Below are 101436 nucleotides of genomic sequence, written 5' to 3'. Positions count from 1 at the left end.
GGGCCGCAAGGCCCCGCCGGAGGCGCGCGATTCGCAGCGGGCGGATGCCCCGCTGCGGGAAGAGCGGCCGGCCCAGGCGAAGCCGGCCGCAAGCCAGGGCGCGCGCCAAGGAAGCGCGCCCCCGCCGCCTCCCCCGCCGCCGCAGGCGCAGGGGGATGGCAGCGGCCGGCCCGGGGAGAACGGGCCGGCTCCGGAAGGAGGCTCCTCCATGGATCGCCTCCTCAAAGCCAAAAAACGCGGCACGCGCTGATGTGCCGCCTCACGCTTCGGCCTAAGCTGTCTAATGTGCAGCTTAGGCCGAAGATTTTTCATTTGTCGAGTGAAGTAACTTTTTCCATACCGCCGAAGTCCATAAAATCGTTTAACGGATGTCGAATCGGGTTATAACCGGACTATTAAGGGAAATAATGCAAGGGGGATGTCGCTCTCCCTGACGGCCTTTACACAACTTTGACAATTACGTTATGGAAATGAAAGACGTGTGGTGATACAATAAGAGTCAAAATGATATTCTCAACATTCCTAACTGCTCTGATACCATATGGATTGGGGCTGGAGGGACGTAAGAAGCCTTCATTTTCGAAGCTTACTATGGAAAAGATTTGAGGAGGACGAATCATGACAACTGAACATAACCAAACGATCGACAACCTGTCCATCGCAACGATCCGGACATTGGCGATCGACGCGATCGAAAAAGCCAACTCCGGTCATCCGGGCATGCCGATGGGGTCTGCACCTATGGGCTACCAACTGTTCGCGAAGACGATGAACCATAACCCGGACCAGCCGGCGTGGATTAACCGCGACCGTTTTGTCTTGTCTGCAGGCCATGGCTCCATGCTGCTCTACAGTCTGCTTCACCTGAGCGGTTATGACTTGTCCATTGAGGATCTGAAGCAGTTCCGTCAATGGGGAAGCAAAACCCCGGGTCACCCGGAATTCGGCCACACGGCCGGCGTTGATGCAACGACAGGTCCGCTTGGACAAGGCGTGGCTATGGCTGTAGGTATGGCAATGGCTGAAGCTCATTTGGGCGCGACTTACAATAAAGACAGCTTCAATGTGGTTGATCACTATACGTATGCGATTTGCGGCGACGGTGACATGATGGAGGGCGTGGCTTCCGAGGCAGCTTCCCTGGCAGGTCATTTGAAGCTTGGCAAATTGATCATGTTGTACGATTCCAACGATATCTCCCTCGACGGCGAGCTCAGCCTGGCATTCTCCGAGAACGTAGCGAAGCGTTTTGATGCTTATGGCTGGCAAGTGCTGCGCGTAGAAGACGGTAACGATTTGCCTGCGATCGAGAAAGCGATCGAGGAAGCGAAAGCCGATACGAACCGTCCGACGCTGATCGAAGTGAAGACCGTCATTGGTTACGGCAGCCCGAACAAACAAGGTAAAGGCGGTCATGGCGGTACGCACGGTTCTCCGCTTGGAGCTGATGAAGCGAAGCTGACCAAGGATTTCTATAATTGGGTATATGAAGAGGACTTCTATGTGCCTGAGGAAGTGCGCGAGCATTTTGGCAAAGTGAAAGAGCGCGGTATTGCGGCTTATCAAGCTTGGGTTGATCAATTTGCGAAATACAAAGAGGCTTACCCTGAGCTGGCAGCGCAATTCGAGCGCGGCGAATCCGGCGAACTGGCTTCAGGATGGGACAAAGACCTTCCGAAATACAGCGCGGATGACAAAGCGGTTTCCACTCGCGTGGCTTCCGGTAAAGCGCTGAACGGGTTGACTGCAGGCGTACCGCAGCTGCTCGGCGGATCGGCTGACCTGGAAAGCTCCACGATGACTCACTTGAACGACCTGGCCTCTTTCACAGCGAACAGCTACGAAGGCCGTAACGTGTACTATGGTGTTCGTGAATTCGCAATGGCTGGTGCCATGAACGGTATCGCTCTCCATGGCGGACTGAAGATTTTCGGCGGTACGTTCTTCGTATTTACGGATTATCTGCGTCCGGCTGTACGTTTGGCTGCGATCATGAAGCTGCCGGTTACGTATGTGCTGACTCATGACAGCATCGCTGTCGGTGAAGACGGCCCTACGCATGAACCGATTGAACAATTGGCCTCCCTGCGCATTATTCCAGGCCTGACGGTGATCCGTCCTGCTGATGCCAACGAAACTTCCGCGGCATGGGCTTATGCGGTTGAGAACACCGACCGTCCGGTAGCTTTGGTGTTGACACGTCAGAATCTGCCGATTCTTCCAGGCACGGTGGATCATGCACGTGAAGGCATCAAACGCGGCGCTTATGTTGTTGCCGATGCGAAGGATGGCAACGTGCAAGCTCAAATCATTGCAACGGGTTCTGAGGTTCAGCTTGCCGTTAAAGCGCAGGCAGCATTGGCTGAAGAAGGCATCGCTGTACGCGTCATCAGCATGCCGAGCTGGGATTTGTTCGACAGTCAGGATCAGGCATACAAAGATTCCGTGCTGCTTCCTGACGTAAAAGCCCGTCTGGCTATTGAAATGGCTCATCCGTTCGGATGGGAGCGTTATGTCGGAGATAAAGGCGACATCCTGGGCATCAACACATTTGGTGCTTCGGCTCCTGGCGACCGTGTCATTGCCGAGTACGGATTTACCGTTGAGAACGTGGTTAGCCGCGTAAAAGGCTTGCTCTAATCCAACGGATCTAACTCCATATTGATTTTCCGGCACCCGCATCATGCGGGTGCCGTCCATATATCAAGCCATAGATGTTGGAGGAGGAGAGTTTGTCGATGTCACAATTTAAGAATGCTACCGTTACAAAGGCAGCCAACGTTTACTATGAGGGGAAGGTAACCAGCCGCGCGGTGTTGCTGGACAGTGGCGAGAAGGTAACGCTCGGCATCATGCTTCCGGGAAGCTATGAATTCGGAACGGATGGCCCTGAGATTATGGAAATTTTGTCGGGCGATTTGCGTGTCCTGCTGCCCGGTGAGCAGGAGTGGTTAGAGATTCAAGGGTCCGCGACCTTTAACGTTCCGGGTAATTCAAGCTTTAAGCTGGAAATCCGCACCGTTACGGATTATTGCTGCTCTTATCCGACCATGTAGTAGGTTAAGCGCTGCACGTGATGTTGTGTCCGTAAATACACAACAAAAAGGCTCAAAGCCGTTGGCTTTGAACCCTTATTGTCAATGCCGGATATCAACGCATGCGGTTCACGGTGGTTGTTATAATGGACTCATTCCTCCGGAATCGTCACGATCTCGCCTTTGTAGCCTGGTGAGTGGTTATCAAGCTCTACGTACCCTTTGCCCCATTCCTTGCCGCGGTCGAGCAGTCGGTAGCTGGTGACGCCGGAAGGATAACGGAATGCGAATTCGGCTACAGTCCAGTTCCTGGCATCCGGCTGCTTACCGATCTCTGCTTGAATCGGGGGCAGGAAGAACAGGTTCTGATTCGCAGCCGCTTTGGCGGAGTAGTCCAACTTGCCTTGCCATTTCAAATATTTGACGCCACCCTGGATCTCGTAATATTCGGCGATGTCGTTATCGACCAGGAAGAAGCGATCGGATTTGCCTTTTGGAAAATAATAATCCACGCCCTGCATTTCTACAGGGAGCATTTCCAGCTCAGGTTTCTGCAGTTGGGATGAATAAGGCAGCTTGGCTGCAGCATTCCGGGCGGTAGCCAGATCGGAGCTCTTTAAGTCAGCGAGCATAGCGGCATCTGCTTTATTGATATAAGCCGTCTTTAGAGAACCATTCCAGTGGATGTCGGCATCAAAAGCTTGGGCTACGGCCCTCAGGGGAATCATGGTCTTGCCTTTATGGAGCAGCGGGGCTGCAGGCAGCTTCTTCTGAACTCCGTTCACTTCCATGCTCGTGCTTCCCGCCGTGAGAATCACCGTTCGGTGGTCACCCTGAATCGTCACCTGTTTCTTGCTGTTGTCGTACTTCATGACGTAGTTACCCAGAGGTTTAAGATCGGTTAGGGTAACAAAGGTGGAGCCCTGCTTAATCAGCACTTCACCGCCCGCGGTCACATTGTTAATCGAAGCGGTTGGTTTGGCTGCGGCAGAAGCCGGTGATACAGCTGTTACAGAAGATAGTACAGTGGTTAATAGGGCAGCGGCTGTCACTGCTTTTAAACCTTTGGTCCAATTCATGTTGTATTTCCTCCCTTCGCATAGTAGACGAAATGAAATGCAAAAAGTTTCTTCTTGGAAGGAAAAATCATGAAAAGACCAAAAAAATGGCTCCTTCCTCCTGGTCCGGATGATCCGGAACCAGTATAAAGGAGCCAGTGTAAGGCAAAGCATGGTTTAGCTGGTATTATGGCTGCTGTTCGCCGATTTTCTGGCCGATCCAGGCTTCATAACATTTCACGACAGCAGAAAGATCTTCTTCGCCATAGCCTTCGCTGGCACCGGTTTGAAACAGGCTCTTCGCCAGATTCAGCATAGGGGAAGGCATTCCGATGCCATCGGTGAGTGAAGAGGCCAGCTTAAGGTCCTTGAGCATGAGCGCAAGCGAGAACTGGTTGCTGAAATCGCCCTCGATGATTTTGCGTCCCTTCAGCTCTGCCGCTTTGCTGCCAGCTGATCCCAGCTGCACGAGCTCCAGGAAGTTGTCAGCGGGAATGCCTGACTTCGCGGCAATGGCGAAGCCTTCGGCAAGCGCCAGATTGTTAATGCCCACAATGGTATTATGCGCAAGCTTCGCGACAGCGCCGCTTCCGTTAGGTCCCATGTGGATGACTTTTTTGCCCAGGGTGTCAAATACGTCCGCATGAGCTTCGATGACCGCGGCATCGCCGCCAACCATGAAGACCAAGGTTCCATCAATCGCTGCAGGCTTGCTGCCGGTTACCGGGGCATCCAGGAAGGAAGCGCCGAGACCGGATACGGCGGAAGCCATTTCCTTGACAAGGCTCTCGGAGATCGTACTGCAGTCAATGACGGTCATCCCGCTCTTCAGGGAGCCAAGCAGACCGTTCTCTCCATAGAATACATCGCGGATGGATTGGTCGTTGCTTACCATCGTAATAACAAGATCTTGTCCTTCAGCCGCTTCACGAGGCGTCTCCGCAATGGAGGCTCCCTGTTCGGCGAGCGGACGGCATTTTTCGTGGGTGCGGTTATACACGGTCACATCGTAATCCTGCTTTAGCAGATTGGAGGCCATGGGAGCGCCCATGGTGCCCAGTCCGATAAACCCGATTTTTTTCATAGCTATATCACCTTCGATTATGGATTCCTGATCCACTCTATCTTAGCATGGGTTCCCGAAACGAAGCCAGCGTTTGTGAGGAATGGAAGCGGTAAGGAGATCCGCGCATGAAGAATAGATGACAGTTGGCCCGTGAAACTTGCGGTCGTTATTAAATTAAAGTATCCTATTTCTAAATTCACAGGAGGTTTTAAGGCATGTCTAAAAAAATCAAGTTTGATTACAGTAAAGCACTGACTTTTGTCAATCAGCACGAAGTTGATTACTTCGCTGAGCCGATCCGCACAGCTCATGAACAGTTACATAACGGTACGGGAGCCGGCTCCGATTATCTGGGCTGGATCGACCTGCCGACGCAGTATGATAAAGAAGAATTCTCGCGCATCCAGAAAGCGGCTGCCAAAATCCAAAGCGATTCGGACGTTCTGATCGTTATCGGAATCGGTGGCTCCTACCTCGGGGCACGCGCGGCCATCGAAATGCTCTCGCATTCGTTCTATAATGAGCTGTCGAAGGACCAGCGCAAGACACCGGAAATCTATTTTGCGGGTAACAACATCAGCTCCACTTATGTGACCCACCTGCTTCAATTGATTGAAGGCAAAGACTTCTCCGTCAACGTCATCTCCAAATCCGGCACAACGACGGAGCCGGCTATCGCATTCCGTATTTTCCGTGCGGAACTGGAGAAGAAATACGGCAAGGAAGAAGCTCGCAAACGTATTTACGCTACGACAGATCAAGCGAAGGGCGCCCTCAAGAAGCTGGCTTCCGAGGAAGGCTACGAGTCCTTTATCATCCCTGACGATGTGGGCGGACGTTATTCCGTGCTGACAGCGGTGGGTCTGCTTCCGATTGCTACGGCAGGCATCAACATTGAAGAAATGATGCAAGGCGCGGCTGACGCATCCAAGGAATACAGCAGCCCGAACGTAGCCGAGAACGAGGCATACCAATATGCGGCGGTTCGTAACGCGCTTTACCGTAAAGGCAAAGGCATCGAGATCCTCGTGAACTACGAGCCTTCCCTGCATTTTGTATCCGAATGGTGGAAGCAGCTTTACGGCGAGAGCGAAGGTAAGGATTACAAGGGGATCTACCCGGCATCCGTCGATTTCTCTACCGATCTGCACTCCATGGGTCAATTCATCCAGGAAGGCAGCCGCAACATTTTCGAGACGGTCATTCAGGTTGAGAACGTATCCGAGCATATTACGATTGAATCGGATCCGGATGATCTGGACGGATTGAACTTCCTGACCGGGAAAACATTGGATTTTGTCAACAAAAAGGCCTTCCAAGGCACCATGCTGGCCCATACAGACGGACAAGTTCCGAATTTGATTGTGACAATTCCAGATTTCACTCCCTATTCGTTCGGATATCTGGTATACTTTTTCGAAAAGGCCTGCGGTATCAGCGGCTATCTGTTGGGTGTCAACCCGTTTGACCAACCGGGCGTAGAGGCGTACAAGAAAAATATGTTCGCATTGCTCGGCAAACCTGGGTATGAGAAAGAGAAGGCCGAATTGGAAGCTAGACTTTCCGAATAACCTGACACTTTCATTAGATTAGACGTAAGACGCTGAAGGAAGCAGTCCGCTGGCATATCATTGCCGTGGACTGCTTTCTTGGCAATATAGAGGTGGTTGTAGTTTCATGCTGGATCGTTACAAAACGGTACGTCAGACGGGCTCCAAAGAGATTGTCATCAAGAAATCGCGTTTCATCGGGCATGTAATGCCGGTTGAAACCGAAGAGGAAGCCGTCGCTTTTATTGAAGAGATCAAGAAAAAACATTGGAATGCTACCCATAATTGTTCTGCTTATATGATCGGAGAGCGGGATGAGATTCAGAAGCAATCGGATGACGGGGAACCGAGCGGAACGGCGGGTAAGCCGATTCTCGAGGTGATCCGCAATCAGGGGCGGAAGAATGTAGCCATTGTGGTCACGCGTTATTTTGGCGGCATTATGCTGGGTGCGGGCGGATTGGTCCGGGCGTACACCGACGGAGCCGTGGCTGCGATTGAGTCAGGCGAACCGATTACAAGGGTTCTGCACCGGGAGATTTTCGTGGAGCTGGATTATACCTGGCTGGGTAAGGTGGAGAACGAGCTTCGTAACCGGGGCGTTCGTATGGGAGAGACAAACTTTGCCGACACGGTGACCTTGACCTGCTTGCCGCTCGATGGTGATGCGGAGAGCTTTATGACTTGGATGGTGGATTTGACACAGGGGCAGTCCTTGATCACAGAGGGAGAGCGGCTTTATTTTATTGAAGGGGAATAAAATAATATGGCAAGAAGAGCAGTAGAACGCGAGTTGTCGAGAGAGCGGATACTGGAAGCAGCCAGGCATTTGTTCATAACCAAAGGATACAGGGCCATATCGATGCGAAGCATCGGGCAGCATCTGGGTTATAGCCATGGCTCCTTGTATTATCATTTTAAGGAAAAGGCGGAGCTTTTCTACGCCATTGTCATGAAGGACTTTAATGATCTAAATGATTTGCTGTTGGAAATCTCGGGAAAGCCTCCCTGTGACGGGGTATCGAAGCTGGAGCAGCTGATGCTGGAGTTCGTTCGTTTCGGTCTGGATAATCCTTACCAATACGAAATCATGTTCATGATTCGGGACGAAGAGCTGCTGTCCTACTGTCGCTCTGAGCAGGGACGCTGTTTTGAAATGTTTGCTATGCTGGTCCGTCAGTATTTGCTTGAGGAGAATTACAGTGAGGAAGAACGGCGAACCGTTCCGCTGACTTTGTTTTTGTCGCTGCATGGATTTATATCGTATTATATTCAGGACAGAATTGGTTTTGATGAGATTAAACCAGCCGCTCTTACCCATATCAAAGTGTTATGCCGGAGTCTGTACAGCAGGGTCTGATTTTGAAATGTTGCCAAGACGTGTAGTTTGATACTTCAATCCGTTACAACGATCTAGCGTTGAAACGTCAATCACCTAATGAATAAAACACAGACAGGTCCACGCCCCCTAGCATGTGCCTGTCTGCTTTTTGTGTTGTTATACATGTGCTGGCGTCAACATAAAATCTTATTTAAGGGATCATCCTTCCATGATCTTCACATGATATTGGCGCTGCCTCGGACCATCAAATTCACAGAAATAAATGCCCTGCCAACGTCCGAGAAGCAGGTGCCCGTTCTGAATGATCACGGTCTGTGAAGGACCGCAGGTGATCGATTTCAGGTGGGAAGCGGTGTTGCCCTCCGCATGGCGATACTTGGGATGATTCCATGGATAGACTTCATCCAGCGACATCAGGACGTCCCGTTTCACATCAGGATCCGCATTCTCATTGATGGCAATCCCCGCCGTCGTATGCGGACAATAGATCAGCACCGTTCCCTGCTGGACCCCGCTTTGTTTCACGTAGGAGTGGATCTCCCTTGTAATATCCCTCATCTCATCGCGGCCTTGCGTATCTAATTCGCCGGTATACAGCATGTACAATACCTCCTCATTTTTTAAGAGATAAGAAAGTATAAACATCCGAGGCTTAGCATCCTTATCTCGCAAGAAAAACTTCCGCTAAATGCGGTCTGTCTACTGAGAAAGTACGTCGATAGACGTTTTTCTTACCATTTCTATTATTTTACCCGATAAAGTGCAAAAGATGGATTGACGATGGGATCCGGCTTTTGGTAAAGTATGTGTAAAGAAAACCAAGTATACAAATAGGAAATATAAAGATGGTTTGTGAAAGTGTCGACCGGGATGCCATCCGGAGGCGGGAGGGATACGATATGACAACATGGATTCGTCATAAAGGTTGGACTTGGGGTTTTCGAAGTACCGTGCTGCTTTATTTTCTTGCCTTGATCGTACTGCCGATCTTTGGGGTATATGTGCAATCATTCTCTGCAGGATGGAGTCATTTTACGGAGAGCATTATGGATCCGATAGCGTGGAAGGCTGTGCTGCTTACCATCAAGCTGGGCGTCATCTCTACTTTCATCAACGTGCTTATCGGAACGATGATTGCATGGGTGCTCATACGTTATAAGTTTCCGGGAAGGACGCTGCTGAACAGTCTGGTCGACCTGCCTTTTGCGCTGCCGACAGCCGTAGGCGGTCTGATGATATTGCTGCTGCTGGGCCCCGGGAGCTTCCTTGGTGGCATGGCAGAGAAATTGGGTTTTGAAATTGTGTTCCACCAGCCCGCGATTGTGATAGCGATGATGTTTGTCACGTTTCCGTTTGTCATCCGGGCGGTTCAGCCGCTGCTGGAGGAGCTCGACCCGCTGGAGGAAGAAGCGGCATATACGATGGGAGCTTCCAGGACGAGAACCTTTTTTAAAGTCATCCTGCCGTCGATGCTCCCAGGGATTATAAGCGGAGGCATGCTGGCATTCTCAAGAGCATTGGCCGAATTCGGGGCCGTTGTCTTGGTGGCCGGCAACATTCCGGGAAGAACGCTGATTGCATCGGTTTTTATTTTTGGTGAGGTCGAGAGCGATAATCCTGCGGGGGCAGCTGCCGTATCTATTCTGCTCCTTACCCTCTCTTTCATCATCCTCTGGGTGATCAATGTCGTACAGCAGAGGGGGAGACGAGCTTGAGACGTCTGTGGATCGGACTTACGTACGCCGTATTTATCATTCTGCTAATCATCCCCCTGTCCCGAATTGCGATCGGTGCGTTTGATAAAGGTCTGAATGGGTTTGCCGAAGGTCTGTTCAGGCCGGAAGCCTTGCATGCCCTGATGATGACGGGTCTTATTGTGGTATTCGTTACGTTCTTTAATACGTTATTTGGCATCATGATGGCGTTGTACCTAGTACGGGCGAATTGGCTGAGCCGCAAGATCAAAGGCATTCTGAACAGCATTGTCGATCTGCCTTATGCGGTATCGCCGGTCATTGGCGGTTTAATGATTGTACTGCTGCTCGGACCCGACAGCATCATGGGCGGTTTTTTTGAAGGGATCGGGTTTAAGGTGGTGTATGCTTTCCCGGGCATGGTGATCGCGACACTCTTCGTCACGTTTCCGCTCATGGTTCGCGAGGTCATGCCTGTCCTGCAGGAAATTGGGAATGATCAGGAACAAGCGGCAGCGACGCTAGGGGCTTACGGATGGACAACGTTCCGGAAAGTAACATGGCCTTCCATCCGATGGGCTGTCGTATATGGCCTGGTGCTCACGGTAGCCCGTTCATTGGGCGAGTTCGGTGCAGTGCTGGTGGTGTCCGGTAATATCATGAACAAAACTCAGACGGCGACGACGCTTGTATACCAGGATGTGGAGAATTTTAACGTGGCTGCGGCGAATGGCGTCGCATTGGTATTGGCTGCCTTCTCGGTAGGACTCTTGCTGCTGATGGAATGGGCCAAAAAAAGAAAGGATGTGCATTGATATGCATGTGGAAGTTCGCGATCTGAACAAGCATTTCGGTACGTTTCATGCCGTTAAGGATGTCAGCTTCGAGATTGAGAAGGGACATCTGATTGGACTTCTGGGGCCCAGCGGAGGCGGTAAAACCTCCATCCTGCGCATGCTGGCGGGGCTCGAGAATCCGGACTCCGGGCAAATCTCCTTTCATGGTCAAGTGGTCAATGATCTGCCGCCGCAGGAGCGCGGAATCGGCTTTGTGTTCCAGAACTATGCCTTGTTTAAGCATATGACCGTATTTGATAACATCGCTTTCGGCTTGAAAGTGAAGAAGACTCCCAAGGCCATAATCAAGGACCGGGTGATGGAATTGGTGGAGCTGACCGGTTTAACAGGTTTTGAGAGCCGCTATCCGCACCAGTTATCCGGTGGACAGCGTCAGCGTGTAGCCTTTGCCAGAGCGCTGGCGCCCGAACCGCAGCTGCTCTTATTGGATGAGCCGTTCGCTGCCATCGATGCCAAGATCCGTCAGGAGCTGCGCTCCTGGCTTCGCGAGCTGATCGAGCGGGTCGGCATTACGTCGATTTTTGTTACGCATGACCAGGATGAGGCAATTGAAGTCGCGGACGAAATTATGATTATTAATCAGGGGCGCGTTGAGCAGAAGGGAACGCCTTGGGATATTTACAAGGAGCCGAAGACGCCGTTCGTTGCTTCGTTCATAGGCGAATCCACCGTGATTTCGAGCGCAGCCGAGCTGAAGGGATTTGAGGCAGCGTCTAACAAGAATGCGACGCGTGCGCTGATTCGCCCGGAATATATCGAGATTGGAAGCAAGCATGATTTCAGCGTGCTGTCCGCAACGGAGGCGGGGATCGTCCGTCATCTGCATTTCCGCGGCAGCGAATGGCTGGTGGAGGTAGAGGTTAAGGGACATAAGCTGATCACCTACCGTTCGCTGGAGAAGGAAACGCTGTATCCGGGTCAAGAGGTCCGCGTCCTTGTTCACCGGGCTTATCTCTTTAATGAAGAGCACAGCTGGATCGAGGAGAATCGATTGAAGGTCGACCCAATGCCAATTATGATCTGATGATTCTAAATATCCGAAGGGAAGTGGATTCATTCATGCGGATCTTGAATATGAAACGTACCTCATTCCTGCTGGTTGGCATGGCCCTTCTCTTCAGTTTTGTTATGGCAGGATGCGCGAGTGACCCGCCCGATAGCGAACAAGTGATAACCCCAACCGGAGAGAGAACGATCGTTCTGGGCGCTTATAGCGTGGCCAGAGATGCCCTGTCCGAGATCATCCCTGCTTTTCAAGCGCAGTGGAAGGAACAGACGGGAGAAACGATTCGGTTTCAGGAATCCTACGAGGCTTCCGGAACACAAGCTCGTGCCATCACGGGCGGATTTGAGGCCGACGTAACGCTGCTTGCCATGGAAGGGGATGTCGACAAGCTGGTCAGGGAAGGGCTTGTGGACCCGGAATGGAAATCCCAGCCGTATAACGGCATGGTGACGCGATCGATTGTCGTTCTTGGCACGCGCGAGGGAAATCCGAAAGGGATACGGGATTTCGACGATCTGACCCGATCGGACGTCAAGGTGCTGTATCCGAATCCGAAGACCTCGGGCGGCGCCCAGTGGGATATTAACGCGATCTACGGCGCGGGGCTGAAACAATCGGAAGAGAACGGAAAGCGCGATCCTGCCGAAGCGAAAGCTTTCCTTGAAGCGGTTCACCGCAATGTGGAGTCGCTCGATAAAAGCGGGCGGGCTTCCATGGCGGCTTTTGAATACGGGGTCGGAGATGTGATCGTAACTTATGAGAACGAGCTGCTTGCCCGGATTGCCCAAGGCGTCCAGTATGATATCGTTGTGCCACAGCATACGATGCTGATCGAGAATCCGGCTGCAGTCGTCGAACGTTTCGCTGAAAAGCACGGCACTCAGGATGTATCGGCCGCTTTTGTGGAGTACTTGCGCACGCCGGAGGCGCAGAGCATCTTCGTGAAATATGGGTTCCGTCCGGTTGAAGAATCGGTGTTTGAACAGACGAAGGATCGGTTTTTCAACCCGCCGGGGCTATTTGATATCGAGTATCTGGGTGGATGGGATGAGGTGCGCGAGACGCTGTATTCCAAGCGTGGAGTCTGGTATCAGGTACTGGCAGGGCTATGATGCTTGATGGCAAACGGAGCGATTGGATGGGTTCATGAGGGATAGTTGTGTGTGGGTTGCGTTTCGTAATGACCTGCCAATCAAAAAAAAGATAAAGCGAGCTGTCCAGGATCTCCTGACCGGCTCGCTTTATTGGTATTTATAGAACATTAGCAATCGTCTGAATAACGCCTCATGCGCTGCAAATATTCCACGTATACGAATTGCGCAGTACAATCTGGCCCTACACGCGGGCATTCTGCGCTTCCCATTCTTCTCGCAGAATGCCCATACGAATGGAATCGTAGTAGACGCCCTCGTAATATCGGCACTTCCGCATGCGGCCTTCAAGCTGCATGCCAACCTTCTCCGCGCAGCGCATCATTCTCGGATTGCCGGACCAGGTGATGATACCGACACGGGCAATGGTGAGATTTTGGAAGAGGCATTCAATCCACAGCGACAGTGCTTCCGTACCGTATCCACCGCTCCAATGGCTCGAATCGTAAATCAGGATTCCGGCTTCCAGCCAGCGTGAGGCTTCATGCTCCCAATAAAACGTGACGATGCCAATCGTCTTTCCCTCGGCTTCGATGAGCAGGTCATTCGGAAATTGATCGGTTTCGAAGTCGGCGTTCCACTGCGTTTCAAAAATTTCAAAGGAAATCTGCTTAAGCGGGAAATAAGGAGCGTCGTATTTTTTCCATTCCGGATTCTCGGTGCCATAGATCAAATTATATAAAACAGGGGTATCCTCGGGTTTTCTGGATCTTAGCGTAACTTTGCTGCCTTCAAGACGAATTTTTTGCATATGTAGAAGCTCCTTTCGCTCTGTATTCTGTATATGCCTTAAGTACGGTGCGAGTTCTCTACATTGTAACGGTGATGAAGTTGATTGCCAACTAAATTTGGATAAATGATCCTTTATATGAAACATTAGGTGGTGCCATTCCGTCAATAGCCAGATAGACAAAGAATCTGACATTGAAGGGGGACAAGGTTATGCGAAAAAGAAAGGTACTCACAGGCCTATGCTTGCTTATGGGGCTTACCGCTTGCGCTCAGGGCAGCGAGATCCAGTCAGGGGAACCGCAAGCAATTGTGCATAAGCAGCCCAAAGTGAAGGAGTTGTCGGCTCAGGAACGCAAAGAGGTGTTGACCAAGATTGATACCGGCATGGTGGAAGCGCAGAATGATTTTGGCTTACGCTTGCATCAAGCGTTATCGAATAGCCCTGAGTACAAGAGCGGTAATCTGATTATTTCTCCTTACAGCATTACGCAAGCTTTGGCACTTGCTTATAACGGGACAGCCGGCGATACGGCGGCCGAGATGTCCGATATGCTTGGCTGGAAGGGCATGAATGATGCGGATATCAACGAAGGCAACCGCCAGCTGCGTTCCTTGCTGGAGAACGGGGGAGGCGTCGTGTTGAATGTGGCGAATTCCGTGTGGCACCAGCAGGGCCTTGAGATGAAGAAGGCCTATGTGGAGGCCGTAAAGGACGGTTATGGCGTGGAGGTCAGGGAGACGGATCTTAAGCAGGATGAAGCAATGAATGCGATTAACCAGTGGGTGAACGACAAGACCAGCGGCAAGATCCCAACGATTTATGATGAGCCGCCAGGCGGCGTTGCGGTCCTGATCAATGCCATTTATTTCAAGGGGGGATGGATGGATGAATTTGATCCGGCGAATACCATTGATGAAGAATTCACGCTTTCTGACGGCACCACGCAAAAAGTTCCGATGATGAAGCGGGAAGGACAATACAGTTACAAAGAAGGGGAATCCTGGCAGGCCATTCGCATTCCGTATGGGGACGGCCGAATGTACATGCTGGTTATCCTGCCGAAGGAATCCTCATCCATAGATGAGCTGCAGCAGCAGCTGTGGAAGGAAGCCTCCGTCTGGAAAGACGATTACTCGTATGAGACGGTTCGGCTCGGTCTGCCCAAGTTCAAGGCGGAGCAGAGCTTCGAGCTTCCGGATGCACTCAAAGATCTGGGCATGGTCAAAGCGTTCGACGCCGCCGAGGCTGATTTTAGCGAAATGGCAGTGGGTGGTGAGAAATTTTGGATTGACAAGGTAAAACACAAAACGGTGGTGGATGTCAGCGAAAAGGGCACGGTGGCCGCAGCGATTACAGCGGTCGGGATCGTGTCAGGTGCTTCGCCGCCTGCCGATCCGATCGTCATGAATGTCGACCGCCCTTTTTTCTTTGCGATTGAAGATCGGGACACGGGTGCATGGTTATTTATGGGGTCTGTTTTGAGACCTTAGCATATACTGTACCAACATGCGCCTGCCATAATTTTCACCCAAAAATAGGCAACTTTGTTATAATGGTCGAATAAGACTAAAATGTATAACAAAGGGAGAATAGGATGTGCCTATGACCATACCGAAGCCGAATTTATTCATAGGTTCTTCCAGAGAGGCCATCAAGTATGCACGGGCGATCCACGAACAGATCAAACGATCCGCTCAAGTGACACCTTGGTACGGCGGGACGTTCGGGGCTAACATGTATACGATGGAAGCTTTGGAGAAGCAGCTGGCGTCCAGTGATTTTGGTGTGTTCGTCTTTTCTCCGGATGATGTGGCCCTCATTCGAGGCAAACATGTATTTGTTACCCGCGATAACACGTTGTTCGAAATGGGGCTGTATTGGGGAAGGCTCGGGCGACGAAGGGTGTACTGCATCATCCCGGATCAAGTGGAGGCAGACAGCAGTTCCGTTCAAGACGTTATCGTTAAGGATTACCATCTACTCTCCGACCTGCAGGGCATAACGCTGCTCGAATACGAACTGCGAAGCGATGACGATTACAAATCGGCCGTCGATGTCGCTTGCGGGCATATTCTGAGTGCGATCGAAACCGAAGGGTTCTATAACAACCCGAGCATCGTGATTGAGCAGAAGGATGCGGAGCTGAAGCGCAAGCAAAGCGTGCTGCATTTTTTCTGGGAATATAACCGAAATGTGCATGTGATTGATGAAGCGGAAAAATATCATGCACTGAGTGAAGCCGTCCGAAACTCCTTGCTCCCGCCGACTGCAGGGGATTTCAGGGTGACCGGCGCCGCCTTTTGGGGACGAAGAGATGAAGGCATTGCCCAAATTGGGGGTAATGTAGGTAGAGGACGGTATTTCCCGTTCGATGGGAAAAAGGAACAATCGCCAAGCAACCAGTCGATTTACGTGATGGATGTCTATAATAGTGGAAAATGGGCATTTTATCACGAAGAGGAAGTTGCGCAGGTGTATGTGTTCTGCTATCCTTTAGGTGTAAATCATGTATTGTCCGTGCATTTTACGGGACATGAGGTTCTTACGGATGAAGATCTCGCGGAGGTTGTAGAACAGAATCGTGAGCTGCTTCGTACCATCAGGCATTTAGTTGGAGGGGATTCGTCGTGAGCAGGAATGAGAAGAAGAGAACGTCAGGTCATCCGCAGGGGTCCGCCAATGGCAGCAGCTGGGTGGTTCGGGGACCCGTACCGATGATGAGTACGCTGAAAACCCGGAAGCGCTCGGTCAGACGCTCAAGCAAGAGCAGTGTATATGTTGGTCCTTCCGTGGAAGGTGTAGATAAGAAATACGTCAAGGTCATCAGCGGAGCTGTTGACGATAATAAGCCCTCATTTGCTTAATGAATTGCTATGATACCGTATCGTTAGGCAGGAATGACGAAAGACCGTTCGGGATGATCCGGGCGGTCTTTGTTTTTTCTTCTTGCGCTTATACAATATAGGGACAAGGTTTGCGTAACCAAGAACGAATCTGATAAACACAAATGGGGGATGTCATGTGAGCGGGGATACATTAACTTTTTTGGGAACGGGAGATGCCATGGGCGTTCCGCGGGTATATTGCGATTGCGAGGTATGCACGGAAGCCCGGAATACGGCAATCAATCGGCGTTTTCGCTCTTCCGTGATGGTGGAATGCGATGAAACGTCCTTCATGATCGACTGCGGCCCGGATTGGCGCTCTATGATGGAGGGGCTGGGAAAGCGGAAGATGAACGATATGCTGATTACGCACGCCCACTTTGATCATATCGGCGGACTTCCGGAATGGAGCGATGCTTGCAGAAGGCTGAGGGAGAGAGGAAGGTTATACGCCCCTGCCGATGTGCTGGAGAAGATTGTGCGCCAGTATCCATGGCTTCCGCGCCAGATGGAGATGACGCCAGTCGATGATGGATTTTCACTGGGCGGCTGGGATATTTCCTGCTGGAAGGTAAACCATGGACAGAACGGATACTCTTATGCATATCGGTTTCAGAAGGACGGGTACGTCTGGGTATACAATTCCGACTCGATTAATCTGAGCCCTGCGGAAAAGGAACCGCTGAATGGCGTGGATTTGCTGGTGCTGGGAACGAGCTTTGTTCATGAAACCGCCAAATTCGAGACGCGCTCCGTCTATGACATGAAGGAAGCGGCAGAGCTGCTCATCGAGGTGAAGCCTCGCCAAACGGTATATACCCATATGTCTCACGACGTCGACGTTCGGAATGAGCTGCCTCTTCCGGAGGGAGTCCGTGTGGCGATGGCGGGGATGACAGTAAAGCTGAGCAAATGAAGAAAATTATGAGTTCTTGTGACTAGGAGTGCAAAAATGTAGCGGAAGCGATTTCGCAGCCCAGTGGGATGCTTTACACAGGTTTGAGGCACCGCTCTCTTACACAGACCTGGCCATGCCGTATCGATCAGGGTACAGCAGCTTGAAACCGGCCTGTTGGTACAGCTTGATTCCGGGCGCGTCCGTGATGACAGTGACCTCGGCTCCGCTTGGCGCTATTTTTTCCAGACGGGAGAGCAGCTCGGACACGATCATCTCTTCAACCCCCTGATCAAGGTGAGAGGCCGCAACCATAATATCCACCAGTTGAAAATAGAAAGCGCCGTCGCCTACGACCCTTCCCATCCCGATCAGCCGGTCATTGCCGTCTCTGGCCAGAAGGGACAGCAAGCTGCGGTTTAGCGCCGTTTCTATGGCCGCAATCTCAACCTCAGGCAGTCCTGCATCTACTCTTAGATCCATGTATTCTTGATTCTGTGGAACATCCTCGGTTATGTGCACGTTCATCATAATCACTCTCCCGCTGTTAAGATAAGTTCAACTTGCCTCTACACCACTCAATATACAACATTGATGCAAGTGAGAAGCTACCTTGTAGCGAATCCAACCAAGTATAGTATGTCATCCAACAGACCTTCCCATAGCACTTTAATGTTTTAATTTAAGGTTTGCCAATGGCTTGCGATTCTGGTAAAGTAGGTTCTCAATCGTCATTGGGGAGGGAAGCGCATGCATTACTACAAGCCGAAAGATATCGCCAAAGAGCTGCAAATCAGCACGAGTGCTTTAAGGCATTATGAATCTTGGGGAGTGGTCCCCCCTCCTGCCCGGAACGAGAACGGCTACCGTTTATACACGCAAATGCATATGGCCTACTTCCGTTGTCTGCGCGCCATGTTTCCCGGGTTCGGTTACGCAGTTACTTACGATGTGATTCGCCACATTCAAAAGAGGGAGATGGATGAAGCACTCTGGCTCGTGAATGGGGAGCAGGTCAAACTGTTGCAGGAGAAAAACATTGCGGACGAAACGCTTGCCTTGCTCGAGAATCCTGATCTTAATATCATCAAGGATAAAAAGCTCAAAGCCCATATGACGATCGGCGAGGTCGCCGAGCTGACTAACGTGGAATCGTCCGCCATCCGTCACTGGGAGAAGGAAGGCTTGATCACCCCGGATCGAAACCCCGAGAATGGATATCGGCTGTACACCCCGTCGCAAGTCAGGCAGATTTTGCTGATTCGCTCGCTAAGGCGGACCGTATATTACTTGGAGAGTATCAAGGAGATTATTCAGGCCGTGGAGCATCAGAGCATTGAGCAGGCTCAAAAAATGGTTCGCGAAGCGTTATCCGTCATTCATCAACGGAATCTGCAGCAATTCAACGGCATTCATAAATTGATGGAGCTGTGCATGGAGGTAGGCCTGCTGGAGTTCAACGATGCGGCACTTCTGAAGCCGATTCTAACATTTAACCCGGACCGGGAATGATGAATAAGGAGCGGAACTTTTGCCCCCAGGTGATCGGTTAGGGAACGCACTGGCTGCGTTTTTTATGGACATGAACAAGCCCCCATGGATATCATGGAGGCTTGTTTGTGCAGATCTATTTTTCACATATATTAATCTTGGTTGAGCACGAATTTATCAATAACATGTTTCACGCCGTCCTCGTTATTCCCGAGCGTAACGTAATCGGCAATCGCTTTAAGCGGCTCGATTGCATTGCCCATGGCGACGCCAAGACCGGCGGCTTCCAGCATCTCGTGATCGTTCCAGGAATCACCGACAGCGATGGTTTCCTTGAGATCGCAGCCGAAATGATCGGCAAGGAAGGTGAGGGCATGTCCCTTCGTGCCTTCCTTATGCATGAACTCCAGAAAATGCGGTTTGGATTTGGTAATATGCATATCATCGCCCAGCAGCTCACGGAATACAGGGATCAGTTCATCCAGATAGTCCGGATCGTCAATGATGAGCATTTTCGGAGTTGGTTTCTTAACCATCTTCATAAAATCAGGCTCGATATAATACGGCGTCCGGTTCAGGGCGCAATAATCAATCAGCTTCTGATTCTCTTCACGGGCATACAGTTTGTCATCGATGTAGGTTTGCAGATGGAGATTGTGTTCTACGCAGTATTCAAACAGCTTCACGGCTGCATCAACGGGTACGAAGCGTTCGTAGAGAACCTTCTCGTCGAGCAGATTTTTAATCAAAGCACCCTGGTAGGTGATAATGGGAACATTGAGTCCGGTTTGACGCGCAATAGCCTGAGCCGACGCATAGGCACGTCCGGTTGCCAGGGTCACAACGACACCGTGGGCTACGGCTTGCTCAAGCGCCTGCTGGACGCCGGGGGTTACTTCTTTATCGTCATTGATCAGGGTGTCGTCAATGTCGATCGCCATCAATTTGTAAGTTGTCATGGGTATCTCTCCTTTTGTTTCTGTCTCTGTCTTTAACTCTATTGTACCTTCTGTGGCGCAGACTTCAATTCCGCGATCACCATTCCGGCCAAAATACATAGACAACCGATGCTTCCGATGAGCGTAAGCCGCTCTCCCGCAAACAGGATTCCGGTCAGCGCGGCGAATACCGGCTCCGTTGCATAGATGATGGCCACCCTGGATGGCGTCGTATATTTTTGACAGACGGTTTGGATCCAGAAGGCGAATGCGCTGGTAGGTCCGATGGATATAGCCAGCGCCCACAGCACGTTCGGCTGGGTCAGCTTCTCCATCAGGTCGGACACATTGCCGACATGCTCGGTCAGTGCAGATGCCGCTAAGCTAAATACCCCCACGACAGCCATCTGGAGCGCCGCCAGCAGCAAAGCAGGGTATCGACCGGCATAAACGCCCGTATAACCTATATGGAGCGCAAAACCGATGGCGCAGACGAGTACAAGCAAATCCCCTTGATTCAGGCTCATACCGGATCCGGTGAAGGTAAGCAGATACAGCCCTGCCACCGCAAGCAAGGCACTGATCCAGGTGAATCTGGAGATGGAGTGCTTTAACAGGGCATAGGATATAAAAGGGACCAGCACGACGGACAAGCCGGTAATGAAGCCTGTATTGGACGTGGTCGTGTGCAAAAGACCCGCGGTTTGAAAGGCATACCCTATAAATAAAAAAAGACCTAGCAGGCAAGCATGCAGCAGCATTTTTCCGGATATTAGCTTCCACTGGCTCCGGTAAAAGAGGGTAATGATCAATGCAAGGAGCAGGGCCGCTCCCAAAAAACGGACCGAATTGAAGGCCATCGGCGGGAGCACGCGGACCGCATGCTGAACGATGAGGAACGTAGATCCCCACATCATGGCCACCAGAAGCAGGCTGAGATCGGCAATTCGTGAGCGATTCACTCGGTAGTCATCCTTTCTTGAAGATGTGAAACTCCTGATGAGATTCCCGTGCATTCGTCCCCGGTCGTAACCTTGGGCAAGTGATCAAATTGTATCCCATATCAGAGAATCGGACAACCATTTTTAAGCCTAACCCAAGTGGAAGGGGTAGACAAAAAGAGGATGATTTTGCTATACTTATGAACCGAACGTATATTCTCATGACCCTGGGCTATTGGACGTGAAGACCGGCAACTCCATCGATCCCATAGTCAGCATTGAGCTTAGAAAGGAAGATTGTCATCATGATGGGCAGAGCTCATTTGATTATTAGCACAGGGGTTACGTTATCCGTTATGGGCATGAGCGAAGTGCCTGTCACGTTGCCGGCTGCCGCAGTGGCTTTGGTTAGCGCACTGCTTCCCGACATCGACGAGCCCAACTCCCTGCTGGTCCGCAAAGCCATTCCTTCCGGGCTGCTGCGAATCCTCCAGCTAGCGATGATCGGCGCAGCCATCTTCGTTGTTTTCTACGGCAAGGAGTATGCCCCATGGAACATCGCCCTGGCCGGGCTGATCGGGGTTGTTTCGTACCTGCCAAGCCGGACCCTGCGCCATATCGTCATGTTCCTGATCGGTCTCGGACTGATCTCCTTCGGGCAGGGCTTCAGCCCATGGAACACAATCGCAGGCAGCGTGCTCATTGCAGGCTCCTTGGTGACCCACCGGGGGTTAACCCATACCGTCTATGCCGCTGCCGGATGGACGGGCCTGCTGTATTTTGCATCGCAGGGTAAGATCGGCGGGGAAAGCTTATGGTTTGCTGGCGGTTTATCCTACTCCATCCATTTGCTTGCAGATGCATTAACCAATCGCGGGATCCGTCCGCTTCCTCCGTTCAAATGGAGAATTAAACTGAAAATCATGAGCACCGGAAGCAAATGGGGACGCACGGTAGAGAATGCATGTATCGTGTTAACACTGGTCCTAGTTTGGTATGTGTTTATGGCCTCTTCTTGATCCGAGGTATATCTGTTTGAAATGAAAAAGCCTCCCACCCTTATGCATGCAGCATACGGGCGGGAGGCTTATTTAATACGAGCCGGCTCTATTCCTCAAGGAAAATCAAGCCGATCAGATCGTCGAGCTCAAGGTTGCCGAAGTAATGCTTGACGTTGATTCCGGATAGCGCCGTGCGCACCGCAGTTTCTTCATACCGTTTGCCCCGAAGCAGGTTCTCGATATCAGCGACATCGCCGACGCCGAAGAAGTCGCCGTAAATCTTGATCTCTCCGATATGTCCTTCACGGATGTCCATGCGGATATCAATAATGCCCACCGGGAACTTCTTGGCATGTTTCACATTGCTTTCAGGGGAGAGTCCATAGTTCCAATCCCAATTCTGGTAGCGTTCTTTTGAAATCTGGTTGATGATCTCCCAGTCCTTCTCTTGAAGGACATATTGCGGTACTTGATCCGGCTCCATACCGAAAATCGAGCGAAGCAGCTCGGCGCGGAACTGTTCAATGGTCATCTCCGTACCAAGCAGCTCCTTAATGTTCGCCACGCGGCTGCGGACGGATTTGGTGCTCTTGGATTTGAATTTTTCCGGATTGGCATTCAGCGAGGCTTGTACATCATCCAGGTTTAGGTCAAACATGAGCGTGCCGTGGCTGAACATGCGTCCCCGCGTCGAGAACTGTGCGTTCCCCGAAATTTTCTTCTCGCCGACCTGCAGGTCATTCCGGCCGCTCAGCTCGGCTGGTACACCCATCTTTTGCAGGAAGTCGATGACCGGCTGCGTGAACTTCAGGAAGTTGTGGAAGGACTGGCCGTCATCCTTCGTAATGAAGCTGAAATTCAGGTTGCCGAGATCATGGTATACGGCCCCGCCCCCGGACAACCGGCGTACAACCTGAATGTTGTTGTCACGAACGTATTCCTGGTTGATCTCTTCGATCGTATTCTGATGCTTTCCGATAATAATGGAAGGCTTGTTGATATAAAAGAGAAGGTAGCTCTCGTCCATGGACAAGTGCTTCAAGGCATATTCTTCAATCGCTAGATTAATGGATGGATCGTGGATCCCCTGATTATCGATAAATAGCATAGTATCCTCCGTCGTCACAATTCAAAATGTGGTGCTTCCAGACTATTGTAAACCAATTTTAAGACAGAGACAAAGCATTCCATGTTGACGAGTCAGGGACGGTAGCGACATAATGATGGCATTACATAACGGCAGGACTTGCAAAGAGTCCAGGGCATGGAACAGGAGGAGCCCTTATGAACGACAAAAAACAACCCTTGATCGAGGTGTACGGTCATGGAGGGGACGTGGAGACGGCCGCTGCCGCATACGGAAGGAAAGCCTCGGCTTTCCTGGATTACAGCGCCAATATTAACCCGCTCGGGCCTCCGCAAGGGGTTATTACGGCCTTACAAGAGGGAATGAGTGCGGTCATTCGTTATCCGGATCCGGGGCACCGCAAGTTCAAGGAGCTGCTCGCAGCGGAGTTAGGCACCGAACCGCGGGGAATCCTTGTCGGCAATGGGGCGGCAGAGTGCATGGCGCTGTTGTTGATGGGGCTATCGCCAAGGACTGTGGGCGTGGTTGACCCGTGTTTTTCCGAATACCGGGAATTGTCCTTAAAATTTGGTTCGGACATTCGCTCCGTGTGCGGACATCCGGAGAGGGACTGGCGCGCAGATAAGGCGGATGTGATGGAGCTGATAGCTTGCACGGATCTCGTGTTTTTGGGACAGCCCAACAATCCGAACGGAGTTCAGTACAGCCTTGAGGATATCCGCGAAATAGCGGCATGCGCAGAGCAAGAAGGGACCTGGCTGGTGCTGGATGAAGCCTTTATCGACTTTATTCCGCTGGAAGACAGACAGACCCTGATGCCAGAGCTTCATGACTATCCTCGAACCGTGATTGTCAGATCGATGACCAAGTTTTATGCGATTCCGGGTCTGCGGCTCGGGTATACGGTCGCGCATCCCGATGTGATACGCAAGATGGCAGGCAAGCAGGTCACGTGGAGTGTCAATGGACTGGCGCTGCTTGCGGGCGAGGCTTGTCTTGGCAGCGGCAGGGACTACGAGCAGAATACGCTGCAATTAATTCGCGCAGAGCGCGGGAAGCTCATACATGGTTTACGAGCGCTGGGGCTGGACGTTACGCCGGGCGAGGCTAATTTTCTACTCATGGAGCTTCCGCGGCCATGGCGTGCCGAGATGTTTCAGTCGGAGATGGGCAGACGCGGCGTGCTTGTCCGCAGCTGCGCCATGTACCCGGGCCTTGGTGAGCGTCATATCCGGCTAGCCGTTAAACATGGCGCAGATAACGACAGGCTGCTTGCCATTATGGCGGAGGTGCTTGGCATTTCTTCTGAAGACGCAACTTAAGGGTATTAAACGGCACATACCAATGAGGTTCGGAATCAGGCGGATTGAGATCAAAGAGTAGGGAGAGAGAAACATGGCAGTACCTTTTCTGGAAGGCAAGAATCATCTGTATCATTCGAATGCGTGGCCGGGAGCGACGGTGTCCCTGGAATCGGAGCTGCAGCATCCGCATATCCGGATATCGCTTCCGGAGCCAGTTGCGTCCATTAGCAGCGCCATATATGGCGGCGGATTCGTAAGCTTGGATCATATCGTGAATCGTTATGTGGACAAGCATTATGATTGCAGCGACCCCGTGAACGATATGTCTAATTTTATAGCTGCTCACGGTTATCCGGCTGAAACCACAGCTGGATTGATGACCGCGGTAAGATTGAAGTATACCTCCATCCGGGAAGAACCGGGGGAGCAAGCTTCCATTCTATGCTGTACTACTGCCGGCGTGGGCAATGCAGCCCGCGCCGGGTCGAGCCGCACGACCTTTGCGGCTTACCAGCCGGGCACGATTAATATCATGTTACTGATCGACGGGATGATGACGCCGGCATGCATGCTGAATGCCGTGTTGACGGCGACGGAAGCGAAGGCCGCGGTGCTGCATGACCTGGGCGTGAAGGATCATGAAACCGGAGCCGTCGCGACCGGTACGACGACGGACGCGATGGTCCTTGGGATCAGCGGCAATACAGCCTATGGTGTGAACCACCATTATGCCGGAACCGCAACCGATCTGGGCGGCATGATCGGCCGCCTTGTCTACGAGAGTGTTACGGAAAGCATCGTCTCCGAAAGAGAGGACCGGATATGACCGTCGTGTGGGTCATTTGGGCAGCGGTCGTACTGGACCTGCTGATTGGAGATCCGAGATGGCTTCCGCATCCCGTTATTGGCATGGGGAAAGCCATCCGCCGGGTTGAAGGCTGGATACGCCATTGGGCGACTTCCGCTCAGAGCCTGAAGCGGGCGGGCATTCTGCTGCCGGTGATCGTGGCCGGCGGCTCCTTCGTGCTGGCATGGCTGCTGCTGGAGCTGTGCGGGGCGATTCATCCTTGGCTTGCTTGGGGAGTGGAGATCGTGCTTATTGCGACTACGATTGCCATCAAGGGGCTGCGTGAAGCAGGATTGGAGGTCTACGGCCATCTTCGTTCCGGCCATATCGCGGAGGCCAGGCGCGCGCTCAGCATGGTTGTCGGGCGAGACACCGGCCATCTGGATGAGCCGGAGATCGTACGGGGAACGGTGGAGACGGTTGCGGAGAATATCGTGGATGCGGTCATCGCTCCGTTGTTTTTTGCCCTGATTGGGGGAGCGCCGCTGGCGATGGCCTACCGGGCCGTGAACACGCTCGACTCCATGGTCGGTTATAAAAACGAGAAATACCAGCATATCGGCTGGGCATCCGCAAGGCTGGACGATATCGCCAATTGGATACCGGCACGCCTGACGGCAGGTTTGTTGACCGTGGTGGCTGCCATGTTTTCGCTGCAATGGAAAAAAGCGATCAAGATGGTCAGAAGAGATGCGCGTAAGCACCCCAGTCCGAACAGCGGCTTCCCGGAATCGGCCGTTGCCGGTGCGCTGGGCATTCGTCTGGGCGGAGAGAATTCCTATCAAGGCGTGATCTCGTTCCGGGCTTACATGGGGGATCCCGAACGACCGCTTGAAGCGGAGGATATTCAGGTGACAAATCGTCTGCTGCTGGGCGTATCGGTATTGTTTACGTTACTGGGTACCGTGGTGCTCGGACTTGTGGCCGCAGCAGGAGGAAGCTTATGGATATGAGGATTACCCTGCATTTGGTCCGCCATGGCCGCACGTTGTGGAACGAGGAGCGCCGTTATCTCGGTCACGAGGATCAGGGGATTCTGGTGGAAGGAAGACAGCAGCTCCTCGCGCTGCGGGAAAGGTTTTGTACCGGGCAGTTTGTCCGGATCTATTGCAGTGATCTCCTTCGATGCAGGCAGACGCTGAATGTTATCCTACCGGATTCAACAATGTCCGTTATTCCTGATGATGAAGATCCGGGCAGGTTTATTCCAGGGGTCGAGTATGATCCGAGGCTGCGTGAGCTCGATTTCGGGGATTGGGAAGGGAACACCTACGAGGACTTGAAGTCGGATATCTCCTATCGGCGCTGGATTGATAACCCCGCAGAAGTTACGCCGCCAAATGGGGAGAGCTGGGAAGCGTTCTGTTCCCGGATTCAGGGATTCTTGACCGGATTGTATTTGGATTTGAAGGAACTGTTGCATGTAGAGGAAGCTCTGGATACCCTTGTGCAAGCAGAAGCAGAAGCAGAAGCAGAAGCAGAAGCAGAAGCAGAAGCAGAAGCAGAAGCAGAAGCAGAGGCAAAGCGAGCCGGTTATGGTTGTGGGACACAGAGGGTCGAATTGGATGTGCTTGTAGTCACCCATGGGGGCGTCATCCGGCAGATCGCGGCAGCAACCCTTCCGGATACGGAATTCTGGGAGACGCAGGTGTCACCAGGCGAGGAGCTCAAGCTGCAATTGACATGGGATGGAGAACGCTGGCAAGGCGTGCGGTTAAGCGAATAAATGAAATCGTATGATATCGGTGCGGAATGGGCGATAACGGGATAAATCCGTATCATAAGGCATTTGAAATGACCGAATCTTTCGGTTGTAAGAGTAAGGTTTATCGCCTATAATCTTGGGCAGAGAAACCATGCTTGGCCTAACATACATAAATTCATATTATTTGCGAGGGTCCCGGACAGAAGGCGTTGTTGCCTTCTGCCGGGTTAATAGGGAAGCCGGTGCAAGTCCGGCACGGTCCCGCCACTGTGAAGCAGGGACTTCTTCATATGCCACTGAGCCATAGCGCTTGGGAAGGCGGAGAAGTCGTTACAGCCTGCAAGTCAGGAGACCTGCCCTCGGCGAATGAATGACGGTCCTTCGAGGAGAGGATTACGTTTGCCGGACCCATGCAGCATGTGTGGGCGGAAGTTTAAGGCGCTATCTGTGAACGGTTATCAGATGTCCTTATGTTAAAACGTAATCCCTGAGTCCTTGTTAACGAGGAGTCAGGGATTTTTGCTTCTTTAGGAGTATGACGATTTTGTTTTTCTCTCGGTAAGGATCGGTCGAAGGAATGTAAACTCGAAAGTGCCAGGTTCTCAATTATGTATAGGGGGATTTCAAGAGATGAAAGCATTAAACAAAACATGGTCCGTACTTCTAGTAGCCATACTGATGGCTCTGGCCTTGATTGGCTGTGGAGGGGAAGAAGCGGCGCCGAAGGATACAACGCCGCCGGCACAGCAGGAAGAGCAGAATAATGAAGTACCAGCGGATTCCGGTGAAGAGCTTAAAACGACGTATCCGCTGACCGTTAAGGATTCAACCGGGGTTGAAATGACGTTTGAGAAAGCTCCGGCCAAAATTGCATCCCTGACACCGTCCGAGACGGAAAAACTGTTCGCTTTAGGCCTGGATGAAGAAATCGTTGGCGTGTCCGATAATGACGATTATCCGGAGGCGGCCAAATCCAAGCCTAAATTGGGCGGGTTCCAAGTGAATGAAGAGGCTATTATTGCAGCCGATGCCGATGTGGTATTTGCCGCTTCGATGAATGCCCAGAATGCCGAGAAATTGCGTGAGCTTGGCGTTACCCTGTTCGTCAATGATCCGAAAACCATTGATGCCGTGATGGAGAACATCGAACTGATCGGACAAATTACGGACCGTCAAGCGGAGGCCAAAGCGGTCGTGGATCAGATGAAGCAGGAATTGGCTACCGTTTCGGAAGCCGTGAAAGCCGTGAAGGATGAAGACAAGAAGAAAGTGTATGTGGAATTCTCTCCGGGATGGACCGTCGGCAAAGGCGAGTTTATGGATGAGATCATCACCTTAGCTGGCGGCGTCAACGCAGCTGGCGATACGGAAGGCTGGTTCGAAATCAGCGAGGAAAATATTATCGCTGCGAACCCCGACGTCATTCTGTACACGGATGATGTGATTGATGAAGCAACCAAGAAAACATTGGATCAGCTGATTAAGGAGCGCGGCGGCTGGGATCAGATCGAAGCCATCAAGAACGATCAGGTCATATCCGTGGATGCGAATCTGTTGAGCCGTCCCGGTCCTCGTGTGACGCAAGGGTTGATTGAAGTGGCGAAGGCCGTTTATCCGGAACTGATGAATCCATGAGTAAAAAGCTTGCAGGATTCGGTGCGGCCGGCATCATCCTATTACTGTTAACCTTGGTTGTCAGTCTCGGAATCGGCTCCGTTCACCTGCCTGTGAGAGAGATAGGGGCGATGCTGCTGCACCGGCTGCCGGGAATCGGCGATTCCATCGTTTCGGGCTGGGAACCTTCATCCGAGCAAATCCTAATGAAGGTGAGATTGCCGCGCATATTGCTAGGGATGCTCGTAGGAGCCTCCCTGGCCGTCGCCGGAGCCGCCTTTCAAGGCGTGTTGCGCAATCCGCTGGCGGATCCGTTTACGCTCGGTGTATCCTCGGGTGCTGCGCTTGGCGCAGCATCCCTGATTTTTTTCGGGATGGAATATTCCTTTGCCGGAGGTTACACGCTGCCGCTTGTAGCGTTTCTAACCGGGGCAGGCACTCTATGGGCCGTTCTGCTGCTGGCAAGGGATCAAGGAAAACTGCCGATCCACGGGCTCATTCTGTCCGGCGTGGTGATGCAGTCGTTTCTGGGCGCCGTCGTTTCCTTTCTGACGGTTATGTCCAAAGATACGGTAAACCAGATCCTGTACTGGACGATGGGGAGCCTGAGCATGCGTGGATGGTCGTATACGGCCATCCTTTTCCCGTATTTTCTCGCAGGTTTTATATACTTATGGAGCAGGTCGCGGGCGCTTAATATTTTGTCGCTGGGGGAACGGCAGGCCGCCCATATGGGCTTGAATGTGGATCGGCTGAAGACCAGCGTGCTCATCGTTGCTACTCTGCTCGCTGCCGCAGCCGTGTCGGTCTCCGGCGTGATTGGATTCGTGGGACTTGTGGTACCGCATATGATCCGGCTGATCACCGGCTCCGATTACCGCGTCATTGTTCCACTGTCGGCTCTGGGTGGCGCGATATTCATGGTCTGGTGCGATACGGCGGCCCGGTCCGTGCTGGCACCAACGGAAATACCGCTCGGTGTGGTTACGGCATTCATAGGCGCTCCATTTTTTGCGTATTTGCTATACCGGAACAAAAAACGGCGCAGGGAGGGTCTATCATGATTACAGCTCAAGGACTTGGCAAAGCATATGGCAAGGTGCCGATTCTTGAAGGCGTGGACCTTCACATTGCCGAAGGGGAATGGTGGGGAATCATCGGTCCGAACGGAAGCGGTAAATCCACCCTGATGCAGCTGTTATCCGGTGTGGAGAGTCCTACGCAAGGAAGCGTAACGCTTCGGGGCAAAGTGCTTGGACACTATACTCGTAAGGCGCTGGCCCGGATCGTGGCGGTGCTTCAGCAGGAAGGGCTTGATCCTACCGATTTTACCGTCCGGGAAGTGTTGGAGATGGGAAGATTCCCCTTCCTCAACTGGCTTGGTCGCGAAGATAAGGATGCAGCCCCGCTCATTGAGGCCATTATCCGAAAGCTGGATCTGAATGGTCTGGAAGAACGGCGGCTTACCGAGTTAAGCGGCGGTCAACGCCAGCGTGTTGCACTTGGAAAGGTAATGGTCCAGGAGCCTTCGCTGCTGATGCTGGATGAACCGACGACCTATCTGGATATCCACTATCAGCTTCAGTTCATGGATATGGTGGCGGAGTGGCGGAACTCGTCCGGGATTACGGTGATCAGCGTCCTGCATGATCTGAATCTGGCGGCCCAATTTTGCGATAAACTGCTGGTGCTTGATCAGGGAAAGATTGCCGGGGTTGGCAAACCGGAGGAAGTTTTGACAGCGGCGTATATACGTCAAATTTTCCGGGTGGAGCCTTCGATTGTGTCCCATCCCGAGAATGGTGCTCCGCAGGTGCTGTTAACGGCGAACAACATGTGGTCCTGACCGATGTTGCCGCATGTTCTGCTGAGTATGTAAGATTTAGGAACCAGATACAAGGAGGTCGTTTCATTGAAGGATACCATCGTGAATCGTTTAAATTACATCATGGCTAACATTAAACCGCTGAATGTCGAGGTGCAGAACGAAACAGCCGCTTATTTGGACACGCTGACGAAGCCTCCGGGCAGTCTGGGTAAGCTGGAGGCGCTAGCGGTCCAATTAGCGGGCATCACAGGGAATATGAAGCCGTCGTTTACCAAAAAATCCGTCGTTGTCATGGCTGGTGATCATGGAGTCTGTGAAGAAGGAGTCAGCGCATTTCCGGCTGAGGTAACGCCCCAGATGGTCATGAACTTCCTGAATGGAAGGGCGGCTGTGAATGTGCTGGCCCGTCAGGCGGGAGCAGATGTGCATTGTGTGGACATCGGGGTTGCCATCGAGCTGAAGCATGAGAAACTGATGTCGCGGAACGTTGGCAGAGGAACTGCCAATATGGCCAAAGGGCCCGCGATGACAAGAGAAGCGGCACTGCTGTCCATTGTAACCGGTGCAGAGGTAGCCGCCGAGCTGGTATCGCAAGGAACGCAAATGTTCGTGACCGGCGAGATGGGCATTGGGAATACGACACCGAGTGCGGCGATCTTCTCCGTTCTGTCCGGCAATCAGCCTTCTGAAGTCGTGGGAAGGGGAACCGGCGTAACCGATGAACGGCTGCTACATAAGATTCGAGTTGTGGAACAGGCTATACAAGTTAATAGGCCTCATGCCGATGATCCCATTGACGTGCTGGCCAAGGTGGGAGGATATGAAATCGGCGGGTTGGCTGGGCTGATTCTCGGTGCGGCTGCCCACGGTTGTCCCGTTATCATTGACGGCTTCATATCCAGTGCGGCGGCGCTTGTTGCCAAATGCATCTGCCCGGACGCTCTCTCTTATATGATTGCCTCCCATGTTTCGCATGAACAGGCTCATGTTCTTCTGTTGAAAGAGCTTGGGCTGCATCCGATGCTGCAAATGGACATGCGTCTTGGCGAGGGGACAGGCGGAGTACTGTGCCTGCATCTGGTCGAGGCGGCGTGCCGGATCATGCATGAGATGGCGACGTTTGAGAGCGCCGGAATCAGCGGAGGGGCCGTATGAGCCATCGTGGAAGCGTGTTGGTCACAGGTGGAGCCAGAAGCGGAAAGAGCTCATTCGCGGAGAAGCTGTGCACGAAGCGCTCGGAGATCGGAACGTATGTGGCGACTGCGCAAGCCTATGACGATGAGATGAGGGAACGGATCCGAATTCATCAAGACCGTCGGCATGATTCGGCCTACGGCTGGGAGACGGTCGAGGAGCCTGTCGCCCTGCCGGAACTGCTGGATACGCTGGGCCAATCGCAACCTAATGCCCCTGCGGTGGTAGTGGACTGCCTGACGCTGTGGCTGACGAATGTGCTGCTGCAAGCTGAGCCTGAAGGAAGTGCCGCAATGGAAGAACGGCTGGGACTTCAAATCGGCAGACTCGCAAGAGCGGTACAGGGTTATCCGGGCATGGTCATTCTGGTCACAAATGAAGTGGGGTCGGGGATTGTTCCGGAATATCCGCTAGGCCGAATATATCGCGACTGGGCAGGGATCATGAATCAGAGACTGGCTCAGATATGTGATGAAGTATTTTTGGTGACTGCGGGAATTCCGATGGAAATCAAGAGCAAGGAGTATCTCATATGAGCAAGATGATCGAAGCGGCTGCGGCCGCTTTTCAATTTCTATCGAGGCTCCCGGTGCGGAGGGAAATTCCTTTTACGCCGGAAGTGCAACAACGGAGCGTCGTTTTTTATCCATTGGTAGGGGCGGTTATTGGTATGATCGTTGCCGGATTGGGACTGGGCGTAAGCTTTGTGCTGCCTTCCTTTCCTGCTGCCGTCATCCTGCTGGTTGTATGGGTAGCGCTGACGGGAGGGCTGCACCTCGATGGCTGGATGGATAGTGCTGATGCGCTGCTCAGCCATCGTTCGCGTGAGAAGATGCTGGAAATCATGAAGGATAGCCGTGTAGGTGCGATGGGGGTCATGGCGTGTATGCTGCTGCTCCTTCTGAAAGCTTCCTTGATCATGTCGATATGGGATTTGTCAGCCGGGGTATGGAAACAAGAGGCATGGCTGCTGGTGCTCGCTCCGGTTTGGAGCCGCTGGTTTATGGTCCATGCGATGTATCGTTGGCCGATGGCACGGGGAAGTGAGGGGCTTGCCGCTCTATTTCATGGATTAACCGCCGGCAGGAGATCGCTGGCAGGCGTAATGGCTGCCCTGTTAACGCTAGGTATTGTAGGTTTGCTATGGATCACGGCAGGCGAGACTAATCTTGGGATGATTGGAGTCGGAGGAATCCTTGTCATACCATTCATAGCCTGGGCGGCTGGCAGTTTAACGGCGGAACGAATGAGCCGAAGACTTGGAGGACTGACGGGGGATACTTACGGAGCGCTCAATGAACTGATTGAAACGATGGTGTTAATATTTGTGGTTCTCCTTTTGAAGTTTACATGATATGATAGTAGAGCGATATCAGTGGTAATCCGATCAACATAGTCGACATAATCCGCATCGATGAGAATAGAGCGATTTTTGGCAGGAATTTTCTCAATCAGGTAATGATATGTTTAGAGTGGGCTGTAATGGATATGAATACATACTAGCGCACTTATGACATGAGGATGGAGCACCTATATCCTTATCTAAAGAATGGGAGGAATCATTAGGATGGAAACGCTTTGGGTTATCATCAATGTCCTTGTTCTGATTCTGCTGGTCGGTATTTTATATTGGATGCAGAAAAAGCATATCTCGTTTACCAAGCGCGTGTTTGCTGGACTCGGACTGGGTGTGTTGTTCGGAGTGGCACTGCAGCTCATCTATACTTCGACCTCCGATGTGGTGGTGAAATCCACCGATTGGTTTAATCTGATAGGCTACGGCTACGTTAGGCTGCTGCAAATGATGGTCATTCCGCTGATCATGGTGTCGATCATATCGGCTATCATGAAGCTGAAGGGTGGAAAGAATCTGGGCAAAATGAGCGGGCTTATCATTACGGTGCTGCTTCTGACGACAGCCGTAGCCGCTGCCGTCGGGATTACGACCGCGCTGGCGTTCGATTTGTCCGCCGTCAATATCCAAGGCGGTGCTGCGGAGGAGCAGCAGGGTGCACTGCTGCAAGAACGGCTCGGGGATGTTGAGGGCCGTACGCTGCCGCAGCAGATCCTGGATTTCATTCCGAGCAATCCGTTTGCCGACATGACGGGGGCACGAAGAACTTCGACGATTGCCGTTGTCATTTTCTCGGCATTCATCGGGATCGCGGTTCTCGGGTTGGACCGAAAGAACAAGGAGCAGGCGGAAACGTTCCGCAACATGATCTCTGCGGTCTATGGCGTGGTGATGCGGATCGTGACGCTGGTGCTTCGTCTGACCCCTTACGGGATTCTGGCGCTCATGGCCAAAACAATCGCCACGACCGACCTTGCAGTGATCATGAATCTGATCGATTTCGTCCTGGCTTCGTACGTGGCTCTGATCGCTATGTTCATTATCCATCTGGTGCTGCTGGCGATATTCGGGTTTAACCCACTCAAATATGTGAAAAAGGTATTCCCGACGCTGACCTTTGCCTTCACCTCGCGTTCCAGCGCGGCCACGATCCCGCTTAACGTGCAGACCCAGAACAAAAAGCTTGGCGTCTCGGAAGGCATCGCGAACCTCTCGGCATCATTTGGTGCCACGATTGGTCAGAACGGCTGCGCGGGCATTTATCCTGCCATGCTGGCCGTCATGATTGCGCCGACTGCCGGCGTGGACCCGACCTCATGGTCGTTCATCCTTACGCTGATCGTGGTCGTTATGATCAGTTCCTTCGGCGTGGCGGGTGTCGGAGGCGGAGCTACCTTCGCATCGCTCATCGTGCTCTCCACGATGAACCTGCCGGTTGCCTTGGCGGGCCTGTTAATTTCCGTCGAGCCGCTGATCGATATGGGACGAACGGCACTGAACGTGAATGACTCCATGACAGCCGGCGTGATTACCGGGAAAGTCATGAATGAAGTGGACAAAGACGTGTACAACGACGACAATATTGAACTGGATATGGTCCAGGCATAACATATCTGTGGGAGCCATCCTCAAGGCATCGTTTCTGCCGGAGGGTGGCTCTTGTGGTACATAGAGAAAGCCCGAATACCGTGAGTGAAACGGTAATCCGGGCTTTTTTCCTCATGCTGAAAATTGCTTATCCGATGATGGTCAGTTCTTTCGGGAAGGAGGTTAGCACCTCGACGCCATCCTCGGTGACGATCACATCGTCCTCGATTCGTACGCCGCCTACGCCTTGCAGATAAATGCCGGGCTCGATCGTGAATACCGCCCCAGGCTGCAAAATATCCTGGTTCAAGCCGTGGATGGATGGATATTCGTGGACATCCATGCCAAGCCCGTGCCCCAAGCGATGTACAAAAGCATGGCCGTACCCTGCGTCGTCAATCACTTTGCGAGCCGCTTGGTCAATCGAGCCATAGGTTACGCCGGGTTTTACGGCCTGAATACCGGCCAGGTTCGCTGCGAGAACCGTATCATAGATGTTGACGGCTTCAGGCTTCAGCTCGCCTACGGCAAAGGTGCGGGTAATATCCGACGCATAACCACCCGCATACACTCCCAAATCGAACATGAGCAGATCTCCTGCTTCAATCCGGCGCGTACCGGGAACACCGTGAGGCAAGGCGGTATTGGGGCCGGATAATACCATGGTGGCAAAAGATGGAGTATCCGCACCCAATTTTTTCATTAAGTACTCCAGCTCTGCGACAACCTCAATCTCGGTGACGCCGATTTTTACATGGGCCAGGCCTTGCGTCAGCACATCTTCAACTAGTCTTACTGCATGTTTGATGATCATTACTTCATCGGCCGACTTTCGAATTCGGAGCTCCCGGAGCACAGCGCCAACATCCTCGATCCGGTTCGCGTTCACATGCTGCTGCAGTTGTTCATAACGGGATACGGTGAGCTGATCCTTCTCAACGGCCAGCGTACCGGCTGCGCCTTGAAACTGCTGCTTCAGCAAGAGATACGGATTATCGGTATCCTGATGCGTGACAATATGCTTAACCGTTGAAGCGGCCGCGGCTGCGTCTGCATCCAATGCGGGCACAATCAGCACCGGATCATTCGCTGAGGAGAGGAGCAGGCCCAGAAAACGCTCATGGGGATCACTCGCAAATCCGGTCAAATAGTAAACATGCTTGGGGTCTGTCACAAGGACATGATCCCAACCTTGTGTATTCATGGATTGTTGCAAACTTTGCAATCGTTCGTTCATCCTGTTCATTCCTTTCTTCATCCGAAGACGGTTGTCATACCAGTAATGTTAGGTTATCGCGTTCAATCGCGTAAGTAAAGTTTTCCTTTATTACGGGCTTGATCTTCCTATATAATGTTTTGGAGTAAAAAATTACATACTATACGGGAGGAATTACACTCGAATGGATCCGAATCAAGTTCAAGAGAACAACAAGGCTTCAGCACAAGGCCAGGGACCTCAATAGTTCTTAAAGCCGAGTGTTGAAGGGCTCGGAGGCTGGCTGGTTTTGGTCCAGATCTGTATAAAAAGAAGAGTGCCTTCCCGAGATTGATGATCGGTTATATTTTGTTTAGCCTGTTGGCAAGTGTGCTGGACTATGTTTTGGTCAATCAGGTAGAGATCTTGGTGGAAGAAGATAATGGCCAGTTTATACGCGAAATTGTCCGTGCATGTTTGTACGCCTGTATCTGGATCCCGTATTTCATCCGCTCCAAGCGTGTGCGTAACACCTTCGTGAATTAATGCCGCTTGAAAAAAAAGAAGCGTTTTTCCGCTGCCTCTTGTACAATAGATCTCGTACAAAAAGATTACGCATCTATTCGGAGGTAGGACATCGTGACGCAACAATACCGTATCGATTATGCCGTCAAAGAGGATTTGTCGGCCATTGTGGACATTTACAATTCGACGATCTCAGGCAGAAAAGTAACCGCCGATCTGGAGCCGGTCACGGTGGAGAGCCGTGTACGCTGGTTTGAAGAGCACAGCAACGATTTTCGTCCGTTGTGGGTCATGCGGTCCGATGACGGGATGGTTGCATGGATGAGCTTTCAATCCTTTTATGGTCGTCCGGCTTATAACGGCACAGCGGAGATCAGCATATACGTAAACGAGAAATATCGCGGCATTGGTGCAGGCAGCATATTGATTCAGAAGGCAATCGAGGAGTGTCCGCGCCTTCGCGTCAGTAATCTGGTCGGATTTGTATTCGGCCATAATGAACCAAGCCTTAAGCTGTTGAAGAAGTTCGGCTTTGATCAATGGGGGCTTCTCCCCGGGGTTGCGGAGCTTGACGGCATCAAGCGGGATTTGGTCATTGTCGGTCGTGCAGTTTAAGTGTCGATACGTTAAGGATGATTTATAGTTTGCCTTAAAGAGCATTCAGACTAACATATCAAAAAGCTGTCCCTTTTGGTAAATGAGAGGACAGCTTTTTTCATGTTGTTATGATATTTAGAGGGGGAGCGCTCCCAGCCAACAGTCAGCAAGCCGTTCTATGCCTGCTTCAATCTCGTCTTCCTTCAATCCGCCGAAGCCAAGAATGAATGATCTACGATCCGATTCGTCAGGCTCACTGGCAGGAAGCATTCGCGTATAAGCAGCGGAGCTTACGCGGATCCCCCTTGCTTCGGCTAGCGCTTCCAGTTCCTCTTCGGATAATGGATGGTTCAGACGAAGCATGAGGTGAAACCCGGAGCCTGTACCCGATATTTGAGCATGTTCACCAAAGTGACGTTGAATAGAACCGATCAGGCGATCATGCTTCTTACGGAGGATCATCCTCATTTTCCGCAAGTGTCGTTCAACATAGCCGTCCCGCAAAAAGCGCTCCAATGTCATCTGATTCAGCTTAGAGGCTGTGCAGTCGAGAAAGAGTTGGAACTTTAATCGATGATAATCCGGCAGCAGAACCTTCGGCAATATCATATATTGGACTCCAAGGGCAGGGGACAGTACCTGCGAGAATCCGCCCAGGTATATTACACGGCTGTCGGGCAGCAGTCCTTGGAGGCTCGGAATCGGTCTTCCATAATATCGGAACTCACCGTCAGCGTCATCTTCAATAATAAAACCCCCAGTTTCTTGCGCCCATTGCAGAAGCGCCAACCTGCGGGAGATGGGCATAATGACGCCGGTGGGGAACTGGTGGGAGGGGGAGACGGTTACGAATGCTGCCCCGCTGCTCTGCAATTCATGCTGACTGATCCCATCCTCCAGCACGGGGATTGGAATGACATCATACCCCTTCTGCCGGAAAACCTCCGGCTGCTGTGGATAACAAGGGTTCTCAACAGCAATGGACTTTCCGTAAGGAAGAAGCAGTCTGCTGATCAAATCAAGCAGAGGGAAAGGATCAGAGCCAATAATCACCTGTTCAGGCGTACAGGCTACCCCGCGAAAATGTTTGGCATAGTTGGCAATCTGGCAACGCAGCCCTTCTTCACCCTGCGGATCCCCATAGAACAGCATGTCGGCCGTGCTGTTTTCCTGCAAGCAACGGTTATAGGCTTTTCTCCACTCGGTCATCGGGAAGTATTCGTATTCATTTTTGGACATGTGAAAGTCATACTTAAAGTAATGGTGTCGTTTGAGTATAGGTCCCTTGGGAAAGGCCGGTTCCACGGGAAGCGCAAAAGGAACATCAGCTAGCCATTGCACAAAATATCCGCTCCGTGGCTTGCTCGCAATAAAGCCTTCAGCAAGCAGCTGCTGATAAGCCATTTCAATGGGGGTGGTGCTAATGCCAAGCAGCTCGGCAAGCCTTCGAACCGATGGGAGACGGCTTGGATGAAGCCAATGCCCGGCGGATATCTGTTGTTTCATATATCGATACAATTGTACATACAGGGGAACGCTGGAATCATCCAGCAATAATGCGATTTCTGTTTGATTTACCGGAACCTGTTTCATATCATCTGTCCTTTATAAATATTCGGATCTGTATATTTGGATATGGTCAATTTCTTGATATAGTATAAGGGATTTTTAGTTCCAGAGGAAACGGGAGGTTACAATCGACATGAACTCATCTATTACAAATACGAAGCCGGTACGGTTTCTTGAAGGCGAGCGGATCTACTTGCGTCCCTTTGGAGAAGAGGATACCGCAGAGTATTTTCAAATGCTGTTTAATCCGGAAATGCGGAGGCTGACCGGGACGAAGCGGGCTTTTACGCTGGAAGAGGTACGTCGGTATATCGAGGAGAAATCCAGTAATCACGACACCATCATGCTGCTAATCGCTTTATCGGATAGCGATCAGATTATTGGCGATATCGGGCTGAAGGATATCGATTACGTTAACCGAAATGCGAATATTCGCATCGCCCTTGATAAGGGCGAGCATCTAGGCAAGGGGTACGGACCGGAAGCCATCAAGCTTTTGCTTGAATACGCCTTCGGAATCCTTCATCTTCACCGGATCGAGCTGCAGGTGTTTGATTATAACGAGCGTGCCATCAAGGCTTATGAGAAGGTGGGCTTCAAGCGCGAAGGGGTTCAGCGAGACGCATTGTACTACCAGCATCGTTACCATGATTCCATAATAATGAGCATGCTGGAGGAGGAATACAGGGCGCTGTATCACCAAGGGCAATAGCATCCTGGCTGCCTGAGAATGAAGTTGCGTGCAAACCATTCGTGGTTTTCTGCATTCCAAACCCTGACCGGCATCCAGTAAACTTGGAATAACGTGGATGTAAAGGATGTGCGTGATTTGAAAGCAGAGATTCATATATATCAAGCGGAGCTGAAGGATCTGGGCAAGGCAGCCGCTCTGTTTAATCAGTATCGTCAATTCTATAAGCGTGAAGATGATTTAAACGGGGCTGAGGAATATATCAGGGAGAGGCTGACCCGAGGCGATTCCGTTATGTATTTAGCGGATTACAATAGTGGGGAAACTCTGATCACGGCTGGCTTTCTACAGTTATATCCATCCTTCTCATCGCTATCGATGTCCAGGTTGTGGATCTTGAATGATCTATACGTGGATTCCGAATATCGCGGGCTTGGTATCGGAAGGAAACTGCTCCATCAAGCCCAAGCGCACGCCCTTCAGAGCGGAGCCAAGGGGCTGACTCTGTCCACGCAGCTTCATAACGTGACTGCTCAGCATTTGTATGAATCTTCAGGGTATGTACAGGATGAAGAATTTGCGTATTATTATTTGGATTTATCATAACGAAAGGTCATCAATAACAAACAAAGACGATACTCCAGAAGGAGTTATCGTCTTTGTTTGTTATTAATATATCGAGCGTATTTTGCGGAAAACCTCAACTCGGGCAATTTTAAGTTCCCACATCTGGTCGAGCAGCTTCCGCTGTTTATCTTTATCATCCGTTGCTTTCAGTTCATTGTACAGGGCAAACATGCGGTCATTGATTTGGTTCATGCATTGCCACAGCTCATGTTCCGTGCATTCCTCCGACTTCGCTTGTTTCTCGCCCTGAGGTTCCTGCATGTGGCGAAGTGTACGAACAATGTCCGCTTGCCACTTCCGATCTTCCAAGCGTATAGCCAAACTGAGAAGATCCAGATAATCATCGAGGGTCAGAGATGTCGGTTCTTTATCGCATGGATCCAAGTTGAAAGCCCCCTTAGCAAACTCCTAATTATCTTTATACCAAGTATTATACTTGGAATTATGAGTTTTTCAAGAGAAAAAATAACGAGTATATTGTTACTCAACTTTCGCACCCGGAATATTGACTCAAACCCTTGAGGGCAAGAAGAATTCAATATATTTACTCGCCGGTGAGGGGGATATTTTGAGAGAACATATATCAGATCATGCATGGTCAATTTGTTGAGAAATTGGTAAGATGAGGATATTACATATATAGGTTGTTTGATATTAATCGCAAAAAAACAAAACGACCAGGTTCTTCTTTAAAACGTTCGTGGAGGTTGACAGTGAGTAAAGCAATGATGGAAAACGAGGGGAATGGACTGCGCCGCAATTATAGATTGTACAGCAGGGAGTCAGGATCGTCACTGACTTACCGGGTTCGCAGTAAGATTTCTGCAAGCGAACTGGCCATCGTATACGCGGTCAGATGCGAAGAGAAGGATATGAAGTTCGTGATCAAGGAGTTCTTCCCTAAATCGTTAGTGCGTAGAGGGAAAGATGGCAGCTCTGTACGCCGGTTATCGGGAGTGCCGGATGATAAGTATGAAGCTTTAAGGAATGCATTTATTAATGAAGGAAAGATTTTGAAGGACTGTGAGCATCCCGGTATTGTCCGCTTTATGGGTCAATTTGAACAAAATGAGACCGTCTATATTGTTATGGAGTTTATAGAAGGGGTTACATTGGCAGAAATGATTGAGGGACGTCCAGATAGAGTTGAGCCCGGCTTCCTGTACAAGACGATGCTTCCCTTGATTGAGACGCTGGAATATCTGCATAAGCAAGGAATCATTCATCGTGATTTAAAGCCGGGCAATATTATCATTGATCATCAGAGGCGCGCGAAGCTGCTCGATTTCGGTTCAGCCATACGTTTTGACGGCAGCGGCGGCCACCCGATTCTGACAACAGCCGGGTATTCGCCACTCGAGCTTTATTCCGAGCAATCTCGTCAAGGGCCGGTAAGCGATATATACAGCTTGGCTGCATTGTTGTATTATTGCTGCCGCGGCACGGCACCTATAGATGTTCGCAAGCGATTGTTCGATGATCAGTTGGAGCCGGCGGGCACGGGTTTGAAGCGCCGTTGGCCATTTCTGTCCCGAGCCATCCGGCGCGGCTTGATCGTTGCGCCGGACAAGCGCTGTTCTTCTCTTAAATGGTTCAAGGCTGCGATTACGATGGAATATGTGACTAGCCCGTCTGCTGCCCGGAGGAGTCGTTCCGGATAAAAATATTTGTAGCCGGCTTAATGGCCTTGTAACGTAGCTCGATTTCAGTTATACCGTCCTCGAATGTAATGTACAGTTTGTCATTATATTCGAGGATTTCTTTTTTATTCTTCGGCAGCGGCGTACGGTTTCGAACAAGTGAACAACGTGATGTGTTCTTTACGATCAGCTTGCCGTCTTTGCCCGGGGTGAAGACAATTTGTTGCGCTTCAGGAAGCGGCTCATGTACATCAAGGCTTACAAACAGCTCCAGCAGACTTACCTTACGTCCCCCAAAAGAGGTGAGCGGCCATGATTTGACCGGCACTTCACTGCCGCTGGCCGTTGCCAGAAAATATCCTTCCAGCTTGCCAGCAAAGCCCGGCTTCGGACGCAGCCACATGAATAAGCCGACGGCAATGGCAAGAAGAACAATCCCTCCGGCGATGGACCATTTAAGCACCGTGTATTTCGATTTGACGTTAACGGTTAATATCGCCGTAGCTGAGCCGCCTTCCGAATCGGCAGCAGTTACCGTAATTTGGGACTGCCCCGTTTGAAGTGGAGACAAAAGAAGTTCCCCGTTCTTAAGCTCAGGGGTCAGTATTTTATTCGGGTTGTGGCCGCTGTGCATGGTGTAAGTTAAATCATCCCCGTTCTCATCAAGGAATAAATCGTTCATGTCCAGAACGACTTGACCCTCTTCTTTGATGACCTCTAGTTGTTCTCTACCATGGACGGAGGGCGCTATATTCACAATATTCTGATCTTGGACGATACTGTGCCGATAGAAGCTCGGACCGTCCATTTTCACCTGCCATTTGTATTTACCTGAGGTGGAAAAGATGTATTCGGCATAAAAGCGTGTGCCCTCGTTCTTCATATCTGCAATAACTTCCTTATTCGTCTCCAGATTCGTCACGACAAGCTGGCCTTGCAGAGATTGGTACACTTCCTGCTCCATTAATGGCTCATTTGTAGTCGGATGGATGAGATAAGCCTCGATACCCGTAGGCTGTCCCTTGATGGCGGCTTTGCTCGTGATTGCCGCTTTGGCTTCCAGCTCATAGCTTCCGAGCAGATTTATTTTTACAAGATCCCCTGATGTGCCCCTAAATTTAAGTTTGGCCGTGCCTTTCTTGGGCTGAGATACCTTGATCAGCGTGTAGCTCCCTGATTTGAACATACGTATATTCTCTGAGCTGTAGAAAAGCTGCGTCTCCTTAAGTGGATGCTCGGAAAGCAAAATAATGTTGGCTTCTCCCATGCTTGAATTGGGAATGTCGACTTGTACCTCTTGCAGCTGCCCCGTCGCCGTAACGCCAGCTACCGGAAGCAGCACGGATCTCATTTGCGCCGCGAATATCCGGTTGAAAATTTCAGGCAAATCGTCAGCACTGCTTGTCATATAAGAGGCGCCGCCAGTTTCATTCGCGATGCGCTCCAATTCCTCAGGATTGACGGTGCCATCGTGGTTCAGTCCGATCGTGTAGATCGGGTATCCATCCTTCTGCGCTTTTGAAATAGCTTTATCTACGTCCTTAGCCGAATCGGCAGCAGTTCGTTGAGACCGGGAAGCTGGGCCAAAATCTGTTTCTCCGTCAGAAAGAAGAATGACGAACGGCTTACGTCCGCTGCCCTCTCCTTCAGACGACTTGGATGAAATCAAGTTCCCGCCTGTGTTTAGTCCTAATCCCAAATCGGTATATCCGCTTCTGCGGAGTCCGGCTATTTTTTGTTTGAGCTCTGTCTTGTTCGCCGCTACCGAAATGGAGGTTAGCGGTTTGGAATCCACAATTTGATGATTGTAGGCTACAAAGCCGATTCTCGTCCGGCTCGCTTCGCTCATGTCCGTGAACATATGAATCACTTCGTTCGCCATTTTGTTGGGGTCAGCATGATTCATAGAATAGCTTGTATCCAGAACAAAGACCGCATCAAAAGCATCGGTGTGATTTTTTTGTAAGGAATTTGCAGAAACAGGGAATGAATTGTGAAAATTTGTCGTAAAAAACATGAAAACAAAAATCAGGATAAAAGTCCTAGTGAATAAAAAAGTGCCTGGAGTCTGTTTTTGCCTTTTTTTCTTCATTTACCGATACCCGCCTTATGTACTATATAGTATTGGAATAGAGCGGAAATAGTCGCTCAAATAAGTATATTCAAACTTATATCGGAATTGGGCCTTGTTTATTGTATATTATTCCAAAAAATAGGTCTTTGATTGGATATATTTTCCTCAAGATGATGGATGAAAGGTTCTTAAGTCCCTATATTCATCATCAATTCAAGATATTGACAATTGATATGAGCGATGTTTAATATTACCCTCGAGACCCGGGTACAGTGAAACTCGTCCCGGTCATACGACCCAGGTATCCCGTACAATAGTCGGATACTGTCGAAGAAATAAGTAGTGCAAGCGTCCGGCATGGGAAAGAATCCGGGGTCTTCATCAGGCCGGCTGCGCTTTTTAGAAACGGGAGGAGGAATAACGACAATGGATATTATCAATCAGACCAATCGAACGATGCTGTTCGAAGAGATCAATCCCGAGAAGCTGGACCTGATCACCATTGTGGGCGATGTTAAAGGCATTGATAGTCTGAGCGACGACAAAATCAAGGAGATCAATAGCCAGCTTTTAGTGCGAAGCTTCGATGAATTTTTGGACAAGTTCTCGCCGACGGTGTACTCATTTTTCAATGCGGCTAACCAAAAAGTCGTCTACATGCTGAAGAAGCCCGAAGGAATCGCCGAGGAGGCGATTTCCGAAATCCGGATTGATCAACACAATGATTTCTTAAAAATGTTGTTCACACTGATCGACACGAAACGCAGTCAAGGAATGACGAACGTCGATTTCAAGTTTGAGCATTTGCTCGACATGATTTCGCCGAAGAAGGTCATGGATGACATTCGTCAGGTTCGTAAGGAAATCCATTACATGTACGGACAATACGAGAAGCTGGATGACGAGGATCCGAAAAAGCTGGATATGGGCGACAAGCTGAACGCGATGTTCGAAGAGGCGAGTGCCAATTACAACAACGTGATGGCTATGCTTCCACTGGCGATCGAGGATATTAAGACGCGTCTGCTGCTCGGCAGCTCCAACGAGGAAAGCGATTCCGAAGCGGTGCAAATCGGTATGCTGACGATCGGGGAGAGCGGGGAGTTGAAAATCATCGAGGCTCCGAAGGGGGACAGCACGGAACTCGTGCTGCTGGACGAGAACAGCTCCAATGGTTTGGCGGTTGTCTTCGAAGACGATTACAACTCCATCACGGAAACTCCATCCGGTTATGTTAAGGATTTGGTTGTACGAACCTTTAGTCCGCTGCCGGCGGTAAGCACGGAAGTGAATCTTGAGACAGAGGTACAGAACTACAATACGTATCTGGAATTCTACAAAACGGCCAAGGATGATTTCGTCAAAACCGTGAAGCCGCTGGTGGAGAAAATTCTCGGCGTCAAAATGTTTTTTGATCAATATGCCGTCAAGAACAAAGGGATGGCACCTTCGCTGCTCGTGACGAATACGAAGCTGGATATGATCGTGAAAAGTGCCAATATCCCTCGCCTGGAGACTTATTTGAACACGGTCAACTCCAAGAATGATTTCTCGGATACGATCTGGTTCGGCATCGTCCCTTCCGTAGAGTTGGAGAGTGCCGGCAAGGTGAAGGTAACCCGCGAGCGCTTCAAGGGCAACGAGAAAATTGCCAAGCAGGACGGCAACACCATGGAATCCTTGTCGATGCTCATGCAGGTTGTCAAAGACTTCAAGGTACAAATTTTCTTCAGCTTCGAATCGGGAGAAGAGACGACGTTCAACAATATGGCTACTGCAGGCATCGACAAATACATCGACAAATGCACGCCGCTCCTCCGTAAAGAGTACAGCGAATATGCAATTCCATGTATTCCGAACTTTACGGTCATTCCGAAGGAAAAGTCGGGCGTAATCATCGATAGCCGCATGGTTCAGACCGAGAACGGAGCCCAGCTCTCCAAGGAAAAAGAAGACATTCTCAAGCTCTGGATCGAGGGTGTTTATGTTGGGGCCTCGTATGTGGCTGCGGGTATCGTCTCAGCCTATCAATGTCCGGAGTACTTGAAGGAATCCTTTAAGAACACGAGCAAAGAGTTCCCTGGCGTTCGTTTTGACATTGAAGCTGGCGAGAACAGCCTGCGGGCGGTCACGACGATGGCGAAGGAAATTACCGGATTTACGAATACGATCAAGGATTCGATTAACCGGAAGAACTTCGGCTTTATTTTCTCCTCGGAGAACGCTCAGCTGCAAGGCAAGGATATCCGCCGGATTACGGTGTACAAGGCGAGAAGCCTGGCTGCGTCGGAGGACGGGTTCGACTCCATTTACAAAACACTGGTCAGCACATACATAGAGCGGATTCTTCGCTTTCAGACGGCCGACTTCAAGCATGAGAACATCATTAAATTTTTCAGTAACAATCCGAGCAGCCAGAAGAGCATGTGGCTGGCCAAGCGCGGTTTCATAAATTCGATTATTCATGACGGCGATGACATGAATTATGTGATCGACGAGAAGAACAACCTGTGCCACATTGATCTGATCTATAACGGCAATGTAAAGAATTTGGAAGTTATGATCACCAAAGGCACCAGTCCAGTCAAAGCCTAAGTCAACTTTTGATCACGAAGCGGGAACTGAGGGAATACTCGGCGTCGAATCTTGAATTCACCCGGGCCTTCCGGTACTCATGTAGGTTTTTCCTACACTCTGTTCCTCAGTCCCTAGCTTCATTCAACCTTCTCGGTGCTGAAAAGTTGCCTAGAGGAAATTCAAAGGGGAGTTTTGATCACGAAGCGGGAACTGAGGGAATACTCGGCATCGAATCTTGAATTCACCCGGGCCTTCCGGTGCTCACGTAGGTTTTGCCTACGCTCCGCTCCTCAGTCCCTAGCTTCATTCAACCTTCTCGGTGCTGAAGCATCAACTTAATCTGTATGTGGGAGACGATCCTTCAACGGTTCGTCTCGTTACATAAATTTTGGGCAAGAACATCTGCCCGAACAAATAATTTCACTTATGCTAAGGAGGATTTACGTATGGGATTCAGATTGAAGGTAGAAGGAGCCGAAACGATCGAGCTCGGATTGGACAACATTCAGAAAGTGATTTATGACACGGATACACCGGATGATTCAAATGCTAGATCAACTGATGTTGGTTCCACATTGAAAATCAGCGGTAAAATCATTACTGCTACGGACGGTGACAAAGCGGATGACACGCTGAAGCTGGCGCTGTGGTCTTTGGTTCCTGCAGAAAAGGCGGATTGCTACCGCAAGCTGACGCTTGAAGTGATCGCAGCGGATCAAGTGGTTCGGGAAATTACATTCCCTAACGCTTTTGTGGTGGATTACAAAGAAACGTTCGGCGACACCGAAGGTGTAGGTTCTTTCGAGCTGTACGTGAAGCAGAAGAAAGACAAAACCGAGTTGGCTAAGCTTAACGGCGGTTACGACGCAAGTAATTAATTCATTGCACTCATAGTACCAGGGTAGCAAGCAATCTCAAGGGGCCAGGCCCCTTGAGATTTACTATACCTTGTGCGAACGCCCGCTTGAGATAAGAAAGGCTGCAGGAGTGACAACCTGCCCATAGTGGGAAAAAGCACGAAAGCAAGTCAGGCACTCTTTGATCAAGCGAAAAAAAGGCATAAGCGAAAGCGGGGAAACGCGTTGAATGGTACCGATTACTACACAGAGCTCGGAGTTTCTAGGCAGTCCACGACCGCCGAGGTTCGGCAAGCCTATCGCAGGCTGGCCAAGCGTTATCATCCGGACGTCAATCCCGGGAATGCAGAAGCGGAAGCCAAGTTCAAGCTGATTGTCGAGGCTTACGAGACCTTAAGCGATGAGCAGCTTCGAGCAGCTTACGACGAGAGGCAGGCTAGTGCCAATCCATCCTCAGGGCAGCAAAATGGCAGGTCGCAGGCAGGACAGGGCGGACGGAAATCGTCTGGCACATCGTCGGCGAAGGTGGAGTCGGAAGGCTTTGATCCGGCTGAGATACACAAGCAATTTGAGCAGTTTTTTGGCATGTCGTCGCCCAAGGGGCGGTCAGATTCGCAGGATAAGGAAGCAAACAATAAGAATCCGCTGGATACTTCAGCGATGTTTAATCAATTTTTTGGCTATAAAAAATAACTGATATTGCCTACATACATTGACGGGGGGGAGCCACTTGAAGCCGGAGAACCACAAATGGATTACACTAATTGATCTGTTGATATACGGAATATTAGCCGGTATGGTGCTGTATGCCCTGCTCCGTCCTTTGCATTATACATTGCAAATGTCCATCGTCGCGGTATCGGCCGTGATTGCCAGCGTGTTGATTTGGACCGGTGGTCGTTCCAATGATAAGCCACAGGTAGAGAGGGAAGCGGTCGCGAAGATCGTGCTGCTCGATGATGACGGAGAGCGCGTGAAGGAATGGTACGTCAAGGGAGAGACCTCAGTCCTGATCGGAAAAAACACGCAGCGCGGCGAGGTTGACATAGATTTATCGGACTGCGAGTATGCGTCGCTTGTCAGCTCCGAGCATGCTGTCCTGAATCGCGTTGGCGATCAGTGGTTCATTGAAGATGCGGATTCCCACAGCGGGACAGGTATTCGTAAAGCAGGACGCAGCGAGGCGAATCGGCTTGTTGTCGAAGAGCCTGTAGAGATTGGTACAGGGGATATGATCTTTATTGCTAATACGCGATTGTTAGTGAAATAACGGAGAACACACTTACCTACAAATGGGGGATTGAATCGAAGATGAGCTTGACGAGATGCCTGAATGGACACATGTTCAGTACGAGAAAGCATGGCAACACTTGTCCATATTGCAATACGACGCTAGAGCAGCCTTCGCGGAACGAATCACGCAGACCCCAGGTCGCGGAGGATATGGAAGAGAAGACGATGCCTTATCTGGGGGAGACGACGGGAATTCAGCCGGTAACCGGCTGGTTGGTATGTGTCGAGGGCCCGCAGATGGGACAGGATTACCGTATTATGGCTGAGAAAAATTTCATCGGCCGCGCGGAGGAAATGCAGATTCGGCTTATCGGGGATAACGCGGTGTCCAGACGGAATCATGCCGTGATCGTCTACGATCCGAAGAAGCGAAATTTTTATTTGCTGCCGGGCGATGCCTCAGGGCTTGCTTATCACAACAACGAAGCGGTATACACGCCGGCTGAGCTTAACGCCTATGATTTAATCCAGCTCGGGCGCAGTAAATTTGTATTTGTGCCTTTATGCGGACCACATTTTGAGTGGGATAACAGTTAAGAACGGATGGTAACGATGGAGGATTGGACTTTTTTCGAATCGTACGGAATCGTTGCGGCTGCACTGATCGCCGTCGCCGTATTGCTTGTTATGCGGCAAAAGCTGCGTACGAGCCCCGCTGTAGAAACTACGCTCGAGAATAGCGAACTTCTGTATATTCCAGACATTATTGAAACGAACAAAATTGGGAATGCCCAGACGATCGGCAAGCGGGAAGAGCAGGATGATTACTTCTCAAGCTCGACAACGAAAATCGGTACGATGGCTGTGATAGCCGACGGCATTAGCGGGTTGTCGCATGGACGAATGGCCAGTACGCTGGCCGTTACGATGTTCTCGAGAGAGTATCTGAAGGTGGATGATCCAGCGGATATTCCCGAGTATTTTCACAAAGCGGCACTGACCAGCAACCGGGCAATTCTGGAGCAGCTTGGCGGAGCAACCGGAGGAACGACGCTCGTCGTGGGCATTGTGTCCGGAGGGTTACTACATTGGGGTGCGGTTGGAGACAGCATGATTATTCTGTTTAGGGATGGAGAATTTATTCCGATCAATTCCAAGCATACCCTGGAGACGGTGCTGGAGGAAAAGTATCTATCCGGCGAAATCAGCAAGGAGGAAGCCAAGGAGAATCCGAATCGCAACCAGCTGGTTAACTATTTGGGATATGGCGGTTTTAAAAGCATGGAGGTTGGCGACCCGGTCTCCTTGCAAGCAAATGACACGATCATTCTGTGCAGTGACGGGGTTTATGATGCGCTGACCGAGGTAGAGATGGAGCAGATATTGATGCAGGGATTGCCGCCGCAGGATGCCGCGGAAGAGATGATCAGCTTGATTGAGCGCAAGAGCTACAAGCATCAGGACAATGCAACGGTCATTATTTTGCAAATGGATTAACACATCATTATTCTCGCAGCAGGACGGGGGAAACGGAGGGACACATGAGAAAGGAGAACAGCGATTTCAAGACCGCATTTGTCTCCGAAGCGGGTTCGTATATCGACAACAGAGATTATTTTGCCTTCGTGGAGCTCGAGGACATGGCTTGCTACGTCATTGCGGATGGTCTCGATACGGATCGAGAGGCACATAGCGCGAAAATGGCGGTCAGTGTCATCCTGGAGAATTTTATGGAGAAGCCATCCTTGTCACGGAGAAAAATCCGGCAGGATTTGGAGACAGCTCATGAGTGGTTGAAGTTTGAAAGCCGCAGAGTCCGGCTTAAAGCCAGCGTGCTCGTTGTCGTGACGAATTATACGCGGATGGTGTGGGCGACCTGTGGTCATGCGCGATTATACCATTTTCGCGGCGGTCGGCTGAATTTGCGTTCCAAAGATCAGAGCCTGGCGCAGTTGCTTCTGGAGGACGGAAGGGTGTCCGAGGAAGGATTTTCCGGCCATGAGGAGCGAGGGAATTTGTTGAGTTATATGGGGCGGCCAGATCGTTTTGAACCCTATATTTCAAATAAAACTCCGCTTTCGGATGGAGATGTGCTTCTTCTGTGCACACCGGGAATTTGGGAAGAGGTCGAGCTGCCGGAAATGCTCGATGCACTGGCGGAATCGAGTGATCCCGACAGCTTGACGGATACGCTGGAGGACATTGTCCTCAGCAAGCAGCAGCAGACGGTGAACAATTATACTGCAGCCGCTGTTTACGCTAACAAGACGTTTACCGAGAAGCCCAAAAACCGGAAGAAATGGATCATACGCATCGCAATACTGCTGCTCACCATGGTGATCGCCGGGGGAGGCATCTGGTATGCGAAGGCTAGGCAGGCGGCTAAACTGGCCGAGACGGTTGTGCAGATGACCGAGTTTGAGCAGGAGGGTGACGAATACGCATCCGCCAGCGATTACCCGAAGGCGCTTAAGGCTTACAGTGAAGCGAAGAACGCGGCCAGCAAGCTGAAAGACAAACTGCATTTTCAACTGCTTCGCAACAAGCAGCGCGTGGCCCAAGCATTGACGGACGGCGACGAATACGTGAAGGACGGCAGCTTCGATATGGCACTGGACAGCTATACGAAAGCGCTGGGTGAGGCTGAGAAGTACAAGCCGTTCAAGGTAGAGGATATTCAGGCGCGAATCGAGCGAAGTGAGGCGGTCGCCAAGCTGACGGAAGTCATAAAGGAAGGCGATATCCACTTCCAGAATCAGGATTACACCAGTGCGCTGGAGACATACAAGAAGGCGTACAGGGCAGCGATTGAAGCGAATTATCCGAGCGGTCAGAAGCAGTTGGAGACGAAGATGGAAGAGGCCGAGGGGAAAATCAATACCATTTATCGGGAGACCAAAACGCTTAAGGCCGACAATTTGGAGAAAAAAGGTGACCGCGCCCTAGCCGCATTGGATTATAACGCCGCCATCGAGGCTTATACGCTGGCCCAGGAAATCTACCAGGAGATCGACAAGCTGGAGCGGGTGCTGGCGATGGAGCGGAAAATTGCCAAAGCCGACGAGAAGCGCAATCCCATCGTGCCTGCGGCGGGACAATCGGATTCGGCTTCGCTCTCGGCGGGAGGGGGGCCCGTTTCGGACATGTCCGGGATGAACGGTTCGAATGGAATGAACGGACAGAATGGCTCAAGTGGAAATAACGGATCGAACGGGAGCAATGGATCCGGCGGGGCTTTCGAGTGGAGCGGTGCTTCAGGATCGAGCATGGACGGAGCCACGAGACATGAAGGAAGCGAGGATCAAGCTTCAGGAGGCACTTCTTCGCCTGATGGATCAACTTCATCAGGGCCAAGTTCGGTGAATCAGGGTACAACCGCTGGATCTGAGGAGGCAGGAGCAAGCCCAGAAAGTTCTACGAGCGACAGGCAGGATCGGTCAGCTACGCCGGAAGGAGGCGGGGGATCATGAAGGATATCGTGATGGATCGGCTTAGTAAAATGGAGGATTTGCAGCAGCGCCGGCTGCTTCGCAATCTGATGAGCGGCGTGTTCCTCGGCCTGGTCGAATACCAGGAGGAGCTGAACCGCCAGATTGAGCGGCGAGTATTCGAGGAGGTCGGCAATCAGGACAGCAAATACGATGTGTATGTGGGGATGTGCCGCCGTGAGGAATGGGACCCCCTGCACGAGTATTTGTTCCCGATGATTACAGAGGATACGGAGCCGCGCAGGATTGATCTGCATCATTTGGTTGCCCGTCTAAACGAAGGAGAGGAGCAGCCGTTATTTTCCTTGTTTCTGGAATGCAAATACCCAATGATTCAGGATCTGCTCTACAGTGACCGGACATTTCGCGGAGAGCTGGTTACGAATATAGGCCGTCATGTCATTCAAGTCAAGCTGGAGCGAAATACCGCATACATACGAGAAATCGAGAAGCTGTATCATGTTTTTCTAAGCAATGGCCTGCCTTGGAAAACGATCAATCATCCTTACGCTTACAAATTCGTGAACGTCGTATTGATCGGGGGGGACGTACAGCTGGCGGTAGAAGAGGAAGTTCAGGAGATCACCGTTCATCTGGAGGAATACGAAGCATATAAAAGAACGGATCTAGTTCCACTCTGGAACATTCAGCGCCTGGAACTGAAGACGGGAGGCTTCCCGGTTCCGGCGGCTGATCGCGTGAATTTCGAGCATGTGCTGCCACTGCGCAAAAGCGGGCTGCAGCATGGCTATCTGGTCGACACCAATGACGACAGCATTCGTTACATCAAGCGTTCGCCGGAGGAACTGACCGTTGTATCGACGCGTGATAAATCCGATTCCTGGCAGGTATTGATGGTGGTGGAGCCGGTTAGTACAGGCATGGGCAAGCTGAGTTACGCACTGATGTCGAACCGGCAGCGGGACGATTTCATCAGCAATTATGGCCGCAGTCAAGGACAGGTCGTTCGCTCCAAGGGCGAGATTGTGCGGATTATCCATTCTTTTGCCGTATCGGAATGGCTGGAGCTCGTGGATGTGGAGATTCGGCCCCCTTCCGCCAATAACGCGCTGACCTATGAGTTGAACCGGTTCATTACGGATGAAGTTCGGGTGGATAACGGAAAATGGCGGATGTGCCTGAAATTCATCTACCGGGAATCCGGCAAGGAGTTGGGTTATTTAGCCGAGGATATGATGAGCTTTTTGGTGTCCCAAGTCCAGATGTCGTTCCCCGAATATCGCTGTGAAGGAGAATGGGCTTGAATTACATTTGGGATTTGCTCGTTCAGGCACAGGAATCCGGAATTCATAAGCGGGATGTTACTTTCCTCCCGGCCAAGGTGTACTCGCCTTACATGGAGCTTAGTTTAGAGGATTTAAACGCCGCAGCGGGCGAGCAGGTCGAGGTGGAGGTCAACCCGTTCTATCGATTCTCCGATGTGTTCCGCGATTTGCTGAACATCAACTTGACGGAAGATGAGGAGATCCGCCATACGCTGTTTGATATTCTGATACATTTCCTGGCGGAGCTGGACTTCATGCAGGGCATGAATAAGCGGGAATATCACATACGATTCGTCCTGCGGGATTTGGAAGCCGGGGCGTTCGGCGAGCGGGTAAAGGAGCGGATCGGTCTGTTCGAGCGGGATGAACGGGAGTGGATCGCCTGCGCAATCCTCCGCATGTATGACACGGGAGAGACGCTGAATCTGCTTCGAAGCACGGTAAGCAGAATGTTTCGCCGCTCGACGATTTATGTCAACAGCGAGGAGAAGGATGAGATGCTGTTCTACATCGGTCAGAAGAAGACGGAGCTCGCCGGCCGGAAGCTGGAGCTGCTGATGGAGCTGTTCCTCCCGGTTCGCTACCGCACCGAGGTGTATTGGGATTGCCATGTAGGGATTATCGATGCCGCGGATACGATGATCCAAGATCGCATCGCCATGTATTAGAGAGAGGTAGTTCCTCAGTCCTGACTTCACTCAACCTTCTCGGTGCTGAAAATTTGACTTTTTGAACAGGTATGTTTTAAGGATGCCCCTAACCATTTTGGAGGAGGAATTGATCAAGCATGAAGGGCTATAAACTGTACACGGATTCCACCAGCCAACAGCGGGTGCGCGGGAAGGTTCGATATACGCAGGATGAGCTTACGGAGATGACCACCTTCCAACTGCGGAATATCTGCTACCGGGAACGGCTCGTAGAGGGGCTTAGCCATCGGCTGGACCGGGAAGAAATGATCCGCGTCATCCTGAAGTATTTGGGCGCGGACGAAGAGATGTTCATCGGCCCTTTCGGCGAAGGCGGCTTCGAACGCGTAAAGACGGTGATGCGCAAATACATGCAGGCATCGCTTCAAGGGGACGGGGGCATTCGTGTTCCGGCCCGCATCGTCATTTATCCAAACATCGCCATCGATAAAAGCGACGGCTATAAGGTGAAGGCCCCTGCGGTATTTGCGGAGTCCAATGTACTGCTCGTCAACGACCGGATGGAGCTCTGCGGCATTCTTAATTTGCGCAAAGAGGAGGGCGAGGCGGGCAGCTTTTATTTGGCGGCGGACAGCAGCATGGAATGGCAGCGCACGTCCAATCGCCAGTACAGCCTGTTGTTCCTCCGCAAGCGTGATTCGGAATACGTGTATAAGGCGTATTACCAGGCGCAGGTGCTGCCGCCCATTCAAATCCAATATTATAAAATTCCGCTGGCTGAGCTGGACATACGGGAGCTGCAAAAGACGGATGCCGTGCTGGCGATCGATTTCGGTACTTCCAATACGACGGCCGGCGCTTTTTTATACCACGGGTACGCGCAGTCTCCGAGCAGTCTTGATGTGTTAAACGGTCATATTCGCTCCAATGAAGTGAATTTCGTGAAGTTCCCCGATCCGACGTACCGAAGAACGGAATGGCTCGAGGCGCTGCCTACAGCGGTCAGCGTAGCCGATTGCTCTGACCCGGCAGCGGTAAAATACCAGTTCGGCCATGAGGCGTTGTTGAATATCCGCCGCAGCAGCTACAGCAGCCGGGCCTCGGTATTTCAGGGGCTTAAACGCTGGGTGAACAGCTATAACCAGCCTGTCGAGATTATGGACAGCGAAGGAAATACGGCTTCCATACTGCGGCGGGATATCATCCAGGCGTATTTGAAATACGTAATCCAGATGGCGGAACATCAATTCAAATGCAAGTTCAAGAACCTGCATTTCTCGAGTCCCGTCAAGATGAAGGCCCCGTTCCTTAAAATGTTCGCCGAGATTTTGCCGGATTACCGAATTGAGCAGCAGGAGGCGCTGGATGAGGGGATGGCCGTACTGTACAACACAATTGCGGACGGCCTGGAACGGAATATATTCATGGAGGGGACGGAGTATAAAGCACTCGTGATCGACTGCGGGGGCGGAACGACAGATTTATCTTCCTGCCGCTTCCGCGTCGAGGACGGGCATATGTCCTACCGCATCGTGATGGATGCGACGTATGAGAACGGGGATACGCATTTTGGCGGCAACAACATTACATATCGCATTATGCAGTTTATGAAAATCGTATTCGCCGATTATTACACAAGCGGGCGGCGCAGAGTGACGGATATCGATGATTTGATCGATATTCCGGCAAACGACTTGTTCCGCGAAGTGGATGAGAACGGTGTGTCCGCGGTGTATACCGAACTGGAGCGACGTTATCGTGAGGCGGAGGCGATGATTCCGACAGCCTTTGCAAAGTATGAGAATCGCTCGCGGGACGAGTATTACCGGGTTCGCGGCAATTTTTATTTCTTGTGGGAGATTGCCGAGGGCATGAAGGAACAGTTTTTCCGCAAGACCGGAATCCTGAGGAACCGCTTCGACGCAGAGGAGGACGACAGCCGGGATAATGATTTGCAGATAACCACGATGGAGCGATGGTTCCTGTCGGTACTGCGGGGCGGTGAATTGAAGGATGAATATGAAATTCCGAATGTTGTGTTCAATATCAAGGAAATTACCCAGCTGATCAAAGGGGATATCTACGAGGTGCTGCGCAAATTTCTGGATGGATTCTACCAGGACGGCGTGCTGGGCGAGTATTCGATTATTAAGCTGACAGGGCAATCCTGCCGGATCGAGGTGTTTCGCGAGGCGCTGAAGGAGTTTGTACCGGGACGGAGCATCGAATTCCGGCAAAAACCCGTCGAAGGCCGTGTTCCCGAGTTGAAGCTGGCCTGCCTGCGCGGAGCGATCCGCTATCTGAACGCCCGGAAGGCCGGCGTCATCGAGACGAGCATTACGAATCATGCCGCTGTCATCCCGTATTCGGTCAGCGCATACACCCATGACCGCCGCGAGCTGGAGCTAATCTCCAGCCTGGAACGGACGAACCGGGTGCTGGGCTTCATCTCCCGGCCTTACCACACACAGGAGGTGGAGTTCCTCCTGCGGGGATCGGACGGCATGCTGCGGCACAGCTATGTGTACCATAACCGGATCAAGGACTATGAGTCCGTGAAATACGAGGATATCCAAGCGGTCTATCAGGATAAAATTCCGCAGGACGATACCGACTCTATCGTGAACGGAGAGACGAAGTATTTCGTCTTTGCGGATGACAATCACTGGGGCTTTCACGTGCTGCCGATCGCCCGCCAGGACGAAGGGCTGCTGCTCGGCCGCAAGGAGCTGTTCCCGTTCGAGAACGAGCGGTCGGAGCTGGACTTTTTTGACGGGATGAAGTAGGGAAGTGCGCTTCTGATCTTTACTTCCAATCCTGTCTTGTACCTGCACGGAGTTCATATGGAGGGGCACCAAGCTTGATACATCATCTGATCACACAGAGCTTAACCGGGAGAGTCGCGTAAACGTTACAGCCGGAAGGAGGGGAAGGCAATGTTTAACCATATCGCACCGAAGTTCGAGAAGGGCCGGATCCTAAAGACGGCGATGCTGGAAAATCTGCGGGATTTCCCTCGCGAATTTGTGGATGTCTACTATCAGGAATATACGGACGGCATCATTACAGGTGCCCATGTTGAGGTCGGAGCAGATTCCTTGACCGTTCATCCCGGTATCGTCAAGCACCAAGGGCGTTTATATTTGCTGAAAGATGCTGTGAGCACCAAGTACCGCGCTACAGGGCGGGAGGCCGCGCTGAAGGTTCGTTTCCATGCAGGCGAAGAAGACAGCGACTGGCGGACGTATCGCAGTGAGATCGTGATCGACGAACAGATGGAGGTGGGTGCCTCCGAGCTCGAGCTGTGCCGCTTCAAGTTGAAGGAAGGCGCCCGGCTGCGACAGGACTACCAGGGCTTCCGGGACCTGGCGACTGAATTTAATACCGTGAATGTTCTGCATGTCCGCTATGCGGCTTACGGCAAAAGCACCTTGTCCCCGGTTATCCTGCGCTGCTTCGCCGAGGAAATGATACGCAAGGGAAGCGGCGATCCGCAGGACTTCATGTTTACGATGATGTGCATGAACGAGGGAACCCTCGCTCGGGACGTCATTTTGCACTATATGGCGAACCGTCTTGGCATGAGCAGCAGGGAGTACACCAACGTGGAGATCCACAAGTATCTGAGCCGTATCCTGGACGGTGTCCGGGGTGGTGGCGGTAAGATGGGCATGATCCCGGGCGGCGGCCAGCGGGTGATTGTGGATTAGGGATGGGTTTACCCCATAAAAGGAGGAGGAAAAGTTATGTCGTTTATGGATGAGAAGATTACGCAGATCATTAATGAAGCAGAGCAATCGATGATATCTCGTTCTATTACGGATGGGCCGGTGAAAATTGGGAAGCGGTATTATGAATTTACTTTGCAGTCTTTCTATGAGGACAAAATCTCTCTCTACCTTCCTGCTGACTTTGAAGAAATGCCTAAGGAGATTCGATCCATTAAGTATCCCTATGAACAACGGCCTGAAATTATTAGAAGCGATGAGTCGGGAGCAATTAATTTCACTCTAAACCGAATAGATCATGAGTTAAGGGATGAGATGGTACAGGAACTGGCTACCAGCATGAAATCGATGATTCAAAAGTCGAATCCTTCTCATGTTTTCTACGAAAGCGGGGTAGAGACTGTAAACGAGAAAACGCTCGGATACTTTGAGTTTAAAAATATGGTGATCGACGGCTCCTTATTTAACATCATGTATTTCCTCGAACTTGAAGGCAAGGTCTTAATGGGAACCTTCTGCTGTCGATATGAGGACTATCCAGATTGGAGAGATGTGGCGTATCAGGCAATACGCAGCATCACTGTCCATATTGAAGAAGAGGGAGGGGAACAAGCATGAGCGAGGTCATCTATACGTCTGCAAATATTACGGTATCAAATTATAAGTTCGAGAGAATTACGGAACTGGTCATCGATAAACAAGTAAATGAACATGCCAAGCTGATGATTAGCGGCATTATTTCCGAAGACATGCAGGATAAGTATATTGAACAAGCAAATGCGAGCGATACCATTCGGGTTGCTGTCCAGGATAAGGACAAGGCAATCCCCCTGTTTCACGGTGTAATTACGAATATCTCCGTACAAGCTGCGCGTGGTGTTAGGAGTATTGCGATTGAAGCTCACAGCTCATCCATCCTTATGGATATCCGTAAGGAGACAGGGTCTATCCAAAATAAAGAGCTACCTTATAAAGGTTTGTTTCATCGGATTATAGCTAACTACCCTGATTCCGATGTCATTGACGAAGCATCGCAAGGCAAAAAAACGGGTGGATTACTGGTTCAATATCAAGAAACCGATTGGGCGTTTATGAGGAGATTAGCCTCGCATTTTCACGCCCCACTAATTCCTGTCAGTTCTCAATCCGGTATTAAACTGTATGTCGGATTGCCTGATGCTGATCATCCCCAGAAGTTAGATGAATACAACTACGCTATCAATAAAGATTTAAGAGACTATAAGCTGAAATCCGAGAACGGTGTGAAGGATATTTCAGAGCAAAATAGCATCAGTTACACGGTAACAAGTCATAAGGTGTTTGAGTTGGGCCAAGCGGTCTCCTTCCAAAGACGGACATTGTATGTCAGCCGCGTGGAGACCAAGCTGGAGAACGGAATATTGATCAGTATTTACGATCTAAAAGATGCCAAAGGGCTGCGCTGCCGAACGGAATATCCTTATGCGCTAGCGGGAACGTCGTTATTTGGAACGATCCTTGATGTGGCAAAGGATAAGGTCAGGGTAAAGCTGAACATTGATCAGGATCAACCTGTGAATGAAGCCATGTGGTTTGCTTATTCCACGGTTTATTCATCCCCGGATGGGAGCGGCTGGTACTGCATGCCGGAAAAAGGGGATAAAGTACGGCTTTATTTTCCCGACGAACAAGAGAAAAATGCTTTTGCCGCGAGCTCGGTGGACACCGACTCCCCTAATCCTGAGAAACGAAGCGATCCGTCAGTAAAGAGCATCAGTACCAAATATGGCAAAGAAATCGTGTTTAAACCCGGCGCAGTTGAAATTATTGGTGGAGGCCAATTGCTGATGAAACTCACCGATGATGGTGGGATCGAAATTAACAGCGACAAGAAGATTTCCCTGTCGGCCATGGAGGATATCGAAATTAACGGCGGTGCCAAGATTCTCATACAAGGGGAGTCAGGCATTGAATTCGTTCAAGGGAATGCTTCGCTTAAAGTGGAGGATGAGGTCACGCTTAGCGGGGGCAGGGTGAATATCGAATGAGTACTGTCATGAGTCGTGAAGAGGCATTGGGTCATTTATTGGAAAATCATGTGTTTGATCGCTGGCAGGGTGACTTGGATATCATTTCTGAAAGCTATATCCAAAATCAAGATGCTACTATAGCGGAATTTGTGAGTTCAGTGGATTCAGCGTGTAAAAAGGCGGCCGAGCTTCAAGACGCAGGGATGAAGGGAGATATTCAATATATCTATCTATCTTTGCTGCGGACAAGCTTGATGGAGTATAAGGTCAGTTATCGCATCGATATTCATGACGAGCGTTGGTTTCTTGATCCTGTAGAGTGTTCTTCACACTGGAAGGCAGAGTTTATATTTAATCCTTTATTTCAGAGAATGCGGGAGTTGGAAGCTGTTAAATCAAGTTATGCCCGGAAAATCTCGACGATGGATATTGAACGGATCTTACAAATTGAAGCCATAAGATACCATTTGTTAGCGATCGAATTTATGAGAAATATGGTTCCTTCTATTTTGGAATGTGAGGGTTACAACTTGCTGGTGAAAAAACCGAATATTTGTATTCTGGCAGGGGAATACCGGGATCGCAGCGAGCTTCTCTATGGTCAGCCGGAAACAGGACAAGAATGAATCATGGCAGAGCAGTGAATGGAGGAGGGATGTCATGGATTACTTTATGATGCAGCAGGATGAACGCTATACCGACACTCCAGTTTTACAAAATCTTCGGCAAAAAATCGATATACGCCATATGAATCGCCTACGTGCTCATCAAATTGCAGATACAACAATATTTCAGGTTAAGGCCTCTACCAATACTGAGTATTTGGATCTATTAAGCCATCAGCTCTACTTGCTGTCAGATAAATTGAAGAAATTGATCGCCATGTACGAGCCGGAATGTATTTTTAAGCATATTCCTCTGATGGATCAATTCAATAGTAAGCAAAGTCTTTACTTCCTGCCTTTTTTCGAGGAAGTGGAAGCTCTAAGTCCGAGCAGTGAATTTAATGCGGATCGAAGCGTCATCAAGAAGCTGGTACTCCAAGAGGAGAAGGTGGCGAAGAAGCGAATTTTCCGCGTGCAAGAAAGTGAGCAACCTCTGATCATTGTCCGCCTAGATGTAGCCGAGAGCATACTCCGCCGAGATATGATCGGAGTTAGCTTGAAGAAAGTTCTCGTTGAGTGATTGAGCGAAAGTTGGGGAAGGGCGTGAACTGATGGATAAGTATGAGTATGTTGTACGTGGCGCTAATATTTTTTGCGATTGTGGATCACATATACGGAAACTGAATTTGCCGAATAGCCACGGAGCCTATGTCAATGGCAAGCCTATGATGAACGAATCGGACTCTATTCCCGAAGTAAATATTTCGAATTTTGGGATCTGCAGCAGTCCGGAAAATCAGAGCGGTGAGACGGTTTATTTAATCTCGATGGATGGCCAAGAAATACAGGGGAAGCCTTGCGTGCTAGCTCTGTTGGCCGGCAGCAAATGGGAGAAGACCAAAGAGCAGGCAAAGGTAGAAGGGAAGTCGGCTCTGACTACCGAGTCTGAATTGAGCTGTTCACTAGGTGGGGTGATCCATTTTAACAGCAGTGGTCAGCATGATGAGGACTAGGATGACATGTCAAATATGAAGAGCATAAGCGGAGGCGACCGGACAGCATGAAAAGTTATGCGATCGGAGGCTAGTTGATATGATAGGGTTTGAAAACATAAGAGTAACATCGCCATACCGACTCAAGATAGTTAAAGACATTCAAATAGAATGGAAGCCGAATGAGCATGGGCGACTATTCATTCGCGGCCTTGTCGATGATCAGGATCAGGTTAACGCCGTACTCAAAGCGTCGACGGATGACCAAGTTCAGGCGTTTGACGGGGAAACCAAGATTTTTAGCGGGCTCATTGCCAACGTACAAACCAAGCATCACAACGGGATTTATAGCATAGAGATAGAAGCCGTTTCCGGCTCGAGCCGGTTGGATGCTCAGAAGAGGCGCCGATCCTTCCAAAATAAAAACATGACGTACGGCGAACTCGTTAAAAGCGTGTTGAAAGCTTATGCCGGGTACGATGTGATTCAACTCGTTGGCGAAAATGATTCTATTGGCGAACCGATCATCCAGTATGACGAGACCGACTGGGAGTTCCTCAAACGGATGGCCAGTCATTTTCAGAGTGTGGTGTTCAGTGATATTTACGAAGCCAAGCCACGGATGTACATCGGAGTGCCAACCAGGAACAGCATCCAGCTTCCAGATGATTTGCCGTATACGGCAAGTAAAGATCTACTTGCTTATCAAAATGCTAGGTCAGGATCTGCCTCGGTGCATCATACCGATTTTTTTACATACGAAATTCAAAGTGGTACACGTTATGCCATTGGTGATGAGGTTCTGTTTCGAGATAAACCGATGGTGATTAGTGAAATGAAAGCCGCCATGGATAAGGGTCAACTGATCTATAACTACCGCTTATCGAGAAGGGATGGCATACGTCAAAATCGGATACATAACCAAAAATTAATTGGCATCTCGATGAACGGTAAGGTGTTAGATGTTAAAGGTCAGCAGATCAAGCTGCATTTGGAGATCGATCAGGAGCAGTCGCCCGCATCGGCCTATTGGTTCCCTTTTGCCCCGCCTACGGGAAGTGCCATGTACTCGATGCCTCAGAAGGGAACGAATGCGAGCCTGTACTTCCCGGATGATGCAGGAAGCAAAGCCAAGGTCATCGGCTGTGTCCGGACGAACGGAGAGGATTGCAGCAAAACCGGGGATCCCAACAACCGCTACTTCGGTACGGAGCATGGCAGCGAGCTAGAAATTACGCCGACAGCGATTAATGTGGTCAGTGGTTCCAAAGAGCCGTTAATGATTAGCTTTGATGATGCGGCAGGCGTCATCCTGACAAGCCACCGGAAGCTCACGATGAACGCTGGTGAAGATATTTCGCTGTACACTCCAAAACGTGTGGTATTCCGAACACCGAACATGATCCTGGCCAAGAAGTTAAGCAAGCTGAGCGGATTTACGGTTGAAAGTGAGTACCACATACTCGGAAGCAAGGTCAAGCTGGATGGTGCCGACCGGACAAGCTATCCGAAATATAACGATGAGATTGAGACTTATACGCCGCCGCCGCCGCCGAAGGAAGAAGAGTCGGGCGGATGGGGCTTCTGGGATAAGGTTTGCGCCGCCGTTGCAGTTGTAGTGGTAGTTGCCTTGGTAGTCACCGCTACAGTAGTTACTGGCGGAGTTGCTGGAGCAGTACTCATGGGGGCTGCATTTGGAGCAGTTGGTGCAGTTGGCGCAACCTTTGCCAATGACTTGGCTCGGGGAGAATGGAGTAGCGGGGAAACCTACTTAAGAAGTGCATTAACAGGTGGAATTGTAGGAGCCGTGACGGGGGGGATATTTGGACCCGTTGGGGGTGCGGCATCTACAACATTACTTCCTGCTACGACGAGTCAGGTAGCGAGTGGTTTTACAGCAATGCTTGCTAGTGGATTTGCTAGTGGATATACTGACTATACATTGACAGAACTGATTAACGGACGTAGACCTACATTTACAGGGGCAGTAACTGTGGGTACTCAAAGCGCTATGTTCTCTGGTTTTTTAATAGGCCTTAGGCCAGTTAAGAACGCGTTGCAGGATCTTTTCACAAAGGGAATTAAGCCTAAGACGTCTACTAATAGCCCACAACCTCATATTGATGAGTTGAAGGTAAATAACAAACAAGAACCGGATGTGGAAGGTGCGCCGAAGAAGGGGCGTGAGGGGACGGATGAAGACTTTGTTACATATAGAAGGGTACAAGGTGATGGTAGTAAAGATATATTACTGATTGACGAAAAAGGAAATATACACATTAACGCTAAATGGAAAAAAAGCCAATTAAATGTTAGTACAGGGAAGGATCATGCACAGTATTTTCATAATAAAAGAGGTGAAGATTCATATATTGTTGAATTTGATGTTCCTAAATGGTTAGATGATTTTATTGCAGAGAACGCCATTCCCCAAGGAAATTACACTAAAAACCCATTAAACCAAGGAGGAGCTGCACCTAAAATTGTAGATAGAACTGTTTTCCAAAAGCATGGGTTTGAAGGGGTAGCATATGAAATACCTGCACCAATAAAAGATTGGCTTATAGAGTATGCAGTAAATGCAAAGACAGTACCATAATAGATTGAGGAGGTATATCAGTTGTTAAGTCCGTATTATGGAGAGATTATAATTGTCGGTACAGTATACAAAAAAGAATTTAATTGGTATATTACAAAAAAAGATTTATGGATTTTAGATACTACAGATGAAGGGACTTGTGAAGAAGAGAGAATAGATATTCCTATATTAAATGAAAAGACAGCAAAAATATTTTTTAATAATATATTGAAGTATAAAGTCGACACACAATTTATAAGGATGGAATTTATTAAGAATTTTGAAAAAGATGCAGAAGATTCTTTATATAATTTTAAACCAGCTTTGTATGTAAATTTTGATCAAAAACAACTGTTTTCTATGTTTCCGGAATATACATCATTTGAGGAATATGTTCCAGATGGTTGGATTGGAAAATATCATATTTTTTACGATATGATTGAAACTAAACATAAATATTGGATTATAAATAAAAATAATTATTTTGAAGGAGAAGAAAATGGAAAATAATAAAATTGTTATTTTAAACGATAAGTTTAAAAATGAAGAAAGTGGTGAATTAACAGATGGAGTTACAATTATTATAGATGGGCAAGTAAAACAAATTTTAGATATAATTATTTCTAAAGAGGAATTTGAAAACTATACAGAAGCTGTTAAAGAAATATTTTTTAAAGGAATACATAGCTTTGTTAATGGGTATAAACAAGAAAAATAAGTATAATAAACAAAAGAAGATTCATATAAGTTTTTTATTATACCCATATCTTCTTTGGGGAAGGTTTTCTCTAAACTCTTATTTGTAGGAGACAAGGAATGAAGAGTACCAAAATGCTCTGGTAAAAGTTTTATTTTAAACCGTTACTTTTTATTGCATCAAAAAAACTGGTAGTTGCTAATAAAAGCCAATTTTCGCATGTGATTTCATGTCAAAATTGGCTTTTGCATTTGACGGATTGTCAAGCTAAGTGCGACACCTCATCCATGAAAGCTTCGTGAGCCGACTTCCTGCTGAGACATTTGCGGGGGCGATTGTTAATTAGCCCTATTGCATCAGCTAGTTGTTCATCCGTAACCTCTGCAAAGTCATGGCCCTTGGGAAAGAATTCTCGGAGGAGGCCATTTCCGTTTTCATTTGAGCCCCGTTACCATGAAGTGTACGGGTCTGCAAAATAGATTTTAGCGTCGTGAATGGCTTCCAAGTCCGAATAGCAAGCAAATTCTTTTCCTCGGTCAGTTGTTGGTGTTTGGAAGACACCTTGAGGGTATTGACTGGCTACCACACCAAAAGCAACTTCCATCGAATGGGCGGTTCTGTCCGGCATCTTCACGGCCATATACAACCGTGTCTTCCGTTCAATGAAAGTAGCAGCACAAGCCGTTTGCTTTAGCGTATATGATGAACCGTATGAATATCAAATAGTTAGTTTTGAATGGGATGATACGAATAATGAATATTTTAAAGCGGTAGTATCTGACACGATTTTTATGATAATGAAGATCTATTATTACAATTTTCCCATTCTATTCTTAAGATCTATCCCATAGCAAAATATGAGTTGAGGAAGAATTGTTTTATACTCTTGAGGACATAGATAATATTTCTAATGTGCCGTACAATAATGATTGGTGCTATAAAAAATCCAAGGAAATAGCTCGAAATTAGTTGTGTTGGCTGATGATTAACCAAAATGAGATCGTTACTATTAAGAGGCTTGAGGTTTAAGATTTAAAGATTGAGTTTAAAACTCATGATCCCTAGATGGCTTAGATTTGAGGTGTAAATATGAAAGCAAATGAAGTATTTGATAACGTATGCAGTTTAATATCTGGACAGTATACAGATAGTGGATGGAAATATTCTAAGTCAGGTCATTGGATGACAAAAAAAGATAAGAATTTCATGTACAAGGTGTTTTTTTATACAAGTTGGAATAATATATCTGATAAAAATGTAGCATTTTATGGTGAATGTGCAATTACTCCATTAAAATCGAAAGATAAAATATTTCATATTAATACCCGTCAATGCAATGTTCCAAGTGGTCAATTATATTGGAACATCGCAAATGAGGAAAATTGGGATCGTGTTGTTAAAGAATTCACTAATTGGTTAGATAGTGTATTCATACCGATTGTAGAATGCTGTATGAATGATTTGGATAACTTCGTTAAACAAGTTACGGTTAGAGGATTTTATCCTCCAAATGGTTATGTGGTTGATATTAGTTTTATCTTAACATATGGTTCACGTGAATTAGCAGAAGAAGCCACTAAAAGATACTATGATAGTTTAGACGAGTCGACAAAAAAAGAATTCAAAGAAAATTATGAGAGTATGATAAATGGCAATAAGGCTGTAAGTGCATACGGTAATAATATGATGAGAAATTATACCAATTTTAGAAACATCGTAGAAAATAAAATAGTGATAATATAGTACACAAATTGTTGGACATCGCTATGCGGTAATTGGTAACCCAATTATCGCTTTTTTGTTCTCCAGTACAGCTTTATAACTTAGGGACGGGACAAGCTGCTGACATTCCACCAGCCTTCAGGCAAACAGAATTTTCCAGTTCGTACGAAGCGAGCCTTTATCAGTGTGCGAGGCGAATCCATGTGTACTCTTAAGCCTCCGCCAGACCCACAAATTCAAAAAATATTCAATGAAACTGGAATTAAAGGTATACACTATATAATGCAGTTCCTGACTTTTCACCTGTAGCAAAAGCGCAAGTGGAAATTGAATATATGTTAGTTGGTAAGAAATATAGAGATAAAAACAAATTAACATGGCATGAATTAAATGATTTTAAAACAATGCAACTTGTCCCGACAAAGATAAACAGTACATTTGGGCATCTTGGCGGCGTTGGTGAAGTAAACTCTGATGCGTTTGAACCTGGAGGATTTGCGGAGAGATAGAGAGGAGAGTTTATTATGAAAATTAATGATGCAGTGTTTGGGGAACTTGATTATGATTATATTTGGTCTAAGGATATTACTATTAATTATTTTGGAGTTGAAACGCCGATATCACTTATGGTCAAAGGGGATGATGAAGGGATATTTGATAAAGAACAGTATTTGGCATATCAAATGTTAATGGAAAATTGGGAGCAAGTGCAGATAAGTTTACTGCAACCAATTCTAAACTATTATCAGCAAAAGCGTCATGAACTAGGTTATGACATCGCTTTTAATGAAAATTATCCTTTTATTGATACAACGGAACAACTAATGCAGATGATTACTTTAGATGGTATTGTTGTCCCTTATGGAGATATTAACGAAGAACGTGATATTGGAATCCTCTTTAATTGTACATGGGATTTAGAAAATGGTTTAGGACTTCGTTTATTAGATGAAAAAGTAGTTGATGTAGGATACCAAGATGTTGCAATTTGATAATCAGGGTCAGAGTTAAATAGTAGTGTAATGGATTTAGCGAAAAAAAAGAATCAGAGAGAGATAGTATCACTGTTAATTCCAAAACAAGTCTGATAGTTTTATAAATTTAATATGAATAATTTATTCTAGCTCATTCTATTAAATTAGGATGAGTCTATTTTATATTCGCCCTACATTAAGATACAAAAAATTGTTGTAAAGAACTAACTGGGGCGCTACTTTGTTTACGTTTTTATGTCTCCATTGCAGCTAGTAGTGGCAGTGAGTTTAATGGTCGCCATGCTCGAGCCATACTAATAGGGGCGGCTTGTGGAGTGGTTGGTACAGTTGGCGTATATAGCTAAGGGGGCTCAGCGCGCTATAGGCCTGTGAAAGGGAAGTCGACAACCCCACCAGGTTAAATAAAACACATAAAAATTTACAGGATATACTTGATTTAAAGGGTTATCAGAAGCTAACTATCCGTTGGATAAATGTGGCGAGTTTAATGCCAAAAAAAGTATTCGATTCTTATAGTCACCTCAAGTAAGGGAGCGGGTTCTCATGCTGAAGTTTTGGCTGTAAACGAAGCCCTAAAGAAGAATCCCAATGCTCGAATAGAAGATATAGTAGTAAATGTAATAAGAACAGGAGTTAACAAGAAGAAGTCTGGTGGAACCATGTTTAAGTGTTGTCCACACTGCGCATATATACTTGAGGGATTTGAAATAATTTCGGAGGTGCCTAAAGTTGGAAGATAAAATATTGAATAAAGAATATGTTCTAAAAAATGGTAGTCAGTTCGAAGATACATTTGGGTATGGAGGGGACGAATATGATTCCTTTATAGTGCAATATGATCAAGAGAATAATGAACATTTATTTACTGGTATAATCTATGATTGTTATGAGAATGGTGATTTAGCAGGTTATTACGTAGTTAAAGACGGCATTAAGCATGGGGAAATGGTTCAATATTATCCGAATGGACAAGTCAAAGAAATTAAGCATCTCGACAAAAATGTACTAGAAGGTCCGCAAAAGGAGTATTATGAAAATGGTTGTACAAAGTTAGTTGAATATAGGGTTTTAGGCAGAAGATTAAGTTTTAAAAAATATGACGAGCATGGAAATCTGGTAGAAGAAAAGTCAGAAGTACTCTGATCTAATTATTTTATCATGCTTAAGCTCATATGATATACTATCAGCAAAATTCCTGAATATAGAAGCCGTTATAAGCTAGAGCAATAATTGTAAGCGTTAAATGGAGTCTTTAGGGAGATACCAGTCCGGTGAAAATACCTTTCTCCATTACGATACGCGAGACGATTGAATAAGGCCTTTTAGATGCGAAAGACTTGATGTGTTGTTATGGTTTGTTATGTAGTCTAAGATGGGCGGTTTTCGCCCGTCTTTTATTTTGTATTAGAACCCCCGGTTCAACCGGGGTTCAGGAAGGTTTATAGCTATGAGTAAAACCCCCTTGAACTTTATGATAAGATGAAGTCATCGGCTAAGCCGGTGGCTGTGACTAACTCAGGGAATGGTTGTGAAGCGACAATGTCTCTTTCACAAGCTGATCAGCTTGCCGAGTCGTTTCGGGTAGCCGATATTTCGGTGAAAGTTTGAGTATCCATTGGCAGGCAGTCGTTAAGGATACCCGATGGCCGATGGAAACAAAGATGGGATTAATATTCTTCTGCGTTCTTAATACATTCCCAATGATTTCACGATTATCGATTAATGGTGACTGAGCTCCTCTATGTTGATCGGGTTCTGTAAAATTGCCGGATAGCTTCGTTTTTCCACACCCAATGGTGGGGATATCATACAGGACCCCCAAATGGCAGGCTAATCCAAACCGTCTAGGGTGGGCGAGCCCTTGTCCGTCACATACGACTAATTGAGGATTGGTCTTTATCTTTTCAAATGCTTTTATAATCGGAGGAAGTTCTCGGAACGAAAATAAACCTGGGATATATGGGAATTGAACCGTATCTTCAATGACAACGGATTCTACAATTTTCAATGAATCTAATTCTAAAACGACAATCGCTGCAATTAGTGTATTATTGTTTTTGCTGTAAGCAACGTCTACTCCGCAACATAATGGATTGGGTCAAACCAATCCTCGGTAATAACTTTTTTAGCTAATTCCCGCTGTAATTCAATGGCTTCCATCTCACTTAAATTCCACTGATGTTGTATGACGGCTTCCAATATGAACTCCTCCAATAATTAAATGAATGATCAGCTCTATGTTACCCTATTTTAGGAAGCTTGGTCAAAAAATATTGCTGGAAGTGAGTTGGGGAAAAGATCGTACGCTCGTTTATGAGGGCAGTCCGTTTTGAAAGAGATTGCTGGAATACATTTAGTGAGAATATTACAATAAAAGTAACTTTAGCTGAGATATTGATTAACAACGGAATTAATGCACAAGAAGAAATTAGCAACATAATATATGAACTAAAGCAGTTCAACATAGAAGATGTTGGGCAACAGTTAACGGAAGAGGAAAAAGTAGATTTATCATGGAGAATGGCATTTCCCTTGCATGAAGAGTTTAAACAGGTTGCTTATGGTCAAATACCACCATGATTGATCTGTTTTTTGTTATCTTTGCTTTCCCCCACTTCAATTTTCTACCTACTATGAACCTTGGTAAGAATACTACATTGGGGACAATAATTATAATGAGTTTTTGAGTTATGTAGTACTATATAGTGAGAAATACGTAAAAGAGCATCCTGAAAGAAAAGAGTAGGGAATTATTTAATAGGAAAAAAATTGATTAGGTTTGAATACGATCACTTAAGGAATAAGGATTATAGGGCAACCCATAGCGATGCGTTAAACAGAATAAAGGTACAATTAGTATCGTACATACAGCCTGTGGTCTGCCGGTGAAGCTTGTTAAGCTGCGAAAGTTGAGAATTTTGTAAAACATGCTTTCGCTTGTTGCAACAATGCGAAGGAATCAATATAGTTAAATGTGACCGTATTTTTCCAATCCAAGGAGTAATATGAATGAAGGTAATTCTCGTAGATGATGAACCGTTGGCCTTGAAGTATTTAGAACGTCAGCTGTTAAAACTGGATACCATGTCTATAGATGTAATCGGTACATATACGAATCCCTTTGAAGGACGAGACGAAATTCTTACTAGGGACGTTGATATCGTGTTTTTGGATATCAGCTTGCCGGAATTGAACGGCATTGAGCTGGCAGAGCAGCTGCTTGAGCAGAAGCCTCATCTCTGTATTGTATTTGTGACAGGGTATCACGAATATGCAGTTACTGCCTTTGAATTGAATGCCGTAGATTATATTGTTAAACCTGTCCAGCTTGATCGAGTCGCCAAAACGATGGAGCGTTTGCGAAGCCGCATTGCGTCCAGACCGGAAGAGGTCATGGAGTCCAATCGAAACATTCGGATGACGATGTTCCGCCAGGTTATGATCGAGCAGCCGAATGAACAGGGGCAATTCGCGCTGCTTCATTGGCGGACAACCCGGGCTCAGGAGATATTCATTTATCTGCTTCAGCATAGAGGACAGCTTGTACGAAAGTCGGCATTGATCGATATGTTATGGCCGGATTTTGACATGGATAAAGCCTATCCTCAGCTGTACACGGCTATTTATCATATCCGAAAAACATTGGAGCCTTATGATACCCGCTTCCAAATCACCAACACGACAGAAGGCTATGTGCTGAATATGGAAGGCGTGCAGTTGGACATTGAGGAGTGGGAGAACTGGTTCATGTCAAATCCCTCCGTGTCGGCTGAATTGATTGAGCGACATATTGAAATGATGAAATTGTACACGGGAGACTACCTGCAGGAATATGACTATTGGTGGGCAGAAGGAGAACGTCAAAGGCTGAAGGAGTTGTGGCTTAGCGTTTCTTTATCCATGGCGGAATGGTATGTGGATCAGGAACGCATCGATGAAGCCATATTATGCTACTTCTCGATCCAACGGCAGCATCACCTGGAGGAAAAGGCTTATTTTTCATTGATGAAAATATATGCTTTGCAGGATAATCCGGCCCAGGTGCACCGTCAATTCAGTCTTCTGTGTCAGGTGTTAGAAGATGAGATGGGCGAGGCGCCAAGTCCTTACATTGTGAAATGGTACGACGAATGGAGCAATGGAATCCAACTCACCAATATGAAATAGGATGAAGTAGCCAAACATGCATTCGATATGAAATCACCGGTTGTTCGACCGGTGATTTTTTGTATCTTGATGCCCGATTTTATGGTTCTCCCGGTGTTGTTCAGAAATTGTAGAGGACGGCCTCCTATACTGTGGAGTGAACCATAACAATCGGGAGGTACATGATTCGGTTATGAAATTCATTCGGAAATTTAAGGAATCTTCGCTGCATAAGGCCATGGGATTGGAGCTTGGAACGTTTCGGGAGTTCGAGCTTGATGCTGAGAAGGACCTCCAGCATTGCAGAGGTTTCTATGTTCACTTCAACGGCAAGCGGATTGGTATCGTTGCCACTGATGAGGGTCCGGTATTTCTGTGTGGTCAGGACAAGTACTTGCTGGATGAGCGTACCGTCCATTTTTTGTTGCAAAAAAATGCCGAGGTTAACACATTTATCTTCATGTGGGATGGGGGAGTGAAACTCCAAATCCCTTATTTGCGGTCGTTGATCGAGTACAACGGAAAATGGGTGGATGATTCGATTTTCGACTTTTTTTCGTGGATTTATGAAGCATCCGGGAGAAAAAGATTCTACTCTTACTATACGGTGAAGTATGTATCCGCTACGGAATTATGTCCGTACCAGCCGCTGCAGCGCCCAGGCAAGACATTATCGTTTGTATAGCGGCCTGACCAGACCTGTATTTATTGGACATTATGGAAAAGGAACAGACAACAGCTCCGTAACGATGTAAAATAATGGACAGTTGTGCAGTGTTGTTGGTTTTTTACAATATGTTATAAGGGACTGTTATGATTGTCGACCTATTCCAACTTGAAATCGAAACCGATCTCCGGCAGAAGGCTGCTGGGGATTACTTTTCTGTTTATTGTTATCTTACTTTCCGTGCGGCTGGCGTATTTTAAAATCATCATGATCCCTGAGGAGGTTCCGTTTCAGCAAGGAGTGTTGGATCTTCGGGACTGGCAGGCGGATGACCGCAATACGGTTGCGCTGAACGGGGAATGGGCCTTTTATCCGAATCAATGGATGGGCCCGGATAGATGGTCTCAAGGGCAGCGGCAGCCTGCCGCCGATCCGCGCTGGATACAGGTTCCTGATCCATGGGAAGGTGTAAACAAGAACGGGAACCAAATGGGTTTCGGAACTTATCGTCTCAAGCTGCTCGTACCGGAGCATAACGTAACTTACGGCCTCTGGATCACCGATATCCGTACAGCCTATCGTTTGTACGTCAATGGTGAGTTATTGTACGAATCCGGACATCCCTCCGATACGCCGGAGACCCATATGGCAAGAAATGTACCCCATGTCGAACTCATCCCTCCGGCTGCCGGGGATGAGCTGGATATTATCTTGGAAGTGAGCAATTATCAATACCCTGATTCAGGTGGGATTAAGCTGCCGATCAAATTCGGGACAGCTGAAGCCGTGATGAAGGGCAAAGCGTTCTCGGAGAACATGCAGCTGCTGGTGTGCATTGTGCTAATTCTTCATGTCATGTATGTCTTCATTCTGTATCTAATCGGCTATCGGAACAAAGGCCTGTTTTATTTTGCGGCTCTTATCCTGTTTACGCTGCTGGCCACGCTGGTTGACGACGATAAGCTCCTGCTCGTTTGGCAGCCTGCTATCCGTTTCGAATGGTCAGTGAAGCTTAAGGTTGTTGCTTATGTGGCTATATCATTATGTTTGATTCTGTGTACCAAGCATTTGCTCCGGCCGAGAATCAAAGAAGGATTTTACCGGGCCTATACGATCTTTGTGGTTTCGTATGCCGTGGCCTATTTGCTGCTTCCGTTTCATCTGATGGTGCATCTCTCTACTTATTTATCACTTGTATTAATAAGTTCCGTGCTGTTCCTGCCTTCGATTGCCAGGAAGGCGGTCAGTGAGCGGACGGAAGCGGCCATATTTATCTTGCTGTCGGCGGTTGCCGTTTCCTGCAACATTATCATGAGCGGAATTTTAAGGTTCCGGTATTTTAAGGAACTGCCGTATTACCCGATTGACCTGATCATTGCGTTTCTCGGATTTGCTTCCTTCTGGTTTATCCGGTTTACCCGAAACACTGTCGTGCTGAGGGAACAGGCCGAGCAGCTCCAGCGGGCAGACAAGATGAAGGATGAATTTCTGGCAAATACGTCTCATGAGCTGCGAAATCCGCTGCACGGCATGATTAACATGGCGCAAACGCTGCTGGAACGCAAGGGGAGTTTACTTCAGCAAGAGGATCGTGGCCACCTGGAGCTGATTACCGGCATTGGCAGGCGGATGTCGCTGCTGTTGGATGACTTGCTGGATGTTTCGTTATTGAAGGAGAAGCGGATCCGGCTGAATATGCAGAGCGTCCATCTCGGTTCGGCTGCTCAAGGCGTGCTGGACATGCTCCGTCCGATGGCGGAGGGCAAGCGAATCGAGCTCGTATGCGAGATCGAGGATGACTTTCCCAAGGTATGGGCAGATGAAAGCCGCTTGGTTCAGATTGTATTCAATCTGATACACAACGCAATCAAATATACGGAGTCAGGCCGGATCGCGGTGACTGCCGACGTTGTTGAGGGAAGGGCCTGCGTCCACGTTCTTGATACGGGGATAGGGATGGACGAAGAGACATTAAGACGGATATTCCTCCCCTACGAGCAGGGAGACTCCAGCTTTGCCGCAGCGGGAGGCGGGTTGGGACTTGGACTCAGCATCTGCAAGCAGCTGGTTGAGCTGCATGGAGGGGAGCTCTCCGTGTCATCCGCTCCGGGACAGGGAAGTTCCTTTACGTTCACGCTGAAAGTGGACGATATGATGAGGCAGGAGAAGACAGATAAACAGGAGTTTATGGCCGACTCCCCGGCTTCAAATTCAGAGAAAGAGAAGGAGAGGCTATCTAACATGTCAGATAAACACGAACAGGATGAGGCCGAATCCGAGACTAAGAAGCTTTCTCGTCAAACCGATGGCAGGCTGCTCATCGTAGATGACGATCCGGTTAACCTAAAAGTTATCCATCATTTGCTTGAAAACGAAGGGTATCAGATCGTGACCGTTACCCGGGCTGAGGAAGCCCTTCAATTATTGGAGCAGGGAGAATGGGATCTCATCATATCTGATGTGATGATGCCCCAGATGTCAGGATATGAATTGTCAAGGACGATTCGGCAGAGGTATATGATATCGGAGCTTCCGATTCTTCTGCTGACCGCAAGAAACCGGCCTGAGGATATTCATATGGGCTTCATTTCCGGAGCTAACGATTATTTAATCAAACCGGTGGACCATCTGGAATTAAAAACAAGGGTACGCGCACTGCTGGAGCTGAAGCGCTCCATTAAAGAACGGCTGCATATGGAGGCAGCTTGGCTCCAGGCTCAAATTCAGCCGCATTTTCTGCACAATACCTTAAATTCGATTGCATCTCTTAGTGAGATTGACCCTTCACGGATGATTGCGCTGATTGGCGAATTCAGCCACTATCTGAGAGCCAGCTATGATATCAGCAACTTGGAGCGTTTTATCCCGCTGGAGCAGGAGCTGGGCTTGGTTCGCTCATACCTGTATATCGAAGGGGAGCGGTTTGGGGAACGGCTGCGTGTCCGTTGGCATATTTCCGAGGAAGTCGCTGTTCAGCAGTGGAAGCTTCCCCCTTTGACCATGCAGACGATTGTGGAGAATGCGGTCGTTCACGGGGTCTTGGCGCGAACCCAGGGAGGGACTGTAACCATCCGCATCGTAAGTGAAGCTGAATCCGCCAAGGTCATTATCGCGGATGATGGTGCCGGCATGGATCCCGAGAAGCTCCGCTTGATGCTAGGGAGTGGACAGCGTGCCGCCGGCAAGGGAGTCGGCCTTATGAACACGGATCGGCGCTTGAAGCAAGTCTATGGGCAGGGGCTCATGATTGACAGCACAAGGGGCAGAGGAACCACCGTGTCGTTTGTCATCAGGAAGATGGCATAATGAAAGCCTAGGCCTATTAAACCTATAGTCTTTAAATCTTGGACGAATGCTTGAGGTATGGGTTAGGATGTAGAGATAATGATATTTTACTTTGCATAAAGGTGGACCTCATGATCTCTTCTTTCTTAGCTACGATTTATAGTGTATTCCTTCCCATATCGCTGCCCGTCATCGGCGGAGCCCTGCTTAAGCGATTCAAGGGCATTGAAACCAAGGGGCTTTCGGCCTTGTCTTTATATGTGCTGAGCCCGGCTCTGATCTTCGAGACGCTGGAGAAGGCTTCAATTACCTCGAATGAGGTCACGGTAACGGTTGCGTTTTGCTTGTTGAATGTGCTCGCCCTTTGGGCGCTCAGTGCCTTCGCCGGTAAAATGCTGGGCTTGTCCCAGACAGAGAAATCGGGCCTCGCCTTGACCACGATTTTTACCAACAGCGTGAATTACGGGCTTCCTCTCGTCCTGCTTGCATTCGGGCAAGCAGGGCTGGATAAAGCATCGGTGTATGTCATCGTGCAAATTATCATTATGAATACATTAGGGGTGTACCTGGCAGCGAGATCTCATTTTTCGGCTGTGAAGGCGATCAAATCGGTGTTTACTCTCCCCTCGGTCTATGCGGCGGCACTCGCCGTCCTTTTCCGGTTGACGGATTTTCAGCTTCCGGACGGGTTGAATACCGGCGTTTCCATGCTGTCCGCGGCTTATGCGCCGCTCGCTCTTGTCATACTGGGCGCCCAGATGGTTGGGGTTCGGGAGGGCGGAGCTTCTGCCGTCTCCAAGCGTGGATTCTGGTCGGGCATGACGATGCGAATGCTGGTGGGCCCATTGGTGGCTTGGGGCTTGCTCGCGATTTTATCCATTGAGGGAACCTTGTTTGCGGTTATCCTGATTTTGTCGGCGATGCCTGCAGCCGTGAACGCGGTAATTCTTGCTGAGCAATACGATGCCGCGCCCAAGCTGGTATCCAGGTGCATTCTGTGGACTACGCTGGCTTCCTTTATCGTTCTGCCTGCCATGATCGGCTTTTTCTAAGCTTGCCATCTCCTTCCTGAAGATTGGTTCAATCCCAAGACGTGTGTGTAAAGAGTAGTAAGCGTCAAGAGATAACCGTCATCTGCAATTAAAGAATCGGATGGAGGTGGAGACTATGAGCAGGCAGCGAGACCGAGATGTGGAGATTGAGACCCGCAATATCGAGGAGCGTAACGACTCCAGCAGGGTAGCATCTACGTTAATTAAGTATGTGGCTTATCTGATTATCTTCTTTGGATTCTTGTATTTTCTTATCAAATACGTATTTCCGATGTTCTAATTGGAGCAGATGGTATTCGTTAAAAAACCTCTCTTTCGTGGTACGCGAAAGAGAGGCTTTTTATCATGGATTGGCTTTTTTTCATATCAAGCTTCACCTTCTAGTCAGGCGATTCACCTAACCTCGAGCGATCAGCTTTACTTCGTACCTGGGATCATCAAATCTTCCAGTTTGGTCTCTTCATCGGACCAGTTGGCGAGCAGTTCCTGAATATACTGGACGTCCGAATCGTCCGGATCATAAAAGTAACCGCCGCGGATCACTAAGTCTTTTCCCTTCAGCATGTAATTCTCAAACGTAGGCGGGGAGTCGTTAAAAAATAGGTTTTCGGCCAGTTTGAGAATGAATTCGGAGTTTAAGTCCAACGTAAGATTGCTGCCTCCGATACGAATCAACTCCGGGATCTTGGTTATATTTTTCAATTCAAATACCCGATCCATTAAGGAATTGAGGAATATGCGCTGGCGCATGGTGCGGTTGAAATCCGAATCTTCCCGGTACCTGACATAATTTAATGCCTCTGTTCCATCGTAAATCGGCTTGTTGGGCTCGATCCGCAATTTGATATGATTGGCGCTTTTGTTCTCGATAACTTTATCGATGGGGAGTTTAATCCCATCCAATGCATTGACGATATCCGTTAATCCGTGGAAATTGATGGCTGCATAATAATCGACAGGGTGCTGAAACAGATGCTCAACCGTATCAATGGCCATTTTCGCGCCGCCGTGGGCGTAAGCTGAGTTGATTTTGGAGGTGACTCCCCTGCCGATCACTTCCGTGTAGGTATCCCTGGGAATGGAGACAAGCAATATTTTATTAAGGTCAGGTCGGATGACAGAGTAGATGATCGTGTCGGAGCGGGCAGGCTCGTCCTCGCGTTGATCAACGCCCAGAAGCAAAACCGAGAATGGCTTTGTTGCCTCCGCAGCAGGCTTGGGCGAATCAGGATTACCAACAGGTTTGTAGGAATGGTCTAGCGTATGTTTGATATCTTTCGCGAAAAATGCCTGAAAAGCCATCCAGGACAGTTCTTTTCTGAAAATATAGCCTAGTCCGCCTAAGAGAATTAGTATAGATAAGGATATTCCTATCCATTTTTTGAGTTTGATATGGCGTTTAGGCTTTCGAGGACGTCTGATAGAATACGTTTCGTTTCGGTTTTGGCTGGGATCCATGGATTTCCTCCTTGAATGTTTTGGGATCATGCAGGGATGCTGGATTATGTTTAAATAGGGTGATTTTACCAATACATGTTGTGATCATTATAGTGAAAAGCTCAGGAAAATCAACATAAAATTACATTAAATCCCATATATATTTTTGAATTTGTATAATTAATACCTGATTTTGGCTCACATAACGGCGGCTTAACCGTTGACTTTAGGGTCTAATGTAACTATGATGGTTACATGCTAGTCATCTGAAGATTTGGTCCGTCAGGAGGGGTCACATGAACATAAGCAGCCGATTTGCAGTGGCCATTCATATTCTCTCCGTGTTGGAGATGAATAAGGCTGGCGTCAGCACATCAGATTATATCGCGGAGAGTGTGAACACGAATCCGGTGGTTATCCGGCGTATTGTCGGCATGCTGAACAAAGCGGGCCTGGTTGAGGTTAAACCTGGCGTAGCGGGATCGAAGCTGGCAAAGCATCCGTCCGAGATTACGCTGCTGGATATTTATCATGCCGTTCATGTCGTGCAGGAGGATTCCCTGTTTGGCATTCATGAGAATTCGGACACAAAATGTCCTGTTGGCAAACATATTCAAACGGCGATCGTTCCGGTTTTTTCAGCTGCTCAGAAGGCCATGGAGAACACGCTGCATGAGGTCAATCTGGAAGAAATCGTCCGGAAAATTTGTGCCTCTGCGAATGGAACATCAAGTGAATAAGTGAAAATCACACGCTCGATCCTATGCAGGATGGGCGTTTTCTTTTGGTTAAACGTTGGCGGCTTTTCGATTTACTTGTAAATTACTGGATTTGACAACAAGGATGTCCTGTAACTATAATGATTACAAGTAAGATGTAACTGATTTGATTACAAGTTTAGCCTATCGTTAGTTTGAATATATGTTATGAACAAAACCAACAACAACATTCAAGGAGTGAGAATATGACAGCTATTATACATCCATCCACAAAGCTCGGACCGGTCTCTCTGCGGATCAGTAATCTGGCACAATCCGTACGCTTTTATACGGAAGTCGTCGGTTTGAAAATGCTTCGCCAGCATGGCCGTGTTGCCGAATTGACGGCAGACGGCAAGCAGCCGCTGCTGATTATAGAGGAGGTTCAAGATCTGGTGAGACCGCAGACTCGGACGGCAGGTCTATACCATTTTGCGATCCTGGTTCCGAATCGGGAATCGCTCGGGCTTGCGCTTGCCAACCTGATCAAGCATAACATTCCTGTCGGCCAAGGCGATCATCTGGTCAGCGAAGCATTGTACATTAATGATCCGGACGGGAACGGCATCGAGATTTATGCCGACCGACCAAGGGATACCTGGAAGCGTGATGCCAAAGGGGAATATGTGATGACCACAGATCCCGTTGATGTAGAGGGACTGCTGGCTCTCTCCAAGGACAGGGAATGGTATGGACTTCCCGAAGAGACGGTTATCGGGCATGTGCATTTCCACGTGTCTAATCTGCATGATGCCCGCGTATTTTATTGCGATGTTCTTGGTTTTGAGTTGACAGCCCATTATGGCGGCGCTGCGTTGTTTATATCCGCAGGAGGATACCATCACCATATCGGGCTCAATGTTTGGGCAGGGATCGGTGTACCGAACACGCCAAGGAGCGCTGCGGGTATGGAAGATTATACGATTGAGCTTCCGAGCCATGAGGAGCTTGAGGCGGTAACCGGGCGTGTTCGTGAGGCGGGGCTGCGTCTGGAACAGCGCGAGGGCGTCTGGGCCGTTCAAGATCCCTCGGACATCTGGATCCGGTTGGTTGTTGCTTAACATAATATAAGTCGAAGAAGCCTGTCCGCTATGATAGCGGGCAGGCTTCTTTACTAGATATCACCGTTATCTTTATCTGGGGGCTATAACCGGTCTAATTCTCCCAGCGTACGAAGCATGAACTCCAAGATATTCGGGATATCTCCCATCTGTTCTTCGTTGATCCTACGAGGAAAGCGAAGCTCGATCGTATTATGCAGCGATACCGCATCATCGCTGTAGGTATACCGGATCGTTTGCAGCGGGGGAAGCTCCGGATTCCATATCTCCTTCATGATCTGGGCGATAGCCGGACACGCTATGGAAGCATCAGCGATGTTTATATGAAAGCGGAGCTTTAGCTCGCAGGCCGGCTGACCTTCCGGAATTTCCAAGATCTCGGCCGCCAAATCCCGGAGCCCGGTCTCCAAGCAAATTTCGGCTGAAGTTGTGGATGGCGTAGTCAGCTCGAACCGGAGACTAAAACTTCTGGACAACGTGGCCATATCCAGGAGATCCTTCCTGTCGGTAACACGAATGATTTCATCGAGGTTGTCGAGGTCATAGACCGCATTCTCGATGCCAACCTTTAAATTTTCGAATATCGTCGGGTCAAACATGAGGCACATCCTTTGAACATCATAATGTCGTACATACGATTGTGGATAATATATCATAATTTAGCTGTTTAAGGGGAACATGCTTGTTGTGCTATAAGCAGGGACCTCTCAGCGTGATTTCCTTCATTCTATTTAACAGTATTGCCTAATTATATCATCGTTGACTCGTACTCGGTTTCTGGTTTGCGTATAACCGTAAATCGTAGGAGCAGCATGATTGACCCACGTATAGAAGTCATGATAGGATGAAATGAACGACAGTAAAAATAATTTTACCGGTAAAATGTATGGAGGTGTTAAAATAAAAATGACAGGTGTCTATAGAATTAAAACCCATGAGCAGCTCAAAGCGATTGCCGATCCACTGCGTACCAAGATACTGATGAATCTCGTGAAGGATGCCTACACCGGACAGCAGCTAGCCGAGATACTGGACATTACGCGGAACAATATTTACTTTCATCTGAAAGAGTTGGAGAAGCACGGCATCATTCATGTGGTCCGGAAGGAAGAGAAGAACGGTATCGTGCAGAAATACTATCGCGCCGTCGCAAGCCGCTTCATACCGGAAGATCATTTGCTGCCAAGCCTGGATTTGGTAGAAACGTCCAGACAGGTATTTATGGAGACACTCGATGTTACCCGAACGAAGATTGAGAGCGCACCGGCTTCTTCTTTTGCATTGGACAGCGCGAGCGAACAACATCGAAAAAACATTGCAGGAACCTACCGCTTTCACGCAACGAAGGAGAGCTTCCATGCTTTTGTGGACGAGTTCAAGCAGCTCATGAATAAACACTTCACGATGGAGACGGCCGAAACAGACAGTGCGCCTTTGTCCGCAGAAGAGAAGAATTACTATATGTCGTTGATCGCATTTCAAGATGATCAGGAGGATATCACCATTCGATAATCCTTGATGGGGGAGTAATTACATATGGAGAATAATCAATACAACGTCGTTATCGATGATGCATGGTTTACCGTATCGCAGCTGGATGAGAGCACATTTGCGGTCAGCGAATACGGACATTGGGAGAAGGTGCATTCGTTTCTGTTGATAGGAAGCGAGCGAGCCGCATTGATCGATACGGGACTTGGCATCGACAACATGAGACGGATGACGGATCAACTGACGGATTTACCTATTATGGTGCTAACCACGCATGTTCACGCAGATCATATCGGCAGTCATGGGCAGTACGGGGAGATTTATGTACATGAGGCAGAGGAGGACTGGCTCGTTAGCGGGATTAAGAAGCTTTCTATTGAACAAATCCGCAAGGACATATCACGCGATATCACGAGACCTGTACCGTCTTCCTTCGATCCGGCAACCTATACCCCTTATCAGGGCCAGCCGGCCGGTATTCTCCGGGATACAGATGTCATCGAGCTGGGCGGGCGGAGTTTGGTCATTTACCACACACCGGGCCATTCTCCCGGACATATTGCGGTATTTGATATAAACCGAGGTTATTTGTTCACAGGGGATTTGTTGTATGATGAGACGCCGGTATATGCTTTTTATCCAACGACAAGTCCGGAAGATCTCGTAAACTCTCTGGAGCGGATAGCGAATATCGATGGTGTAAAGCGAATCTACGGTTCTCACAATACGCTTGGGCTGGATCCGGCATTGCTGTCCGTGGTAAAAGAAGCCGTGCAAGAGCTGCGGGAAAAAGACCTTGTCCGATTTGGAACGGGCATTCACCGGTTCAACGGATTTTCGGTTCAATTTTAATAGCACCGTTATAAGAAAAGCCGCCTGCAGATCAGAAGTAATCTGAATCTGGCAGCGGCTTTTTCGCAAAAACGATGCTCACAGGCGTCAGTCCTTGATCACCATATCCGGTTACTTCTCCGGCAAGCAAGCGCCAGCTTAGGAAAATGCCCTCCGAAGTGGAGGCGGATACAATGCCCCTATCCAAATACTCCAATTGAACGCGGCCGGCTTTCGTATTGGCCTTCTGCGCAGGGCCTTCTGCTTCATATAAGGGTGCGGCAAAACCTCCGCTGCTCGCGGCGATCATCATGGGAAATACAAGAGCTGCTGCCAGCAACTTGCGGATCAAGCCGATTTTACTTCCATTCTTCATGTTCAGCCACCTTTCCTATCATGGTTTGGATGCTGACACACAGTATTCCGTATGCGCTTTCATAAAAGGGTGAGGGATCCTCCTTCCTGGATGGAATTTGAAGCGATTGGAAAATCACTTTCATTGTATGGAACATTAGAGGATGACAACATACAAAAAACAGGCCATTTGATTTAAAAAACAGAGTTTATTCCGGTATCCATACATAAAAAGAGAAGATCAAAAAAAACTTGTACCCACAAGTACAAGGCCTAATAATCAGGCGTGTCATATGACATTTTGACACTGTTGCACATGACAATAAGTGCAGTAGGATACAGGAATATCAAGGTCATGAGGGCATGAAAGGAGTCTAATCTATGAGGAAATGGCTGAGGGAGTACCTGTTGAACTTTTGTTTTTTGATGCTGACGTTTGGAACCGGGGTGTTTTACTTTTGTTTCTATCTTGTAGGCCTTGTATTTGGCTTTAGCATGAGTTTCACCCTGATCGGGATACCGGTTCTTACCTTTGTTATGCGAACGTCGTGGACCTTCATGAATTATGATCGGATTCAGGCGAAGTTCTATACGGACATAACGATCGAACCTGTTATGAAAAGAACCTCATCCGGCTCCTACTGGAGTCAGGCTAAAGTGGAGCTATCGGACATCCGAAATTGGAAGGCCGTGTCGGTGCTCATGCTGAAGTTTATCATTGGCATCGTTAGTTTGTTCGGTGCTGTTATCTTTTTTATCGTTCCCATTCTATGGATATTGGCACCATGGTTCAGTTCCTTTGTGGATATCAACATGGGGCCGATTCGCATTGATACCTTGCCCAAGTCACTGCTTATGATGGTCGTCGGCGTTCTGTTTGCTTATGCAGGGTCATGGGCGGCTAAGGGAGCGGCGAGATGGACAGGCCGGTACACGCAGTGGATGTTTTCGGTTTGGAGGTAGACACACTGTGAGGGCCGTGTCATATTAGGGAGGAACCGTGAAGGAACTGTAGGGAGTGAAAGCTTTTGTTTGATATCGTGAAACAATGGAAGTGGTGCGACTGGGCTATGCTCTTTATTCGCATGATGGGCTGCATCTCTCTGATCTTTGCGTTTATAGAGTTCAGGCACCAGCTTACCGCAGAGTTATGGATGGTCATCATGTGGGAATTGGCAGCATTCTCGATCCCCTGGCTGTGTCTGCTTCTAAATCATAAAGCATATTTGATTACCGAGATCTTATTATCAGGCGGAATCGCCGTTTATTTGACTTCCTTATTCCCGGAGGCTTACTTGTCGTTTATCATTCCGGCTTTTCTGATGGCTGCGAACAGCTATGGAACTACGTACAGATGGACAGGCCCCCTTGCGGCCATCTTGGTTCCAATACTGATCAAGCTGAATGCCCCATCAACGGATTTAATACTGATGATGGAGCATGTTGCCTTTGCGTTTGCGTTAGGATTTGCCTTTCATCTGTTGATGGCCAACTATCGCCAGAATGAAAGCATTCGAACACATAATACGATATTAGAGCAGTATTTATCTCAGGTCGAACGAGTCACGCTGTTGGAAGAACGGGAACGCGTGTCCAAGGAACTGCATGATACGATGGGCCATACGTATACGGCGGTCATTATGGGCTTGGAATCGCTTCGTTCTACGGAAACAGATGCAGCTGCTCAGCGTAAGCTGTCCAATCTGCTGGAGCTGACGCGGAGAAGCCTGGATGAGGTCAGAGGGTATTTGCATGAGCTGGATTCACCGCAAGAGCAGCTTTCTTTGGTGCAGTCATTGAGACAGGTAGCGGAGGATTTCGAGCAAAACACAGGGGTAAGGGTAGGACTTAGAGTGCTTGGTGAAGAGTACCCAGTATCCCGGCAGGCCCAAATGACCTTCTATCGTTGTCTCCAGGAGTCCCTAACGAATAGTGCGCGTCATGGTAATGCGACGAGGATTGATGCTATGCTTCAATTCGAATTGCAGCAGACCCGGCTTGAAATTCTGGATAACGGTATTGGAACCGGGCAAATCCAGGAAGGTTTCGGTTTAAGCGCCATGAAGGAAAGGGCCTATCGCCTTCAAGGCCAAGTTTCGATTTATTCGACTCCTGAGGCAGGAACCGTTGTGACCTGCAGCTTGCCTAGAATTTCGGAGCCTGCAGATGAAGTCATCCGACTTTTATTGGTGGATAATGAACCTTTTATCACGGAGAGTCTCGGCATCATCCTGGAATCGGAGAAGGATCTTGAGGTGGTAGGATGTGCTGAACATGGGGAACATGCCTTGGACTTGTGTGAGAAGCTTAACCCCCAGCTGGTGCTCATGGATCTGGAGATGCCCGTGATGGATGGCATTACAGCGACGAAGTTGATCAAACAACGTTGGCCGTTAGTGAAGGTTATCATATTCACCACATTTGAGCAGAGGGGAAAAGCTGCGGAGGTTATGCGAAGCGGAGCGGACGGTTATTTGCTGAAGTCGATGGAGCCGCGTGAGCTTGCCGAGAACATACGAATCGTGTATCGTGGCGGAACTTTGATGAATCCGGCGATCTCGGCTAAGCTTTTCGATGGTGAAGTGGGTGATTTCATGAAGGAAGAGGGTGGTACTGCATCCGTCATTGAAGCCGATCCAGGGTTGTCTCCACTGCTGAAGTCCTATGATCTGACACCAAGGGAGATTGAGGTGCTGAAGTATCTCTCCCAAGGCTTGCGGTACAAGGCGATTGCAATGAAATTGTATCTGTCAGACGGGACTGTACGGAACTATTCTTCAACCTTGTATGCCAAGCTGGGCGTCCGCAACCGGGACGAAGCGATAGAAGTTGCACATCAGGCCGGGCTCCTATGAGCCCAGCCTGATTTTGATTCATTCATATTCCTTGTATAGAAGCAGCACATGTTGATGGCATCACATCGGGAGCCCGTCATCAGTAGCTGCGGTCCATGTTTTTACCGTAATAGATTTCGTCCATCTCGAGTTTGATGCGCTCGGTTATTTTCTGCTGCTCGGCATCGGATAGCTTATCCTTAGTATAACCGAACAGATAATTGTCCAGATCAAACTGCTTCAGCTTACACTTGGTGTGGAAGATGTTTTCCTTGTATACGTTGACATCAATCATATCGAACAGATCCTTGGCTTCGTCCGGAATATAGTTCTGAATGGAGCTGATCTCATGGTCGATAAACAGCTTGTGTCCGTGAATATCTCTCGTGAAGCCCCGGATTTTATAGTCGATTGTCATAATATCCGTATCAAAGGAGTGGATCAGGTAATTTAGGGCTTTAAGCGGTGAAATCTCCCCGCAGGTCGACACGTCGATATCGGCCCGGAAGGTGCTGATTCCCTCATCCGGATGGAATTCCGGATACGTATGGACGGTAATGTGGCTCTTGTCGAGCTGCAGGATGACGTTATCCGGCAGCGGACCCGGCGATTCGTCATAGGATTCCTCCGGAACCTCTACGACAGGGCCCTCAGATACAAGCACCGTTACACTGGCGCCTTGTGGGATATAATCCTGCTTGGCAATGTTCAGGACATGGGCTCCGATGATTTCGGCCACATGGCTCAATATTTTTGTGAGTCGATCTGCGTTATATTGTTCATCAATATATTCCAAGTACGCTTCCCGTTCTTCTCGAGTCTTTGTATAGCAGACATCGTACATATTAAAGCTGAGCGCTTTCGTCAAGTTGTTGAACCCGTGCAGGGTAACGCGTTCTTCTGGTGTCATATCCATATGAATTTCCCCTTGTGTAGTTAATATATCAGTTCGAGTACCTATTATTTCCGAAACCGACGATTCCTAATCTGCCCATGCTCGCCTTCTGGTTAACATTAATATGTTCTTACCCGCAACGGGTTCAACATTAACAGATGGTTCAGGAATGGTAGAGACAAGACTTGGCGGCTCAAAAACTTCAAAAAGGCCAACCAGAGTTCTCGGCTGACCTTATCATACGAGAAGGACACCTGCTGCATGCAGCGTATCCTTCGGGCATTTATATGGACTTCACTCATATTGATGATAACCATGATCCTTCCAAACGGCACGATTACTCCGTAAATTCCAGCAGTTCGATCACATTGCCAAAAGGGTCCCGAATCGCGCTGTATAGACCGGGAGGGCACGGCAGCGGGGTATCAAAGATGACCTCCACGCCCTGCGATTTGTAGTTCGCGATCGCTGCGCTTACATCAGCCGTCTCAAGTCCGATAACAACCTGGGCTTCATGCGGGTAATCGGTTCTCGTAGGACGGTCGCATTTTTGCAGAACAAGGGACATGCCCTCATGTTTCAAACTGATGATCTGATCATCATAAACCTCGGAAACTTCAAATCCCAGAATGTCGCAATAAAATCGCGTGGCTTGATCCATATCGCTGACATTGATTGATAAAACGCAAAGATTTGGCATAGTCATACACTCCTCTAGTTTATGGCTTGTCTTACTGGCAGCATAGAATGCCTTCACCGGATTCAATGCTGGATTTTAAGCTGGTCAGCATGCCTTTCCATGCATCCACATGCCATTCCCGGGCTTGCAGCGACGCTTCGGTATCCTTCCAGCCCGTATGCTCCAAGGTGATTCTTGTACAGCCGTCCTGTTCAGGCCAAAAAGACACCTTGACCACGGTCAACTCCCCCTGATTCATCGTTTCCGTAAAGGGATCAGGTCCTTTCCACTCAAACACGAGGGTACACGGCTCATCATACTGCAAAATAGTACATCCTGCGGTGCACATCGATTCACGATTGGCGGGGTTAAAATAAAGCTCGAACTTTCCGCCCGTCTTCGGTTCAATTTCCGCAGCCGGCGCAAACCACTCGGTTATCCTCGCAGACTCCGTCCATGCTCGCCAGAGGAGCTGCACATCGGCCTGAATCACGGTTTCTTGAATAATGGTCATGTTTAATCCTCCATCATATAGTGCTTATTGCTTTTTGGATAACGCTTCTTGCAGTTCCATTATAAATGGATAGGCGATTCGAAAATTCTTCTACCTTGCGCTGTTATTCCGATCCTTCTCAAACAAGAGCAGAGGCAGATTCACAACAATCGGCGGGTCATAGGGCAGAGGCTCGCGCAAGGTAATCTTCACGGCGAGATCGGTTCCTTCGTCGATATGGACAGGATCCTCCAGCTTGCCTCGCAAGGATTTGCTCAGCAGAAAATAATCCCGCGGATTGAGGCTCCAGGGGATGCCCGCGGCCAGCACATAATACGTACCGACCGGAATGCCGGTTAAGATACAGGTTCGCTTCTTATGGACAGCCGTACCGGATACGGGTTTCTGATCAGGTACGGGTCTTGGAAACAGACCGACGTAAATCATGCCGCGAAACCTCTCGGGAGCTTCGATCCGGCAATGAATCCGGGGCAGAGATTGCCTTTCTTCCTCTGTCCAGGTTAATGGCTTGTGCTCATATTGATTCACGTAACGATGAAGAGACTCCGTGGTGGTGCGGAACTTTTTCGGAGACAGGCCGACAAATTGCTTAAAGCGGGTATTGAAGGTGCCGGGACTTGCCAAACCGATGCTCATTCCGATTTTTACGAGCAGGGAAGGACTTTGAAGGAGCTCGATTTTGCCGGCTTCAACCCGGAGCGCGGACAGGTATTGCCGGAGGGATATGCCGGTGACACGTTTGAATACTCTGGAGAAATGGAAGGGACTATATCCCACTAGGCCAGCGAGCTGCTCGGTAGTCATGGGCTCGTCCAGATGCTTCTTCATATATTGAATAGTTTGATTTACGGCCTCGGTATGTGCGTCATTCATTAGGATCACCAACTTCATTTTTTGGGCTCTACATGATCGCAACCCTTTTTCCACATTTATGAAGTTCTCCTCGCCCAATGCAATTTCCTTCCCCGATTTGGTTGCCCATTCATGGAAAGGCCGTTAAACTTAAAGGATAAGGGCTTTTCGAAACGGAAAACCAAGGTGAATTAAGGAGTTTTTATCCATGAATGTGGAAACAAATGATAGAGAATCGATGAATATGGATACAGCACGGGATTATCTGCAGAAATATTACGGCTATCCTGATTTTCGGGAGGGTCAGAAAAAAATCGTCGCCAGTCTTCTAGCGGGTCAGGATACGCTCGGGATTATGCCGACGGGCGGAGGCAAATCGATCTGTTATCAGATTCCGGCGCTCCTGTGTCCGGGTCTGACGTTGGTTGTATCGCCTTTGATCTCCTTAATGAAGGATCAGGTGGATGCCCTTACGACAGCGGGTGTGGCCGCTGCCTATATCAACAGCACGCTCAGCGGCAAGGAAGTGAACGAGCGCATACGTGCGGCCAAGCGCGGAGAACTGAAGCTGTTATATGTCGCCCCGGAACGGCTTGAACTGGATTGGTTCCGGGAGGAGATGGCGGGTCTCGATATTTCGATTGTGGCTGTCGATGAAGCTCACTGCGTATCCCAGTGGGGGCATGATTTCCGGACGAGCTATCTCTCGGTGGCTCCTTTTGTTAAAGGTCTCCCGAACCGTCCGATTGTGGCGGCCTTTACGGCCACGGCCACGCCTGAAGTTATGGAGGACATGCAGCGTCTGCTTCGGCTGGAGCAGCCGCAGGTGTTCGTGACGGGCCTTGGGCGCGACAATCTGGAGATGTCGGTGCTTCGCGGTGAGAACAAGCGGGAGTTCGTGCTGGACTATGCGGCCTCGCATACCCACCAGCCGGGCATCATCTATGCCGCCACTCGTAAAGAGGTGGATGATTTATGCCAACGCCTTCAAGCCAAGGGGCTCCTTGCGGGTCGATACCATGCCGGCATGAGTGATGCGGAGCGAGCGGAGAGCCAAGAGGCCTTCCTGTATGACGATATTCGCGTTATTGTTGCAACGAACGCATTTGGCATGGGGATCGATAAATCCAACGTCCGGTATGTCATCCATTACAATATGCCGAAAAATATGGAGTCCTACGTGCAGGAAGCGGGTCGCGCCGGACGAGACGGCGAGCCCAGCCAGTGCATACTGCTGTTCAGCGCCCAGGATATTATGACGCAGAAGTTTCTGATCGAACAGAATCCCCAGGAGGGAGAGCGTAAGCAGAACGACTACCGGAAGCTGCAGCAGATGATTGATTACTGCTACACCACAAGGTGCCTGCGCAGCGCGATGCTGGATTATTTCGGGGAAGAGCACGAAGATAAGTCCTGCGGTACGTGCAGCTCCTGCACGGATGATCGGGAGCTTGTCGATATCACGGTAGATGCGCAGAAAATCTTCTCCTGCATCCACCGGATGCGCGAACGCTTTGGCGTGTCCATGGTCGCTTCCGTGCTGAAGGGCTCAAGGGCCAAAAAAGTACTGGAGTACGGCTTTGATCGCCTTCCAACCTATGGCGTGATGGCGAATCGGACCGAGAAGGAGATATCCGAGACGATCAATGTGCTCATCTCGGAAGGGTTTCTGGCGTTGACGGAAGGCCAATACCCTGTCGTGAAACTGCAAAGCGAGGCGGCCGACGTGTTAAAAGGGCAGCGCGAAGTGATGCAGCGTGTTCCGCGTCCTTCCAAAGCCGCAGGCAGCCAGCGCAGCGGCAGTCGCCGCGATTATTCGCCGTCAGCCGTCAACGAGACGGTGTTCGAGCAGCTGCGCTTGATTCGGCGTGAGCTGGCAAGCAAAGAGCATGTGCCGTCCTACATCATTTTTAATGACGCAACTTTGCGTGAGATGAGCGTGGTTTGCCCGCAGAGCGAGGATGAGATGCTGAATGTCAAAGGGGTCGGCGAAGTGAAATTCCGTAAATACGGCCGTCCGTTCCTGGAATTCTTCCTGAATGGTCAAGGCACATCGAGTGACGGTGACGACTTGTATGACTATGAATGATAACCCGGCATAGCAGGCAGAAGCCTTTTTGCCGCTTGATTGCTTAAGATAAACCAACCGGTAACAAAAACTTATATTATTTTAGAAGGAAAGTGGACCCTACCATGAAAGTCATACTATCAACCTTGAATGCCAAGTACATCCATACCTCCTTGGCCATTCGCTGCCTGAAGGCATACAGCGAGAAGGATTTCGATATCGAATTGACGGAGTACACGATTAAGGACCCCGTGATGAATATCGTCTCCGACCTGTTCCAGCGCAAGCCGGATGTGATCGGATTCTCTTGTTATATATGGAATATTGAAGAAACGATTAAAGTGATCGATATCGTGAAGAAGATTATGCCGGAGGTCACGATCATACTGGGCGGACCTGAAGTATCCTACGATACGGAATATTGGATGAAACGGCTGCACAATGTCGACTTTATCGTCATGGGTGAAGGCGAGGAGACCTTCCACCATTTGCTGCAAACGATTGAAGGGGACCGAAAGTATCATTTCGTCTATGGCGTGGCTTACCGCAAGCAGGACGAAATTATTGTGAATCCTGGAAGACCGAAGAGCATTCTGGCGGAGCTGCCTTCCCCGCATCGTTTTCCGGAGGATATCCCGCATCTCGGGAAGCGGGTTGTCTATTTTGAGACCAGCCGGGGCTGTCCCTTCAGCTGCCAGTTCTGCCTGTCGAGCATTGAGGTGGGGGTTCGCTATTACGATATTGAACGGACCAAGGCGGATATTCTGTACCTGATCGAGAACGGAGCGAAATTGATCAAGTTCGTAGACCGGACCTTTAACATTAAGCGGGATTACGCGCTTGAAATGTTCGAGTTTCTGATTGAGAACCATGGCGGCTGTGTATTCCAGTTTGAGATCACGGCAGATATCATGCGTCCCGAAGTGCTGGATTATTTGGCGAAGAATGCGCCTCCCGGCATTTTCCGGTTTGAAATTGGGGTGCAGTCGACCAACGATCCGACAAATGAGCTGGTGAAGCGTCGCCAGAATTTTACCAAGCTGTCACGCACGGTGACAATGATCAAGGACAGCCGCAAGATCGACCAACATTTGGATTTGATCGCAGGTCTTCCGGAAGAGGACTACGATACGTTCCGCAAAACGTTTAACGACGTATTTGCGCTTGGGCCGGAGGAGCTGCAGTTAGGCTTCCTGAAGATGCTGCGGGGAACCGGGCTGCGAATCGATGCGGACAAGTATAACTACACCTATATGGATCATGCTCCTTATGAGATTCTGGGTAGCGACGTGCTTCCGTTCTCGGATATCGTACGATTGAAGAGACTGGAGGATGTGCTGGAGAAGTATTGGAATGCGCACCGGATGGACCATACCCTGAATTATTTGATGAAGCATGAATTTACGTCGCCGTTTGATTTCTTCCAAGAGTTTGGCGACTACTGGGAAGGACAGGGCTGGCAAAAAATCGGCCATCAGCTTGAGGACCTGTTTACGCGTTTAACGGCTTTCCTTGAAGATCGGAAGACCCCGCATATGAACGTTGTCTCTGGTCTCATGAAGTTTGATTATTTCCTGGGCCATAAATATAAACCTCGGAAAATATGGTGGGATCATACCCAGGATAAAGCGCAGTGGACCGCCAATGTTCGCAAAATCGTTGAGGAACCTGCGGCCCTATCCGCCGGTTTTGCTGAACTGGGGATCACGGAGCGCGATCTGCAGAAACATGCGATGATCGAGGTGCTGCCATTTAACCTCAGCGATGCCATCCAGGGTGGCACCGGATTCCCGGACAACGCGGACCATGCAACGATGCTGCTGGTATTGTACCAGCAGAACGAAACAGGGCAGCCGCAGTACTACACGATGCCTGTGGAGTTAGCAAAGCAGGCATAGTAGGGAAACGATGGACAACCCCTTACTGGGACTTGATGCGAGCGTCTTGGCCATCGTTTTGCAAATACTTTTCTTCTAGGGATTGGTAGGGACTGATAGGAATGAAACTGTGATCATGCCCCCCTCGTTATCGTAACGGACGGTATCCTTGGAGTCCCGGAATAAAACCCCCTTGGTATCGGTATTCTAATCGCATCAACCGATGAGGAGGGGATGTTTATGAACGGGAAACAGAAGGGGCAAGAACACGATACGCACGACGAGCCCACCGTCGCACCGGGTATGGAAACCAATGACGATCTGCGCGAAGAGGCTACAGAGGATGAAGTGGCGCATGGCGAGTACACCGAGGTCACGCAGCTGATCATCGACCGCACGCCGAGCGAGGAAGAGTAAGGGATTGGGCTGTTCTGTCCCATAAGCAGTTTAACTTACTTGACGGAGCTCGTCAGATTAATTGGGGGCACCAGCGATTGGAAAGAATGCTTCGTACGCGCAGCGTTATAAAAAAACAGACAAAGGGGGCGTCCCAGGTCAGTTGACCTTGAGACGCCCCCTTTTTAATTCGTCCTGCATCATTCTTTTACATAACCCGTTCCGACTCTTGCGGTGTCTCTGACCCATGCGATCCCGATGTGTGCCGTTCGAGCCAGTCGAGAACATGTGCCGCTACTTCATCCCGGTTGATTTCATGCAGCATCTCGTGGCGGCCACCGGGATACAAACGGTATTCAAGATCCTGAATGCCATGTTTCCGGTACAATTCGATCAACCGCCGCACGCCTTTACCGCGGTGTCCGACCGGATCATCCTCGCCCGAGAAAATATAAATCGGCTTATCCTTTAGAAGGCATTCCATCAATTGAGGTTTATGGATCTGGGACAGCAGCTTAAAGAAATCACGGAAGAAACGAGCGCTGCATACCTTGCCGCAGTAGGGGTCGTTGATATACTTATCTACTTCCGCTTCATCCCGGGATAGCCAATCGAACGGCGTGCGAATAGGGCCGAAACCTTTGTTGTAAGGGCCGAACACCATGGCGTTCAGCATCAGACTCCGGTGTGTGTCTCCTTGCATGCGCATTTGTGCAGCTGCCAAGCTCATACCGAACGTCAGCAGTCCCTGGGGCCCATTGGTGCCTGACAGTATGAATCCGTCGAATAATTCACCGTTCGAACACATGATCTTTTGCGTCAAGAAGGATCCCATGCTGTGCCCCATCAAATAATGGGGAACACCGGCATGGCGCTTCTTGAGCTCGGAAGCAAGAAGCAGCTGGTCTTCAATCATCCCTTCGAATCCGTTTTCCCCGGGATCGCCGAGAAGCGTAAGGCCCGACGTTTGTCCATGACCCCGATGGTCGTTGCAGTACACGGCGTAGCCGTGCCCTGTCAGCAACTCGGCAAGCTCCTCGTACCGCTTGCCGGTTTCGCACATGCCATGCGCAATTTGCACGATGGCACGAAGGGGATGGTCCGGCTCCGGCAGCCATTGATATACAAAAACATGCATGCCCTGCGCATTCAGCATCGTAAACGTGTCGGTTTGCATCACAGGCTAAACACCTCCACAAAAACGAATGGTTTATCTCAATTATTTATACCCTGTTTAAGGAAGATATGAACGAAGAACCGTAGATTGCCCATCCAGTGTATATGCACCCAGGTTAGCTGGCAGCAGGAAGCATTGTCCGGACGTGTAATCAATGGAGCCGTTATCCCAGCTGAGGGTTCCTTGACCATCGCATACCACCACGATTGTGAAGCTTTCCGCGGAAGTGGACAAGGACCAGGCACCGTTAACAACGCCTTTCTCGACTACAAAATAGGGAGATTTGGCAAGCTCAAGCCATTCTCCAGGCGCGGTTCCTTCCGTGCTCATGGTGGTTGCGCCCGATCCTTCATAGGCCGTCACGTTCAAGGAGTCTTCAATATGAAGCTCACGCGGTTTACCGTCAAGGCCTGGTCGATTATAATCGAAAATCCGGTAGGTTGTATCCGAATTTTGCTGAATTTCCGCTACTACAACGCCTGCACACAGCGCATGTACGGTACCGGCAGGTATGTAGAATGTATCTCCGGCTTTTACGGACACTTCTTGCAGCTGGTCCATAACCGTGCCGTTTTCCATAGCTTCTTTCAAAGTCTCGCGGCTAACGCCTTCTTTCAGACCGTATATGATTTTGGCGTCCGGCTTCGCATCCAGTACATACCACATTTCAGTCTTGCCCAGCTCGCCTTTCGGAAGCCCCACGTAGTCATCGGTCGGATGGACCTGAACGGAGAGGTTGTCATTACAGTCAAGCAGCTTGATCAGCAGAGGGAAACGTCCGTTAACTTCGGAGAATCCTTTGCTGCCAAACCACTCCCGTCCAAATTGCTCACGAACCTGATCCAGGCCGCGGCCGGCAAGTTCACCGTTCACAATGCTGGTCGTACCGTTCGGATGGTCGGCGATCATCCAGCCTTCTCCGATATGTCCTTCCGGAATATCCAAGCCGAATTGCTCCAGGGCACGGCCACCCCACACACGTTCTTTAAATTCGGGTTGGAACAACAATGGATATGGTTTTGTCATTGTAATCATCTACCTTTCATCATGTTTGGAATATTCTATGGATGTAAGTGCGGTACCTCTCCTAGAACTTATATCATATCGGCTTCTTCCGTTCCAGTGCAATGAGATATGGCGCTTCGGAACGCTGAAGACCTCGATATAATATCGTTTGCACTTTGTGCTGGGGTAATTCCGCCGCCCAGGCCTGCACGGCGTCCGCTTCGACATCGCCGCCCTTGTGGCCAGGGTACAGCACGATGGTGATAATGCCGCCGGGGCGAAGCAGCTCGATGGCAGCCTCCAGAGCCGTTAGCGTGCTGGCGGTTTCCGTCATGATCCGTTTATCTGATGAATCTGCCGGAAGGTAACCTAGATTGAACATGATCGCACCTATACGGCCATGCTCGCGCTTAGGTACGCATTCTCCCATAAGCGCATGGCTCTGGTGGTGGAGGGTAATCTTTGCAAGGGTGCCTAGCGGTTCCTTATCCAGCCTATCACGAGTCAGCTGCAGTGCTTGTTCCTGAATATCAAAAGCGTACACCTTGCCCTTGGATCCTATGCATTTGGCTAGATACAGCGTATCGGCCCCGGTTCCGGCCGTCGCATCCAGCGCAATGTCTCCAGGCCGCAGCCTTTCGGACACGAGTTTGTGGGCAAAACTCAAAACCGAGAGGAAGCCCATCAGGATCCCCCCCACAATTTACCCTGCCATGTATCCCGGCGCTTGAGCTCGGCGTCAATGCCGTTAAGCACTTCCCATTTTTTGAGACTCCACGTCGGCCCGATCAAGAGATCCCGGGGAGCGTCTCCGGTCAGACGATGAACAATCATCTCAGGAGGCAAGAGCTCCAGACTGTCTGCGATAAGGCTGATGTATTCGTCCTGCTCTAGGAACCGCAGCAGACCAGCCTCATATTGCTTCACCATCGGCGTCTTGCGCATGAGGTGCAGCAGGTGGATCTTGATTCCCTGCACATCCATCTTGGAGACGGCCCGGCCGGTAGCGAGCATCATGTCATGGTCCTCTTGCGGAAGGCCATATATGATGTGTGTGCAGACACGGATGTTATGCTTGCGCAGTTTTTCGACCGCTTCCAGATAACATTCGGTATCATGGGCCCGGTTGATTAGTTCAGAGGTGGAATCATGGATCGTTTGCAGGCCCATTTCCACCCAGAGATAGGTTCGCTCATTCAGCTCCGCCAAGTATTCCACGACGTCGTCAGGCAGGCAATCGGGGCGAGTAGCGATCGATAAACCGACAACACCCGGCTGCTGCAGAATGACTTCATAGTATTCCCGAAGCTCTTCGACCGGAGCATACGTATTGGTATAGGCTTGGAAATAACCGATGTATTTGGCGCTCGGCCACTTCTGGTGCTGCCGGTCACGGATGGTGTTGAACTGGGTAACAAGATCATCCCGCCGTCGTCCGGCAAAATCACCGGAGCCGCGAGCGCTGCAGAAGGTGCACCCGCCCTTGGCAATCGTGCCGTCGCGATTCGGGCACGTAAAGCCCGCATCCAGCATAACCTTGAATACTTTTTCCTGGAACTCGCTGCGCATCTCGTAATTCCATGTATGAAATCGTTTGTCGCCCCATAACGTTGGGGCGGGTCTAAGTGATGTACTCATGTGTGCTCCTTTTATAGCCGCATATGATGAATAGAGACAGGTATAGCTGTGCCTCAAAGTATACATGTTTTTACTTACCTTTTACTAAAGCAGATATGTCCATTGTAACAAAAAATAAAGCTTTGCGTTATATACAGGTCTTCAAGCCTAATTAAGATGTTGTTACTTGAATGAATTGCATATAATTGGTATATTTAAAGTAGAAAAATAAAAATATGATTCAAGCAATTTTGGCATGGGTATATATCGGATAGGATTCATATTTGTGTGACGTCATGGATACAATAATACCGTGAGGTGATTACGAATGAATTCATCGACAGTAAAGAATGACAGTAAAGACAAAATCGCTGTGGAGCTTACCCCGAACGAAGCTTTAGCCCTTACCGGCGTGGAGTTTAACGCCAACCAGGATGTGAAGGCTTCGGCACGTCGCAAGATTCGGGCCGCCTTTGAGAAGACGTTTGATTTTACGTCGGAAGAAAGGTAGACTATTCACAGTTTAACTATCGCGGAACCCCAATTCCAAATATAAGAAAGAGGAACCTAAAGCCTTTGCGTTAAGCAGAGTATAGGTTCCTTTTTCTATGGGGCTCTTTACTTTTGGGATTAACTTCGTCACAATAAATGCAGTATGGGGATATCATTCTAATTTACTTGGAAAGTTTCGGAGGTATGACATGCGTTTACGCGGAAGAAAAGGTATACGGGAAAATCTGGAGCAGCAGGAAGACCTGGTCGTTTTGGACCCCGGTCAATATAGAGGGAAATGGGCTTCATTATTTGGCAATGACCTTCCGATCCATGTTGAATTCGGCATGGGCAAAGGTCAATTCATAAGCCAGATGAGTTACAAGCATCAGAATGTGAATTTTATCGGAGTGGATATGTACGACGAACTGATTCGTCGCGCTAGCGAAAAGGGGCGCAATGCTTGGGCTCAGGACGGTATCGATACGCCGCCGAATCTGAAGCTGGCGCTGTTTAATATCGAGAACGTCGAGCAGGTCTTTGAACCCGGCGAGATCGAACGTTTATATTTGAACTTTAGCGATCCGTGGCCAAAATCCAAGCATGCCCGCCGTCGGTTGACGCATCCTCGTTTTCTGGATAAGTATTCCCAGATCCTGAACGAGCGCGGGGAAATTCATTTTAAGACCGATTCGGTCACGCTGTTTGAGTTCTCCCTGAATGCATTTGCCGATTATGGCTTGCAAATGACGAATATTTCGCTGGATCTGCATCGCGACGGGCTGAACGAAGAGCACGTCATGACAGAATACGAGACGAAATTCGTTGGTCAAGGTATGCAGATTCATCGCTGCGAGGCCATTGTCGGCAAGGAAGCACTTGCTTCCTACCAAAAGAATCGCCTTGAAAAATACGGTAAATAATACCTTTACGTAGAGTTCTTCCTATGATAGCGTTTGCAACTATTATAATAGTAGGAAATCTATCAATTGCGATGACATGTTTACAGAAAACGGCGTAAAAAAAGGTGTGCTCCCTCTTTAGGAGTACACCTTTTCGTTTTCCAGCATATCGATGATGCTGCGTGCGCTTTGCATCGGATGGAATCGTTCGATGTCTCGCAAATTTTGCGCCCGTTGCTGTTGGATCACGTCATATTGATGAAGCAGTTTGTTCATCCAGTTGCCAATAACCTCCAGCGAGTGGATAGGCTCACCCAATCCTTGCGCCGTGAAGTACTGGCAGTTCTCTTCTTCCTGCCCCGGAAGAGGCTGATGGAACAGCATCGGGATTCCTTTGGCAAGGCCTTCGGTGCATGTCATGCCGCCAGGCTTCGTAACGAGCAGATCCGACACCTCCATGAGTTTGTCGATCTCGCGCGTAAAGCCCAAAATCCGGATGTTCGGATGCTGGAACCGAGGGTTGTTCTCCAGCTCGTATCGTCCCTTGTCGTTATTGCCGAGGCAAAATATAATCTGGACTTCTTCGCGCCATCTGGTTAGGAATTCATGCACAACTTCGTCATTCATGATGCCCCAGCCTCCGCCCATCACAAGCACGGTGGGCATATCGGACAGATTAAACCGTTCTCTGATTTCCTTCTTGCTCGGATGCGTCCAGAAGTCGGGATGGATTGGAATGCCGGTGACCTGAATTTTGGCTTGGGACACCCCGCGATTGAGCAGCTTTCGCTTCACTTCCGGCGTGGACACGAAATATCGGTCGACTTCGGGACTAATCCATGTATCGTGAGCATCATAATCGGTTATAACGGTACACAGAGGCACATCAATGCCCAGCCGCTTCAAACGCGAGATAACCGCACTTGGTATGAAGTGGGTACACACAATGATGTCGGGTTTGAGCTGTCTGACCACATTTTTGGTGCTTGTATAGAACATTCGGTGAAGTGCTAAAGCCGTAAAGCGGTTAAAGGACTTTTGATGGCGATACATGTACCCGACCAATCTCGGGCGAGTTGTGATCGTCTTTCTGTAGGCCGAAATGATCAGTGGAGCAATTTTAGGGTTCAAGAAGCTCCCGAGCTCGAGAACTTTGGTCTGTACGCTAGGCGATAACTGGCGCAGGCTGCTGGAGAGTGCATGAGCGGCCTGTGTATGGCCTGCACCGAACCCTTCAGATAACAGCAAGACTCTTTTTTTAGCCACTACTTTTCACCCGTTCTGCAGCGTTATTCTTTAACTTTAACATATCGACTTTGGGAAAAGAAATCAACCATTCCCCACTTGCGTTTAGGGGACTTTGGTCCCGGAAACGGAAACTTTATTCGGCAAGATTCTCGCTGGCGCCTTGCTACTTAAGGAGTTAGTCAGCGACGCGCATTTTGTAGAAAATCAGGGTCCGTGGTCTTTTGACTTGAGTAGGAGATGCCGCTACAATGATTCAAACGGACATCAAAAAGTTTATTAGAGAAAGAGCATGAAAAAAAACGAAAACTTTTTGGGTGTTTGTTGCGTTTATTTATTGGCGGACAAGTCGAAAAAGAAAAAATGGGCAGCCAAGAGAAATAAAAAGCAAGGAAACGGATGAAAATAAGAACTAAAGCCGTTTGAAACGAAGCTTGCTGGCAAACTGGATTGCAAGCTGAGCTCTTTTACGAAGTTTTTCCGTAAATTAGAGCATTCCACGGTTTTGACAAAAGATTCAAAAGTGTGGAAAATCGTGTATGACGTGCGAAGTTGCCCCGCGGCACCGAGGCTACTAGAAGGACAGACACAAGTCACAGGGTCATAGCAACAACAAAAAAAGCGAAAAACTTAGAGAGAAAAAAATAACAAACATTCTCGGGTTATAAAAAGGGGGTAACGGAGAATCATGACAGACGCCATCTTTATCGCGCTCCAACTATTCTTGGCCGCGGTGGGTGTGTACCAGTTCGTATTCTCTTTGTTTGGTCTGGTCAAAAGAAAAAAGAAACAACATTTTAAACCCAATAAATCATTTGCAGTGTTAGTTGCTGCGCACAACGAAGAACAGGTTGTCGGTGCATTAATGGAGAACCTGAAACAGCTTGATTATCCGAAACATCTGTACGACGTATTTGTCATCTGCGACAATTGTACAGATCGTACAGCAGAGATCGTCCGTGCCCACGGGATGAACGCATGCGTGCGTACGAATCAGAATCTTCGGGGCAAAGGTTATGCCATCGAATGGATGCTGAAAGAGCTCTGGGCAATGCCGCGCCAGTATGATGCGGTCGTCATGTTTGACGCGGATAATCTGGCGGATCCGAATTTCCTGAACGAAATGAACAATGATCTTTGCTCTGGAGCAAGAGTTATCCAGGGATATATCGATACCAAGAACCCTGAGGATTCCTGGATCACTGCCTCTTATGGGGTGTCTTACTGGTATATCAACCGCTTGTGGCAGCTTTCTCGCAGCAATCTGAACATGGCGAACTTTCTCGGCGGTACGGGAATGTGCTTTGAGACCAATCTCCTGAAGGAGATCGGCTGGGGCGCAACCAGTCTGGTCGAGGATTTGGAGTTCACTATGCGCAGCGTTATGCGCGGTGTGTATCCGAAGTTCAACTATGACGCGAAAGTATTTGACGAAAAGCCGCTTACGTTTAAGGCTTCAGCCAGACAACGTCTGCGCTGGATGCAGGGTCACTTTACGGTTGCCCGCCGTTATTTCTTCCCGCTGCTGTGGCGTGCCATTAAAGAACGCAGCCTCGTGAAGCTGGACTTGGCATTGTACGGGGTCAACGTTTATATTGTGCTGCTGACTTTCTTGTTGACGGCCGTCATCTGGGTTGACACCTCATTCTTCGATGGTCCGAATATCGCGAATCTGTACGGTTACTTACCGCTGTGGCTGAGCTTTACGGCGATCGCGGCGAATGTGTTCACGTTCATGATCGCGATGATTCTGGAGAAGGTGAAGTACAAGAAGGTGTACTTGTATCTGGTGCTGTTCCCGATTTACCTGCTTTCGTGGTATCCCATCACGGTATATGCGTTCTTCACGCAGAACAACAAGCAGTGGAGCCATACGGAGCATACCCGGGTTGTGCGCCTTGAAGAAGTTCAAAGCAAACAAGGGTAATCCAATTTTTATTCCATCTGTGTTGACAGAAGATAGGATGACCTGTTATACTTTCCTAGTCTGTTAAACAGAATATCTGATTGCAAGCAGAAGCGCCGCTTCTCACCTGACCGACATGTGTTGGCTGGTTTGATCACGAAATCAATGAATGGATTCAACTTCATTTGTGAGATGAGTATCAAATAGGGATGTCGGTGATTAACCCGTCATCCCTTTATTTTTTTTGCAAACAGGAACAACAAGTAATTTGGAGGTGGAGGACTATCAGTAAGGAACATATGATCAATGACGAGATTCGGGCCAAGGAAGTACGTTTGGTTGGTGCCGAAGGTGAACAAATCGGGATCAAGCCGATTCGTGAAGCACTGCAAATGGCAATTGATCTCAATCTGGATCTGGTGAACGTGGCCCCTCAGGCGAAACCGCCGGTATGCCGCATCATGGACTACGGTAAATTCCGCTATGAGCAGCAGAAGAAAGAGAAGGAAGCACGTAAGAACCAGAAAATTGTGGATATCAAAGAAGTATGGTTCCGAGCCAACATTGAGGAGCATGATTATCAAACCAAGCTTCGCAATGTCGTTAAGTTTTTGAAAGACGGCGATAAAGTGAAATGCTCCGTGCGTTTCCGTGGTCGTGAAATCACCCATGCTAGCATTGGTCAGAAGATTTTGGAGCGCGTGAAGGTGGAAGTGGCGGATCTCTGCGTCATTGAACGTCAACCGAAATTGGAAGGCCGCAGCATGATTATGATTTTGGCTCCAAAAGCCTAAGAGAAATTAGAGGAGGAAGTACTACAATGCCTAAAATGAAAACACATAGCAGCCTGAAAGGCCGCTTCAAAATTACTGGTACTGGTAAAGTTAAACGTTATAAAGCTTACAAAAACCACTTGCTTTCCCACAAATCCAAGCGTGCGAAGCGCGTATTGTCCAATAGCCCAGTTATGGCGCCTGGAGATGTTAAACGTTTGAAGCAAGGTCTGGCTAACTTGAAATAGTAAACAACAATTATTGGGAGGTCTTTTGATATGGCACGAGTTAAAGGCGGATTTGTCGTTCGTCGTCGACATAAAAAAGTATTGAAGCTTGCGAAAGGTTATTTCGGTTCCAAACACCGCATTTTTAAAACAGCTAACGAGCAGGTTATGAAATCCCTCGTTTATGCATACCGGGATCGTCGCAATACGAAACGTAATTTCCGTAAATTGTGGATCGTTCGTATCAACGCGGCTGCTCGTCAAAATGGTCTGTCTTACAGCAAATTGATGCATGGTCTGAAGCTTGCTGGCGTGGACATTAACCGTAAAATGCTGGCTGATTTGGCTGTTAATGATCTGAACGCGTTCAATTCTTTGGCTACTGTAGCTAAAGAAA

General features: G+C 49.1%; 99 protein-coding genes, 4 pseudogenes and 1 riboswitch. Of the genes and pseudogenes, 77 read left to right on the top strand and 26 right to left on the bottom strand.

Features of this window, described 5'->3' with window-relative positions:
* The 3 genes and pseudogenes from CRG97_RS33125 to ppnP all read left to right on the top strand — a co-directional run.
* Positions 1–387: pseudogene (locus tag CRG97_RS33125) on the top strand (hypothetical protein); the annotation flags it as partial.
* A 231-nt stretch (positions 388–618) separates the two neighbouring features.
* Entirely contained in the window at positions 619–2640 is a 2022-nt protein-coding gene (gene tkt, locus CRG97_RS26660) for a transketolase (RefSeq protein ID WP_098748663.1), read from the top strand.
* A gap of 98 nt (positions 2641–2738) precedes the next feature.
* Positions 2739–3056 (top strand): pyrimidine/purine nucleoside phosphorylase, encoded by a 318-nt coding sequence (gene ppnP, locus CRG97_RS26655; RefSeq protein ID WP_098748662.1) that lies wholly within the window; start codon positions 2739–2741, stop codon positions 3054–3056.
* 131 nt (positions 3057–3187) lie between these two features.
* Here the strand turns inward: ppnP and CRG97_RS26650 are convergent, their stop codons facing one another.
* The gene (locus CRG97_RS26650) at positions 3188–4114 is read right to left on the bottom strand and encodes a copper amine oxidase N-terminal domain-containing protein (protein WP_098748661.1); all 927 of its coding nucleotides are present in this window, start codon (positions 4112–4114) and stop codon (positions 3188–3190) included.
* A gap of 166 nt (positions 4115–4280) precedes the next feature.
* A complete protein-coding gene (locus CRG97_RS26645; protein WP_098748660.1) occupies positions 4281–5177 on the bottom strand; it encodes an NAD(P)-dependent oxidoreductase in 897 nt (298 codons plus the stop codon).
* Positions 5178–5374: 197 nt separating this feature from the next.
* On the opposite strand from CRG97_RS26645, the gene CRG97_RS26640 reads away from it, so the two are divergent.
* The 3 genes from CRG97_RS26640 to CRG97_RS26630 all read left to right on the top strand — a co-directional run bounded on the left by CRG97_RS26640 (position 5375) and on the right by CRG97_RS26630 (position 8069).
* Positions 5375–6730, top strand: coding sequence for a glucose-6-phosphate isomerase (locus CRG97_RS26640; RefSeq protein WP_098748659.1), 1356 nt, complete (start codon positions 5375–5377; stop codon positions 6728–6730).
* Positions 6731–6836: 106 nt separating this feature from the next.
* The gene (locus CRG97_RS26635) at positions 6837–7469 is read left to right on the top strand and encodes a YigZ family protein (protein WP_098748658.1); all 633 of its coding nucleotides are present in this window, start codon (positions 6837–6839) and stop codon (positions 7467–7469) included.
* A 6-nt stretch (positions 7470–7475) separates the two neighbouring features.
* A complete protein-coding gene (locus tag CRG97_RS26630; protein ID WP_076324627.1) occupies positions 7476–8069 on the top strand; it encodes a TetR/AcrR family transcriptional regulator in 594 nt (197 codons plus the stop codon).
* Between the two features lie 180 nt (positions 8070–8249).
* Here CRG97_RS26630 and CRG97_RS26625 read toward each other — a convergent pair whose 3' ends face one another.
* A complete protein-coding gene (locus tag CRG97_RS26625; protein ID WP_071222616.1) occupies positions 8250–8651 on the bottom strand; it encodes a secondary thiamine-phosphate synthase enzyme YjbQ in 402 nt (133 codons plus the stop codon).
* Positions 8652–8950: 299 nt separating this feature from the next.
* Between CRG97_RS26625 and cysT the strand changes: the two genes are divergently transcribed.
* From cysT to CRG97_RS26605, 4 genes are read left to right on the top strand one after another with little or no spacing between them, the layout of a single operon-like run.
* Positions 8951–9766 carry a sulfate ABC transporter permease subunit CysT gene (cysT, locus tag CRG97_RS26620; RefSeq protein ID WP_098748657.1) on the top strand — a complete coding sequence of 272 codons (816 nt, stop codon included), beginning with the start codon at positions 8951–8953 and terminating at the stop codon, positions 9764–9766.
* Positions 9763–10560 (top strand): sulfate ABC transporter permease subunit, encoded by a 798-nt coding sequence (locus tag CRG97_RS26615; protein WP_098748656.1) that lies wholly within the window; start codon positions 9763–9765, stop codon positions 10558–10560. The genes cysT and CRG97_RS26615 overlap by 4 nt, the downstream gene beginning before the upstream one ends.
* A 1-nt stretch (position 10561) precedes the next feature.
* Positions 10562–11626: a sulfate/molybdate ABC transporter ATP-binding protein gene (locus CRG97_RS26610; protein WP_098748655.1), complete on the top strand. Its 1065-nt coding sequence runs from the start codon at positions 10562–10564 to the stop codon at positions 11624–11626.
* A gap of 35 nt (positions 11627–11661) precedes the next feature.
* The gene (locus CRG97_RS26605) at positions 11662–12720 is read left to right on the top strand and encodes a sulfate ABC transporter substrate-binding protein (protein WP_098748654.1); all 1059 of its coding nucleotides are present in this window, start codon (positions 11662–11664) and stop codon (positions 12718–12720) included.
* A gap of 223 nt (positions 12721–12943) precedes the next feature.
* Here CRG97_RS26605 and CRG97_RS26600 read toward each other — a convergent pair whose 3' ends face one another.
* Positions 12944–13510: a GNAT family N-acetyltransferase gene (locus tag CRG97_RS26600; protein ID WP_098748653.1), complete on the bottom strand. Its 567-nt coding sequence runs from the start codon at positions 13508–13510 to the stop codon at positions 12944–12946.
* Positions 13511–13701: 191 nt separating this feature from the next.
* Between CRG97_RS26600 and CRG97_RS26595 the strand changes: the two genes are divergently transcribed.
* The 4 genes from CRG97_RS26595 (at position 13702) to CRG97_RS26580 (ending at position 17293) form a co-directional block, all read left to right on the top strand.
* Entirely contained in the window at positions 13702–14982 is a 1281-nt protein-coding gene (locus CRG97_RS26595; RefSeq protein ID WP_098748652.1) for a serpin family protein, read from the top strand.
* A 112-nt stretch (positions 14983–15094) separates the two neighbouring features.
* Positions 15095–16123 (top strand): TIR domain-containing protein, encoded by a 1029-nt coding sequence (locus tag CRG97_RS26590; protein WP_098748651.1) that lies wholly within the window; start codon positions 15095–15097, stop codon positions 16121–16123.
* The gene (locus tag CRG97_RS26585) at positions 16120–16356 is read left to right on the top strand and encodes a hypothetical protein (RefSeq protein ID WP_098748650.1); all 237 of its coding nucleotides are present in this window, start codon (positions 16120–16122) and stop codon (positions 16354–16356) included. The genes CRG97_RS26590 and CRG97_RS26585 overlap by 4 nt, the downstream gene beginning before the upstream one ends.
* A 157-nt stretch (positions 16357–16513) precedes the next feature.
* Positions 16514–17293, top strand: coding sequence for an MBL fold metallo-hydrolase (locus CRG97_RS26580; RefSeq protein WP_098748649.1), 780 nt, complete (start codon positions 16514–16516; stop codon positions 17291–17293).
* A 99-nt stretch (positions 17294–17392) separates the two neighbouring features.
* On the opposite strand, the gene CRG97_RS26575 is transcribed toward CRG97_RS26580, so the two are convergent.
* Entirely contained in the window at positions 17393–17803 is a 411-nt protein-coding gene (locus CRG97_RS26575) for a GNAT family protein (protein WP_098748648.1), read from the bottom strand.
* Between the two features lie 219 nt (positions 17804–18022).
* On the opposite strand from CRG97_RS26575, the gene CRG97_RS26570 reads away from it, so the two are divergent.
* Positions 18023–18784, top strand: coding sequence for a TioE family transcriptional regulator (locus CRG97_RS26570; protein ID WP_098748647.1), 762 nt, complete (start codon positions 18023–18025; stop codon positions 18782–18784).
* A gap of 131 nt (positions 18785–18915) precedes the next feature.
* On the opposite strand, the gene CRG97_RS26565 is transcribed toward CRG97_RS26570, so the two are convergent.
* Together CRG97_RS26565 and CRG97_RS26560 are read right to left on the bottom strand one after the other, a co-directional pair.
* A complete protein-coding gene (locus tag CRG97_RS26565) occupies positions 18916–19722 on the bottom strand; it encodes a Cof-type HAD-IIB family hydrolase (RefSeq protein ID WP_098748646.1) in 807 nt (268 codons plus the stop codon).
* Positions 19723–19760: 38 nt separating this feature from the next.
* Positions 19761–20663, bottom strand: coding sequence for a DMT family transporter (locus CRG97_RS26560; protein ID WP_098748645.1), 903 nt, complete (start codon positions 20661–20663; stop codon positions 19761–19763).
* A gap of 284 nt (positions 20664–20947) precedes the next feature.
* Here CRG97_RS26560 and CRG97_RS26555 point away from each other — a divergent pair, with 284 nt between their 5' ends.
* Positions 20948–21661 carry a metal-dependent hydrolase gene (locus CRG97_RS26555; protein WP_098748644.1) on the top strand — a complete coding sequence of 238 codons (714 nt, stop codon included), beginning with the start codon at positions 20948–20950 and terminating at the stop codon, positions 21659–21661.
* 88 nt (positions 21662–21749) lie between these two features.
* Here the strand turns inward: CRG97_RS26555 and lplA are convergent, their stop codons facing one another.
* The gene (gene lplA / locus CRG97_RS26550; RefSeq protein ID WP_098748643.1) at positions 21750–22751 is read right to left on the bottom strand and encodes a lipoate--protein ligase; all 1002 of its coding nucleotides are present in this window, start codon (positions 22749–22751) and stop codon (positions 21750–21752) included.
* 176 nt (positions 22752–22927) lie between these two features.
* On the opposite strand from lplA, the gene cobD reads away from it, so the two are divergent.
* The 11 genes from cobD (at position 22928) to CRG97_RS26495 (ending at position 34184) form a co-directional block, all read left to right on the top strand.
* Positions 22928–24052, top strand: a complete 1125-nt coding sequence (gene cobD / locus CRG97_RS26545) for a threonine-phosphate decarboxylase CobD (protein ID WP_098748642.1) — start codon at positions 22928–22930, stop codon at positions 24050–24052.
* Between the two features lie 73 nt (positions 24053–24125).
* Positions 24126–24860: an adenosylcobinamide amidohydrolase gene (locus tag CRG97_RS26540; protein WP_098748641.1), complete on the top strand. Its 735-nt coding sequence runs from the start codon at positions 24126–24128 to the stop codon at positions 24858–24860.
* Positions 24857–25834: an adenosylcobinamide-phosphate synthase CbiB gene (gene cbiB, locus CRG97_RS26535; RefSeq protein WP_098748640.1), complete on the top strand. Its 978-nt coding sequence runs from the start codon at positions 24857–24859 to the stop codon at positions 25832–25834. The genes CRG97_RS26540 and cbiB overlap by 4 nt, the downstream gene beginning before the upstream one ends.
* Complete coding sequence (locus CRG97_RS26530; RefSeq protein WP_098748639.1) at positions 25825–26607, top strand: histidine phosphatase family protein; 783 nt, start codon at positions 25825–25827, stop codon at positions 26605–26607. The genes cbiB and CRG97_RS26530 overlap by 10 nt, the downstream gene beginning before the upstream one ends.
* 152 nt (positions 26608–26759) lie before the next feature.
* A riboswitch (cobalamin riboswitch) is annotated at positions 26760–26961 on the top strand.
* A gap of 255 nt (positions 26962–27216) precedes the next feature.
* Entirely contained in the window at positions 27217–28221 is a 1005-nt protein-coding gene (locus tag CRG97_RS26525; RefSeq protein WP_098748638.1) for an ABC transporter substrate-binding protein, read from the top strand.
* On the top strand, positions 28218–29264 hold the full coding sequence (locus tag CRG97_RS26520; protein ID WP_098748637.1) for a FecCD family ABC transporter permease: 1047 nt from the start codon (positions 28218–28220) through the stop codon (positions 29262–29264). Before CRG97_RS26525 ends, CRG97_RS26520 begins: the two co-directional genes overlap by 4 nt.
* On the top strand, positions 29261–30046 hold the full coding sequence (locus CRG97_RS26515) for an ABC transporter ATP-binding protein (RefSeq protein ID WP_098748636.1): 786 nt from the start codon (positions 29261–29263) through the stop codon (positions 30044–30046). The genes CRG97_RS26520 and CRG97_RS26515 overlap by 4 nt, the downstream gene beginning before the upstream one ends.
* A 102-nt stretch (positions 30047–30148) precedes the next feature.
* The gene (gene cobT, locus CRG97_RS26510; protein WP_481856226.1) at positions 30149–31183 is read left to right on the top strand and encodes a nicotinate-nucleotide--dimethylbenzimidazole phosphoribosyltransferase; all 1035 of its coding nucleotides are present in this window, start codon (positions 30149–30151) and stop codon (positions 31181–31183) included.
* The gene (cobU, locus tag CRG97_RS26505; protein WP_098748634.1) at positions 31180–31758 is read left to right on the top strand and encodes a bifunctional adenosylcobinamide kinase/adenosylcobinamide-phosphate guanylyltransferase; all 579 of its coding nucleotides are present in this window, start codon (positions 31180–31182) and stop codon (positions 31756–31758) included. Before cobT ends, cobU begins: the two co-directional genes overlap by 4 nt.
* Positions 31755–32576, top strand: a complete 822-nt coding sequence (cobS, locus tag CRG97_RS26500) for an adenosylcobinamide-GDP ribazoletransferase (RefSeq protein WP_098748633.1) — start codon at positions 31755–31757, stop codon at positions 32574–32576. Before cobU ends, cobS begins: the two co-directional genes overlap by 4 nt.
* A 213-nt stretch (positions 32577–32789) precedes the next feature.
* A complete protein-coding gene (locus CRG97_RS26495) occupies positions 32790–34184 on the top strand; it encodes an L-cystine transporter (RefSeq protein ID WP_098748632.1) in 1395 nt (464 codons plus the stop codon).
* Between the two features lie 127 nt (positions 34185–34311).
* Here the strand turns inward: CRG97_RS26495 and CRG97_RS26490 are convergent, their stop codons facing one another.
* Entirely contained in the window at positions 34312–35400 is a 1089-nt protein-coding gene (locus CRG97_RS26490; protein ID WP_098748631.1) for a M24 family metallopeptidase, read from the bottom strand.
* A 258-nt stretch (positions 35401–35658) separates the two neighbouring features.
* On the opposite strand from CRG97_RS26490, the gene CRG97_RS26485 reads away from it, so the two are divergent.
* Both CRG97_RS26485 and CRG97_RS26480 read left to right on the top strand, forming a co-directional pair.
* The gene (locus CRG97_RS26485) at positions 35659–35904 is read left to right on the top strand and encodes a DUF2569 domain-containing protein (protein ID WP_343225216.1); all 246 of its coding nucleotides are present in this window, start codon (positions 35659–35661) and stop codon (positions 35902–35904) included.
* Positions 35905–35997: 93 nt separating this feature from the next.
* Positions 35998–36498, top strand: a complete 501-nt coding sequence (locus CRG97_RS26480; protein ID WP_098748629.1) for a GNAT family N-acetyltransferase — start codon at positions 35998–36000, stop codon at positions 36496–36498.
* A gap of 117 nt (positions 36499–36615) precedes the next feature.
* On the opposite strand, the gene pdxR is transcribed toward CRG97_RS26480, so the two are convergent.
* Positions 36616–38073 (bottom strand): MocR-like pyridoxine biosynthesis transcription factor PdxR, encoded by a 1458-nt coding sequence (gene pdxR, locus CRG97_RS26475; protein ID WP_098748628.1) that lies wholly within the window; start codon positions 38071–38073, stop codon positions 36616–36618.
* Between the two features lie 109 nt (positions 38074–38182).
* On the opposite strand from pdxR, the gene CRG97_RS26470 reads away from it, so the two are divergent.
* Both CRG97_RS26470 and CRG97_RS26465 read left to right on the top strand, forming a co-directional pair.
* Positions 38183–38761, top strand: a complete 579-nt coding sequence (locus CRG97_RS26470; protein ID WP_098748627.1) for a GNAT family N-acetyltransferase — start codon at positions 38183–38185, stop codon at positions 38759–38761.
* A 108-nt stretch (positions 38762–38869) separates the two neighbouring features.
* A complete protein-coding gene (locus CRG97_RS26465; RefSeq protein WP_098748626.1) occupies positions 38870–39346 on the top strand; it encodes a GNAT family N-acetyltransferase in 477 nt (158 codons plus the stop codon).
* Positions 39347–39409: 63 nt separating this feature from the next.
* Here CRG97_RS26465 and CRG97_RS26460 read toward each other — a convergent pair whose 3' ends face one another.
* Positions 39410–39751, bottom strand: a complete 342-nt coding sequence (locus CRG97_RS26460; protein WP_098748625.1) for a hypothetical protein — start codon at positions 39749–39751, stop codon at positions 39410–39412.
* A 329-nt stretch (positions 39752–40080) separates the two neighbouring features.
* On the opposite strand from CRG97_RS26460, the gene CRG97_RS26455 reads away from it, so the two are divergent.
* Positions 40081–41028, top strand: a complete 948-nt coding sequence (locus CRG97_RS26455) for a serine/threonine protein kinase (protein ID WP_237566586.1) — start codon at positions 40081–40083, stop codon at positions 41026–41028.
* On the opposite strand, the gene CRG97_RS26450 is transcribed toward CRG97_RS26455, so the two are convergent.
* Positions 40991–43024 carry a vWA domain-containing protein gene (locus CRG97_RS26450; RefSeq protein WP_481856225.1) on the bottom strand — a complete coding sequence of 678 codons (2034 nt, stop codon included), beginning with the start codon at positions 43022–43024 and terminating at the stop codon, positions 40991–40993. The genes CRG97_RS26455 and CRG97_RS26450 overlap by 38 nt on opposite strands.
* Before the next feature lie 483 nt (positions 43025–43507).
* Between CRG97_RS26450 and CRG97_RS26445 the strand changes: the two genes are divergently transcribed.
* From CRG97_RS26445 to CRG97_RS26355, 19 genes are all read left to right on the top strand, one after another.
* On the top strand, positions 43508–45676 hold the full coding sequence (locus CRG97_RS26445) for a transcriptional regulator (protein ID WP_098748623.1): 2169 nt from the start codon (positions 43508–43510) through the stop codon (positions 45674–45676).
* Between the two features lie 428 nt (positions 45677–46104).
* Positions 46105–46536 (top strand): membrane-associated protease 1, encoded by a 432-nt coding sequence (locus CRG97_RS26440; protein WP_076324590.1) that lies wholly within the window; start codon positions 46105–46107, stop codon positions 46534–46536.
* Positions 46537–46740: 204 nt separating this feature from the next.
* On the top strand, positions 46741–47208 hold the full coding sequence (locus tag CRG97_RS26435; protein WP_098748682.1) for a J domain-containing protein: 468 nt from the start codon (positions 46741–46743) through the stop codon (positions 47206–47208).
* Between the two features lie 37 nt (positions 47209–47245).
* Entirely contained in the window at positions 47246–47785 is a 540-nt protein-coding gene (locus CRG97_RS26430; RefSeq protein WP_098748622.1) for an FHA domain-containing protein, read from the top strand.
* A gap of 41 nt (positions 47786–47826) precedes the next feature.
* A complete protein-coding gene (locus CRG97_RS26425) occupies positions 47827–48345 on the top strand; it encodes an FHA domain-containing protein (RefSeq protein ID WP_076324588.1) in 519 nt (172 codons plus the stop codon).
* Positions 48346–48360: 15 nt separating this feature from the next.
* Positions 48361–49245, top strand: coding sequence for a PP2C family protein-serine/threonine phosphatase (locus CRG97_RS26420; protein WP_098748621.1), 885 nt, complete (start codon positions 48361–48363; stop codon positions 49243–49245).
* Positions 49246–49289: 44 nt separating this feature from the next.
* Positions 49290–51218, top strand: a complete 1929-nt coding sequence (locus CRG97_RS26415; RefSeq protein WP_098748620.1) for a serine/threonine protein phosphatase — start codon at positions 49290–49292, stop codon at positions 51216–51218.
* Positions 51215–52501, top strand: a complete 1287-nt coding sequence (locus CRG97_RS33120) for a normocyte-binding protein (protein ID WP_098748619.1) — start codon at positions 51215–51217, stop codon at positions 52499–52501. Before CRG97_RS26415 ends, CRG97_RS33120 begins: the two co-directional genes overlap by 4 nt.
* Positions 52492–53190 carry an iron-dependent peroxidase gene (locus tag CRG97_RS26405; RefSeq protein ID WP_098748618.1) on the top strand — a complete coding sequence of 233 codons (699 nt, stop codon included), beginning with the start codon at positions 52492–52494 and terminating at the stop codon, positions 53188–53190. Before CRG97_RS33120 ends, CRG97_RS26405 begins: the two co-directional genes overlap by 10 nt.
* Before the next feature lie 119 nt (positions 53191–53309).
* Positions 53310–55958 carry an acetate and sugar kinases/Hsc70/actin family protein gene (locus tag CRG97_RS26400; protein WP_098748617.1) on the top strand — a complete coding sequence of 883 codons (2649 nt, stop codon included), beginning with the start codon at positions 53310–53312 and terminating at the stop codon, positions 55956–55958.
* A gap of 150 nt (positions 55959–56108) precedes the next feature.
* Positions 56109–56882: a DNA and RNA helicase gene (locus CRG97_RS26395; protein WP_098748616.1), complete on the top strand. Its 774-nt coding sequence runs from the start codon at positions 56109–56111 to the stop codon at positions 56880–56882.
* Between the two features lie 36 nt (positions 56883–56918).
* A complete protein-coding gene (locus CRG97_RS26390; RefSeq protein ID WP_098748615.1) occupies positions 56919–57518 on the top strand; it encodes a hypothetical protein in 600 nt (199 codons plus the stop codon).
* On the top strand, positions 57515–58927 hold the full coding sequence (locus tag CRG97_RS26385) for a phage baseplate assembly protein V (RefSeq protein ID WP_098748614.1): 1413 nt from the start codon (positions 57515–57517) through the stop codon (positions 58925–58927). Before CRG97_RS26390 ends, CRG97_RS26385 begins: the two co-directional genes overlap by 4 nt.
* Positions 58924–59535, top strand: a complete 612-nt coding sequence (locus CRG97_RS26380) for a hypothetical protein (RefSeq protein ID WP_098748613.1) — start codon at positions 58924–58926, stop codon at positions 59533–59535. Before CRG97_RS26385 ends, CRG97_RS26380 begins: the two co-directional genes overlap by 4 nt.
* Positions 59507–60094 (top strand): imm11 family protein, encoded by a 588-nt coding sequence (locus tag CRG97_RS26375; protein WP_481856220.1) that lies wholly within the window; start codon positions 59507–59509, stop codon positions 60092–60094. The genes CRG97_RS26380 and CRG97_RS26375 overlap by 29 nt, the downstream gene beginning before the upstream one ends.
* A 31-nt stretch (positions 60095–60125) precedes the next feature.
* Positions 60126–60527 carry a DUF4280 domain-containing protein gene (locus CRG97_RS26370; RefSeq protein ID WP_098748611.1) on the top strand — a complete coding sequence of 134 codons (402 nt, stop codon included), beginning with the start codon at positions 60126–60128 and terminating at the stop codon, positions 60525–60527.
* A 79-nt stretch (positions 60528–60606) separates the two neighbouring features.
* Complete coding sequence (locus tag CRG97_RS26365) at positions 60607–63105, top strand: contractile injection system protein, VgrG/Pvc8 family (RefSeq protein ID WP_098748610.1); 2499 nt, start codon at positions 60607–60609, stop codon at positions 63103–63105.
* 21 nt (positions 63106–63126) lie between these two features.
* The gene (locus CRG97_RS26360; RefSeq protein ID WP_098748609.1) at positions 63127–63594 is read left to right on the top strand and encodes a hypothetical protein; all 468 of its coding nucleotides are present in this window, start codon (positions 63127–63129) and stop codon (positions 63592–63594) included.
* Positions 63584–63802, top strand: a complete 219-nt coding sequence (locus CRG97_RS26355) for a hypothetical protein (protein WP_098748608.1) — start codon at positions 63584–63586, stop codon at positions 63800–63802. Before CRG97_RS26360 ends, CRG97_RS26355 begins: the two co-directional genes overlap by 11 nt.
* Positions 63803–64043: 241 nt before the next feature.
* On the opposite strand, the pseudogene CRG97_RS26350 reads toward CRG97_RS26355, so the two are convergent.
* Positions 64044–64472, bottom strand: a pseudogene (locus CRG97_RS26350) (IS30 family transposase); the annotation flags it as partial.
* A 398-nt stretch (positions 64473–64870) separates the two neighbouring features.
* Here CRG97_RS26350 and CRG97_RS26345 point away from each other — a divergent pair.
* From CRG97_RS26345 to CRG97_RS26325, 5 genes and pseudogenes are all read left to right on the top strand, one after another.
* Positions 64871–65524 (top strand): hypothetical protein, encoded by a 654-nt coding sequence (locus tag CRG97_RS26345; RefSeq protein ID WP_098748607.1) that lies wholly within the window; start codon positions 64871–64873, stop codon positions 65522–65524.
* A gap of 32 nt (positions 65525–65556) precedes the next feature.
* A pseudogene (locus CRG97_RS26340) lies at positions 65557–66012 on the top strand (HNH endonuclease).
* Between the two features lie 15 nt (positions 66013–66027).
* Positions 66028–66495, top strand: coding sequence for a DUF6985 domain-containing protein (locus CRG97_RS26335; RefSeq protein WP_098748606.1), 468 nt, complete (start codon positions 66028–66030; stop codon positions 66493–66495).
* A gap of 557 nt (positions 66496–67052) precedes the next feature.
* Positions 67053–67238, top strand: coding sequence for a YwqJ-related putative deaminase (locus CRG97_RS26330; protein ID WP_237566584.1), 186 nt, complete (start codon positions 67053–67055; stop codon positions 67236–67238).
* A complete protein-coding gene (locus CRG97_RS26325) occupies positions 67228–67641 on the top strand; it encodes a toxin-antitoxin system YwqK family antitoxin (RefSeq protein WP_098748605.1) in 414 nt (137 codons plus the stop codon). The genes CRG97_RS26330 and CRG97_RS26325 overlap by 11 nt, the downstream gene beginning before the upstream one ends.
* Before the next feature lie 367 nt (positions 67642–68008).
* Here the strand turns inward: CRG97_RS26325 and nfi are convergent.
* Positions 68009–68658: pseudogene (gene nfi, locus CRG97_RS26320) on the bottom strand (deoxyribonuclease V).
* Between the two features lie 153 nt (positions 68659–68811).
* Between nfi and CRG97_RS26315 the strand changes: the two are divergent.
* From CRG97_RS26315 to CRG97_RS33385, 6 genes are all read left to right on the top strand, one after another.
* Positions 68812–69078, top strand: a complete 267-nt coding sequence (locus tag CRG97_RS26315) for an Imm3 family immunity protein (RefSeq protein ID WP_098748604.1) — start codon at positions 68812–68814, stop codon at positions 69076–69078.
* 429 nt (positions 69079–69507) lie between these two features.
* Positions 69508–70665: a response regulator gene (locus tag CRG97_RS26310; protein WP_098748603.1), complete on the top strand. Its 1158-nt coding sequence runs from the start codon at positions 69508–69510 to the stop codon at positions 70663–70665.
* A 172-nt stretch (positions 70666–70837) separates the two neighbouring features.
* A complete protein-coding gene (locus CRG97_RS26305; RefSeq protein WP_098748602.1) occupies positions 70838–71329 on the top strand; it encodes a hypothetical protein in 492 nt (163 codons plus the stop codon).
* Positions 71330–71461: 132 nt separating this feature from the next.
* On the top strand, positions 71462–74617 hold the full coding sequence (locus CRG97_RS26300) for a hybrid sensor histidine kinase/response regulator (protein ID WP_098748601.1): 3156 nt from the start codon (positions 71462–71464) through the stop codon (positions 74615–74617).
* Between the two features lie 110 nt (positions 74618–74727).
* Entirely contained in the window at positions 74728–75648 is a 921-nt protein-coding gene (locus tag CRG97_RS26295; protein ID WP_098748600.1) for an AEC family transporter, read from the top strand.
* 115 nt (positions 75649–75763) lie between these two features.
* Positions 75764–75928: a hypothetical protein gene (locus CRG97_RS33385; RefSeq protein WP_164817510.1), complete on the top strand. Its 165-nt coding sequence runs from the start codon at positions 75764–75766 to the stop codon at positions 75926–75928.
* 137 nt (positions 75929–76065) lie between these two features.
* Here CRG97_RS33385 and CRG97_RS26290 read toward each other — a convergent pair whose 3' ends face one another.
* Positions 76066–77106, bottom strand: a complete 1041-nt coding sequence (locus CRG97_RS26290; RefSeq protein ID WP_098748599.1) for an LCP family protein — start codon at positions 77104–77106, stop codon at positions 76066–76068.
* A gap of 275 nt (positions 77107–77381) precedes the next feature.
* Here CRG97_RS26290 and CRG97_RS26285 point away from each other — a divergent pair, with 275 nt between their 5' ends.
* Both CRG97_RS26285 and CRG97_RS26280 read left to right on the top strand, forming a co-directional pair.
* The gene (locus CRG97_RS26285; RefSeq protein WP_098748598.1) at positions 77382–77825 is read left to right on the top strand and encodes an Rrf2 family transcriptional regulator; all 444 of its coding nucleotides are present in this window, start codon (positions 77382–77384) and stop codon (positions 77823–77825) included.
* Between the two features lie 224 nt (positions 77826–78049).
* Complete coding sequence (locus CRG97_RS26280) at positions 78050–78904, top strand: VOC family protein (RefSeq protein ID WP_098748597.1); 855 nt, start codon at positions 78050–78052, stop codon at positions 78902–78904.
* Positions 78905–78987: 83 nt separating this feature from the next.
* On the opposite strand, the gene CRG97_RS26275 is transcribed toward CRG97_RS26280, so the two are convergent.
* The gene (locus CRG97_RS26275) at positions 78988–79503 is read right to left on the bottom strand and encodes a hypothetical protein (RefSeq protein ID WP_098748596.1); all 516 of its coding nucleotides are present in this window, start codon (positions 79501–79503) and stop codon (positions 78988–78990) included.
* 307 nt (positions 79504–79810) lie between these two features.
* Between CRG97_RS26275 and CRG97_RS26270 the strand changes: the two genes are divergently transcribed.
* Entirely contained in the window at positions 79811–80416 is a 606-nt protein-coding gene (locus CRG97_RS26270) for a winged helix-turn-helix domain-containing protein (protein ID WP_098748595.1), read from the top strand.
* A 24-nt stretch (positions 80417–80440) separates the two neighbouring features.
* The gene (locus CRG97_RS26265; RefSeq protein WP_098748594.1) at positions 80441–81247 is read left to right on the top strand and encodes an MBL fold metallo-hydrolase; all 807 of its coding nucleotides are present in this window, start codon (positions 80441–80443) and stop codon (positions 81245–81247) included.
* Between the two features lie 31 nt (positions 81248–81278).
* Here the strand turns inward: CRG97_RS26265 and CRG97_RS26260 are convergent, their stop codons facing one another.
* Positions 81279–81602: a rhamnogalacturonan endolyase family protein gene (locus CRG97_RS26260; protein ID WP_481856219.1), complete on the bottom strand. Its 324-nt coding sequence runs from the start codon at positions 81600–81602 to the stop codon at positions 81279–81281.
* 359 nt (positions 81603–81961) lie between these two features.
* Between CRG97_RS26260 and CRG97_RS26255 the strand changes: the two genes are divergently transcribed.
* Entirely contained in the window at positions 81962–82543 is a 582-nt protein-coding gene (locus CRG97_RS26255; protein WP_098748593.1) for a sensor domain-containing protein, read from the top strand.
* A gap of 65 nt (positions 82544–82608) precedes the next feature.
* Positions 82609–84435: a helix-turn-helix transcriptional regulator gene (locus CRG97_RS26250; RefSeq protein ID WP_098748592.1), complete on the top strand. Its 1827-nt coding sequence runs from the start codon at positions 82609–82611 to the stop codon at positions 84433–84435.
* A gap of 79 nt (positions 84436–84514) precedes the next feature.
* On the opposite strand, the gene speD is transcribed toward CRG97_RS26250, so the two are convergent.
* From speD to CRG97_RS26230, 4 genes are all read right to left on the bottom strand, one after another.
* Positions 84515–85330: an adenosylmethionine decarboxylase gene (gene speD / locus CRG97_RS26245; RefSeq protein WP_098748591.1), complete on the bottom strand. Its 816-nt coding sequence runs from the start codon at positions 85328–85330 to the stop codon at positions 84515–84517.
* 316 nt (positions 85331–85646) lie between these two features.
* Complete coding sequence (locus CRG97_RS26240) at positions 85647–86009, bottom strand: VOC family protein (RefSeq protein WP_098748590.1); 363 nt, start codon at positions 86007–86009, stop codon at positions 85647–85649.
* 31 nt (positions 86010–86040) lie between these two features.
* Positions 86041–86502 (bottom strand): SRPBCC family protein, encoded by a 462-nt coding sequence (locus tag CRG97_RS26235; RefSeq protein WP_098748589.1) that lies wholly within the window; start codon positions 86500–86502, stop codon positions 86041–86043.
* A 90-nt stretch (positions 86503–86592) separates the two neighbouring features.
* Positions 86593–87375 (bottom strand): AraC family transcriptional regulator, encoded by a 783-nt coding sequence (locus tag CRG97_RS26230; protein WP_098748681.1) that lies wholly within the window; start codon positions 87373–87375, stop codon positions 86593–86595.
* 187 nt (positions 87376–87562) lie between these two features.
* Here CRG97_RS26230 and recQ point away from each other — a divergent pair, with 187 nt between their 5' ends.
* The 3 genes from recQ (at position 87563) to CRG97_RS33380 (ending at position 91716) form a co-directional block, all read left to right on the top strand.
* Positions 87563–89443, top strand: coding sequence for a DNA helicase RecQ (gene recQ / locus CRG97_RS26225; protein ID WP_076324552.1), 1881 nt, complete (start codon positions 87563–87565; stop codon positions 89441–89443).
* A gap of 104 nt (positions 89444–89547) precedes the next feature.
* Complete coding sequence (locus CRG97_RS26220; RefSeq protein ID WP_098748588.1) at positions 89548–91320, top strand: B12-binding domain-containing radical SAM protein; 1773 nt, start codon at positions 89548–89550, stop codon at positions 91318–91320.
* A gap of 219 nt (positions 91321–91539) precedes the next feature.
* Positions 91540–91716, top strand: coding sequence for a hypothetical protein (locus tag CRG97_RS33380; protein WP_202619002.1), 177 nt, complete (start codon positions 91540–91542; stop codon positions 91714–91716).
* Positions 91717–91903: 187 nt separating this feature from the next.
* Here the strand turns inward: CRG97_RS33380 and CRG97_RS26215 are convergent, their stop codons facing one another.
* The 4 genes from CRG97_RS26215 to mnmL form a co-directional block, all read right to left on the bottom strand.
* Positions 91904–92872, bottom strand: coding sequence for an alpha/beta fold hydrolase (locus tag CRG97_RS26215; protein ID WP_202619005.1), 969 nt, complete (start codon positions 92870–92872; stop codon positions 91904–91906).
* Positions 92873–92929: 57 nt separating this feature from the next.
* Entirely contained in the window at positions 92930–93898 is a 969-nt protein-coding gene (locus tag CRG97_RS26210) for a type I phosphomannose isomerase catalytic subunit (protein ID WP_098748586.1), read from the bottom strand.
* 73 nt (positions 93899–93971) lie between these two features.
* Positions 93972–94562 (bottom strand): tRNA 5-(aminomethyl)-2-thiouridylate-methyltransferase MnmM, encoded by a 591-nt coding sequence (gene mnmM / locus CRG97_RS26205; RefSeq protein WP_098748585.1) that lies wholly within the window; start codon positions 94560–94562, stop codon positions 93972–93974.
* Entirely contained in the window at positions 94562–95515 is a 954-nt protein-coding gene (gene mnmL / locus CRG97_RS26200; RefSeq protein WP_098748584.1) for a tRNA modification radical SAM protein MnmL/YtqA, read from the bottom strand. Before mnmL ends, mnmM begins: the two co-directional genes overlap by 1 nt.
* A gap of 307 nt (positions 95516–95822) precedes the next feature.
* On the opposite strand from mnmL, the gene CRG97_RS26195 reads away from it, so the two are divergent.
* Together CRG97_RS26195 and trmB are read left to right on the top strand one after the other, a co-directional pair.
* Complete coding sequence (locus CRG97_RS26195) at positions 95823–96005, top strand: hypothetical protein (protein ID WP_098748583.1); 183 nt, start codon at positions 95823–95825, stop codon at positions 96003–96005.
* Positions 96006–96195: 190 nt separating this feature from the next.
* Positions 96196–96909, top strand: a complete 714-nt coding sequence (gene trmB, locus CRG97_RS26190) for a tRNA (guanosine(46)-N7)-methyltransferase TrmB (protein ID WP_098748582.1) — start codon at positions 96196–96198, stop codon at positions 96907–96909.
* A 117-nt stretch (positions 96910–97026) separates the two neighbouring features.
* Here the strand turns inward: trmB and CRG97_RS26185 are convergent, their stop codons facing one another.
* Entirely contained in the window at positions 97027–98154 is a 1128-nt protein-coding gene (locus tag CRG97_RS26185; RefSeq protein ID WP_098748581.1) for an MGDG synthase family glycosyltransferase, read from the bottom strand.
* A gap of 667 nt (positions 98155–98821) precedes the next feature.
* On the opposite strand from CRG97_RS26185, the gene CRG97_RS26180 reads away from it, so the two are divergent.
* The 4 genes from CRG97_RS26180 to rplT form a co-directional block, all read left to right on the top strand.
* Positions 98822–100060, top strand: a complete 1239-nt coding sequence (locus CRG97_RS26180; RefSeq protein WP_098748580.1) for a glycosyltransferase family 2 protein — start codon at positions 98822–98824, stop codon at positions 100058–100060.
* Between the two features lie 278 nt (positions 100061–100338).
* Positions 100339–100833, top strand: coding sequence for a translation initiation factor IF-3 (gene infC, locus CRG97_RS26175; RefSeq protein WP_114149316.1), 495 nt, complete (start codon positions 100339–100341; stop codon positions 100831–100833).
* Between the two features lie 26 nt (positions 100834–100859).
* Positions 100860–101060, top strand: coding sequence for a 50S ribosomal protein L35 (gene rpmI, locus CRG97_RS26170; RefSeq protein ID WP_007127239.1), 201 nt, complete (start codon positions 100860–100862; stop codon positions 101058–101060).
* A 30-nt stretch (positions 101061–101090) separates the two neighbouring features.
* A partial coding sequence (rplT, locus tag CRG97_RS26165; RefSeq protein WP_098748579.1) for a 50S ribosomal protein L20 occupies positions 101091–101436 on the top strand: 346 nt, incomplete at its 3' end.

Origin of the sequence: Paenibacillus sp. EZ-K15, from assembly GCF_002573715.1 — a bacterium.
GTDB lineage: Bacteria > Bacillota > Bacilli > Paenibacillales > Paenibacillaceae > Paenibacillus_AQ.
This window is presented reverse-complemented; position numbering and strand designations above follow the sequence as displayed.

Coding starts and splice junctions, on each gene's coding strand:
- CRG97_RS26400 (WP_098748617.1), top strand. CDS start 53,310: ATGAAGGGCTATAAACTGTACACGGATTCCACCAGCCAACAGCGGGTG.
- pdxR (WP_098748628.1), bottom strand. CDS start 38,073: ATGAAACAGGTTCCGGTAAATCAAACAGAAATCGCATTATTGCTGGAT.
- CRG97_RS26285 (WP_098748598.1), top strand. CDS start 77,382: ATGAACATAAGCAGCCGATTTGCAGTGGCCATTCATATTCTCTCCGTG.
- CRG97_RS26575 (WP_098748648.1), bottom strand. CDS start 17,803: ATGATGAACGTGCACATAACCGAGGATGTTCCACAGAATCAAGAATAC.
- CRG97_RS26345 (WP_098748607.1), top strand. CDS start 64,871: ATGAAAGCAAATGAAGTATTTGATAACGTATGCAGTTTAATATCTGGA.
- infC (WP_114149316.1), top strand. CDS start 100,339: ATGATCAATGACGAGATTCGGGCCAAGGAAGTACGTTTGGTTGGTGCC.
- CRG97_RS26365 (WP_098748610.1), top strand. CDS start 60,607: ATGATAGGGTTTGAAAACATAAGAGTAACATCGCCATACCGACTCAAG.
- CRG97_RS26540 (WP_098748641.1), top strand. CDS start 24,126: ATGGCAGTACCTTTTCTGGAAGGCAAGAATCATCTGTATCATTCGAAT.
- CRG97_RS26235 (WP_098748589.1), bottom strand. CDS start 86,502: ATGACCATTATTCAAGAAACCGTGATTCAGGCCGATGTGCAGCTCCTC.
- recQ (WP_076324552.1), top strand. CDS start 87,563: ATGAATGTGGAAACAAATGATAGAGAATCGATGAATATGGATACAGCA.
- CRG97_RS26380 (WP_098748613.1), top strand. CDS start 58,924: ATGAGTACTGTCATGAGTCGTGAAGAGGCATTGGGTCATTTATTGGAA.
- CRG97_RS26605 (WP_098748654.1), top strand. CDS start 11,662: ATGCGGATCTTGAATATGAAACGTACCTCATTCCTGCTGGTTGGCATG.
- CRG97_RS26635 (WP_098748658.1), top strand. CDS start 6,837: ATGCTGGATCGTTACAAAACGGTACGTCAGACGGGCTCCAAAGAGATT.
- lplA (WP_098748643.1), bottom strand. CDS start 22,751: ATGCTATTTATCGATAATCAGGGGATCCACGATCCATCCATTAATCTA.
- CRG97_RS26425 (WP_076324588.1), top strand. CDS start 47,827: ATGAGCTTGACGAGATGCCTGAATGGACACATGTTCAGTACGAGAAAG.
- CRG97_RS26370 (WP_098748611.1), top strand. CDS start 60,126: ATGGATAAGTATGAGTATGTTGTACGTGGCGCTAATATTTTTTGCGAT.
- CRG97_RS26610 (WP_098748655.1), top strand. CDS start 10,562: ATGCATGTGGAAGTTCGCGATCTGAACAAGCATTTCGGTACGTTTCAT.
- CRG97_RS26355 (WP_098748608.1), top strand. CDS start 63,584: ATGGAAAATAATAAAATTGTTATTTTAAACGATAAGTTTAAAAATGAA.
- CRG97_RS26645 (WP_098748660.1), bottom strand. CDS start 5,177: ATGAAAAAAATCGGGTTTATCGGACTGGGCACCATGGGCGCTCCCATG.
- CRG97_RS26255 (WP_098748593.1), top strand. CDS start 81,962: ATGAGGAAATGGCTGAGGGAGTACCTGTTGAACTTTTGTTTTTTGATG.
- CRG97_RS26570 (WP_098748647.1), top strand. CDS start 18,023: ATGCATTACTACAAGCCGAAAGATATCGCCAAAGAGCTGCAAATCAGC.
- cobT (WP_481856226.1), top strand. CDS start 30,149: ATGGCTAACATTAAACCGCTGAATGTCGAGGTGCAGAACGAAACAGCC.
- rpmI (WP_007127239.1), top strand. CDS start 100,860: ATGCCTAAAATGAAAACACATAGCAGCCTGAAAGGCCGCTTCAAAATT.
- CRG97_RS33380 (WP_202619002.1), top strand. CDS start 91,540: ATGAACGGGAAACAGAAGGGGCAAGAACACGATACGCACGACGAGCCC.
- CRG97_RS26375 (WP_481856220.1), top strand. CDS start 59,507: ATGGTCAGCCGGAAACAGGACAAGAATGAATCATGGCAGAGCAGTGAA.
- CRG97_RS33120 (WP_098748619.1), top strand. CDS start 51,215: ATGAAGGATATCGTGATGGATCGGCTTAGTAAAATGGAGGATTTGCAG.
- CRG97_RS26405 (WP_098748618.1), top strand. CDS start 52,492: ATGGGCTTGAATTACATTTGGGATTTGCTCGTTCAGGCACAGGAATCC.
- CRG97_RS26335 (WP_098748606.1), top strand. CDS start 66,028: ATGAAAATTAATGATGCAGTGTTTGGGGAACTTGATTATGATTATATT.
- CRG97_RS26230 (WP_098748681.1), bottom strand. CDS start 87,375: ATGAATGACGCACATACCGAGGCCGTAAATCAAACTATTCAATATATG.
- CRG97_RS26290 (WP_098748599.1), bottom strand. CDS start 77,106: ATGGATCCCAGCCAAAACCGAAACGAAACGTATTCTATCAGACGTCCT.
- CRG97_RS26625 (WP_071222616.1), bottom strand. CDS start 8,651: ATGCTGTATACCGGCGAATTAGATACGCAAGGCCGCGATGAGATGAGG.
- CRG97_RS26515 (WP_098748636.1), top strand. CDS start 29,261: ATGATTACAGCTCAAGGACTTGGCAAAGCATATGGCAAGGTGCCGATT.
- trmB (WP_098748582.1), top strand. CDS start 96,196: ATGCGTTTACGCGGAAGAAAAGGTATACGGGAAAATCTGGAGCAGCAG.
- CRG97_RS26440 (WP_076324590.1), top strand. CDS start 46,105: ATGGGATTCAGATTGAAGGTAGAAGGAGCCGAAACGATCGAGCTCGGA.
- CRG97_RS26390 (WP_098748615.1), top strand. CDS start 56,919: ATGTCGTTTATGGATGAGAAGATTACGCAGATCATTAATGAAGCAGAG.
- CRG97_RS26275 (WP_098748596.1), bottom strand. CDS start 79,503: ATGTTTGACCCGACGATATTCGAAAATTTAAAGGTTGGCATCGAGAAT.
- cbiB (WP_098748640.1), top strand. CDS start 24,857: ATGACCGTCGTGTGGGTCATTTGGGCAGCGGTCGTACTGGACCTGCTG.
- CRG97_RS26490 (WP_098748631.1), bottom strand. CDS start 35,400: ATGAACGAACGATTGCAAAGTTTGCAACAATCCATGAATACACAAGGT.
- speD (WP_098748591.1), bottom strand. CDS start 85,330: ATGGATATGACACCAGAAGAACGCGTTACCCTGCACGGGTTCAACAAC.
- tkt (WP_098748663.1), top strand. CDS start 619: ATGACAACTGAACATAACCAAACGATCGACAACCTGTCCATCGCAACG.
- CRG97_RS26565 (WP_098748646.1), bottom strand. CDS start 19,722: ATGACAACTTACAAATTGATGGCGATCGACATTGACGACACCCTGATC.
- CRG97_RS26650 (WP_098748661.1), bottom strand. CDS start 4,114: ATGAATTGGACCAAAGGTTTAAAAGCAGTGACAGCCGCTGCCCTATTA.
- CRG97_RS26265 (WP_098748594.1), top strand. CDS start 80,441: ATGGAGAATAATCAATACAACGTCGTTATCGATGATGCATGGTTTACC.
- CRG97_RS26420 (WP_098748621.1), top strand. CDS start 48,361: ATGGAGGATTGGACTTTTTTCGAATCGTACGGAATCGTTGCGGCTGCA.
- CRG97_RS26495 (WP_098748632.1), top strand. CDS start 32,790: ATGGAAACGCTTTGGGTTATCATCAATGTCCTTGTTCTGATTCTGCTG.
- CRG97_RS26470 (WP_098748627.1), top strand. CDS start 38,183: ATGAACTCATCTATTACAAATACGAAGCCGGTACGGTTTCTTGAAGGC.
- CRG97_RS26270 (WP_098748595.1), top strand. CDS start 79,811: ATGACAGGTGTCTATAGAATTAAAACCCATGAGCAGCTCAAAGCGATT.
- CRG97_RS26640 (WP_098748659.1), top strand. CDS start 5,375: ATGTCTAAAAAAATCAAGTTTGATTACAGTAAAGCACTGACTTTTGTC.
- CRG97_RS26195 (WP_098748583.1), top strand. CDS start 95,823: ATGAATTCATCGACAGTAAAGAATGACAGTAAAGACAAAATCGCTGTG.
- CRG97_RS26215 (WP_202619005.1), bottom strand. CDS start 92,872: ATGCAAACCGACACGTTTACGATGCTGAATGCGCAGGGCATGCATGTT.
- CRG97_RS26595 (WP_098748652.1), top strand. CDS start 13,702: ATGCGAAAAAGAAAGGTACTCACAGGCCTATGCTTGCTTATGGGGCTT.
- mnmL (WP_098748584.1), bottom strand. CDS start 95,515: ATGAGTACATCACTTAGACCCGCCCCAACGTTATGGGGCGACAAACGA.
- CRG97_RS26520 (WP_098748637.1), top strand. CDS start 28,218: ATGAGTAAAAAGCTTGCAGGATTCGGTGCGGCCGGCATCATCCTATTA.
- CRG97_RS26240 (WP_098748590.1), bottom strand. CDS start 86,009: ATGCCAAATCTTTGCGTTTTATCAATCAATGTCAGCGATATGGATCAA.
- CRG97_RS26295 (WP_098748600.1), top strand. CDS start 74,728: ATGATCTCTTCTTTCTTAGCTACGATTTATAGTGTATTCCTTCCCATA.
- cobS (WP_098748633.1), top strand. CDS start 31,755: ATGAGCAAGATGATCGAAGCGGCTGCGGCCGCTTTTCAATTTCTATCG.
- CRG97_RS26525 (WP_098748638.1), top strand. CDS start 27,217: ATGAAAGCATTAAACAAAACATGGTCCGTACTTCTAGTAGCCATACTG.
- CRG97_RS26385 (WP_098748614.1), top strand. CDS start 57,515: ATGAGCGAGGTCATCTATACGTCTGCAAATATTACGGTATCAAATTAT.
- cobU (WP_098748634.1), top strand. CDS start 31,180: ATGAGCCATCGTGGAAGCGTGTTGGTCACAGGTGGAGCCAGAAGCGGA.
- CRG97_RS26280 (WP_098748597.1), top strand. CDS start 78,050: ATGACAGCTATTATACATCCATCCACAAAGCTCGGACCGGTCTCTCTG.
- CRG97_RS26395 (WP_098748616.1), top strand. CDS start 56,109: ATGTTTAACCATATCGCACCGAAGTTCGAGAAGGGCCGGATCCTAAAG.
- mnmM (WP_098748585.1), bottom strand. CDS start 94,562: ATGGGCTTCCTCTCGGTTTTGAGTTTTGCCCACAAACTCGTGTCCGAA.
- cobD (WP_098748642.1), top strand. CDS start 22,928: ATGAACGACAAAAAACAACCCTTGATCGAGGTGTACGGTCATGGAGGG.
- CRG97_RS26530 (WP_098748639.1), top strand. CDS start 25,825: ATGGATATGAGGATTACCCTGCATTTGGTCCGCCATGGCCGCACGTTG.
- cysT (WP_098748657.1), top strand. CDS start 8,951: ATGACAACATGGATTCGTCATAAAGGTTGGACTTGGGGTTTTCGAAGT.
- CRG97_RS26555 (WP_098748644.1), top strand. CDS start 20,948: ATGATGGGCAGAGCTCATTTGATTATTAGCACAGGGGTTACGTTATCC.
- CRG97_RS26630 (WP_076324627.1), top strand. CDS start 7,476: ATGGCAAGAAGAGCAGTAGAACGCGAGTTGTCGAGAGAGCGGATACTG.
- CRG97_RS26220 (WP_098748588.1), top strand. CDS start 89,548: ATGAAAGTCATACTATCAACCTTGAATGCCAAGTACATCCATACCTCC.
- CRG97_RS26180 (WP_098748580.1), top strand. CDS start 98,822: ATGACAGACGCCATCTTTATCGCGCTCCAACTATTCTTGGCCGCGGTG.
- CRG97_RS26210 (WP_098748586.1), bottom strand. CDS start 93,898: ATGACAAAACCATATCCATTGTTGTTCCAACCCGAATTTAAAGAACGT.
- CRG97_RS26600 (WP_098748653.1), bottom strand. CDS start 13,510: ATGCAAAAAATTCGTCTTGAAGGCAGCAAAGTTACGCTAAGATCCAGA.
- CRG97_RS26445 (WP_098748623.1), top strand. CDS start 43,508: ATGGATATTATCAATCAGACCAATCGAACGATGCTGTTCGAAGAGATC.
- CRG97_RS26315 (WP_098748604.1), top strand. CDS start 68,812: ATGAGGGCAGTCCGTTTTGAAAGAGATTGCTGGAATACATTTAGTGAG.
- ppnP (WP_098748662.1), top strand. CDS start 2,739: ATGTCACAATTTAAGAATGCTACCGTTACAAAGGCAGCCAACGTTTAC.
- CRG97_RS26310 (WP_098748603.1), top strand. CDS start 69,508: ATGAAGGTAATTCTCGTAGATGATGAACCGTTGGCCTTGAAGTATTTA.
- CRG97_RS26590 (WP_098748651.1), top strand. CDS start 15,095: ATGACCATACCGAAGCCGAATTTATTCATAGGTTCTTCCAGAGAGGCC.
- CRG97_RS26450 (WP_481856225.1), bottom strand. CDS start 43,024: ATGTTTTTTACGACAAATTTTCACAATTCATTCCCTGTTTCTGCAAAT.
- CRG97_RS33385 (WP_164817510.1), top strand. CDS start 75,764: ATGAGCAGGCAGCGAGACCGAGATGTGGAGATTGAGACCCGCAATATC.
- CRG97_RS26260 (WP_481856219.1), bottom strand. CDS start 81,602: ATGAAGAATGGAAGTAAAATCGGCTTGATCCGCAAGTTGCTGGCAGCA.
- CRG97_RS26305 (WP_098748602.1), top strand. CDS start 70,838: ATGAAATTCATTCGGAAATTTAAGGAATCTTCGCTGCATAAGGCCATG.
- CRG97_RS26415 (WP_098748620.1), top strand. CDS start 49,290: ATGAGAAAGGAGAACAGCGATTTCAAGACCGCATTTGTCTCCGAAGCG.